General features: G+C 45.0%; 112 protein-coding genes and 2 pseudogenes (1 of these 114 running past the window's edge). 20 read left to right on the forward strand and 94 right to left on the reverse strand.

All coding sequences use genetic code 11. The annotated features are described in order from the left end of the window. Positions 1-134 precede the first annotated feature (134 nt). The 10 genes from OB236_RS36340 to OB236_RS36385 form a co-directional block, all read right to left on the reverse strand. Positions 135-635, reverse strand: a complete 501-nt coding sequence (locus OB236_RS36340) for a shikimate kinase (RefSeq protein ID WP_262688407.1) — start codon at positions 633-635, stop codon at positions 135-137. A gap of 46 nt (positions 636-681) precedes the next feature. Beyond that, positions 682-1,479, reverse strand: coding sequence for a class I SAM-dependent methyltransferase (locus tag OB236_RS36345; RefSeq protein WP_262688408.1), 798 nt, complete (start codon positions 1,477-1,479; stop codon positions 682-684). A 134-nt stretch (positions 1,480-1,613) separates the two neighbouring features. Beyond that, on the reverse strand, positions 1,614-1,880 hold the full coding sequence (locus tag OB236_RS36350; protein ID WP_262688409.1) for a CD3324 family protein: 267 nt from the start codon (positions 1,878-1,880) through the stop codon (positions 1,614-1,616). Positions 1,881-2,422: 542 nt separating this feature from the next. Next, positions 2,423-2,965 (reverse strand): NADPH-dependent FMN reductase, encoded by a 543-nt coding sequence (locus OB236_RS36355; protein ID WP_262688410.1) that lies wholly within the window; start codon positions 2,963-2,965, stop codon positions 2,423-2,425. A gap of 426 nt (positions 2,966-3,391) precedes the next feature. After that, a complete protein-coding gene (locus OB236_RS36360; RefSeq protein ID WP_262688801.1) occupies positions 3,392-3,889 on the reverse strand; it encodes an SRPBCC domain-containing protein in 498 nt (165 codons plus the stop codon). Positions 3,890-4,114: 225 nt separating this feature from the next. Continuing rightward, the gene (locus tag OB236_RS36365; RefSeq protein ID WP_076228830.1) at positions 4,115-4,468 is read right to left on the reverse strand and encodes a rhodanese-like domain-containing protein; all 354 of its coding nucleotides are present in this window, start codon (positions 4,466-4,468) and stop codon (positions 4,115-4,117) included. 46 nt (positions 4,469-4,514) lie between these two features. Further along, complete coding sequence (locus OB236_RS36370) at positions 4,515-4,781, reverse strand: metal-sensitive transcriptional regulator (protein WP_076228829.1); 267 nt, start codon at positions 4,779-4,781, stop codon at positions 4,515-4,517. A gap of 75 nt (positions 4,782-4,856) precedes the next feature. Then, on the reverse strand, positions 4,857-5,339 hold the full coding sequence (locus OB236_RS36375) for a DsrE/DsrF/DrsH-like family protein (protein WP_076228828.1): 483 nt from the start codon (positions 5,337-5,339) through the stop codon (positions 4,857-4,859). 59 nt (positions 5,340-5,398) lie between these two features. Then, positions 5,399-6,547 carry an MBL fold metallo-hydrolase gene (locus OB236_RS36380; RefSeq protein WP_262688411.1) on the reverse strand — a complete coding sequence of 383 codons (1,149 nt, stop codon included), beginning with the start codon at positions 6,545-6,547 and terminating at the stop codon, positions 5,399-5,401. Positions 6,548-6,605: 58 nt separating this feature from the next. Beyond that, positions 6,606-7,181 (reverse strand): sulfurtransferase TusA family protein, encoded by a 576-nt coding sequence (locus OB236_RS36385; RefSeq protein WP_262688412.1) that lies wholly within the window; start codon positions 7,179-7,181, stop codon positions 6,606-6,608. 528 nt (positions 7,182-7,709) lie between these two features. Here OB236_RS36385 and OB236_RS36390 point away from each other — a divergent pair. Beyond that, on the forward strand, positions 7,710-8,264 hold the full coding sequence (locus tag OB236_RS36390; RefSeq protein WP_076228825.1) for a DJ-1/PfpI family protein: 555 nt from the start codon (positions 7,710-7,712) through the stop codon (positions 8,262-8,264). 84 nt (positions 8,265-8,348) lie between these two features. Here OB236_RS36390 and nudK read toward each other — a convergent pair whose 3' ends face one another. The 5 genes from nudK to adh form a co-directional block, all read right to left on the reverse strand. Next, on the reverse strand, positions 8,349-9,296 hold the full coding sequence (gene nudK / locus OB236_RS36395) for a GDP-mannose pyrophosphatase NudK (RefSeq protein ID WP_262688413.1): 948 nt from the start codon (positions 9,294-9,296) through the stop codon (positions 8,349-8,351). 79 nt (positions 9,297-9,375) lie between these two features. Then, positions 9,376-10,578, reverse strand: a complete 1,203-nt coding sequence (locus tag OB236_RS36400) for a MerR family transcriptional regulator (RefSeq protein WP_262688414.1) — start codon at positions 10,576-10,578, stop codon at positions 9,376-9,378. Between the two features lie 170 nt (positions 10,579-10,748). Next, on the reverse strand, positions 10,749-12,005 hold the full coding sequence (locus OB236_RS36405; protein ID WP_262688802.1) for an erythromycin esterase family protein: 1,257 nt from the start codon (positions 12,003-12,005) through the stop codon (positions 10,749-10,751). A gap of 166 nt (positions 12,006-12,171) precedes the next feature. Continuing rightward, a complete protein-coding gene (locus tag OB236_RS36410) occupies positions 12,172-12,537 on the reverse strand; it encodes a DUF779 domain-containing protein (protein WP_408638560.1) in 366 nt (121 codons plus the stop codon). Positions 12,538-12,549: 12 nt separating this feature from the next. Further along, complete coding sequence (gene adh / locus OB236_RS36415) at positions 12,550-14,070, reverse strand: aldehyde dehydrogenase (protein WP_262688415.1); 1,521 nt, start codon at positions 14,068-14,070, stop codon at positions 12,550-12,552. Between the two features lie 227 nt (positions 14,071-14,297). Between adh and OB236_RS36420 the strand changes: the two genes are divergently transcribed. After that, positions 14,298-16,058 carry a sigma-54-dependent Fis family transcriptional regulator gene (locus OB236_RS36420; RefSeq protein WP_262688416.1) on the forward strand — a complete coding sequence of 587 codons (1,761 nt, stop codon included), beginning with the start codon at positions 14,298-14,300 and terminating at the stop codon, positions 16,056-16,058. Between the two features lie 152 nt (positions 16,059-16,210). Then, positions 16,211-16,942 (forward strand): ZIP family metal transporter, encoded by a 732-nt coding sequence (locus OB236_RS36425; protein ID WP_262688417.1) that lies wholly within the window; start codon positions 16,211-16,213, stop codon positions 16,940-16,942. Positions 16,943-16,973: 31 nt separating this feature from the next. On the opposite strand, the gene OB236_RS36430 is transcribed toward OB236_RS36425, so the two are convergent. From OB236_RS36430 to OB236_RS36460, 7 genes are all read right to left on the reverse strand, one after another. Further along, positions 16,974-19,067 carry a sensor domain-containing protein gene (locus OB236_RS36430; RefSeq protein WP_262688418.1) on the reverse strand — a complete coding sequence of 698 codons (2,094 nt, stop codon included), beginning with the start codon at positions 19,065-19,067 and terminating at the stop codon, positions 16,974-16,976. Between the two features lie 34 nt (positions 19,068-19,101). Continuing rightward, entirely contained in the window at positions 19,102-19,389 is a 288-nt protein-coding gene (locus OB236_RS36435) for an STAS domain-containing protein (protein WP_262688419.1), read from the reverse strand. Positions 19,390-19,633: 244 nt separating this feature from the next. Next, on the reverse strand, positions 19,634-20,500 hold the full coding sequence (locus OB236_RS36440; protein WP_262688420.1) for a hypothetical protein: 867 nt from the start codon (positions 20,498-20,500) through the stop codon (positions 19,634-19,636). A gap of 29 nt (positions 20,501-20,529) precedes the next feature. Further along, positions 20,530-22,965 carry a heavy metal translocating P-type ATPase gene (locus OB236_RS36445; protein ID WP_262688421.1) on the reverse strand — a complete coding sequence of 812 codons (2,436 nt, stop codon included), beginning with the start codon at positions 22,963-22,965 and terminating at the stop codon, positions 20,530-20,532. Between the two features lie 31 nt (positions 22,966-22,996). Then, entirely contained in the window at positions 22,997-23,194 is a 198-nt protein-coding gene (locus tag OB236_RS36450) for a copper ion binding protein (protein ID WP_262688422.1), read from the reverse strand. A gap of 214 nt (positions 23,195-23,408) precedes the next feature. Beyond that, positions 23,409-23,726, reverse strand: a complete 318-nt coding sequence (locus OB236_RS36455) for a metal-sensitive transcriptional regulator (RefSeq protein WP_144026373.1) — start codon at positions 23,724-23,726, stop codon at positions 23,409-23,411. Positions 23,727-23,844: 118 nt separating this feature from the next. After that, positions 23,845-24,456, reverse strand: coding sequence for a TetR/AcrR family transcriptional regulator (locus tag OB236_RS36460; protein WP_262688423.1), 612 nt, complete (start codon positions 24,454-24,456; stop codon positions 23,845-23,847). A 235-nt stretch (positions 24,457-24,691) separates the two neighbouring features. On the opposite strand from OB236_RS36460, the gene OB236_RS36465 reads away from it, so the two are divergent. Further along, positions 24,692-27,892, forward strand: a complete 3,201-nt coding sequence (locus OB236_RS36465; protein ID WP_262688424.1) for a bifunctional cytochrome P450/NADPH--P450 reductase — start codon at positions 24,692-24,694, stop codon at positions 27,890-27,892. 160 nt (positions 27,893-28,052) lie between these two features. On the opposite strand, the gene OB236_RS36470 is transcribed toward OB236_RS36465, so the two are convergent. Together OB236_RS36470 and OB236_RS36475 are read right to left on the reverse strand one after the other, a co-directional pair. Beyond that, a complete protein-coding gene (locus OB236_RS36470; RefSeq protein WP_076228812.1) occupies positions 28,053-28,331 on the reverse strand; it encodes a DUF2277 domain-containing protein in 279 nt (92 codons plus the stop codon). 74 nt (positions 28,332-28,405) lie between these two features. Beyond that, the gene (locus OB236_RS36475; protein WP_408638561.1) at positions 28,406-29,452 is read right to left on the reverse strand and encodes a YeiH family protein; all 1,047 of its coding nucleotides are present in this window, start codon (positions 29,450-29,452) and stop codon (positions 28,406-28,408) included. A gap of 176 nt (positions 29,453-29,628) precedes the next feature. Between OB236_RS36475 and OB236_RS36480 the strand changes: the two genes are divergently transcribed. Both OB236_RS36480 and OB236_RS36485 read left to right on the forward strand, forming a co-directional pair. Then, positions 29,629-30,513, forward strand: a complete 885-nt coding sequence (locus tag OB236_RS36480) for a LysR family transcriptional regulator (RefSeq protein ID WP_262688425.1) — start codon at positions 29,629-29,631, stop codon at positions 30,511-30,513. Positions 30,514-30,692: 179 nt separating this feature from the next. Then, on the forward strand, positions 30,693-31,826 hold the full coding sequence (locus OB236_RS36485) for a GNAT family N-acetyltransferase (RefSeq protein WP_262688426.1): 1,134 nt from the start codon (positions 30,693-30,695) through the stop codon (positions 31,824-31,826). A 180-nt stretch (positions 31,827-32,006) separates the two neighbouring features. On the opposite strand, the gene OB236_RS36490 is transcribed toward OB236_RS36485, so the two are convergent. From OB236_RS36490 to OB236_RS36505, 4 genes are all read right to left on the reverse strand, one after another. Next, positions 32,007-33,608 carry a response regulator gene (locus tag OB236_RS36490; RefSeq protein ID WP_262688427.1) on the reverse strand — a complete coding sequence of 534 codons (1,602 nt, stop codon included), beginning with the start codon at positions 33,606-33,608 and terminating at the stop codon, positions 32,007-32,009. Between the two features lie 43 nt (positions 33,609-33,651). Then, on the reverse strand, positions 33,652-33,897 hold the full coding sequence (locus tag OB236_RS36495; protein WP_317259425.1) for a sensor histidine kinase: 246 nt from the start codon (positions 33,895-33,897) through the stop codon (positions 33,652-33,654). A gap of 361 nt (positions 33,898-34,258) precedes the next feature. Continuing rightward, positions 34,259-34,729 carry an SRPBCC family protein gene (locus OB236_RS36500; RefSeq protein ID WP_262688428.1) on the reverse strand — a complete coding sequence of 157 codons (471 nt, stop codon included), beginning with the start codon at positions 34,727-34,729 and terminating at the stop codon, positions 34,259-34,261. Positions 34,730-34,800: 71 nt separating this feature from the next. Beyond that, positions 34,801-35,727 (reverse strand): MerR family transcriptional regulator, encoded by a 927-nt coding sequence (locus tag OB236_RS36505; RefSeq protein WP_262688429.1) that lies wholly within the window; start codon positions 35,725-35,727, stop codon positions 34,801-34,803. Between the two features lie 193 nt (positions 35,728-35,920). Here OB236_RS36505 and OB236_RS39900 point away from each other — a divergent pair, with 193 nt between their 5' ends. Next, positions 35,921-36,847, forward strand: coding sequence for a methyl-accepting chemotaxis protein (locus tag OB236_RS39900; RefSeq protein ID WP_317259419.1), 927 nt, complete (start codon positions 35,921-35,923; stop codon positions 36,845-36,847). On the opposite strand, the gene OB236_RS36520 is transcribed toward OB236_RS39900, so the two are convergent. After that, positions 36,838-37,983, reverse strand: a complete 1,146-nt coding sequence (locus tag OB236_RS36520) for a hypothetical protein (RefSeq protein WP_262688430.1) — start codon at positions 37,981-37,983, stop codon at positions 36,838-36,840. The genes OB236_RS39900 and OB236_RS36520 overlap by 10 nt on opposite strands. 191 nt (positions 37,984-38,174) lie before the next feature. Between OB236_RS36520 and OB236_RS36525 the strand changes: the two genes are divergently transcribed. Continuing rightward, entirely contained in the window at positions 38,175-38,726 is a 552-nt protein-coding gene (locus OB236_RS36525) for a hypothetical protein (RefSeq protein WP_262688431.1), read from the forward strand. A 160-nt stretch (positions 38,727-38,886) separates the two neighbouring features. On the opposite strand, the gene OB236_RS36530 is transcribed toward OB236_RS36525, so the two are convergent. From OB236_RS36530 to OB236_RS36540, 3 genes are all read right to left on the reverse strand, one after another. Continuing rightward, entirely contained in the window at positions 38,887-39,303 is a 417-nt protein-coding gene (locus OB236_RS36530) for an organic hydroperoxide resistance protein (protein WP_076228802.1), read from the reverse strand. Between the two features lie 102 nt (positions 39,304-39,405). Further along, on the reverse strand, positions 39,406-40,200 hold the full coding sequence (locus OB236_RS36535) for a helix-turn-helix domain-containing protein (protein ID WP_262688432.1): 795 nt from the start codon (positions 40,198-40,200) through the stop codon (positions 39,406-39,408). A 153-nt stretch (positions 40,201-40,353) separates the two neighbouring features. Continuing rightward, positions 40,354-41,025, reverse strand: coding sequence for a FusB/FusC family EF-G-binding protein (locus OB236_RS36540; protein ID WP_262688433.1), 672 nt, complete (start codon positions 41,023-41,025; stop codon positions 40,354-40,356). Between the two features lie 331 nt (positions 41,026-41,356). Between OB236_RS36540 and OB236_RS36545 the strand changes: the two genes are divergently transcribed. Together OB236_RS36545 and OB236_RS36550 are read left to right on the forward strand one after the other, a co-directional pair. Beyond that, positions 41,357-42,913, forward strand: coding sequence for an ABC-F family ATP-binding cassette domain-containing protein (locus OB236_RS36545; protein ID WP_076228799.1), 1,557 nt, complete (start codon positions 41,357-41,359; stop codon positions 42,911-42,913). A 155-nt stretch (positions 42,914-43,068) separates the two neighbouring features. After that, positions 43,069-43,767 (forward strand): YHYH domain-containing protein, encoded by a 699-nt coding sequence (locus OB236_RS36550; protein ID WP_262688434.1) that lies wholly within the window; start codon positions 43,069-43,071, stop codon positions 43,765-43,767. 101 nt (positions 43,768-43,868) lie between these two features. Here the strand turns inward: OB236_RS36550 and OB236_RS36555 are convergent, their stop codons facing one another. Beyond that, positions 43,869-44,528, reverse strand: coding sequence for a phosphatase PAP2 family protein (locus OB236_RS36555; RefSeq protein WP_262688435.1), 660 nt, complete (start codon positions 44,526-44,528; stop codon positions 43,869-43,871). Between the two features lie 200 nt (positions 44,529-44,728). Here OB236_RS36555 and OB236_RS36560 point away from each other — a divergent pair, with 200 nt between their 5' ends. Then, complete coding sequence (locus tag OB236_RS36560; protein WP_262688436.1) at positions 44,729-45,892, forward strand: glycosyltransferase family 4 protein; 1,164 nt, start codon at positions 44,729-44,731, stop codon at positions 45,890-45,892. 39 nt (positions 45,893-45,931) lie between these two features. On the opposite strand, the gene OB236_RS36565 is transcribed toward OB236_RS36560, so the two are convergent. The 4 genes and pseudogenes from OB236_RS36565 to OB236_RS36580 all read right to left on the reverse strand — a co-directional run bounded on the left by OB236_RS36565 (position 45,932) and on the right by OB236_RS36580 (position 50,157). Next, the gene (locus OB236_RS36565; RefSeq protein ID WP_262688437.1) at positions 45,932-47,401 is read right to left on the reverse strand and encodes an SGNH/GDSL hydrolase family protein; all 1,470 of its coding nucleotides are present in this window, start codon (positions 47,399-47,401) and stop codon (positions 45,932-45,934) included. 158 nt (positions 47,402-47,559) lie between these two features. Next, positions 47,560-49,191, reverse strand: a complete 1,632-nt coding sequence (locus tag OB236_RS36570) for an MDR family MFS transporter (protein ID WP_262688438.1) — start codon at positions 49,189-49,191, stop codon at positions 47,560-47,562. 117 nt (positions 49,192-49,308) lie between these two features. Beyond that, a pseudogene (locus tag OB236_RS36575) lies at positions 49,309-49,392 on the reverse strand (cell wall hydrolase); the annotation flags it as partial. 39 nt (positions 49,393-49,431) lie between these two features. Then, the gene (locus tag OB236_RS36580) at positions 49,432-50,157 is read right to left on the reverse strand and encodes a helix-turn-helix transcriptional regulator (RefSeq protein ID WP_262688439.1); all 726 of its coding nucleotides are present in this window, start codon (positions 50,155-50,157) and stop codon (positions 49,432-49,434) included. A gap of 168 nt (positions 50,158-50,325) precedes the next feature. Here OB236_RS36580 and OB236_RS36585 point away from each other — a divergent pair, with 168 nt between their 5' ends. After that, a complete protein-coding gene (locus tag OB236_RS36585; protein WP_262688440.1) occupies positions 50,326-51,726 on the forward strand; it encodes an MFS transporter in 1,401 nt (466 codons plus the stop codon). A 41-nt stretch (positions 51,727-51,767) separates the two neighbouring features. Here OB236_RS36585 and OB236_RS36590 read toward each other — a convergent pair whose 3' ends face one another. The 21 genes and pseudogenes from OB236_RS36590 to OB236_RS36690 all read right to left on the reverse strand — a co-directional run bounded on the left by OB236_RS36590 (position 51,768) and on the right by OB236_RS36690 (position 75,315). Continuing rightward, a complete protein-coding gene (locus OB236_RS36590; RefSeq protein ID WP_262688441.1) occupies positions 51,768-53,219 on the reverse strand; it encodes a neutral/alkaline non-lysosomal ceramidase N-terminal domain-containing protein in 1,452 nt (483 codons plus the stop codon). A gap of 28 nt (positions 53,220-53,247) precedes the next feature. Continuing rightward, on the reverse strand, positions 53,248-54,492 hold the full coding sequence (locus OB236_RS36595) for an AGE family epimerase/isomerase (RefSeq protein WP_262688442.1): 1,245 nt from the start codon (positions 54,490-54,492) through the stop codon (positions 53,248-53,250). Positions 54,493-54,519: 27 nt separating this feature from the next. Then, a complete protein-coding gene (locus tag OB236_RS36600) occupies positions 54,520-55,347 on the reverse strand; it encodes a carbohydrate ABC transporter permease (protein ID WP_076228791.1) in 828 nt (275 codons plus the stop codon). Then, positions 55,344-56,267, reverse strand: coding sequence for a carbohydrate ABC transporter permease (locus OB236_RS36605; RefSeq protein ID WP_262688443.1), 924 nt, complete (start codon positions 56,265-56,267; stop codon positions 55,344-55,346). The genes OB236_RS36600 and OB236_RS36605 overlap by 4 nt, the downstream gene beginning before the upstream one ends. A 48-nt stretch (positions 56,268-56,315) precedes the next feature. After that, positions 56,316-57,071: a glucosamine-6-phosphate deaminase gene (locus tag OB236_RS36610; RefSeq protein ID WP_262688444.1), complete on the reverse strand. Its 756-nt coding sequence runs from the start codon at positions 57,069-57,071 to the stop codon at positions 56,316-56,318. A gap of 16 nt (positions 57,072-57,087) precedes the next feature. Continuing rightward, on the reverse strand, positions 57,088-58,095 hold the full coding sequence (locus OB236_RS36615; RefSeq protein ID WP_076228788.1) for a LacI family DNA-binding transcriptional regulator: 1,008 nt from the start codon (positions 58,093-58,095) through the stop codon (positions 57,088-57,090). Then, positions 58,092-58,958: a sugar phosphate isomerase/epimerase family protein gene (locus OB236_RS36620; protein ID WP_262688445.1), complete on the reverse strand. Its 867-nt coding sequence runs from the start codon at positions 58,956-58,958 to the stop codon at positions 58,092-58,094. Before OB236_RS36620 ends, OB236_RS36615 begins: the two co-directional genes overlap by 4 nt. A 31-nt stretch (positions 58,959-58,989) precedes the next feature. After that, positions 58,990-60,180 (reverse strand): DegT/DnrJ/EryC1/StrS family aminotransferase, encoded by a 1,191-nt coding sequence (locus OB236_RS36625; RefSeq protein WP_262688446.1) that lies wholly within the window; start codon positions 60,178-60,180, stop codon positions 58,990-58,992. 54 nt (positions 60,181-60,234) lie between these two features. Further along, entirely contained in the window at positions 60,235-61,269 is a 1,035-nt protein-coding gene (locus OB236_RS36630; protein ID WP_262688447.1) for a Gfo/Idh/MocA family protein, read from the reverse strand. 65 nt (positions 61,270-61,334) lie between these two features. Next, positions 61,335-62,666, reverse strand: coding sequence for an extracellular solute-binding protein (locus tag OB236_RS36635; RefSeq protein ID WP_262688448.1), 1,332 nt, complete (start codon positions 62,664-62,666; stop codon positions 61,335-61,337). A gap of 515 nt (positions 62,667-63,181) precedes the next feature. Beyond that, positions 63,182-64,390: an N-acetylglucosamine-6-phosphate deacetylase gene (locus tag OB236_RS36640; RefSeq protein ID WP_262688449.1), complete on the reverse strand. Its 1,209-nt coding sequence runs from the start codon at positions 64,388-64,390 to the stop codon at positions 63,182-63,184. Positions 64,391-64,515: 125 nt separating this feature from the next. After that, complete coding sequence (locus OB236_RS36645; protein ID WP_262688807.1) at positions 64,516-65,247, reverse strand: spermidine synthase; 732 nt, start codon at positions 65,245-65,247, stop codon at positions 64,516-64,518. A gap of 620 nt (positions 65,248-65,867) precedes the next feature. Further along, positions 65,868-67,085: a Ger(x)C family spore germination protein gene (locus OB236_RS36650; RefSeq protein ID WP_262688450.1), complete on the reverse strand. Its 1,218-nt coding sequence runs from the start codon at positions 67,083-67,085 to the stop codon at positions 65,868-65,870. Between the two features lie 4 nt (positions 67,086-67,089). Then, positions 67,090-68,196, reverse strand: coding sequence for a GerAB/ArcD/ProY family transporter (locus OB236_RS36655; protein WP_262688451.1), 1,107 nt, complete (start codon positions 68,194-68,196; stop codon positions 67,090-67,092). Continuing rightward, positions 68,183-69,742: a spore germination protein gene (locus OB236_RS36660; RefSeq protein WP_262688452.1), complete on the reverse strand. Its 1,560-nt coding sequence runs from the start codon at positions 69,740-69,742 to the stop codon at positions 68,183-68,185. The genes OB236_RS36655 and OB236_RS36660 overlap by 14 nt, the downstream gene beginning before the upstream one ends. Positions 69,743-69,892: 150 nt before the next feature. Further along, positions 69,893-70,993, reverse strand: a complete 1,101-nt coding sequence (locus OB236_RS36665; RefSeq protein ID WP_262688453.1) for a GerAB/ArcD/ProY family transporter — start codon at positions 70,991-70,993, stop codon at positions 69,893-69,895. A gap of 13 nt (positions 70,994-71,006) precedes the next feature. Then, a complete protein-coding gene (locus tag OB236_RS36670) occupies positions 71,007-72,185 on the reverse strand; it encodes a Ger(x)C family spore germination protein (RefSeq protein ID WP_262688454.1) in 1,179 nt (392 codons plus the stop codon). After that, positions 72,182-73,735 carry a spore germination protein gene (locus tag OB236_RS36675; RefSeq protein WP_262688455.1) on the reverse strand — a complete coding sequence of 518 codons (1,554 nt, stop codon included), beginning with the start codon at positions 73,733-73,735 and terminating at the stop codon, positions 72,182-72,184. Before OB236_RS36675 ends, OB236_RS36670 begins: the two co-directional genes overlap by 4 nt. A gap of 250 nt (positions 73,736-73,985) precedes the next feature. After that, positions 73,986-74,165 (reverse strand): annotated as a pseudogene (locus tag OB236_RS36680) (GMC oxidoreductase); the annotation flags it as partial. A 364-nt stretch (positions 74,166-74,529) separates the two neighbouring features. After that, complete coding sequence (locus OB236_RS36685) at positions 74,530-74,859, reverse strand: DUF3892 domain-containing protein (protein ID WP_262688456.1); 330 nt, start codon at positions 74,857-74,859, stop codon at positions 74,530-74,532. A gap of 159 nt (positions 74,860-75,018) precedes the next feature. Continuing rightward, positions 75,019-75,315: a DUF2325 domain-containing protein gene (locus OB236_RS36690; protein ID WP_076228781.1), complete on the reverse strand. Its 297-nt coding sequence runs from the start codon at positions 75,313-75,315 to the stop codon at positions 75,019-75,021. Positions 75,316-75,574: 259 nt separating this feature from the next. On the opposite strand from OB236_RS36690, the gene OB236_RS36695 reads away from it, so the two are divergent. Next, entirely contained in the window at positions 75,575-75,874 is a 300-nt protein-coding gene (locus OB236_RS36695; RefSeq protein WP_262688457.1) for a hypothetical protein, read from the forward strand. Between the two features lie 195 nt (positions 75,875-76,069). Then, positions 76,070-76,594: a copper amine oxidase N-terminal domain-containing protein gene (locus tag OB236_RS36700; protein WP_262688458.1), complete on the forward strand. Its 525-nt coding sequence runs from the start codon at positions 76,070-76,072 to the stop codon at positions 76,592-76,594. Positions 76,595-77,107: 513 nt separating this feature from the next. On the opposite strand, the gene OB236_RS36705 is transcribed toward OB236_RS36700, so the two are convergent. The 6 genes from OB236_RS36705 to OB236_RS36730 all read right to left on the reverse strand — a co-directional run bounded on the left by OB236_RS36705 (position 77,108) and on the right by OB236_RS36730 (position 82,979). Further along, positions 77,108-78,235: an ABC-2 transporter permease gene (locus tag OB236_RS36705; RefSeq protein WP_262688459.1), complete on the reverse strand. Its 1,128-nt coding sequence runs from the start codon at positions 78,233-78,235 to the stop codon at positions 77,108-77,110. Next, positions 78,225-79,109 carry an ABC transporter ATP-binding protein gene (locus OB236_RS36710; protein ID WP_262688460.1) on the reverse strand — a complete coding sequence of 295 codons (885 nt, stop codon included), beginning with the start codon at positions 79,107-79,109 and terminating at the stop codon, positions 78,225-78,227. Before OB236_RS36710 ends, OB236_RS36705 begins: the two co-directional genes overlap by 11 nt. Next, complete coding sequence (locus OB236_RS36715; protein ID WP_076228775.1) at positions 79,084-79,494, reverse strand: GntR family transcriptional regulator; 411 nt, start codon at positions 79,492-79,494, stop codon at positions 79,084-79,086. The genes OB236_RS36710 and OB236_RS36715 overlap by 26 nt, the downstream gene beginning before the upstream one ends. A gap of 180 nt (positions 79,495-79,674) precedes the next feature. After that, positions 79,675-80,868: an oxalate decarboxylase family bicupin gene (locus OB236_RS36720; protein ID WP_262688461.1), complete on the reverse strand. Its 1,194-nt coding sequence runs from the start codon at positions 80,866-80,868 to the stop codon at positions 79,675-79,677. Positions 80,869-80,980: 112 nt separating this feature from the next. Beyond that, the gene (locus OB236_RS36725) at positions 80,981-82,294 is read right to left on the reverse strand and encodes a sensor histidine kinase (RefSeq protein WP_262688462.1); all 1,314 of its coding nucleotides are present in this window, start codon (positions 82,292-82,294) and stop codon (positions 80,981-80,983) included. After that, a complete protein-coding gene (locus tag OB236_RS36730; protein ID WP_262688463.1) occupies positions 82,287-82,979 on the reverse strand; it encodes a response regulator transcription factor in 693 nt (230 codons plus the stop codon). The genes OB236_RS36725 and OB236_RS36730 overlap by 8 nt, the downstream gene beginning before the upstream one ends. A 187-nt stretch (positions 82,980-83,166) precedes the next feature. Between OB236_RS36730 and OB236_RS36735 the strand changes: the two genes are divergently transcribed. From OB236_RS36735 to OB236_RS36745, 3 genes are read left to right on the forward strand one after another with little or no spacing between them, the layout of a single operon-like run. Continuing rightward, positions 83,167-83,703 carry an FMN-binding protein gene (locus OB236_RS36735; protein ID WP_262688464.1) on the forward strand — a complete coding sequence of 179 codons (537 nt, stop codon included), beginning with the start codon at positions 83,167-83,169 and terminating at the stop codon, positions 83,701-83,703. A 2-nt stretch (positions 83,704-83,705) separates the two neighbouring features. Further along, positions 83,706-84,617 (forward strand): FAD:protein FMN transferase, encoded by a 912-nt coding sequence (locus tag OB236_RS36740; protein ID WP_262688465.1) that lies wholly within the window; start codon positions 83,706-83,708, stop codon positions 84,615-84,617. Then, positions 84,610-85,419 carry an RnfABCDGE type electron transport complex subunit D gene (locus tag OB236_RS36745; RefSeq protein WP_262688466.1) on the forward strand — a complete coding sequence of 270 codons (810 nt, stop codon included), beginning with the start codon at positions 84,610-84,612 and terminating at the stop codon, positions 85,417-85,419. Before OB236_RS36740 ends, OB236_RS36745 begins: the two co-directional genes overlap by 8 nt. A 48-nt stretch (positions 85,420-85,467) precedes the next feature. On the opposite strand, the gene OB236_RS36750 is transcribed toward OB236_RS36745, so the two are convergent. The 7 genes from OB236_RS36750 to OB236_RS36780 all read right to left on the reverse strand — a co-directional run bounded on the left by OB236_RS36750 (position 85,468) and on the right by OB236_RS36780 (position 91,103). Further along, positions 85,468-86,019: a hypothetical protein gene (locus OB236_RS36750; protein WP_262688467.1), complete on the reverse strand. Its 552-nt coding sequence runs from the start codon at positions 86,017-86,019 to the stop codon at positions 85,468-85,470. Between the two features lie 89 nt (positions 86,020-86,108). After that, the gene (locus tag OB236_RS36755) at positions 86,109-87,014 is read right to left on the reverse strand and encodes a cation diffusion facilitator family transporter (protein WP_262688468.1); all 906 of its coding nucleotides are present in this window, start codon (positions 87,012-87,014) and stop codon (positions 86,109-86,111) included. 115 nt (positions 87,015-87,129) lie between these two features. Beyond that, positions 87,130-87,621, reverse strand: coding sequence for a GerAB/ArcD/ProY family transporter (locus OB236_RS36760; RefSeq protein WP_262688469.1), 492 nt, complete (start codon positions 87,619-87,621; stop codon positions 87,130-87,132). Between the two features lie 188 nt (positions 87,622-87,809). Then, complete coding sequence (locus OB236_RS36765) at positions 87,810-88,043, reverse strand: hypothetical protein (RefSeq protein WP_262688470.1); 234 nt, start codon at positions 88,041-88,043, stop codon at positions 87,810-87,812. Between the two features lie 143 nt (positions 88,044-88,186). After that, positions 88,187-89,248, reverse strand: a complete 1,062-nt coding sequence (gene rlmN / locus OB236_RS36770; protein WP_262688471.1) for a 23S rRNA (adenine(2503)-C(2))-methyltransferase RlmN — start codon at positions 89,246-89,248, stop codon at positions 88,187-88,189. Positions 89,249-89,346: 98 nt separating this feature from the next. Next, positions 89,347-90,618, reverse strand: coding sequence for an MFS transporter (locus tag OB236_RS36775; RefSeq protein ID WP_262688472.1), 1,272 nt, complete (start codon positions 90,616-90,618; stop codon positions 89,347-89,349). Between the two features lie 62 nt (positions 90,619-90,680). Further along, on the reverse strand, positions 90,681-91,103 hold the full coding sequence (locus OB236_RS36780) for a MarR family winged helix-turn-helix transcriptional regulator (RefSeq protein ID WP_262688473.1): 423 nt from the start codon (positions 91,101-91,103) through the stop codon (positions 90,681-90,683). 173 nt (positions 91,104-91,276) lie between these two features. On the opposite strand from OB236_RS36780, the gene OB236_RS36785 reads away from it, so the two are divergent. Beyond that, the gene (locus OB236_RS36785; RefSeq protein WP_262688808.1) at positions 91,277-92,029 is read left to right on the forward strand and encodes a MerR family transcriptional regulator; all 753 of its coding nucleotides are present in this window, start codon (positions 91,277-91,279) and stop codon (positions 92,027-92,029) included. A 241-nt stretch (positions 92,030-92,270) separates the two neighbouring features. Here the strand turns inward: OB236_RS36785 and OB236_RS36790 are convergent, their stop codons facing one another. The 12 genes from OB236_RS36790 to OB236_RS36845 all read right to left on the reverse strand — a co-directional run bounded on the left by OB236_RS36790 (position 92,271) and on the right by OB236_RS36845 (position 102,656). Continuing rightward, positions 92,271-93,509 (reverse strand): MFS transporter, encoded by a 1,239-nt coding sequence (locus OB236_RS36790; RefSeq protein WP_408638569.1) that lies wholly within the window; start codon positions 93,507-93,509, stop codon positions 92,271-92,273. A 53-nt stretch (positions 93,510-93,562) separates the two neighbouring features. Continuing rightward, complete coding sequence (locus OB236_RS36795) at positions 93,563-94,270, reverse strand: FadR/GntR family transcriptional regulator (RefSeq protein ID WP_262688475.1); 708 nt, start codon at positions 94,268-94,270, stop codon at positions 93,563-93,565. A gap of 84 nt (positions 94,271-94,354) precedes the next feature. Beyond that, positions 94,355-95,170: a tryptophan synthase subunit alpha gene (gene trpA / locus OB236_RS36800; protein ID WP_262688476.1), complete on the reverse strand. Its 816-nt coding sequence runs from the start codon at positions 95,168-95,170 to the stop codon at positions 94,355-94,357. Beyond that, entirely contained in the window at positions 95,109-96,347 is a 1,239-nt protein-coding gene (gene trpB, locus OB236_RS36805; protein WP_262688477.1) for a tryptophan synthase subunit beta, read from the reverse strand. The genes trpA and trpB overlap by 62 nt, the downstream gene beginning before the upstream one ends. Positions 96,348-96,352: 5 nt before the next feature. Further along, positions 96,353-97,330, reverse strand: a complete 978-nt coding sequence (locus OB236_RS36810; RefSeq protein ID WP_262688478.1) for a sugar-binding transcriptional regulator — start codon at positions 97,328-97,330, stop codon at positions 96,353-96,355. 161 nt (positions 97,331-97,491) lie between these two features. Beyond that, positions 97,492-97,788, reverse strand: coding sequence for a hypothetical protein (locus OB236_RS36815; RefSeq protein WP_262688479.1), 297 nt, complete (start codon positions 97,786-97,788; stop codon positions 97,492-97,494). A gap of 130 nt (positions 97,789-97,918) precedes the next feature. Then, entirely contained in the window at positions 97,919-99,145 is a 1,227-nt protein-coding gene (locus OB236_RS36820; protein ID WP_262688480.1) for an MFS transporter, read from the reverse strand. Between the two features lie 240 nt (positions 99,146-99,385). Further along, positions 99,386-99,754 carry a DUF423 domain-containing protein gene (locus tag OB236_RS36825; RefSeq protein WP_262688481.1) on the reverse strand — a complete coding sequence of 123 codons (369 nt, stop codon included), beginning with the start codon at positions 99,752-99,754 and terminating at the stop codon, positions 99,386-99,388. Between the two features lie 60 nt (positions 99,755-99,814). After that, entirely contained in the window at positions 99,815-100,162 is a 348-nt protein-coding gene (locus tag OB236_RS36830) for a GNAT family N-acetyltransferase (protein WP_317259426.1), read from the reverse strand. Then, positions 100,063-100,323, reverse strand: a complete 261-nt coding sequence (locus tag OB236_RS36835; RefSeq protein ID WP_262688482.1) for a GNAT family N-acetyltransferase — start codon at positions 100,321-100,323, stop codon at positions 100,063-100,065. The genes OB236_RS36830 and OB236_RS36835 overlap by 100 nt, the downstream gene beginning before the upstream one ends. A gap of 186 nt (positions 100,324-100,509) precedes the next feature. Further along, positions 100,510-101,451 carry an S-layer homology domain-containing protein gene (locus OB236_RS36840; protein WP_262688483.1) on the reverse strand — a complete coding sequence of 314 codons (942 nt, stop codon included), beginning with the start codon at positions 101,449-101,451 and terminating at the stop codon, positions 100,510-100,512. Positions 101,452-101,804: 353 nt separating this feature from the next. Next, complete coding sequence (locus tag OB236_RS36845; RefSeq protein WP_262688484.1) at positions 101,805-102,656, reverse strand: aldo/keto reductase; 852 nt, start codon at positions 102,654-102,656, stop codon at positions 101,805-101,807. A gap of 170 nt (positions 102,657-102,826) precedes the next feature. Here OB236_RS36845 and OB236_RS36850 point away from each other — a divergent pair, with 170 nt between their 5' ends. Beyond that, on the forward strand, positions 102,827-103,345 hold the full coding sequence (locus tag OB236_RS36850; protein ID WP_262688485.1) for a MerR family transcriptional regulator: 519 nt from the start codon (positions 102,827-102,829) through the stop codon (positions 103,343-103,345). A 196-nt stretch (positions 103,346-103,541) separates the two neighbouring features. On the opposite strand, the gene OB236_RS36855 is transcribed toward OB236_RS36850, so the two are convergent. From OB236_RS36855 to OB236_RS36885, 7 genes are all read right to left on the reverse strand, one after another. After that, positions 103,542-103,943, reverse strand: coding sequence for a helix-turn-helix domain-containing protein (locus OB236_RS36855; RefSeq protein ID WP_262688486.1), 402 nt, complete (start codon positions 103,941-103,943; stop codon positions 103,542-103,544). Then, positions 103,940-104,821: a carbohydrate ABC transporter permease gene (locus OB236_RS36860; protein WP_262688487.1), complete on the reverse strand. Its 882-nt coding sequence runs from the start codon at positions 104,819-104,821 to the stop codon at positions 103,940-103,942. Before OB236_RS36860 ends, OB236_RS36855 begins: the two co-directional genes overlap by 4 nt. Before the next feature lie 13 nt (positions 104,822-104,834). Next, entirely contained in the window at positions 104,835-105,767 is a 933-nt protein-coding gene (locus OB236_RS36865) for an ABC transporter permease (protein WP_262688488.1), read from the reverse strand. Between the two features lie 84 nt (positions 105,768-105,851). Further along, a complete protein-coding gene (locus OB236_RS36870; RefSeq protein WP_262688489.1) occupies positions 105,852-107,489 on the reverse strand; it encodes an extracellular solute-binding protein in 1,638 nt (545 codons plus the stop codon). A 105-nt stretch (positions 107,490-107,594) separates the two neighbouring features. Further along, entirely contained in the window at positions 107,595-109,955 is a 2,361-nt protein-coding gene (locus OB236_RS36875; RefSeq protein ID WP_262688490.1) for an AraC family transcriptional regulator, read from the reverse strand. Between the two features lie 162 nt (positions 109,956-110,117). Next, complete coding sequence (locus OB236_RS36880; RefSeq protein ID WP_262688491.1) at positions 110,118-111,008, reverse strand: DMT family transporter; 891 nt, start codon at positions 111,006-111,008, stop codon at positions 110,118-110,120. Positions 111,009-111,074: 66 nt separating this feature from the next. Beyond that, a complete protein-coding gene (locus OB236_RS36885) occupies positions 111,075-111,815 on the reverse strand; it encodes an SDR family NAD(P)-dependent oxidoreductase (protein WP_262688492.1) in 741 nt (246 codons plus the stop codon). A 154-nt stretch (positions 111,816-111,969) separates the two neighbouring features. On the opposite strand from OB236_RS36885, the gene OB236_RS36890 reads away from it, so the two are divergent. Next, on the forward strand, positions 111,970-112,848 hold the full coding sequence (locus OB236_RS36890; RefSeq protein ID WP_262688493.1) for a LysR family transcriptional regulator: 879 nt from the start codon (positions 111,970-111,972) through the stop codon (positions 112,846-112,848). Between the two features lie 19 nt (positions 112,849-112,867). Here the strand turns inward: OB236_RS36890 and OB236_RS36895 are convergent, their stop codons facing one another. The 4 genes from OB236_RS36895 to OB236_RS36910 form a co-directional block, all read right to left on the reverse strand. Further along, the gene (locus OB236_RS36895; RefSeq protein ID WP_262688494.1) at positions 112,868-113,413 is read right to left on the reverse strand and encodes a DUF1697 domain-containing protein; all 546 of its coding nucleotides are present in this window, start codon (positions 113,411-113,413) and stop codon (positions 112,868-112,870) included. 43 nt (positions 113,414-113,456) lie between these two features. Further along, a complete protein-coding gene (locus OB236_RS36900; protein ID WP_262688495.1) occupies positions 113,457-114,416 on the reverse strand; it encodes a 5-oxoprolinase subunit C family protein in 960 nt (319 codons plus the stop codon). Beyond that, complete coding sequence (gene pxpB, locus OB236_RS36905) at positions 114,404-115,132, reverse strand: 5-oxoprolinase subunit PxpB (protein ID WP_262688496.1); 729 nt, start codon at positions 115,130-115,132, stop codon at positions 114,404-114,406. Before pxpB ends, OB236_RS36900 begins: the two co-directional genes overlap by 13 nt. Before the next feature lie 116 nt (positions 115,133-115,248). Then, positions 115,249-115,343, reverse strand: the final stretch of a protein-coding gene (locus OB236_RS36910) for a HAMP domain-containing protein (RefSeq protein ID WP_262688497.1). The gene runs 5,674 nt beyond the window's last position; only the last 95 of its 5,769 coding nucleotides appear in the window; its start codon lies off the right edge, out of view; it ends in the stop codon at positions 115,249-115,251.

Raw genomic sequence — 115,343 nt, forward strand, 5'->3', positions numbered from 1 at the left:
CTGGGCTTTTGATAATATAAATGCTCGTATACCTCTCACGGCAAACTCCTCCACTATCTATCTTCGTTCGTAATTACTCAGTATCTTCAGCCACGAACACAAAGTTCAAATTCTCCTTCGGGGCAAATATTGTTTCATTCACTTTCTTGTATTTTCTCTATAATTTCACTAACACAACATTCTATATCCTTATTTGAGCAATCAAGAGTTGTATCACTATACTTAACATATAGAGGAACTCTTTCCTCGTAAACGTCTTTAAGACTATTTCCTTTCTTTATTACAATGCCTCTGGTAGTTATGTTGATTAGTCTTCTTTTAATTTCTTCATATGGGACATGTAAATAAACAATCTGTCCACCCTGTTTAAGGGCATTCATAGCTTTTTCTGAATATATAACACTTCCACCAGTTGATATAATGCAATTTTTCAGCTTCAATCCCGACACAATTTGTTCTTCGACTTCCATAAATTTTTCGATACCATCATTATCAATTATATCTTGTAACAACCTACCTTCTTGTTGTTGTATGACAATATCTGTATCCACGTAATCCATTCCTAAAGCTTTTGCAAGCAACACACCTAAAGTGCTTTTACCAGCTCCAGACATACCTATAAGAACTATATTCATATTCATCCTCACTTTTGCTAGTTGGTATTGGTTTCGTTGGATAACGTTATTTAACTGCATATAGCGATAACCACTGAGGAAGAGCGGCCAAGGGGTTCATTTTCCAGTTGCATAGATTATCCAGCGCTTGTTTTGAGAGTGAGTCTCTTTCAACTGCTGATTCATCAACCCAATATGAACCATCTTCTGCATACATTTCTTCGATATGCTTTATACCAAATCCTGTTGAAGCAATAGCGTTTGTTATATCCTGTAAACGCCAAGTATATCTGGGTACCTCTTCTATTATGAATGGTCCGACCGAATCATATGGCTTCACAATAGTTAATTTGTCGGTATCATTTCCGAAGGGACGCGTATAAGGATGTACCTCATACATGATATAAACACCATCGTTTTTAAGAATTCTTTGGATATTTTTATACATTGAGTTTAAATCGTTAATCCATACATGGACTCCATTAGATGTATATACAAAATCAAATTGACCGCTTTTAATTTTGCTGAGCTTCATTGTATCATCGCAGATAAATTCAATATCCCAACCGTATTTTTGTGCTATGGATGAGCTATGTTCCAACTGTCTTTCCGATATGTCGCATGATGTTACTTTTGCACCCATTAAATGAAAAGCAAAAACAGCATGGTTGTCACCACTAGAAGGGACACATATTTTCTTTCCTTGCAAATTTGGCAATGCCTTTTTGATCATTGAATATGTAGTATGATGGAATGCTGACTCAGGATTGTTAATTATTTTCAAAATCGCTTCATCTGTTCTATATCTTTGATACCATGTTTCAGACCAATTATTCCAAATTGTTTTTACCTTACTGTTATCCACTAAATCCCCCCATCCCTCGTGATGAATTTTATTATAACAAAGTCAGAAGTATTTAAATGTATAATAATCGACTAGAAATTATACATTACATAAAAAATCACATCAGGATACTCCGATGCGACTTTTTAATAATCTTATTTTTTTGAGTAAATGATTTTTTTAATACTATAACTGGAAAGACAAAATAGATCTGAAAGTTGATCAATAGAAACACCTTTTGAAAACTTTCCACGGATCTCTTCATTCCGAGCGTTAAAATATTGTCTGCCCCCTGAATTTTCGCCCCATTTCTTATGCATTCCTTCAGGGTTTGGGATATAAAGTATGACACCATGTATATACTTCTGTATCTCGTTTAATAGCTCTTGCGGTAAGATGGTTTCAGCGTTTACATATTTCAAAATAGCTCTGCTCCTTAAAAAAAATTTGATATTTTTAAGGGTACAAAGTCTTTACTACAAACAATTAACAACTTACAAAAACATTAGGCGGCTAGCTATTTCTTGCTCCATACAAACAACCGCCGTTGTTCATAGTTCAGACTTTGCACGGAGCCAAATTTTATCGTTTAAATTCTGCACGAAGCTGATCTTCAGAACGGTAACCCTCCTTTCAGATAGCATTTATTCATCATGTCGCTTTCTGATTCTTAGGCGATAACTCTTGTTATTCTTATTGAATTGGGCTCCATGCCTTTTGTTCAATGCGGATCTCTTTCTTACGATCATCAGAACCAAGGGATAAACATAACCCAAAGATTATACCTAACATGAATTTTTTGATATTATAACACGCCTCCCCCATATATGATTATATAACCATATATTACCATAAATATATAATAAAAGATTTAATCTTAAACTACCCTTAGCATTGATTCCACCAAATCATGTCTTTTATTGTGGTCCGTTCAGCCGCAGCGCAGATAGTATAACCATATGGATTATAGGCAAGCCTTCTCAAGCGCTTTTAGCACGGCTAGCAGCCTCTGCTTCGTTTCAGAATCGGTAATAACGCCTTCTTTATTTAATTTCAAAGTGATGTGCGGTATCATCATCGTGCCCCCTTCAATAATCTCAGCGTTGATCATATTGAGAGTAAGCAGGAGCGAAGCATGTGCCTTATCACCACCCATAGGTGTTGGTGAAGCACTGATGACTGCTGTAGGTTTATTCATAAACTCGCCTGAAGATACGAGCCAGTCCAGAGCATTTTTTAACACACCTGGAACACCGTTACCATACTCAGGTGTACATATAAGCACACCCTCCGCTTCCTTCAGCTGTAACCTCAGCTCTTGTACTGAAGAGGGTCCATCGTCGAGATCGAGATCAGGGTTAAAATGCGGTAGATCGCCCAGCCCACCATAAATGGTAAATTGAATGTCCCCCGAGGATAATGCAATAATGGCCTTCATTAAAGCTGTATTGGAAGACTTTTCGCGTAGACTTCCCGATATTGCCAATATACGTAAAGTATTGCCCATCAAACTGCCTCCCTTAATTCCTTTATTCGTCATGGTACTTAAAGTCCGATTCCATGTCAAAATTCAATTCTCGCGCTAACCTGTATTGGAGCAGCATTTTTTATATTTCTATGTATTCTTGGACTCTTGACTCAAGAATTTCAATTAAATCCTGATCCATAAAGTTAAAGTCGTCAAGGATATCTAAACAAATGACCCTTTTTTGTGAAATCTCTATACTGAATTTATCCTTTAACCTTCTTAAATGTTTTTTCTCCATAACAAAAATAAGGTCCGCCCACCCAATGTGTCCTTATTCTTCAGGTTTAATTATACCGAACAAAAAAGGTACAGTCTCCCCATTTTTCGTGAGTGACTGTACCTTTCTTGCATCTATGGAACTTTTTCAATGGCCGGCATCAAAGCCAGATAGCCTTTCTCTTACAGTCACTTTTGGATATCATTCAGATGGCGCTCCAGGTTATCGTAAGTTTCTGTTATTCCCTGGATCATACCCATATCAAGGACGGTTTTGACGGCTTCGGCCGATGCGTATTCAGCGCGGCTAATAATTGTAGTTTTGCCTTCCTGCTCGATAAAGGTCATCGTGATTAGCGTCTCCGGCATATCCGCTACCGTGTTGCCTTCCGCATCCGAGAAGGAATCGACGTAGACGATCCTCTCCGGCGCGATGATTTCTTTGTAGACGGCTTTGCCCCAAGATTCTTGGCCATAATATTCCTGACTCTCATCTGTGCATTTCATACAGTAGTGCCAGACGCCTCCGGGTCTGAAATCAATGTTGCACACCGGAAGCGACCAGCCTTTTGGGCCCCACCAGTGCTTTAAATGCTCAGCCTCTGAAAATGCCTGAAACACAAGCTTGCGCGGCGCGTCAAAGGTACGTTCCAGTACCAGCTCCCGGCCTTCGATCTTCGTTGTCATTTTGTTGGTTGCATGTTCATTTGACAAGTTATTTTCCTCCTTAAATTTGATACTTTAAATATACTTGAAATGGAATATTCCTGTCAAGGAATATATAGTTTTTTTCAGAGATTCATAGTCATGATTTTACATATAAAAGGAAAACCGGCTTCTTCCCCTCCAGAAAAAAAAGGTACTGTCCCCCCACTTTTCGTGAGTGACTGTACCTTTCTCGACTTCACTTTACTATGCGCAATTCATGTTTCGTAGTGCATATAATTGGTCAAAGCCTTGTTTTTTCAATAGACGCGCAGCTTTTTTACTTTTGTAAGGACTCTCAGACACGATAAGGATAGACTCATTGGGTGAAAGCTCTTGTTTCCACACAAAAGGCAAACGGCCTATGGATATATTGATCGAGCTCGGTATATGGCAATTGCGGTAATCGGCTGCATCCCGAACATCTAGAATTTTCATTGTCATGGCTTCCGATGGACTGGATAATACCTTGGAATCGACGAAAGCCAATCCTTTCACGGGACGAACCATTCGAATAATCCATAAAGCGCTAATGATTAGAAGCAGTACAACAACAGTCATCGAAGATCCTCCCTGATCACTAATTACATATATGAATGGCAACAATTTAACGACTTTTGACCAGCAGCTCAACTGCTTCTTGAACGAGCTTGCTCGTATCTCTTCCTGCGGCCTGTTCTTCCAGCAAGCATTGCTGCAAATTAACAGCGACAATTTGTGCTAAAGCCTTGTCCGATGCATTTCTTACCGCAGATAACTGGCTCACGACTTCCTTGCAGGTTTTACCTTCTTCCATTAATCGCAGAACCCCGCGCACCTGGCCTTCAATTCTTCTCAACCGTTTTTTCATATCCTCGGTATAATTGTATTCCATATTCATCGCACATCCTTTCTTTAAACTCATACCTGTATAGGTATATTATAAATAAAAAAATGCAATTAGCCAATATCAAATAAACAGATTCACTTTTGCGTGGCTGGCATCTCCCAGATAAGCAGCCACTCCTGCATATTCTAATCCATCCAGTAATTCTTCCTGCTGTAAACCAAGGAGATCCATGGTCATCGTACAAGCAACCAGCTTTACACCTTGCTCTTGTGCCAACTCAATCAGCTGCGGCAGTGACAGGGCATTATGTTTTTTCATTACGTGTTTAATCATCTGCGGACCCATACCTGCAAAATTCATTTTTGACAAACCTAATTTATTGGCTCCCCTCGGCATCATCCAACCAAATGCTTTTTCAAGAATACCCTTTTGCGTGTTTACAATTTCATCTTTACGTAGCGTGTTTAACCCCCAAAAGGTAAAGAAAATCGTCACATCATGATCATAAGCTGCAGCACCGTTCGCTATAATAAAGGCAGCTATCGCCTTATCCAATTCGCCGCTGAATAACACAATTGTGGTTCTTTCTTTATTATTATCCATGTTCTATATCCCCTTTTTCACATAGGTTGAGCTAAGGGAGGTGTAATGAAGGTTCGTGTTTATTTGTCGTGAATCGCACAGCGGTTTGGTCCCATCTCCATGTCACGCTGCTCTTCCTCACTCGGCTCCATTTTCCCCATGTTCGTTTGACGTATTTCTTGATATGCATGAGGCTGCGGCGGTAAATGCTTCGTTACCTGATACCTGAATTCGGCCTCATTTTGTATATTTAATCCCGGATTGTTGAGATACAGCTCAGCCAAGCTGGCAGAAGCACTTCCGTTTGCACCAAGCTCGGAAATCTTGCCAAAGTGCGCGGGCAGGACGATCAAATCATCGGGTAGTTCTTTGTAACGGTTGTATAAAGTATCGTGAAGATCTCCTACCCAATCCTCCGCTTTACCAGCTAAGTCTGGACGGCCTATGGACTCGATAAATAAAATATCGCCTGTAAGTAAGTATCTTCCATCCACAATGAAGGAGGTGCTGCCAATGGTATGGCCCGGAGAGTATATGGGCTGGATATCGATTTGGGTGTTTCCAACAGGAATAACCAGACCTTCTTCAAGCCTTTCATAATTATACTTCACTTCAGTTGCGTCTTTGGGCGGTAACCAATAGGTGGCTCCCACTTGTTCCGCTAATAAACGACCACCAGAAATATGGTCGGCATGGAGATGGGTATCCAGGGTGTGTCTAATCTGAACATGCTGTTCTTGGGCAAAGCTTTCATAAACTTCGGTCATTCTGGCCGTATCCACAACGGCTGCTTCACCATGAGAAATAATCATGTAGGAGAGACACCCTTTGCCAATGCGAATAAACTGGTAGATCGAACCGCCATCAGTAAGATCCCCAACTTTCACAGGCTCCAAATGCTCACTCCAGGACTTCATGCCACCTTCAAGATAAAAGATTTCGGATCGCCCGGCTTCGATGATTTGTTGAGCGACAAATATGGATGACCCTTCCTTGGCACAAACGACCAGAACCTTCTTCCCAACCGGGATTTGTTCAAGTGCAGCATCCACACCATCCAACAAATCAAAATACGGAATATTAATGACCTCAATACCCTTACCTTCAATTTTCCAATTGTTAAAATCAATTTCGTTTCGAACATCAAGAATAAATAAATCTTGCTTATTTATGATGAATCGAGTTAATTCTTTGGCAGTCATTGGCTGTATTTGTGATGTAGTTAACATATAGATAAGTCCCCTTTCAACTGACAACCTTTCTGTGGGCGTACTTTTGAAAATGGGTTCATTGATTACTTTCTGTCGGTCCACTCCAATCGGACATCCCGTTTAACACATTGGCTACAGCTGTAAATCCTTTATCAGCCAGCAGTTGACATGCCCGATCACTTCGATTTCCGGTACGGCAAATCATATAAAAAGTCTGATTCGGATCTAACTCATCCCATCGTTGTTCCAAATCACCAAATGGTATGGAAACGGCTCCTGGAATCCGGTTAAAAGCGTATTCTGCCGGTTCACGCACATCTATAACTGTTAGTTTTTCATTGGCCTCTATCCGTCTCAACAGCTCTCCATTGGTTACAGTATGCATATACTTCAGCTCCTCTTTAACCTCATCTGGGTTCGCCTTTCGAATAAAATGCTTCAAAACGTTACCTTCGTGAACAGTCCCCAGATACTGATGTCCCGTATTTGAAGCCCATGCTTGAAAATCAGCTAATGAACCTTTATCCGTTGCTAGAACCTCTATAACTTGACCCGAATGAATAGCACTCATTGCTTTTTTGGTTTTGACGATAGGCATCGGACAAGCAAGCCCTCTACAATCCAGTGTCTGATCTACATGAATTACTGACATCCTTATTACCTCCACATTTTATATTATATACATATACCCCTATAGGTATATGAAACATACTAATCAATTATCTCACTCATGTCAAGAGAGGACGTACTTAACAATCGAACCTTTCCGATCACTCGCTCCGTTTCATTGAGGAATGACAAAAAGAAAAGTCGTCGGTACCCGATTCTTTATCGAGTTGAAACCGCGACTTTATCATTTATCCGTTGTACTGTTATCTTCCTGTCGATTTAATATCGCACGGGCTACATGAAACATCAAACCCACAAACAATCCGGTTCCGACCACGATATAAATCATTGTAAATATTTTTCCAAATGCCGTTTATCAATCGCATAAACGTGATCAAGAATGAAACCATGAACACCATTCCTTATCTCTAGTTCAATACAGGTTTCTATCATGTTCCCACTTACTGTCGATTAATATTCACTGTGGGATAAGTCCCTCTTTACAAGAGACAAATGTTCGATACAATTAGCATATGGGATAAATACCCAAATTTGTTTCAGGAGTGATTGAATGTCTAAAAAGGTCCTTTTCATCACTGGAGATGCCGTGGAATCATTAGAAATTTATTACCCTTACTATCGCGTTCTGGAAGAAGGTTACGAAGCTGTCATTGCCTCGCCAACGAAAAAAGTGCTGCGGACCGTCGTTCATGATTTTGAGGGCTGGGACACTTATACAGAGAAGCCGGGATATCAATTGGAATCGCACATAGCCTTTGATCAAGTAGATCCGACTGAATATGACGGTCTTATTATCCCAGGCGGCCGCGCTCCTGAATACATCCGACTGAATGAAAATATTCCACGGATCGTCAGTCACTTTTTTGAAGCTAATAAACCGGTTGGTGCTATATGCCACGCCGTTCTAGTACTTAATGCCCTGAAAAGCAATCAATATTTTGAAGGCAAGACCATGACTGCCTATACAGCTTGCCGTCCGGATGTGGAAAACCTGGGTGCGATCTACTCCTCTGAGACTTTGCAGGTAGATGGCAATATTGTTTCAGGACATGCCTGGCCGGATCTGCCTGGATTTATGAGAGAATTTCTTAGATTATTGAAATAATAAGTTTTTTAGATAGCGTGAAATCCGCACATCAAACCAGACCTCCGGCCCCAAAGGCTGAAAGTCTGGTTTGATATGTACATTTTATTTAATTGAAGAGATTTCCGAAATATCTTGATAAATGATCTTTCCTTTTTCCATCGCGATCCTTACCATCTCATCAGCACCTTGTGAGGGTCCGCCAATTCGAAGCACCGCATCACAGCATTGTAACAGCCGGATGGATGAAGGATGAAAGATCCGGTTAAATATATCGTCACCTATTGCAAGTGAGCCCGCTTTCTCGATCAAAGGCAGCGCATACCACTCGCCTAATACGGGCAAATGGCCTTTCTCATATACGTCAAGGGCCATATTGTTCATCAAGCTAACGTTATGCTCAATCAGACGGGGGTCATCTCCAGTTCCTGAGCGATAAGGACCGGCAATTAGAATATGCTGTGCTTTTGGGGGTTCCAATAACCTGTTAATCTGAGCGTGCTGCAGCAGCATGACCGTTTTTGCATCCTTGATTTCACCATTTTTCACCATGTTAATAGCTTCCGCAAACGGGTATTCTAACACTTCGATGTTTTCTTGTTCCTCCTCCAGGCCGCCTCCATCGCCAACTCGCATATGATCTGCATATTCGGCAGTATAAAAATACAGCATCTCGGTAACAGAACCTGGTGACATGTAAGCTTCACCGATTTTTTGTATACTCGTTACCCGATATCCTGTTTCCTCCTCCGTTTCCCGAATAATGCAATTCTCCGCATTTTCTTTATCCAACAAGCCTGCACACGATTCAATTAAAAGTCCGGTTTCATTCCCATTCACATAAGTTGGCATCCGAAATTGTCGGGTAAGAATTACGGTTCGCTTCTCACGATTGTATAGCAGGATCATAGCTCCATTTCCTCGGTCGTAGGCTTCTCTGGCTTGGGTTTTCCAGCTACCTTCTTTGTTGGGCCGCATGAAGGTGATTTTCTTGAGTACATACCAGTTATCGGATAAAATTTCCTCTTTAACGATTCGGATCTGTTGATTCACGACTTAACCTCCCTGAAATCTGATAGATCATTTGGATGCCTGATCTTTTTCGATTATATAGGGTTACGTTACGTCACCTTCAAGCTTTTTTCTTGACCTGGAAAAAACCCGTATCTTTGGATATATGAATGCTGCCGTCACGATCAAGTATAACCTGTAAAAAGGACTTGAATTTCTCCAATTTGACTCCGGTCAAAATGCTTCTGGCATTCATAGGTGTTGAGGTGATGTAATTGAGAAGTGGCTGAATTTGGTCAACAATCATTTCATCCTCATACCGGATCAGCTTGATTTCTGAGAACAAACCTTCAAGCATATCATTTCCATTATCAAACTCAAACCTTTCCATAACCGGATCTAACACCTGTATATGGGGATCGAATGCGTTGGCAATGTGCTCGATTTCCCGCAAGTGGCTCTTACTCATAGTTGAAGCGTACAATACGGCATCGGACTTCATGACCCTGTATATTTCAGATAGTGCTTTAGGAATATCCGACACATGATATAACATATGGTTAGCGATCACGATGTCAAATTGTTCATTATGAAATGGAATACTCTGGGCATCTGCTATCAGGTATTTAAATCGATTATCAGACTCGTCTATGTGCTTACGAGCTTCATCCAGCATACCAGCAGACAGGTCGGTGAGCGTAATATTCCAGGACTCAGGAATTCGATTTATATTTCTAGCCCATAAGGTGCCATTCCCACAACCAAGCTCTAATATTTTCAAATCAGGTTGATTCCTTAAATGTTCGAAGAACCAATGATGCCAACCGATAGTATTGGCACTGAATTTGTCGTACAGCTCGATCCTTGCTTGCAGTCGGTATGCAGTCAGGTATTGCTCTGCCCAGTCCTTTTCTGTATGTACAATTTGAATGAGATCCGCCAAGCCTCCCCAGTCCACATCAGCCTTTTGTTCGTCTAATAAGTCCATCGCCTCACTGATTGCTCTTACTACATATTTCATATGCGCTGTTTTTTGCAGCATGATTTCTTTTTGCAAAGCCAGTGAACTCCGTAAATCTTGTTCAAGCAATGAAGAATCATTAAGTAATTTGGTGATTTCCTGGAGGGACAACCCAATATATTTTAAGGTCTGTATTTTTTGTAACCTGATCATATCCTGTTTGCTATACATACGTTTAGAAGGATCAACGTTCGGCGAAGGGCTTAACAAACCAATCTGGTCATAATATCTTAAAGTCCTTACAGTCAGACCCGTTCGCTTGGCCATTTGCCCGGTAGTTAAGTAATTGCTCTTATCAGCCATCTATTCTTTTCCCCTTTTAATTCCAAATCTTGTTGGGTTCGGGGCCCATGGCATGAGTATAGCATATCGTTCTGAGGTTCGCTTCCCATAATGAAACCTTATTAAACAGACAAACAGCCCCCAATCATGCAGAGGCTGTAGTCGTAGACAACTGATTATGAATGAATTGATCACATTTCTACGTAGGCTGCAAAGCTATATATGGGAGTCAACGCTTTCGTCTCATCGATATAAATAAACGCGTCATAACGCTTCGAAATGATTGTAGGAACATAATTTCCCCTTTCCCGCTCCGGGTGATACACGACGCCAATGGCTCGGTGTCCGATCAATGTCTCATCCAAAACGTTTTCTGATTTATCGAACAATAGCAGCTTATCCTCCGCTCCTTCTCGGTGCAACAATTCCTCCCAGCTATTCACAATAGCAGGTGGCACATTCATCTCCTCTGGCTGCGCCCCCCAAGCCATGCCTGCTATAACCGTACCCTGATAGGTACCAAAGCCGATAGCGTATACGTCACTACCATGTTTCTCCCTCAGCAGCTGGCCCACGTTGACCATTCCGTCATCAGCCATGTCTGTCGCACGCGCATCCCCAATATGGGTATTATGTTCCCACACAAGAGTACGGGCAGCTTCTCCGTGAAACTCCATCAGCTTCTCCAGCGCTTCGACCATGTGTCGGTCCCTGACATTCCATGACTCAGCATCATGGCGAATCATGGTTCGGTAATAGGCCTCTGCCCCCTTAACAGCCAATGCGTTCAGCTCAGCACTGAGTGCGTTCTCCTGATCCTGCGGATGGACATCCTTCCACTTATCCTGCAGCTCGCGCAAAAGTTCGACCACCTCGTCCTCGCAGCCTTCCCCAAATAGAGATGCTGATGCGCCATACGATTGCTCGTCCCGACCAAACGGCTCAAAGCACTCAAAAGCCCGCTTAGCGAGCTCCAGATCTGCACTGTCCTTCGTACCGAGATACTTAACAATTTCACTCATGGATTCCCACAGACTGTACACATCAATCCCGTAAAAGCCGACTTTTGCATGGTCCGGTTTGTCCTCGTTATATTGACGCAGCCATTCGGCAAGCTCAAGGATTTCCCGGTTAGCCCACATCCAGGCAGGCCAACGATTGAAGTCCTTTAATGCTTCCCTCGCCTCCACTCCGGCATCCGAATACCCCTTAACGTATCGGTTCAACGTGTAGCATGAAGGCCAATCGCCTTCAACCGCAATAAATCGAAATCCTTTTTCTGTAATTAAACGTTTGGATAGCTCAGCACGAACAGTATAAAACTCCGAGGTTCCATGTGACGCTTCACCAAGGAGCACATATTTGGCATCACCCACTCGATCGATGAGCACTTTCAGGCTTTCTTCTTTAACAAAAGGCTGTGCATGCTTGCGAATCGATTGCATCATCAATTGATCCTTCACCCATCGTCACTCCTTACGTGCTTGGTCGATTCTGTTCTTCCAAAGTTTGCACGTATTCATGACAAAACATTCACTTCTTAAATGAAACACAAATACACCCTGCTCCCTTCAATAGAAAGGAAACAGGGCTTCTGATGCTTGGTATAATAACCTACAGACCCAGCATACGACGCTCCTCCTCAGTGAATATCCTGGAGCGAGTCAGAAAACGGCGGCCTTCCGGACCCTCAAGCGAGAACATCCCGCCTCTGCCTGGCACCACATCGATAATGAGCTGAGTATACTGCCAATACTCGTACTGGGCTTTACTCATATAAAAGGGCGCATCGCCGATGTCACCCAGCCACACATCACTGTCGCCAATGATGAAGTCTCCCTGTGCGTAGCACATTGGAGAGCTGCCGTCGCAGCAGCCTCCGGATTGATGGAACATGACAGGCCCATGTTTGGCCTTGATCGTCTCGATCAGCTCCAATGCCGTATCGGTAGCAATAACCTTGTTCACTCCCATCGCCATGTTGTAGCTCTCTCAGAAGAAACCAAGCGCGTCGGGACTGTAGCTGACAAGCAAATTTTTCGTTTGCTGGTAGTGCGAAAGCATCATTTTGTGATTCTCGCGGCCAATGCCTGAGCTCTTGTAACCGCCGAAGGCTGCATGGGCAGGATAAGCATGGTAGCAGTTAGTCCATACACGGCCAGCTTGAATGCCGCGGCCCATCCGGTAGGCTGTATTCATGTCCCGAGTCCACACACCGGAGCCGAGTCCATAAAGCGTGTCATTGGCGATAGCAAGCGCCTCCTCCTGATCCTTGAACGTCGTGACGGAGAGGACGGGTCCAAAGATCTCCTCCTGAAAAATTCTCATCTTGTTATGTCCCTTGAGAATCGTCGGCTGAATATAGTAGCCTTCAGAAATATCTCCTTCAACTGTTGCCCGATTACCTCCGATCAGACATTCCGCACCTTCCTCTGCACCGATATGGATATAGCTCATAATTTTCTCAACCTGCTCGGTGGAGGCTTGAGCCCCAAGCATCGTGTCTGTATCCAATGGATTGCCTTGCTTAATGGCCGCGACACGCTTCAAGGCTCTTTCCATAAATTGATCATAAATCGATTCCTGAATTAATGCGCGTGACGGGCTGGTGCACACTTCCCCTTGGTTTAGGGCAAACATTGCGAAGCCTTCGAGTGCTTTATTAAAGAAGGCGTCATCCTCTGCGAGTACATCCTTGAAAAAAATATTCGGCGACTTGCCACCCAGCTCCAAGGTGACTGGAATCAGGTTCTGTGAAGCATACTGCATGATCAAGCGGCCTGTCGTCGTCTCGCCAGTAAAAGCAATTTTTGAAATTCGGCTGCTCGAGGCAAGCGGTTTACCTGCTTCAAGTCCGAAGCCATTGACAATGTTAAGCACGCCAGGCGGCAGCAGATCTTGAATAAGCTCAGTCAACACCAGAATAGATGCAGGCGTTTGCTCAGCGGGCTTCATGACGACTACATTCCCGGCTGCAAGAGCCGGAGCAAGCTTCCAGGTTGCCATCAGCAGCGGGAAATTCCAAGGAATAATTTGACCAACGACCCCTAATGGTTCAATAAAATGGTAGGCTACCGTATGGTCATCCAGTTGACTGAGCGTACCCTCCTGAGCGCGAATGCTGCCTGCAAAATAACGAAAATGATCGATAGCAAGCGGAAGATCGGCCGCGAGCGTTTCTCTAACCGGCTTGCCATTATCCCAGGTTTCGGCTACGGCCAGCATTTCCAGATTCGCTTCAAGCCGGTCGGCAATCTTGTTCAAGATGACGGCACGCTCCGCAACGGATGTGCGGCCCCATGCATCTTTCGCCGCATGCGCCGCATCCAAAGCCAATTCGATATCCTCGGATGTCGAGCGGGGAACCTCGCAAAATACACGGTTATTGACAGGTGACGGATTGTCAAAGTATTGACCCTTAACAGGTGCAACCCACTGACCTCCAATAAAATTCTCATACCGTTTTTTAAATGTAACTTTGGAACCGTTGTGACCTGGTTGTTCATAAATCATATCGCTCAGCCTCCCTATAATAAATTACAATTTATATACAAGCAATAATCGTGCCAATTGGTTTGGCGCTGTCAAAACAACCATTTTGTAAGCGCTATATTGAAGCTGTTCCTTTTTGATACAAAGGTGTTGTTCCATTTTGGAACATTCTTTCTTACAGCTAACATGAATGAAAGCAACTATGGTATGATCGATGGAGGATACCAATTTCGTTGGGGGTGTTCATTGTGTTTTCAGTGGAAAATAACTTTTTATCAGAATCAGCGGCATCTTCATGGAAGCGTTGTCATGAGTTGGGTTTAAAGCCAAGCGACCCTGTAGACGATGCCATCTTAACCGAAAGTCGTATTCATACTTTATTAAGAAATAACGAGCAAACCATCCATTACGCAGAGCAGGTATTCGATCAGATGCACGCCAGCATCAAGCAATCCGGTCAGATTGCGCTGCTAATCGATGCAGAAGGAACGATCATTCATACGGTGGGAGATGTTGATTTCTCGCGTCGGGCGTCAGCTGTTCAATTACAAGTGGGAGCCAACTGGGCTGAAGAAAGAAAAGGAACGAATGCGATCGGGGTAGCCCTTACAGAGAGAAAACCTGTTCGAGTGCATGCTGAAGAGCATTATTTTAACTCCAATCACTTCTTGACCTGCGCTTCGGCTCCGATCTTCAATTCCATCGGTGAGTTGATCGGTGTCATCAATATTAGTGGCAAGCAGGAGCATTACCACGCCTATACGTTTCCCCTTGCCTGTCTGGCCGCCGCTTCCTTGCAGAACAAAATGCTGCTGGAGGAATCGAAGAAAGAGCATCTCATTACCTTAAAAGAACTTGAGCATACAGCTCAACATCATCCTTTGCCGCTGCTCACACTCAGTCGGGATAATCGAATCCTGCGAGCAAATTATGCGGCCATCCGAATTGTTGGTCATGATGCGATTGGCAAGGAATTTACGAAAATGGAAGGCTTCTCCGTTGAAACGATTCATAATGAACATCAAAAGCTGTGGCAATCCATCTCTATTCGCAAGCAGGCGGAAGATGAACAGCATTTGTATACGTTTAAAGAAATTATCGGTACGTGCCCAACTATCCTGCAGAAGAAGGAGCTGGCCTATAAGGCGGCTGCAACCGACTATCCGATCTTATTGCTGGGTGAAAGCGGTGTGGGCAAGGAATTGTTCGCACAATCGATTCATACGGCCAGCTTGCGTTATGTGGGGCCATTCATCGCCCTGAATTGCAGTGCGATACCGGACAGTCTCATTGAGAGCGAATTGTTTGGATACGCCCGCGGTGCCTTCACAGGCGCAAACAAGGACGGCAATACAGGGAAATTCGAGGCTGCCCATAAGGGTACTATTTTCCTGGATGAGATTGGTGACATGCCGCTTCGGGCACAGGCTGCCTTATTAAGAGTGCTGCAGGAAGGTGTCATTACCCCGGTAGGCAGCGCGAAAAGTAAAGCAATTGATGTGAGAATCGTTTCAGCCACGAACAAGGATTTAGCCGCTGAAGTAAAGGCAGGCCGATTCCGTGCCGATCTGTACTACCGTTTGAAAGGAATACACATTGCGCTGCCAGCATTGCGGGAACGAAGTGATGTGATACTGTTAGCTGTTCATTTACTCCAAAAACATGCTACCCCATGTCCTGTGCTAACAGAAGCAGCGCAGCATAAATTGCTTGCCTACAGCTGGCCGGGCAATATCAGAGAGCTTAACGGCATTCTCATGCAAGCCATTTTGCTGGCTGAAGGACGGGCTATCGATGCTGAGCATCTGATGCTTGAACAAACCGATGGGTTCGTTCAGGCAGAATCGGGTGATGACCACTTACACACTTTAAAAGATGCGGAGATCACAGCGATCAAGAAGGCGCTCAAAGCCACGGAATGGAATCTTAGCAAGGCCGCCAGTCATTTGAAAATTGGACGAACGACTTTATATCGTAAAATTGAAGAGTACAACATTTCCTTATTTTAATAACCCTCAACTTTCATCGAGATGTAGGTCGCACCCTTACGTGCGCCTGCATCTTTTTTCATGAGATTAACTGCTCATAGGCTGCAATTCTAATTTTACAGGTTGTACATATACCTAAAAATAAGAATGGATGGATTGCGTGGAGGGTTTACATGAATGAGATGATGCTTGGGGGTTTTCTTTCTGCAGTTTCCACCGGAATAGGCGCGCTGCCTGTCCTTCTATTCAAGCGGCTGTCCCATCGCCATATGGACATTTTGCTGGCTTTGACAGCGGGCATTATGGTTGCAGCTTCCGTCTATGGTTTAATGCCAACTGCATTAAAGCTTTCCAATCTGTTCGTATTATGCTGTGGCGTTCTGTTAGGCGTTGCTTCCCTTGGTGTACTGGAGGAATACCTGCCACATGCAGATATCGAACATGCCAAATCCGGTGTGCAGTTGGACTCCAAGTCCTTCCTTCTTGTTGTCGCTATGTCACTGCATAATCTGCCTGAGGGTTTATCCATAGGAGTCAGCTATGCCAGTCAGGTTGAGGGCTTAGGTAATGTGGTGGCCCTTTCCATCGGCCTGCAAAATGCCCCGGAAGGTCTACTGATTGCCTTATTTCTGACGAATCAAGGAATACGACGAAGCACCGCGATTGGATTAGCTGTACTCACGGGTTCAATTGAATGGCTAGCCTGTCTCCTCGGCGCTCATCTGACGTCTTCCTTTTCAAAGCTGATTCCTTATGGACTTTCCTTTGCCGCCGGTGCAATGCTATTCATCGTATATAAAGAATTAATCCCGGAGACACACGGACATGGGCATGAAAAAGCAGCCACATTCTCGTTTATTGTGGGTCTGTTAATGATGGTATGCATTCTCGTTTGGTTCGGTTAAACCACATCGGTTGTGAATGCGAATCGTCCGGTCACTTCGAACAGACTTCCCTTAAGTAACGTGCTTCGAGCTGCTCACAAGACATTGGCCGATCAATTACATAACCTTGTACAAGGTCGCATTTCATAGTCTGCAAGCATTCCATTTGCTCCATGGTCTCAACTCCCTCAGCGATGACCCGCAGCTTCATACCATGTGACATATCGATAATAGCTTTTGTAATAACCAGGCTTTTCGAATCGCTGGTCAGCTCCTGAACAAAGCTCTTATCAATCTTCAGAATATCTATCGGGAACAGCTTCATATACCCGAGCGCCGAATAACCTTTTCCAAAATCATCTATCGCAATCTGGAAACCAAACGACTTGATCTCGCGCAAAATATGTAGCACCGATTCCATATCGTGCATGCTGCTGCTTTCCGTTATTTCAATTACGATTTGCTGCGGGTCGCAGCACGTCTCGATTACAATATCGCGAATGCTTGTTGCTAAGTCTGGCGCAAGAAACTGCCTGGCTGATAAATTAACAGCAATCGATGGTACAGTCAACGATGCAGTAAGCCAACGATTGAGCTGGGCGCAGACCTCCTTCAATACCCATTTATCGATCTCCATAATGACACCTGTCTCCTCCGCTATAGGAATAAATTCTGCGGGTGGGACAGAACCCAGCGTGGGATGATTCCACCGTAACAATGCTTCCATACCTTCGAGGACACCGGTTAGTGCATTAACCTGCGGCTGATAATGGAGGGTCAACTGATTCCTGGCGATTGCCCACCTTAGCTCATTCTCCAGATCCAGCTTACGCAGAAAGGTGCTGAGGATGCTTTCATTAAAGAACTGGTATCCACCCTTTTGGAGTTTAGCTTGGTACATAGCTAAATCGGCATGCTTAAGCAGGGTGTCAAAATCGCCCCCATGTGTCGGGTACATGCAGATGCCTATACTAGCGTTAATATAAAGCTCATTATCGTCAACCCAGAAAGGTTTATTGATACTGGAAATAAGATGCATGGCGATTTGTCTCGCTTCTTCTTGCTCCTGCAAATCCTGCAAAACGATAATAAACTCATCACCTCCCAACCGGGACACGATATCGTTTATTCTTACGACTGAGCTCAGACGATCAGCGACCTGCTGGAGCAGCTTATCCCCAATATTGTGTCCCAAAGAGTCATTGACCATCTTGAACCGATCGAGATCGATAAAAAATATCGCCAGCTTCTGGTTTGTTTGCACTGTCTTTGTAATAGCTGCATTAACTAATTCGCTGAGCAGGGTTCGGTTAGGCAGCCCTGTTAACTTATCAAAATGGGCCAAATATTTCAGGTGCTCCTCGGATTGCTTACGTTCCGTAATATCCGTGAACATTCCGATATAATTCGTGATCGCTCCCGTTTCATTACGCAGGGTCGTTATGGACAGCCATTCGGGGTATATTTCTCCGTTCTTTCTTTTGTTCCAAATTTCACCTTCCCAAAGTCCGGTCGTGTGAATGGTTTCCCACATTTTGATGTAAAAAAATTGATTCTGCAATCCAGAGTGAAGCAGTCGAGGTGTATGGCCGGCAGCTTCCTCTTCTGTGTATCCAGTCATTGTGGTAAAGGCTTGATTGACGGATAAAATTTTGAGTTGTTTGTCCGTAATCATAATCCCCTCGCTGGAATTGCTGAACACTTGCGCATGCAGACGAAGCTTGGAAATCGTATGTTTGCGATGGGTAATATCCGAAAACATCCCGACGTAATGGAGCAAAATCCCGTTCTCGTCTTTTACAGAATGAATGGAGAGCCACTCGGGATAAATCTCCCCGTTTTTTCTGCGGTTCCAAATCTCCCCCTGCCACTTTCCGTCCCTATGTATGGAAGCCCACATGTTGACATAAAATGCCGAATCCTGACGACCGGATTTCAATAGACTCGGTCTTTGCCCGATGACTTCTGACTCACTATAACCGGTAATGGATACGAAAGCAGGATTAACGATTACGATCCGTGAATGGCGATCCGTGATGATAATCGCTTCCTGCGAATCTTGAAATATACGGGCATAAGGTAGTACAAGATTGTTAGCTACCAGTTTATCCCAAAGGGCATCTGTATGTCGTTCATCTATATTCATTAAGTAGACCCCTCTCTGCAGCAGCGCCCATTCGTTACAACGATATACCAGCCATGTGAAGACGAGCTTTTAATGGTTCAGACACGTTTGTATACGTAATACTGGCATTATAATCTGTGGCGATCTTCTGTACGGCCAGCATGAGACCAAGCCCAGAGCTGTCCATTTCCGTAACGTTCCCAAGCTGGAAAGTGATACTGTGAAATCGTTGTTGCAGGAGTGGAAACAATTTTTGCCTGATGGAGGTAGCTTCATTAACGCTGATAAATCCGCTTAGAATGACGTTTATTTGATGGTCACTTTCCTGTATTTCAAAGCACATAAGCAAGCCTCCCAATAAATTCAAACGTAATGGTTAGGTCTGAGGTTGTATGTCGAGTGTAATTTGGAGTAGGTCTACCTAACCATACCGCTTATGGGATTATTTATCTGTGATATGGATCACTTGAATCTGTGAAAGAAATTTCAGAGAGCACTGGCAAATCAAATAAAATCCCCATACATCATAAGATGTTACAGGGATTTGGGGTACATCTTATATTCGATTATGAGCCAGCATGATGGTGTTACTTGATATCAACGACAAAAGGTACGGTGATGACTTTGTTGTTATGTTGAAACTGTGCCCATAGCTTATAAATGCCGCTATTCGGAAAAGAGGTTGCGAACTGGGCTTGGGGGCCAGTTGACTTTTCGTCAATCGGGTGAACATGAATATATTGCTCCGCATCAGCCGATAAGATAACAACGTGGCCTACAGCCCCCAAATAAGGCTGCAGATTATTAACACCCTTCTTCGTCAGGGCATCCCGAATATTGAACGTAAGGGTTACTTCTTCCTTGGGTTTGGTGCTGCTTAATGCGAGTTCTATTTCTTTACCGTCCGTCTCTTTGACAAGCTTGGCGTCGGCTGCAATAGCTGCATGATCCCCACTCTTACCTTCTACCTGAATTCGTTCGCTTAGCGTTGTGCTGGACCCATTGGTTGGTATAAAATCAGCAAATAATTTGTAGTCACCGCCTGCTGGAAAAGAAGTACTGATCGTAAACTTGCCGCTTCCTTTGTACTCAGGATGAATGTGATTAAAGAACGACAAATCATGATTGACGACAATAAGATGAAGTAATTTCTCATGATTCAGATTAAACTCGTTTACAGGCTTCCCGTCTTTCCCATTAATTTGAATGGTCAGCTCGGTTTGCTCGTTTGCTTTCACAGTTGTTGGAGCAAACGTAAACAATGCTTTAACGTTATCAGATACCATGGATTGGCTCATGTTATGCCCGCCTTGACTGCTTGCGTGCTGCTGTGCATCCCCTTGTTTATTGTCAGTCTCATGACCCGACAAGTGTGTATTATTGTTGGCGTTACCGCAGGCAGACAACAAACCGAGGGCAAGTACACTTAAAAAAAGGATCATTTTTTTATTCATCTTAAACGCTCCATTCTTTCCAAAAAGGACTAGTGACGCACTTTTACACGCTGCAGCCTAAGTGCATTGAGAACAACTGAAACCGAACTTAAAGCCATCGCCGCGCCTGCCACCCATGGTGCCAATAAACCAAGCGCTGCAATTGGTATTCCGAGTGTGTTGTAGCCAAGCGCCCAAAATAAATTTTGTTTGATGTTGCTCATCGTTTTGCGACTCATATAGATTGCATCAGGAATGCTCGATAAATCACCGCGCATGAGCGTCACATCCGCCGCCTCCATAGCTACATCCGTACCTGTACCGATGGCCATACCGATGTTCGCTGTTGCGAGCGCCGGCGCATCATTAATTCCATCTCCAACCATGGCGACGATCCTGCCCTGCTCTTGCAGCTTTTTCACTTCTTGCGCTTTTCCTTCCGGAAGCACTTCTGCGAGCACATGATCGATCCCGACTTGAGCAGCGATTGCCTTCGCAGTCCGCTCGTTGTCCCCTGTAATCATGATGACCTCAATACCCATTTCCTTCAGGCGGCCGACCGCGGCTTTCGAGGTTTCTTTGATCGTATCCGCTACTGCAACCATACCTGCATATTGGCGATCAATGGCGACAAGCATTGTTGTTTTTCCAGCTTCTTCCAAGCTAGCCATCGTATCGTAAGCATGCTTGGCATCCACCTCGTATTGTTCCATCAAGCGGCGAGTGCCAATTAACAGCTCTCTGCCTTCTGCCACAGCTTTGATCCCAAAGCCAGGAATCGCTTCAAAGGATTCCGTCCCCTGCAGCTCAATATTGCGATCCCGGATACCTGCCACAATCGCCTCAGCAAGCGGATGTTCGGAATTGACCTCCGCTGCGCCTACGAGTCTGAGAAATTCCAATTCGTCACCATCAGTCATAACATCCGTAAGCTCAGGTTTCCCTTTAGTGACGGTACCCGTTTTATCAAGAATAATCGCATCAATCTTATGGGTTTGCTCCAGATGCTCGCCCCCTTTGAACAAGATCCCAAGCTCTGCCGCGCGCCCGGACCCCGCCATAATCGAGGTTGGAGTAGCCAGACCAAGTGCACAAGGACATGCGATGACGAGAATTGCAATTGCTTTTTCCAAGGCACCGGCAAAATCGCCAGGCGTCACGAAGAAATACCAGACCAGGAAGGCGGCAATCGCTATACCGACGACAATAGGGACAAATATCCCGGAAATCACATCGGCAACCCTTTGAATCGGCGCTTTGGAGCCCTGTGCTTCTTCTACGACTTTAATAATCTGTGCGAGTGCTGTGTCTTTGCCGACTTTCGTGGCTTTAATCCGCAGCATGCCGTTTTTGTTGATGGTGGCTCCAATCACAGCGTCACCGATTTTCTTTTCAACAGGAAGGCTTTCACCGGTCAGCATGGATTCATCCACCGATGAGAGACCTTCCAGCACCACGCCATCTACGGGCACTTTGTCACCGGGACGGACTTGCACAATATCGCCAGCTATGACTTCATCCACCGGTATCGTAATTTCTTGACCGTCCCGCACGACCAACGCGGTCTTCGCTTGCAGTCCCATCAAAGACTTGATCGCTTCCGAGGTCCGGCTTTTGGCGAGGGATTCGAACAATTTACCCATAATGACCAGCGTAATCAATATAGAGCTCGTTTCATAATACAAGGAGGGGCCGTGATGTACATTTCCGCCCCCGATGAACCAGTTGATCGTAAGATATAGGCTATAGAAATAAGCAGCCGAAGTACCGAGTGAGACCAAGACGTCCATATTGGCACTGCCATTGCGCAATGCTTTATAAGCACCCACATAAAACGGTTTGCCGACATAAAATTGAACAGGTGTGGCCAAGATAAGCTGAAACCAGGGATTCATAAGAATTTCGGGCATGTAGATCCAGGATGTGAACGAAAAATGGGCCACCATGCTCCATAAAAGGGGTAATGAGAGCAGCGCCGAAATGAGCAACTTACGTTGTTGATGTCGCACTTCTTTCTTGCGGTGATCTCCCCTATTTACATTTTCCTGCTCTGTAGTCGCTCTGTAACCCAGCTGCTTGACCTTATTTTGCATCTCGGTGATGCTGATTTCACCTGGTGAGTATTGTACACGTGCAGTTTCCATAGCAAAATTGACAGATGCATCCGTCACGCCTGGCAGCTTGCCAAGTCCTTTTTCAATTCGGTTCGCGCAAGCCGCACAGGTCATGCCTTCCAGCTTAAAATGGGCAACCTCTTTGAGTGTGTCGTAGCCTAGCTTCTTGATTGTTTCTTCCATGTTACTGACACCAATTCGTGCTGGATCATAGGTTACACTTGCTTTTTCCAGCGCGAAGTTGACATTGGTAGAGGTTACACCTTCGAGTTTATTTAAACCCTTCTCAATGCGATTCGCACATGCTGCACAGGTCATGCCCGTGATGGGTAAAGTCGCTTGTTTATCGGTCTCAGTCACACCAGATACCATAATCGTTCACTCCCTTGCCTCTAACGATGGATTACAGGACGTCGTAGCCTTGCTCCTCGATAGCTTCTTTTATACGTTCAATAGTGAGTTGGTTATCATAGGTCACATCAACCGTGTTGTTCTTCAGATCAACTTTTCCCGAGGCACCAATTTCCTTCAAAGCCCCTTCAATGGAATTTACACAGTGCTGGCAGCTCATTCCTTTTACTTGCAATGTAGTGTTGTTCATAATTCCTCATCCCTTCATCTTATCCATTTTGTATGATTATAAATTTTTACCTAATCTGCCCTTGAACCTTAGTACTCTTTGTCAACGATCGTCTAAACCACAGTATACCCCCTCACCCTATATATAGTCAACAACATTTTACTATACCCCTGTATCCTATATTATTACCGATAGAAAAAGCAGCATGCTCTGCTGCTTGATTGTATATGCATGTTTATTTCATCAACTTGTTCACCGTAGTCATGAGCTCGTTTATTACTTCCGTATCGCCTTCCTTGATGCGTTCGACGACACAGCTTTTCATATGATGCTCCAATAAGAGCTTGCCTACTCCATTCAAGGCTGACTGAACGGAGGCGATTTGATTCAGAACATCGTCACAATACGTATCCTTTTCAATCAAGCCTTTAATTCCGCGGATCTGACCCTCAATTCGATTCAATCGGTTGGTCAGGCTGCTTTTCACTTTATCGGAATGATGGCTTTTCCGTCCTGTTTCTTCATGCGAGCAGCATTCCTGCTCCTGATCCATGGATGTATCCAGCATATCGATTTCCACGCTCATTGGACTCGCCTCCTTTATCCTTTCGTTAAATTATACTATACTCCCACACCCTATACAATCCTCAATGCATCTGAAACCATTTTTCTTAAACCTGCTCACTCCCAAGGAATCCCGCAGCTTGAATCGGGCCTTTTGTAATTACTTCAGACATGATCACTGTCATCTGTTCAGCCGAATAATGAAAATCATGCTCCACCCACCATACAATCGTGCCAATATACAGAGACGACAGGCAATTTTCCAGAAAATCGTTGGGGACTCTCTTAGAATCCGGTGTCTGTGCTGAAATCTGGTTTAACACTTGGTGAAAAATGTGATGAATGATCTGTTTCATTTTATCATGAAAGCGCGGTACTTCATGCTTGCCGAGCATGGCCTTGGAAAATACGGAATGCTCCAGCACATGCTCAAACACGGTACGGATAATAGCCTGCGACTTGGACAACTGATCGGTTTCATTGGCAATAACGGCGGTAAGTTTGATCGTAAGCTCATCCAGCACTTCGTCCGTGACGATTTCGAGAAGATCCTTTTTATCTGTATAGTGAAGGTAAAAGGTATTACGGTTCGTCATGGAACGCTCGGCGATGTCCTGAATGGTTATGGCTTCGTAGCCCTTTTCCACAATAAGCTCCAGAAATGCGCGGCGGATCAGCTCTCTCGTTTTGATAACACGCAGATCGATTTTCTTAGGCATAAGCGGCTCCCTTACTGCAACAATTTTGTGAAGTTATAGGCATTAATGAGCAAAGTGATGTATAAACATCAAATCGATCATAACTCCATATTGTATCCCTATGGGATGTATCTATAATTTAATTATAATCACGTTGTTGATTAATTAACAAACCGTTTGTGTAATAATTCCTGCGTATTGATCAAATAGTAATCTGGTGATAGCTGCCGGAAAAGAAGCCTAGGAGGTCGTAAACATGAATAAAGTAGCCAATCCACTTATTCCCCAACCCAAAACGTACGGTCCGCTTGGCAATCTGCCTTTAGTTGACAAGGAAAAACCCGTACAATCCATGATTAAGCTGGCTGAGGAGTTCGGGCCTATTTTCAAAATGGATATGCCGGGTCGGCCGATTATCATGATTTCAAGTGAAACACTAGTCGCTGATGCTTGTGACGAATCACGTTTTGATAAAAATGTACACACCGCGTTGATGAACGTCCGGGCCTTTACGGGCGACGGATTATTTACTGCGCGTACAGATGAGACCAACTGGCAAAAGGCGCACCATATGCTGCTGCCAAGCTTTTCGCAGCGGGCGATGCAGGGATACCATCATATGATGGTTGATATTGCGATGCAGATGGTCCAGAAGTGGGCACGCCTGAATCCAGACGAAAGTGTAGAAGTCCCCGAGGATATGACGCGGCTGACACTGGATACGATTGGTCTGTGCGGCTTCAACTATCGGTTTAACAGCTTTTACCGGGAAGAACCGCACCCGTTTATAACGAGCATGGTCCGCGCGTTGCACGAAGCCATGAACCAGCTCCAGCGGCTCGGGTTGCAGGATAAGCTGATGGTGCTGACGAAACGGCAGTTCAAGCATGACATACAGTCGATGTATACGCTGGTAGACAAGCTGATCGCTGAACGTAGGGAACAAGGAAGCCAAGGTGTGGATGATCTGCTGGCACATATGCTGGAAGGAGTCGACCCGGAAACTGGCGAAGGCTTGGATGACGAAAACATCCGCTTCCAGATCATAACGTTCCTCATTGCTGGGCACGAGACGACGAGCGGTCTGTTATCGTTCGCTATCTATTATTTGCTTAAAAATCCGGATAAGCTTCAAAAAGCTTACGAAGAAGTAGACCGTGTGTTAACAGGACCCGTGCCTACGTACGGGCAGGTTCGTGAACTGAAATACGTCCGCATGGTGCTGAGCGAAGCGCTGCGACTATGGCCGACGGCACCCGCCTTCTCGCTTTATGCCAAAGAAGATACACTGCTGGCCGACACCTACCCGTTGGCGAAGGGCGAGGCCGTGACTGTGCTCATTCCGCAGCTTCATCGCGATAAGCAAGCCTGGGGTGAAGACGTGGAGGCATTCCGGCCCGAGCGCTTCGAGGACCCGAGTAAAATACCGCATGATGCCTACAAGCCATTCGGCAACGGTCAACGTGCCTGCATCGGACAACAGTTTGCGCTGCAGGAGGCGACACTTGTGCTCGGGATGGTGCTGCAGCATTTCGAGCTGATTGATCACACCAATTACCAGCTGGATGTGAAGGAAACCCTGACCTTGAAGCCAGATGGATTAACGATCCGTGTTCGTCCAAGAGCGAATGCGGCTACAGGTACCGTGGTGCTCACTTCTCCTACTGCTGCACCGAATACAGCAACACAGTCCAGGGAATCTGAGCAAAATGAGGCTGCTGCAGGTGTTCCTACTCATAACACACCCCTGCTCATCCTGTACGGCTCGAATTTGGGCACTGCCGAAGGCATAGCCAGAGAACTCGCTGATGCAGCCAAGCTGCAGGGCTTTCGCTGCGATGTTGCCACACTGAACGACAGGGTCGGCAAGCTTCCCAAGGAAGGCGCTGTATTTATCGTAACGGCCTCCTATAACGGAAAGCCGCCAAGCAGTGCCCGCGAATTTGTCCACTGGCTTGAAGGTGTTGAGGCTGGCGAGCTGAGCGGTGTGAAATATGCCGTATTCGGCTGTGGCGACCGCAACTGGGCAAGCACCTACCAGCATATCCCGCGTCTGATCGACGAGCAGCTTGCTGCCAAAGGCGCTACCCGTCTTGCTGAACGCGGCGAAGGTGACGCTAACGGAGATTTCGAGAAGCAGCTCGACGATTGGCGGGCCCAGCTGTGGCCTGATGTGATGGATAAGCTCGGGCTGAAGCTGAACATCAAGGCTGACAGTGAGCGCAGCACGCTGACCGTCCAGTTCGTCAGCGGCTTCGTCGGGACCCCGCTAGCTGAATCCTATGAAGCGGTGCATACTAAAGTATTGGATAACCGCGAGCTTCAGGGTGCAGGCAGCGGACGCAGCACACGACATCTGGAGATTGCGCTGCCGGATGGCGTCACTTATCAGGTGGGCGACCATCTGGGGGTGCTGCCGTGCAACCGTCCAGAGCTGGTTGAGCGGGCACTTCACCGATATCGGTTGAACAGCAATGACCATCTGATCCTCAAAGCGACCGGACGCAGCGCTGCGCATCTGCCGCTTGACCGTCCCGTCAGTCTGCACGACCTGCTGTCACATAATGTGGAGCTGCAGGAAGCAGCGACACGGGCCCAGCTGCGCGAGCTGGCAGCATACACCGTCTGTCCGCCGCATAAGAAGGAGCTTGAAGCGCTGCTTACTGAAGAGGCGTACCGGGAGCTGGTACTGAACAAACGGATCACGATGCTTGATCTGTTAGATAAGTATGAAGCCTGTGAGCTGCCCTTTGAACGATTTATCGAGCTGCTGCCGCCGCTGAAGCCTCGTTACTACTCAATCTCAAGCTCGCCACGTATTCAACCGAAGCAAGCCAGCATTACGGTTGGCGTCGTGTGCGCACCTGCCTGGAGCGGCCAGGGCGAATACCGTGGAGTTGCCTCGAATTATTTGGCGGGGCTCCACGTAGACGATGATGTGGTCATGTTCGTGCGAACCCCTGAATCCGGCTTCCAGCTGCCGGAGGATACAGAAACGCCAATCATTATGGTGGGCCCTGGAACAGGTGTCGCTCCGTTCCGCGGCTTCCTTCAGGCACGAAGCGCTTTACAGCGTGAAGGAAAAAAACTGGGCGCAGCGCATTTATTTTTTGGCTGTCGGGGCGATGAAGACTATCTGTATCGTGAAGAGCTTGAGCAATTTCAAAAGGAAGGCATCGTCACGCTGCATTGTGCATTTTCACGGAAAGTGGATACGCAGAAAACGTACGTCCAGCATTTGATGAGTCAAAGCTCCAAGCTGCTGATCGACATCTTTGACAACGGAGGCATACTTTACGTTTGCGGTGACGGCAGCAAGATGGCGCCGGATGTGGAAGCCACTCTGATACAGGCTTACAGCGAAGTTCATAACCTCGATGAACAGCAGTCCAAGCAGTGGTTAGACCGGTTGCAGAACGAAGGACGTTATGCCAAGGATGTGTGGTCTGGTATATAAGTGATGAAATCGATGTAATTACAGCATATTAGTGTAGTTTATTATTAATATCATTAAATAAATGGTCGTAAAAAAAGGGCTGAATCCACAAAAATCGTTTTGTGAATTTCAGCCCTTTTCCTTGCTCTTTTTTCCATTTATTTATGGCTTCCCAGTTCCTTTATTCCTCTGCTGTGCCGAACCTTTTGGCAGATCTGGCACGAGCACGCTCGATCTCGACCTCACGATTACGAGATTCGGCATTGGTTACTAAAGTATCCAACAGATCCCGGGCAACTACAGCCACCTCTGAAATGGCGCGATTGAACGCTTCTTCATTCGCCTTCGAAGGCTCGGTGAAGCCAGATATCTTTCTCACGAACTGGAGCGCCGCTGCATGAATCTCCTCTTCAGTAGCTGGCGGGTCGAAGTTAAATAATGTTTTGATATTTCGGCACATGGCAATCTCCTTTTGCTAACCGTTATTACGTTAATTTTACTACACCCTCTCCCCTTCATGCCAGCCAATCATTCTCACAATCCATTTAATCCGAACAGAATGACTAATACATATCCCAGTACCGAGAGCAATACCGATCCTATAAGACCCGCGGCAAACGACTTCATACCCAAACGGCGAAATGTGCTGATATCAACATTAAGCCCAAGTCCAGCCATGGCCATAGCAATGAGTACATAAGCCACCACAATGAATTGATTCGTAACAACTGTTGGCATAATACCAAGTGTATTCACACCGCTCATCACCAGAAAGCCTACAATGAACCAGGGGATCGGAATCGACTTCCAGTTCGTTTTGTTTACATCTGCATTTTTTTTGCTTTCCTCACGATTGGCCCAAATACCAATTACAATTGCTACAGGAACCAGAAGAGCTACACGTGTCAATTTAACGATAACAGCCAAATCCACAGCTTGTTGACCACCCGGTGCTGCTGCAGCGATCACATGCGCAACCTCGTGCAGGGTTGCACCTGTAAATATCCCATAACCGCTTGCAGTCAGACCCATCAGCGGATAAAGGAATGTGTACACGAGAGTAAAAATAGTTCCCAATATAGCGACCGTGGCTGCCCCAATCGCCGTTTCATCATCATTAGCCTTAATTTGCGGCGCAATGGCGACAACGGCAGCTGCTCCACATATAGCAGTACCACATGCCGTTAAGATACCTAAACGCTGTTCTACTTTAAACAATCTGGCAATGCCGTATACGACAAAAATCGCAAACACGATATTGATGACAGCAATAGCGAGAACCTTAGGACCTGCATGCACGATATCGATCAGATTCAATTTCATCCCCAATAAAATAATGCCGTATCGCAACAGCTTTTTACTTGAAAATGAAATGCCTACTATGGCTTGCTGAGGCACACGAACCGCTGCTCTCCATCCGATTCCCAGCAAGATGGCTATGACAAGCTGGCCCATAATACTGAGAAACGGCAGCACGGCCAAATATTTGGCTGAAACAGCAAGCAACAGCGTCAAACCAACACCGGGGATAACATCCCACATTTTATTCTGCTTATTTGGCAAGGCATAGGTTTGTACCATTATCCTCACTCCCATTCTTATATTGTAAAGCCATACAGTTGTCTGTAGATCCACTATAAGGCTGTTTCAATCATAAGTTAAATACCAATGTATTATTGTAATCATGAGAAAAACTAATGATTGGGTTGTTGTATTTCCTGAGCACAGGTACAATGTTGTTGTGAGGTGGAATGGAAATGATCGTTGAAACTCTTCGAGTTTTTGTTACTGTAACGGAACAAAGAAACTTTTCAAGAGCTGCAGAACTGCTCAATTTGTCGCAGCCCGGTGTGTCTCTACACATTCGCAATCTGGAAAATGAATATGGAGCCAAGCTGATGCATCGTTCACCAAAGCTTGTCAAATTAACCGAGGCTGGAGATATTTTGTATAAACGAGCGAAGCAAATTCTTGCTCTTGCGGAAGAAGCGAAGCAGGAAATTCAACTACTGAATGAAAAAGTGACAGGCTCCCTGCAAATTGGCGCCAGCTTCACAATCGGGGAATATATTTTGCCGCGGGTGCTTGCGGAGTTTGCCGTACAATTTCCAGAGGTCGAAATGTCGGTTACGATTGCCAATACAGAGGAGATCACCCAGGCGTTGAAGGCTAACACGCTTGATCTTGGTATCGTTGAAGGTAATGTGGTGTCCAGTGGGATGCTCATTACCCCCTATATGAAAGACGAAATGATTCTGATCGCGTCTGCTGAGCATCCATTGGCTTCCAAAAAAAACGTAAAACCGGAGCTGCTGCAGGATCTCACCTGGGTACTTAGAGAAAACGGATCTGGAACGCGGTCCTTCAGCGAACAGTTTATTCAAGCTGCTGGATTAGCAATGAAACGATCCTATGTATTTAACAGCAGCCAAGGGGTCAAAGAAGCGGTCTCTGCGGGTCTGGGTATTGCCATACTCTCACGTTGGATTGTAAAGAAGGAACTGGAGTCGGGCGAATTGTGTCAAATTCCCGTTACCCCCAAACTATTGGAACGGAATTTTTGGATCATTCGAAACCATGATCATTCATCATCCATGGCTGTGAATATGTTCTTGCAGAAGCTGCTTCTCAGTAAGAGCTAATCCATTCCCTCCGAGTCGATGCTTAGGCAAGTCTATTCACGGAATAAAAACAAACATTTTTTCTTTCATGCTAAAAATATGTTTGTTTTCTTTATTGTTTATGATACTATTTTCGCAGGAGCTGCAATAGGTTTAGGGTACAAGCTTCATATTATAAGATGATCTGGAGTGAGTAGAGAATGGATATTCGATTAGTAAAAAACGATGAATTGCAGCAAGCCGTCCAATTGGCAGACGATGTATTTCGTAAACCAGGACAAAGCTCGATGGGCACAAGCTTTCCGTTTCTGTTTGCACCGGGATTAAGTCATTCCTATGGAGCTTTTGTTGACGGCCGACTCGTTTCCTTCATGGGACTTGTCCCGTTTGTGATTCATGTTGGCGATGCGAGGCTTAACGTATTTTCGATGGGGGCTGTGTGCACGCATCCTGACTATCGTGGACAAGGTATTGCGGGCCAAATGCTGGATCGCTGCAAGCAGCATGCTGAAGAAGCTGGCGCCTCTCTACTGTTCATTTCAGGTGACCGTTCGCTCTATACACGCGTACACTGCTACCCATTTGGTCTTACAGAGCACTTCACACTGGATGCGGAAGGAGCCGTTCGGCTTAAAGCCGCAGCGTCAGCTTTACAAGCTGGAGACAGCCCACTTCAGCTGCGACCGTTCCAGGCTGCGGATGCGTTCGCTCTGCATGCGGCAGCTGCCACACGTGAAGTCGCGTATGAGCAGAGCGTTACCGATCTCGGCAGGATGATAGATGCGGAAGCCTACGCCAGCTGTATGAAATTGGAGCATCAAACCTTAGTTGCCGCTCATGGAACCGGCAGCGTTGATTCATTTGCCGTGATTGCTGCCCCAGGGCGTTCTGCGGATAGCAAACCTCCAACTGCCATTGAATTTGCCGGTCCAGCCGCTCACGTTGGTTCCCTGTTGGCTGAAGCGGTTGAGCGTTTGAATCTCACTCAGCTAAAAATTCCAGTAAGCTGGCACGAACAACAATTGTTAGGACTGCTGCAGGAAGCTGCTGTACCTTACGAAACGAAAGCGAACAATGGAACTGTATATGTCGTGAATCCGCAGCGGGTTCTTGAGCAAGCTTTCCCGGTTGCTGACAAGGATCTCAAGCAGGCGTTTGCGATTACCTCTCTGGAGGAAGGCAGCTACAAGGTGAAGGCCGGAGATACAAGCATCGAAGTCAATCCAGCTGAGCTGGTTTCGCTGCTGTTCGATCCATTATCACCACTCAAGCCACTCCTGCCAGGCTGGTCTACAATACCGCTTCCTCATACTAGCGGGCTTAATTACATTTAAACGTTGGCAAAAGGACTTTTTCACAACTTCCCACAATGATATCCTTACCGTTCTACATAAACTTATATGCATAGCTAAGAGTAGGCCGCTACGTTCATGGCCTACTCTTTTCATTGTACCGATAGGTTCGGACCAGCATTTCGAAACGTATCCATGACACCGCATCAAATGTAACCGCTCTCAGACTAATTGCCCCATGGAATCAGATGTAGTTTGCGCTAGCTTCCGATATTGAGTAGGTGTAATCCCTGTGTACGCTTTGAATATCGAGCAAAAATATTTGTATTCCCGATACCCGACATTCTCGGCGATCTCAAAAACTCGTTCCTCCGTACTGACCAAGCTTGCTTTGGCGTGATCGATACGGACTTCGTTCAAGTATTCGGCAAAGCCTTTGCCAAAGTTTTGTTTGAAGATGATACTAAAATAATTTGGCGTAATTTTGAGCCATGCCGCTACCTCCGAAGCCTTCAAATCCGTGGTGTGTCGGGATTCGATAAATTTTTTAACCCGTTCGGTAATCCAGTGATGCTTTCCTTCAAGAGATGAATGAATAATTGAGGACAACGCCCGAAGCTCGCGACGGAGTAAGGTTTCCATAGCACGAGTGGAGTTATGCACCTGTAGGTCGATTTCATAAGTATTAAAAAAATCGGTATGCTGAGATAAATCGATCCCATTACTGTGCAGCTTACGCTGGAGAATAATACTCAATTCCTTAATGGCCTGTAAAATTTCCTTCAGCAGATAACCTTTCTCGCGAAACTCCTGCATCATCCCTCTGATAATGTCATCCAATTCCTCGAAGTTTCCGTAAAAAAGGACGTGCACCAGCTGCTTCTCCAGCTCGAATGGGGCAAAGGGAAGAAGACATTTCCTCAATGTCTGTTCCTGCTCGTAGAACTGAACCGTGTTAAAATCCGAAAGAACACTCAGCTGCAAAACAGATACAGCTTGCATATAGCTGGGGTATACCTGATCCAATGAGGAATATACAGGCGAAATGCCGTAATGCACACGTGGGAATTCCGACATCAAACCTTGTGCATCACTCAAAGCTGCCGCTAAATCTCTGCTATCGACCTCACGTGACCCAATACATAATGATAGCAGCAGGTTGGGATGATGAAAGAAAGATATGACCTCCTGATCGATGCCCTTTAAAGCAGTAGTAATGGCCTTCTCCCACTCGCTCCGTACGGAATGCCGAAGCTCCTCCGAAGAATGATCAACCCATCCTGCGTAATCCTCAAGCTGACTTGCAATAAACCTGAAGGAGCGAACATCCGTAGATGTAAATGTCGGAAATTCCGTTTCCTTTTGTACGATTCCTTCCCCTTGAATGAGCTGAGTCAGCCACATTAATCGACGTTCATGCTCGTGCTTATGCCCCTGCTCCGCTTCCTTGACGATCTCCAGATCAATTCTTTTGACCATCGTCAAAAGCTCATCAATGTTTACCGGTTTTAGCAAATAATCCTCGATTCCAAGCCGAAGAGCTCTGCGAGCATACTCAAAATCATCATAGCCACTGATAATGATAATACGGATATGTGGCATCCATTCTTTCAATTTCTTAGCCAATTCAAGTCCGTCCATCCCATCCATATGAATGTCCGTCAGCACCAAATCAACCGACTCCCGGGATACGAATTGAAGGGCCTCCCAACCATCATAAGCTTCTCCGACCACTTCAACACCAATGGTTTCCCATGGTAATGTATGTCTCAGTCCTTGGCAAATAATAGGCTCGTCATCAACAATTAGCATTCTGATCGTCATGCTTCCGCCTCCTGTTCATTCATCCATAGAGATACTCTTAGTCTTACACATGCACCGCCTTCCATCTGATCAACAGGCAGCTCGACTCCGTAGCCGCTTCCATATGGAGACTGAATTGCAGCTTATTGCCCATTCGCTTCTGCTGCAGATTGAGGTAAGCCCTTACAAAATTCAGTTCGCTGCCCAAGGTTGTATACCGTTTCTCACTATTCAAGCACATACGAAATAATCGTGATAAGGTATCAATCAACTGGCTAGTTTCAGTCGCTCCGAAAATGTTCCTGATAATTCATATAGTTCGATATATCCTCAATGGCTTTGATTTTTTCGGTCAGATTCAGCTCGATCGTGTTCAAATCACAATTTAAACGCTTACAATTTGATCGATTTATCGTAAGCATTTCCTGTTATCATTTAAAATTCACCTTAAAAACATTATATAGGGATGCTGACTCCCGGGGTATACCAGTCGATTAATATAACATCCAAATTTTTAATACGTTTATGAATAGCTTCATACTCCAATCTATGTCCACATAAAGAAATAACCGGTTGCAAGAACATCCGGTTATTACCAAGGGAATGCCCGTCCACAATCCTGTTGCAGGCTGCGCCTTTATTATTGAATTGTCAACCTTCAAGTTCGTTCCTTATATGCGCGATGTCATCCGTTGATCAAGCTGTTCAAGAACAAATGGCCATGCCTGTTCGTGTCCGTCCCTGGAAGCCTCATCTTGAAAACCCGCATGCGTAAGCCGCAATAACGTACCCGTCCCTTGGGGTGTAAACTCCACGGTGACAATCGTTTCTGCCCCTAGCGTTCCCCCTGCTCCGGTAACCCACGTCAATTCCACTAGACGATCATGCTCAAGCCTCAGGAACCGACCGTAATGCGGATGGCGTCTTGCCTCTTTTTCCGTCTCAACTTTGTGGCTGGTTTCAAAAAAGAAAACGCTATTGACCTCACCCTTCATAATTACCGATCCTGGAGCCGCAAACCATTGATCAAACTGCTCTGTCCATGCACGATACAATACATCAGCAGATGCAATCATAAGACGTTCCGTAGTCAAACGAAATGGCCTGGACGAAAGATCAGGGAAAGTAACAGAATTATTCATTTGATTTCCCCCTATTATTTTGAATTTTCCTCTTAGTTCAGCCACACATAGTATGGATTCATTTTACAAAATCATGTATGAGCATGAGCTGGTTTCGCAGTCATAATTTCACTTTCATACCATTTATCCCACTCTCTCTGGTCGTCAGGTTGAACATAAGGGAATATTCGCGGCGAGCAATGTTGAAACCCTGTTCCGCCAAGCACAAATTTTAATTCCGGGTATTGTTCTCGACATTCCTCGATCCAATTCTCCAATGTTTCAATTAGTTCAGGATCGGTAACTGAAATGGCCACCACCAATATCTGCTTCATTTCAATCAATTGATACAAATCGTTTAATGGTGTATTGGGGCCTAAATAAATTACATCCATTCCTCTTTTTCGCAAAAATAAGCTGAATAGCATCAGTCCCATGTGGTGATGTTCTCCCTCAGGACACAAAGCTATCACTTTCGGGAGGTCAGGATAAATGGGAAGAATTCTAAAAAACTGGGTAAATCTTTGCATAATTAATTGGGAAGAAAAATGCTCCTGAGCAGTAGTTACGTCCCCTCTCTCCCATTCTTCACCCATTCGATATAGTACAGGTACCAATATATGATGGAACACTTCGTCATAGTGATATAAAGCAAATGCCAAATCTATCGTTTCGTGTGACTGGAACGTGTTGAGGTCAACCAAATGTTCGTACAACTTATCCATGAGATCTTCGTAAGGTTTACGGACTTGCGTCACTGCAAATTTTTCAATGGGTTTTTCAAACGGATGTTCCTCAATGTGCCTTTGCTTCAGCAACCACACCGCTTCGCTGACCTTCACCTTGTTTTCTTCCATTTGAATTTTTATCCATTTAAGTGTGTTAATATCGGTATCGCTATATAAACGATGTCCTCCAGCGCCACGAATAGGCGCTACAATCTGGTATCTGGTTTCCCATGCACGAATGGTCACTGCAGGAATACCTAGCATTTCAGATGCTTTTTTGATGCTATACATTTCTTAGCCACCTCAATTTAATTATACATAAATTATACAAAATGAATAGTGCGAGAGCCTTTACGGTATACATTCATAAATTTTCTACATATGTCTTGCACATTATGTATAGATTATGTATAGTTCATAACATATATCTAAATACTCTATACATATTCTATACAAAAATACTACAACCAAAAGGGAGCAGCTCATGATAAATGCAAGATATGATAGATATACAAGCAACCAAGTGCTTGATGAGAATGCTGTACTTTCAGCCATTGAACAGTCATTGGCCATGATAGAGTTTGATATTAACGGTAAAGTGTTATGGGCAAATGATAACTTTGCGAAGGCTATGGACTATCAAACAGCCGAAATGCCAGGGTTGATGCACCGGCAGTTTTGCACACCTGAATTCGTCAACAGTCCAGAATATCAATTACTATGGAATGATCTGAAAAGCGGACGCCCTTTTCAGGAAAAAATATTGCGGGTTACTAAGAAACAGCGATTATTATGGTTCGAAGCGACGTATAGCCCTGTATTTGATGCAGAAGGTCAAGTTCAAGCCGTAATTAAAGTGGCAACGGACATCACTGCGCGTGAAAATACGACTTCCCAAGTTACCCATGATTTACAACAGATGGCTCATGACCTTTTAAAGCGTGCAGAGGAGGGTATTTCTAGCAGCCATCAAATTGCTACTGCCATTGAGCTGATCGTTAAGGAAACCCATGAGAATATGCAAGTGCTCCAGCTATTGGAAAACAAGGCCGACTCCGTTCGCGGGATCATAAGCACTATTCGTGATATAGCTTCGCAAACTAATCTGTTAGCCTTGAACGCGGCTATCGAAGCCGCACACGCTGGAGAACATGGGCGCGGCTTTAATGTGGTGGCAAGCGAGGTGCGCAAATTAGCTAAACAAGCAGAGGAAGCAACAAAGGAAGTGAATACCAATTTGGAAGGTATTGCCACTCAGGTTGCAGAAATTGCGAAAGGTACGAAACGTTCTCAAACCTTAATTACAGACAGTCAACGCCTTACACAGCAGGCTGTTGATGAATTTACGGGTATCGGCCGAGCTGCACGACAACTGGATAAACAGGCCCACACCTTAAGTGATCAGCTGTAATCATTTCCATTCCAATCAAGACGCCACAGCTGCGAGATAGAATGAATAGCTGATACAGCATAGTCGGCTTCTAATCCATGCTCAAGGACGATACTAAGCCGCGGTGGGTACAAGGACTCCAATTCCGCATCGAGCTTGATCTCAATATGTCCTGACGGACTTACTTGTGCGAACATAATATGCGGCCATAGGACAGTAACAGAATGATTGTTATTCAAATCTACGGCCTGTACTCCTTGAAGTGTAATTGGCGAGATGCGGTTATAGTAAGCTATTGCTCTTGGTGTGGGTGAAGGAAAGGTACGATCGTTGTTACCCTTTGCAGCTTTCTCGGGTCGACGACGCAGCTCCCAGACAATGATACATAAGGACGGCAGTAAAAAAGCGAATACAGCTAGCCATGAGCTTGAGCTCCAGAGGTAAGCGCCTAAACCAAGTGCTGCTGACAGTAAGGCCAGCAACCACGTATACAGGTTTTCGAGCCGCTTGGATATAGGCTTCTTAACCGCAGTTGCGGCTACTTTAGAAGTATCCACTTTAATGTCCGGTTCCGTTAACTGTTCGAGACTATCGGCTCTTACTCTATAAAGTTGATGCTCACCACCCAATAGATATGAATTCGTGATGTGATCAAGGTAATCAAACGATGATTCATCAGGCTGCCACCACCCCCCAAGGAATTCCTCGATATTAGCCAGGTAAGCGATCGGATCGCCAGAAAAGCTAAAATACTGGGAAAGCTCCAGATGAACGACTGGCGATGGATGCACTTGAACATGACTGGATAACGTTCGTAGCCACTCCGACATATAGGGACTAAGCGCAGGGTACCGAGCAAGAGTAACTGGCAGACTCTCGCGCATTTGCATGGATGCTTCTACCCATGGGATATGCAAATCCAGTGCCTCGGAGAATGCCGACCATTCAGGTAAATCCTCCAACTCCTCGTCTTCCAAGTGAGGTTGAACCAAACTCCAGCTGGCTAAGAGCTGCTCACGATAACGCTCATATTGCTCTTGACTGACGAGACAAAACCACAAGGGAGCCAAAAAGTTATTCGTTTCAAAAGCAACGTGTTCATATTCCACGACCACGGTGTCTCTGTTGGTCACACTTAAAAATGTCCGGTTCCCCATATTCAAATCCCCCTCAGAAAAAACAAAACATATCCCACTGCATTCTATCTATCATTCATTAAAGCTCTTTTTGCTTTTTAAACCATGTCGTAACGGTTTTTATGCAGAATCTCCGAAATAAAGCTATAATGAGATATTAATTTTCCATTTTAACACAATCGAATCAAAAATAGCTTTAAGGAGGCGCGCCTATGACTCTCTTCTACTATATCGCCACAGATAAGGAGCTTCCGACGGGCTCATTTGGTAAAAAGAAAACCATAATGAAGCTTAAAGACGCTCTGAAACTATACCCGCCCAATGAAAATTCGCCGACCTCTATATTTGATCTCTCTCACCTCTATGAACAAAATACGGAGGTATACGAGACGGAGGAGGATGCCGCGGGTCTTTATGTCAGTGGTCCGCTTACTCATCAGGATACCTCAAAGCATTTTCGGAATCCGTTCGTTTATCAAGTGGATCACGATGGAGGCTCGTTTCAAATAAGCGACCGAATTAAGGAAATCTCACCTCAAGCTTTTCTCTTGGGTAAAAAATGTTTGACAGAGCTTTTTACCTATCTGGATCACCATCTAGTATCTGGTGAACACGCAGAACTCTATGCATGTTGGGCACATGGAATGGAGAGATTCGAGGAGCCGCGTAATCGCAAGCTGGATCTTGTGCTGAACTTGAACACATTTGAGCTGGGAGAAGAATTCGAATGGCAGGATGGACAATATATCGTGGTGAACAAATAGGCATCCATCCATATGAATAGGGTTCAGAATGAGATGCACCACCTGGTACGACAGTCCGTTCATAACCAGTTGGTCATTGGCAGTCGTCACAGCTGGTACACTCATGTCATCGTGAGGGCGTTCCTCTCTGGTTTTGGAGACATACGATCCTTTATTCTAGCTAAACTAGATTTAATTCGACCTTGATATTCCCTCTGGTTGCTTTGGAGTAAGGACATACTTGATGTGCAGCTTCGATTAATTCCTTCGCTACAGCCGCTTCGACACCTCGAATAGCTATGTCCAATTTCACTTCAAGCCCGAATCCACCATCGGATTCCTTACCAATAGTGACGTGGGCCGTAACCTCCGTCGCTTCCACTTTGATTCGTTTGGTTCTGCAAACCAAATTCAAAGCACTTTCAAAACATGCCGCATATCCCGCTGCGAATAGCTGTTCAGGATTGGTTGCTGCTCCACCCCCGCCGCCTAATTCTTTGGGCATTCTCACATCAAGATTCAGAATGTTATCACTGGATACAACCTTGCCATCTCTACCACCTGCTGCTTTTACGGTAGCTGTATATAATTTTTCCAAGTTGGCAGCTCCCTACTGTAGGTTTTTAATTGTATATGGTTAACCATTGATTATCGTTTCCATATCGATGTCATTTCATTCTGTAGCATCGTGGCTATGGACTTATCGATTACTATGTTCGAAAGTCCGATTGAGGAAGTTATTCATCAGCAAGGGAAGCGAAATCAGGATGGGAGGATCGTCCAGGCGGGGAACGTGAAGGGTAACCTCCTGATAGGGAACGGCAGCGAAGGGTTGGACCACAATTGGCTCTCTGGATCGAGTACGCAAAGTAGTTTGAGGAAGCAAAATTTCCGTCGCTTTCATCCCCCAGGAGATCGATGTTGCCATCAAATAGTAGGTACCGGGTTGTACACCCGTAAAACAGAAATCTCCCACTGAAAATAGCAGCGTTCCGTGTATAGGTAGTCCCTCCGGAATGGGCTTGGCAAATAAACCTATCAAGATAACGCCTTCAAAAGGCATCGTCGATTGAACGGTCCCTTTGATGGTTCCATATGGATTAATTGTTGAGTGCACAGTACGCAAGTCTTTAAGATGATGTAAGGAACGGAATTGGTTGCCCGCTTCCAGCGTCGAGTTCCGAAAATCTGTAGGCGTCATGCCTACTCTCTCGGTAAACCGGGTCGTAAAGGTTCCCAGACTTTGTTGTCCGATCTCTAAGCCAATATCTCGAACACTCAAATTCGTGCGCAGCAATAAATCTTTAGCTTTTTGCAAACGAAGTGAGGATACATAATATAACGGGGATAAACCAATTCGTTCTTTAAAAATTCGTGTAAAATGATACGGACTATAGGCAAGATGAGATGCCAATTGAGACAGAGAGAGCGGTTCGTCAATATGCTGATGTATGTAGGCTATAACCTCATCTATTTCTGAATACCGTTCCGTCATCTATCCGCACCTTCCCTCCGTCTATAACTCTTGATCGACATCGTGTTGATCAAACGGAACATTTGTTCTCGTTTTATTCTACCACATATTCATTTATATGGAAATATATAATTTCAAAAAAAGGAGCCCACCATTACAGCGGGCTCCAGTTGTTTATGATTCAAGACGTGATTGTCCCACAATGTCATAAATAAATTTTTCCAATGTGGTCACATCCGTAATGTTGTTGTTGCAGGTGTCACTATTCACACACAGATAGTTGCCGATTGCCCTATAATAATCAGGCGAAGCGTTGGCAGGCTTCCACTTCGAGATGGCCGAAAATAATGCAACCTCTTCATGCCGATTGCACAAAAAACAATTGCTTTTTTTATTCATCGGGGTATATTTGCCTTCGACCCCGACGAGCTTACCGTTCAGATGGTAAACCATAAACAATTTATTGGTCGCGATGTCGGTCCACCCAAGATAGGTGACATAGCGGTTATCGATAGTGGCTAAGTCAGGTACCTTCAGTTTTTTGTTTTTGGGAAACAGCTTCTTCATCTGCGTTTCCGTCACTTGCTCAAATGGCTCCAGATAAGGCTCCATGGAATGTAAATAGTGCTGGAATTCTTCTGCTGTTTTTAAAGTCGAAATCTTCTCCAAGATTTGCTTCTGAAGCTCGACTGCATCCGGGAACGCTTCTAGAATTTTCGTAGTTGCGCTATATCTTACCGCTTCTACCACTTTCGGATCGGAAACGGTATTGCAGGCACGCTGCAGCAGATCTGTCTGCTTTTTGATCATGTTATATTGATGGTTTCTAATAAATGGTTTCATCATTGCTTTTCAGCTCCTTATTTTATATGAAATAAAAATAAGCTGCAAAGCCCACTATTAGAAACGATATAAGCTTTCTCGGGCGACAATGTTAACAATAACTGTCCGTCACCCATGCAAAGTATCGCCCCAATATTAGGCTTTGCATGAGCTGCTACTTAAGCTGGCAAAATTATTCGCCATCTCTACCACCCTTCCTTGTACAAACTCATTATAAAATAAACCGTACCTTTGCTGCAACCCCCGACTACAGTTGTTGTTTCCCATATTGAGTTATTCCTCCCTTACAGCTTATAATAAGTGAGAACAAAGTTTATAAGAAAAGGTGTCAATGATGAGCATATTAAACGTAGAAAAACTAAGTCATGGTTTTGGAGATCGCGCCATTTTCAAGGATGTATCCTTCCGTCTGCTTAAAGGCGAACACATTGGACTTATTGGTGCTAACGGTGAAGGCAAGTCCACCTTCATGAACATTATTACAGGAAAGCTTCAGCCGGATGAGGGCAAGGTCGAATGGTCCAAGCGGATGCGAGTGGGTTACCTTGATCAGCATGCAGTGCTCAGCAAGGGACTTACGATGCGTGATGTTCTTAAGGGAGCTTTTCAATTCCTGTTCGATATGGAACAAGAAATGAACGAAATGTACGCCCGGATGGGCGATGTATCTCCAGAAGAGCTTGAACAGCTGCTTGAGGATGTAGGTACGATTCAGGATACATTAACTAATCAAGATTTTTACATGATTGATGCCAAGATCGAAGAAACCGCACGCGGACTGGGGCTTACCGATATTGGACTGGATAAGGACGTCAATGACCTGAGCGGCGGACAGCGTACGAAGGTTTTACTTGCCAAGCTGCTGCTTGAAAAGCCCGATATCCTGCTCCTGGACGAGCCGACTAACTATCTGGATGAGCAGCATATTATTTGGTTACAGCGTTACCTGCAGGAGTATGAGAATGCATTCATTTTAATTTCACACGACATTCCGTTCCTGAACAGCGTCATTAACCTGATCTATCATATGGAAAATCAAGAGTTAAACCGCTATGTTGGCGATTACGACTATTTCCAACAGGTCCACGAAATGAAAAAACAGCAGCTTGAATCCGCACATAAGCGTCAGCAGCAGGAAATTGCCGAATTGAAGGACTTCGTCGCTCGTAACAAAGCTAGTGTCGCAACGCGAAACATGGCGATGTCCAGACAAAAGAAGCTCGATAAGATGGAGATCATCGAAATCGCCAAGGAAAAACCGAAGCCACAATTTAACTTCAAGGACGCAAGAACGTCTGGTAAGTTGATTTTCGAAGCAACGGATCTCATCATCGGTTATGACAGTCCCTTATCCAGACCACTCAACCTTCGTATGGAGCGCGGTCAAAAAATTGCACTAGTAGGTGCGAACGGTATCGGTAAAACGACACTACTGCGGAGTATCCTGGGTGAGATTCAAGCTCTGTCCGGAACGGTAAGGCTTGGTGAAAATCTGAATATCGGCTACTTCGAGCAGGAAATGAAGGATGCCAACTATAATACTTGTATCGAAGAGGTGTGGAAAGAATTTCCCTCCTATTCCCAATTCGAAGTGCGCGCAGCGCTGGCCAAGTGCGGGCTCACGACCAAACATATCGAGAGCAAAATTGTCGTGCTCAGCGGTGGCGAAAAGGCAAAGGTTCGCCTCTGCAAACTGATCAATCGCGAAACCAATCTGCTCGTGCTCGATGAGCCGACGAACCACTTGGATGTTGATGCGAAGGATGAGCTGAAGCGTGCTCTGAAGGCCTACAAAGGCAGTATCCTGTTGATTTCTCACGAACCTGAATTTTATCGTGATGTCGTCACGGAAACATGGAATTGTGAATCGTGGACAACCAAGGTGTTCTAAACTGCTCCGTCATAAGGGATCGTGCGTTCAAATCGTAGTGTGTGATATATACGGTTTGAGTGCACGATCCTCTTTATATGAATAACAATTGTCTATTAATCCTATATATGGTAGACTCTTATGAGTCTATAGAACTATATCAGGAGGATTTTACTATGATAGCAACAAAAATACTCATTTCGACCTTAATCCTTAGCCTGTCCTTATCATCATTCGCTGCAGCACATCCAGGCAGAACCGATAGTAATGGAGGTCACACCTGTAAAACCAACTGTGAAAAGTGGGGGTTGAAATATGGCGAATACCACTATCACAATGGTGGGAGCTCTAACAGCTCCGGTTCTTCGAACAGCGGTTCATCATCAAGCGCTTCCAAACCTGCCCCGGCTCCAGCTGCCGCTCCGCCCAAAGAGGTTATTCCTAAAGGAACTGTAATGGTGAATCTTCCTTCCTATACGATATTTGTAAACGGGCAGCAGGTCACCAACTCGACATCCAAATTTCCGGTATTCGAGTATAAAGATATTACGTATTTTCCGATGACCTGGAACTACACACAAGCTCTTGGCTTGGAAACCAAATGGGATGCGTCAGTTGGCTTTGCGATTAGAAAAACCTCCAATAAAGCAGCTAAGCTTAATGCCGATTCGGGTGTTCCCGATTCCAAGCTGTATGCGAAATTGCCGGATTTTAATGTTTTTGTTAACGATGTCTGGATCGATAATGCATCCGAAGAGTACCCTTTACTTGTACTAAATGATGTTACCTACTTCCCGATGACCTGGGAATACGCTGTTGAGCAGCTTGGTTTAACCATCAGCCTGGATAACAACACGTTTAATATTTCCAAATAAAACTGCCTACGGGCAGTTTTTCTGTTGTCATGGATATTTACAAGATAGAATCCTACATGCAGCTCAATCTTTTCGGAGGTAGGCTGTGTGTAGGTAGAATTTCATGAAGCATGCACTTTGGTAGCCACCGTTGCATAGCCATATTTATGAAAAAACCAAATGGCCGCTGTAAGCCAGGTGCCGCTGGCCATGTATCCACCCAGTACGTCGCTGGGATAGTGCACACCTAAATAAATGCGGCTGATACCGATCATTAGAATCATCAGCAAGCTGAATAGGATCAACATACTACGATTAAATGCACTCGATACATGCCTCCATAAAAGAAAAGCGACGACACCATACAATGTAAACGCCGCCATCGAATGTCCACTTGGGAAGCTGTATCCGGCTGCATCAATAATACGATGAATCGTCGGTCGCGCCCGATGAAAAATGATTTTCAAAACCTCATTTAATAAGGTTGAGCCAATAATGACACCGATGAAAAAGTATAGCTCCCTTCGATGTCCCAGCACAAAATATAAAATAACAGCAACAAGAGGAACCAAAATGGCTATAACCAATCCTGAACCAATGGTGGTGAAACCCTTCATTATAAGCGTTAAACCTGATGATTCCAGTGATTGAACCCATTGGATAATGGTTTGGTCAAAAGCATCCAATCGACGATCATGGATCAATAAAGCAATCAGGCCAAAGCATACTGCAAAACAAATACTTAAAATAAAAGCACGCGCAAGCTGCTGCTTAATATTCATATGTACCCCCTCCTACTGATCTTAAGTTAGTGGCTTTGGAGCGTCATAATAATCGATCCCGTTTCCCAAACATCCTGCAATCACATCAAGCGAATAATGAACATACTCTTTAACCAAAGTTACCCGGCAAGCATACGATATCTCAAGCATTTAAGGGTTGTGAACATATAGGAGATTATTTTCCAAAAGGAAGGTTAACCGTGAAAAATTATCAAGTCATATGGAACGGTCCTGTTCTGAAAGGAACTGGAATTGGTACTGCCAGTCGGGAGTATGCCCTTGCTTTGCATCGACAAGGAGTAGATGTGAAATTGGCGACGAACCGTAGCAAACCTCTCCTATACACGAAAGGCAAGAATGGAGTTCTTAAGGCTTTGGCCAAAAAGCCGTCAGCGCGTAAAAAAACGAAGATTCTAATCTACCATGGGCTACCGCATACGTTGAACTTGAAACAAGCTCGTAAACAGTATCGATATATCGTGCTGAATACCGTTTGGGAGACAACCCGAATCCCTCGTAATTGGCATCCGAACATTAATCGATTTGATGCGGTCTTTGTACCTTCTGTCCAGAACAAGACTGCGATGAGATCAAGCGGTGTTAAGGTTCCCGTATTTATCGTGCCCCATGGCGTGAATACCCAAACTTTTAAACCTGGCAACAGAAAGCTGCCCCTGTCTGTAAAGAAAGGGACCTTCGTATTTGTGTCTGTATTTACATTCCAACATCGTAAAAATCCTGAAACCTTACTAAGAGCTTACTGGGAAGAATTCTCTCCCAAGGACCGGGTTGCTCTAGTGATCAAAACCAATGGGGTTGGCTCACAGGCATCGGGTCTATCCATTCAAAGACGTATTCAGGCCTTCAAGAAAAAATGCAAATGCGGTCGAACAGCACCCGTACATCTCATTACCAGCCATACAAGTCCACAAAAGCTGAAAGCTCTATATGCCTCAGGTCATGCATTTGTGCTTCCTACACGCGGGGAAGGTGTCGGTCTGCCGTTCCTTGAAGCATTATCCAGCGGAGTACCCGTGATTGCTACCCGCTGGGGTGGACAAATGGACTTTCTGAACAACAGAAATTCGTTGCTGATTGACTATAAGCTGCAGCCACCTGCAAGGAGTATGAAGAAATCGATATCTCCAAGCTTTGGCTATTTGTTCGCTCAGCGTGGACAGCTATGGGCAGAACCCAGCCTGAGGCATTTAAAGAAACAAATGAGATATGCTTATCAGCATCCCGCGATTTGCCGCAGAAAAGGGCAGCAGGGTCGAAATGATATGCGAAAACATTCCTGGAATCGAGCGGGAATCGCCATGAAACATGCCTTGACGAAGGTGATCCGCAAAAAATCGAGGTAGCCTCTTTAAACTAATGAAGAGGCTCCTCCTGATTGACTTTTAGGTTGATTTATTAGCAGCATTGGGAAAGTACAGCCACGCATCACCTGTCCAGCTTGTATGTATATGATACCAATCGCCTTTTTTTTCAAATGCTCGCACGATTTGGGGTGACAGTGCGCCCAAACTTCTTGCTGCTAAGGTTGTCGGCAATTCGGACAAGGCCGTAGTCACAGAGAGTTGAATCATTTGGTCGACCGCTCTAAGCTTATTATCATCCGTACCTGCAACTTTTCCATAATGGTTATCAAGTGGAGAATTCGTTGTGTTCGCAGGAATCCACAAATCTCCATACCAGGTCTTAATCTTGTACATATAATTCCCTGCATCAAGTACCTCCACAGTTTGCGGATTAATCGAATACCCGATACTCGTATCGGTATAGGCATCATTGTACAGCAAGGTTCGTTTCGTTACTGTCACGGTTGCTTGTTTGTTGGGTTGATGGATATTATTGAACCATTCGCTATAACGAACTATCGGTCGGACTGCGTGAACCCATTTTTCTCCGAGCCAGGTTTGCGCCTGATACCACGTCCATCCGGCATTCTCTTCATCAATCTTTTCCTTCAATACGGTTAGCGTTTGCGGTTCCAGATAAGAAACAGGTTCTCGGTTAAACGGCTGCCAATCATCATAAATGGGAGTCGTTTGTCTCAACTCAATAGTGAAAGTTTTCGGGGTATAGGCCATATAATGCCATTCTCCTGCAGCCATCCCCCCCGTAATTCTGTCCACAATTGCGTCCGCAATCGCTTGATAACCAGCATCATTGGGATGTAGGATATCAAACATGAGCAGGTGTTGCGGCAAGGCTTTTCTGCCAAAAATTAAACTTGGGATGTCTAGAACATCGACCCGATCACTATATCCTTTAAAGCTATTATAAATCTCCCATAATTGATCGGAGTACAGCTGAGCGTTTTCTATCGGTGATACCAGTATAGCATCGGCAGGATTTTTAGATAACAAGGTATTCGGTGTCCGAAGCAAAATGTTTCCTTTGGTTTCGGCTAATATGCGATCAATTGCAATCTTGAGATCAGCTTTAATTTGCATGGGATTGGTCGCACCAGTTGTCGAACTCCGGCGTATGTCATTAATCCCATAAGAAATGATATATAAATCGGCGTTATCTATGATCACCTTACTTAGCGAATTATCATTGGCCGCTTTGTCATTCACGAAGTTACGCAGTGTATTACCGTTGGTGCCGCGATTAAGAATGGTTGTCCCCTGAAGCGCGCCACCTGTGACCGCATATTGCTCCGAAATACGCTTATACATGGCTGGGGCTGTTTCCGTTGTGCTGTCGCCAACAAAATCAATGACTTTGCCAGATTTGGAATTACCATAAAATTGTTTAATGCTGGTGTTCGTATCATTGGATGCAAACGATGGTAATGGCATCGAAAAGATGGCAGAGAATATGATGCAAACTTTGGTTAGTATGAGGCATTTCTTGTTCAAACCAATCATTTCCTTTCTTACTCAAAAAATCATTGCCCTATACATATTAACCAAAAAGTACGTGCAAGAAAAGCAATGCAAGAGCTTTATGTAAAAAAACCGCGCTTTACGCGGATTTTGTAACCATTTTGTTAAATATGGGTGTCAACGAGCTGCTTCTAGTGAAGCGCAGGCTCTTTTTTACCTTTTCTCGTCCTTACCTCTTCTTCTTCAGGTTGTTCTTTTTTCACATCATTGGAAGTCCGTAGAGGAATTTCTTTCAGGAACAGAACCAGGATAAAAGCCAAGACCAATAGGGCTGTACCAAACAGAAATACAACGGTCAACGAATCACTGAGCACGGATCGCAGCATAGCTATCATCTGTGTAAACAGAGGCTGAACATCTGCAGGCAATGTATTATGAAGTTCTTTGAGTTTCGGTTGATCCAGCAGCATTTGTGGATTCAAGAAACCGGATAGCTGTGAAGCTACGGCAGGGTCCAGCCTGGTTAAATCGACCCCGTGTCCCGAAGTCATCGCGGCTTTTAATTTATTCTTTAATGTGGTATTCATAACCGTACCCATCACCGCAATACCAATAGTTCCACCCAAATTTCGGAACAATGTTGCGGTCGCTGTCGCCACACCGAGATCTGAAGGCGAGACGGCATTTTGTACAGTTAAGGTAAACACCGGCATCGCTATACCTAACCCTATGCCAAATATAAGCATACTGAAAACCGCCATCGTAATACTGTTCATGAAAGCCATCATGACCATACCTGCAACCAGGAAAGGCATACCTATGATCGCATACCGTTTATATTTACCGGATTTGGATATCCATCGCCCAGATAAGGTGCTAAGCACGATCATACTTATGGACATGGGCATATTAACAAAACCGGAATTTGTCGGCGAAACCCCTTTGACTCCTTGTACGAAAAAAGGTAAGTAAATCATTGCACCCATCATGCCTGCATTCATAAGGAATCCAATGCTATTGGAAATCGTCACAATGGAGTTTTTGAACAGTCCAAGTGGCATAACCGGACTCCTTGCTTTTCGTTCAATCAGGAGCAAGATGACTAAACAAACTACAGCCGCTGAAAGAAGACCGAGGATTTGTGGTGAACTCCAGGCATATTTAGACCCTGCCCACGAAAATCCGAGCAGTAATGCGACTATGGCCAAAGATAAAAATATGGAGCCCATGTAATCGATCGATTCTGTTTCAACTCGGGCCGTTTTGGGAAACATGAACCAAATCATGACAAAAGCCACCAAACCGAGGGGAAGGAAAATCCAGAATACCCACTTCCAAGCCATATGATCGATCATAAAACCGCCGAGCGTAGGACCCAGCACACTCGAAAACCCAAATATGGCCATCATAACGCCTGTCCATTTGGCTCGTTCTCGTGGAGCAAACAGATCACCTACAGCTGTTACTGTAGCTGACATCAATATACCGCCGCCAACACCCTGAATCCCCCGATAAGTAATCAAATGAAAAATCGTCGATGCTGTACCGGAAAGGAATGCGCCGATAATGAAAAATACGATACCCGTTAACAAAAACGGTTTACGTCCGTAAATATCGGACAGCTTGCCGACAAGAACAGTAGCGATTGTAGAGGTGAGCATGTAGATCGTAATAACCCAGGTATAATACTCTATCCCCCCCAGAATCGCAATAATCCGCGGCATCGCAGTACCAACAATGGTTTGATTAATAGCTGCAAAAAACATCGCTGCCATTAAGGCAATCATAATTGTCACTTTCTTACTTGACGTTAATTCCTCCATCAGCTTCACCTCACAACTTTTTCAAGTATCATTCCCCCTCGGAAGTTAAATTAAACGATAAAAAATGAAGATAAAAAAAGGAGCCTCTCGGCCCCTTGTCAAAATGTATCATAAATATTGTTCTCCTTCTCCCTCTGCTTCAGCCCTAAGCAGCCTTGCCAATAAGTTAATGTCCTGATCTCGGGCTTTTACAACTGCCATAGCATCACCCACTATTTATGTATCATGAAGGTGGTAAGTTTAGATCTGTGGGACAATTTCTATATTTTTTATATTTTCAAGAATAGAACTGCCCTGGCTACTTACTGCTTGTTCGTCATCCATGATCCTGTATACACAGCGTTTTCCCCCTGATAATAAATGCTCCACACGTTCGATACGTAGATGAGGTCCAAGCAGAGTTTGGAATAGATTCAACTCATTCTTGCATAATCCTGTACAGGCAGCAGCGGCTTCACAAATCGGACAATGCTTCTCAATTAAAAAAAGACTCCCCTCGCCTTGATCCATAACCTCAGCCATATAGCCTTCCTTTGTTCGAATATCAGCCAGTTTCTCCAGCTTCTCCCTTAACCCTGATTCGTTAACAAGTTGTTGATGATATTGCTCTTGCATATTGTTATTGCGGACAGCCAGCAGCTTGTCCAACCCATCTTCTCCGAAGGCCTCTCTCATTGAATGGATCAGACTGACCGACAACTCCGAATACCCGCTTGGAAAGAACCGATTAGCCTCGGGTGTAAGTCGCCACAGCTTTGCCGGCCGGCCCATGGGGCGGGCTTCTTCTTCGTTTGTAACGAGACCTTCTTCTTGCAGGGCATTTAAATGCTGACGAATAGCCATCCCGGACAACGAAAATTCCGAGGCAAGTGCCATGACGTCCATCGATCCCTGCTGCTTTAGAAGATCAATGATCCCTTTTCGAGTTCGAGTTGAAGTATCCTTATTCGTTTCGTTCCGCCTCATTGGGGCACCACCTTCTTATGAACTGGCTCTGTACCATTTCCTACATTTTAAATAAAAATGTTGACAAAGTCAAAGTCAAACTGTAGCTTATACTTTGTAAAGAAATATGTTTACTAAGTATCCGGATACGGTGTATACATAGAAAAATTGATTTGGAGGTCACATCTCATGTCTAATCATCAAAGCATTTTCAGCCCACGTTACTTTGCTCTATCGATTGGAATTATTTTGTCAGTGATGGCGGTAGGATTCGAAGGTTTGGCTGTCACTACAATTGCCCCATCCATCGCAGGTGATTTGAACGGCATTCATCTGTTTGGTTGGATATTTAGTACTTATCTGCTGGCCCAGATTATTGGTACCTTGGTTGTCGGCCGTATTATAGATAGAAAAGGTCTCGCAGCCCCTTTTACATACGCACTTATATTGTTTATCATGGGGTTGGTTGTTGCCGCGACTGCAAGTGATATGGTTGTTATGATATTGGCACGCGCGATGCAGGGTCTCGGTGCTGGTGCTATGATGACCTGCGTATATACAGCCATATCATTAAGCTACCCCGATGAATTGCGTGCCAAAATACTCGGAGCATTCGGTACAGCCTATGTTCTTCCTTCCATGCTGGGTCCCTACGTCGCCGGTGTTATTGCAGAGCAGTGGTCTTGGCGGTTTGTGTTCTGGGGAATATTGCCGATCTTGATTGTATCGGCACTGCTTAGCCTGCCGGCTTTCAGAAAATTAAAGGCACAGGGTTCTCAAGAGGGAAATGGTGCCGCTGCTACATGGATGGCTATCTTTTTAACTTTGGGAACAGGAATTTTCTTATTTGGTCTTGGCAAGCTGCCGAATATGACGGGGATTATCTCAAGCATCGTCGGTTTGGCAATCATGGCATATCCACTTCGCAAGCTGCTGCCGCAGGGGACTCTCGTATTCAGAAGGGGTATGCCCGCTATTATGGCAACACGGGGGCTGTTCTTCGCAGCCTATGTAAGCACACAGAACTTCCTGGTATTAGCTCTTATCGATGTGAAAGACATTAGTCCAGCTCAGGCCGGATTAATTGTGGCCAGCGCCGCGCTGAGTTGGTGCATCTTTGCTTATCTTCAAGGACGTTGGGATTCTGCTGACCAGGGTCGTGGGCGTAATCGAAGAATTATGCTCGGTGTGCTGCTGCTTACAGCAGGTATTGCTATCGTGTTCTGGATTCCAACTGTAACGGTTGCTTTTGCGGTAATCGGGCAAATCATCGCGGGAATAGGAATGGGATTATCACATCCGACTAGCGGGGCGGTGGCATTTGCTCATACAGGTGAGGAAGGTGCTGGCGAAACTTCGGCGAATCTGCAATTTGCCGATTCCTTTACACCTGGTGTGGTCATCGGTATCGGTGGTGCCATCCTTGTAGTGAGTCAGGCTGCAGGCTTGACGATGCAATCCGGTTTAGTTGTAACAATGGGATTTAATATCGTGTTAATCGTCATGAGCTTGTTCGCGAGTACTCGAATTAAGTCTGAAAGGCGAACAATTTCGAAAAACGGTAACTATAAAAATAGCCATGCCAAATAAAGCCCCAATTCCACTTTCACCAGTGGTTTTGGAGCTGCTTTTTATTGATGAACAACCAATTTGATTATACTGCTGTGTATAATAGCCTCCGATACAGGTGCAAGCGGCGCAGGTAAACCGAAATAATAAATATAATCAACGGCCTCATAACCGCCCTCGGATAATTGAGCAGCTGTGGGTACGTACCCGATCATTCCATTGGTGTAGCCTACGGGAAGCACGGTATCCCCGAAGGAGGCTTTGATGAAGCGGCCGTACGCTCCGACAAGCTCTGCATTGTTTGTCAGCATTACAAGCCCTTCAGCCAATTGTAAATATGCAAGCTCCAGCTCTACATAACGTTGCTGATAACGCTGATCCATTAACAGCAGTTGACTCCACTTTTCCACGATTTCTGCATCTGGCATTAACTGTTTGATGGGATTAGCATCAGCTGTAGAACGATCCGCATCCTCATGTCCCCCATCAACAGACGGATTAGAAAAAGCTTGTTGATGAACTGCCGCCGACTCTGCTGCAGACACTCCTGCCCAATTCAGCAGATCATCCAGAGCAGGTGGATCTTGTAAGGGGAGCTGCACCTTGATCGACCTCGAAGCCAATATCCCTGCTTCCAGTCTCTTCATCGGCTGTTGCACAATAGCGAGCACCTCGTCGGCCAACACTCTCCCTATCCTGCATACTTCCTCGTCACCACCCCGATAAAATTCACCGTCCCGGACAAGCGCAGGGCGGACATCAGCGCAGCAGCCTTGCAAATACGCCGATACGGCTCCGTTGCCGAGCTTTTCTTCAATCAGCTCCATCGCAACCCCTGGAAATTCGGATGAAATCACATTTTCTCCAGTTGTCGTTGGATGACATGCATAATGTACCAGAATCCCCTTGGTCCTTCCCCCCAAAGCGGACAGTCGAATAACGTTCACATCCGGATCAACAGGTCCCTCAAGGTTAGGAGCCATACGGATCGTTCCATCTACCATTTTACGGCGGTGAACTGATAAGTCACACCGTCCTTTCCCCCGTTCGACCGTCACCGTCTCCAGCTCCAGCACTGCTTGATCCACACCATCCAGAATACAATCCTCCAGATAGCTGATATATTCGATATCCGGCTTGCCGAGGGAAGGGGTATACATCACACTGGTTTGTGGTCCCGAATGATTATGTGTGGCGTGGAACATGATTTGTGATTCCAGAAATCCAAAACGTTCCCGAAGCTTGACCCTGAGTCCTTCCATTCGCTCTGATCCCCACCAAAGCAGATCGGCCGATACGATCAGTGCCTTGCCCATCTTTCCCTGCTGGAAGTACAATATTCTGGCGTTCAAAGGCCTGAGGACGGATTCATAATTACCTTGTCTATGTGCAAATCCTGCAAGAGCCAGCGGTGTCTGCGGGGTAATATCCACCTTGGCGCAGCCAAGCATCAGTTCTTCGTTATGCTTCTCTTGACCCGCTATATCACAGCTTCTCTCGTTTCGGTTAGACAATGAAGTCTCCTCCCCATACAGCATGCAATTATTGCTCAGCAAGCAATTCAATCGTTAGCAATACATTCCGCAAAATATGATAAGGATCCTTGACCGGTAGAGCTACCATCTTCTGAACCGGCTGACCGCTCCGATCTCGGATTTGAATCCACTCGCCAATCCCGGCATCTGGATGGGGGAAGGTTCGGAATACATAATCGTGCATCTGTTCATATTTGGTGTAAAAATGCGGCTCTCCGGTCTGCTTGTAAGCGAGAAGCAGCGCATACAACGCCTCCGAATGCGGCCACCATATTTTCATATCCCAGGTGTCACCGACTAATTGCTCGTATCTGCCGCCGGTCCTGCGGCCACGCACTTCGCCGCCTTCACGGTCGACGTAACGCAGCAGCCCTCCATACTCCGGATCCCAGCCTATTTCAAAAGCCTGTTCAATAACGGCAGCTGCTTGATCCACCCGCTGTTGATTGCCAATCTTTAACGCTTCATTCATAACAAACCACATTGATTCCAAGGAATGCCCTGGTGTTACGTGCCGGGTGAGCAGTGTGTCTGTATCACCCTCATCCATTGGGAGCATCTCACGGATGATTCCGCTGCCTGTATAGAAACGATCCATGATCGTGTTCATATAAGATTCAGCCTCAGCCCGAACCACTTGTACTTCTGGGTGAGAGAACGAATCAAGTGCATCGGCAAGCTCCTGGGCGACATTCAACATGATCATCGGGACAGAGTGTGCTTCATACCCAACAGGCACCGGATAGGGTTCGCTTCTCACATCCCCTTGCGCAAGCCGCTCTATAATACGGCGATACAATCGTAATGCATCCTGCAGTACCCCGGCATCTCTGGAACCGTGAGCAAATTTGGCAAATCCAAGCACGACAAAACAATCTGCATAAAAGCTGATGTCATATCCCAAACCGGGAATAGCTTCCTTCTTCCCGCCATCTTCAGTCAATACATAGGCGCAGTTGCCATTATCAAGAAAAACGTGACTCCTTAGAAAATCAACGGTTTTACGAGCATTACGCATGCAAAATTCAGCGTCACCAGCGAGCAGCTTGTTATCAATCATCGATGCCGTTTGAGCAAGGATCCAAATAAAGCGACCCTGAGACCATGTGTACTTATCGGTGCTCACCAATTCTGTTCCTTCATTATTAAAGCATGTGTAGACACCTCCACGCTCCAGGTCTATCGCCTTCAACCAAAAGGGCAATAGAACCTGTTCGGCATGCTCTTGATAAAACGATAATAAATGTTTCATGATTCACCCCCTGAATAGGTTTGCCCTTTATTTCCCACCGGTCATACTTATGCTTTGAATGATGTGTCGACGCAGGAAAATGAATACGATTAAAATCGGAATAACCGAAATGAGTGAGCCCGCTGACATCACTGTCATGTCAATCGAGAAGGACGATTGGAACATAGCCAGACCCAATTCCATTGTAAATAGTGACTTGTCGCCAACAACGAGCAGCGGCCATACGAACGCATTCCAAGCTTCGATAAAAGCGAAAATTCCTAATGCACTCATCGGTGCGACCAGCAAAGGCATCACAATTTGAAAAAAAGTGCGCCATTCATTCGCTCCGTCCACCTTCGCAGATTCCAGAATTTCATCGGGAATTTGCTGGATGACATTTTGTCGCATAAAGAAGATACCGAAGCTCATTACCAGATACGGCAATACCAACCCACTAAATTTATTAAGCATATCCAATTTCTGGATTTGCATATACAGAGGAATCATGTAAATTTCAAAGGGAATGATTGCGGTCGCCAAAAATATCGAAAAGATAAAGGTCAATCCAAAATACTTGAACTTCGCAAATATAAATCCGGCTATTACGGAGGTGAACACAATTGCAACCGCGGAAAAGACGGCCATTCGCAAGCTGTTATAGAAGTACAGATGGAAGGGAGCCATTTCGAATACCGCGGCAAAATTATCGAAATTAAACTGATGCGGTATGAAAGACGGTGGCCATATGGTCAATTCAGGAGGTGTTTTGAACGCTGTAGATATCATCCAAAGGAAAGGAATAACCATAATGAGCGCTCCCAGAGTGAGAAATAGCATCATCAAGGCAGTCATGATCTGATTTCTGCGTTTCATCGTTTTGCCCCCTTCCGTGAGGTTGTATTATCCTTAGCGAGCCATAGCTGCGCCAATGTCAGGACAAGCACAATCAGGAATAACACAACCGCTTCAGCTGAAGCATAACCCATTTTATAGTAGCGGAATGCATTTTCGATCATGTCATAGACCAGTACGCGAACGACATAACCAGGTGAACCCTGGATGTCAGATGCCAGGATGTAAATTTGGCTGAACACGTTATAACCGTGAATTAAAGTAATAATCGATACAAATACCGTAATCGGCTTCAGGAGCGGAAGTGTGATATAACGGAACCCCTTTACCCCGGTCGCCCCGTCAAGGGCAGCCGCTTCGTAATATTCCTTGGAAATTCCGGTCATCCCGACAAGGAAAATGATCATGTTATACCCTATCGTTTTCCACACGGTCATCATAATGACAGAGACAACAGCCAGAACGGGATCAAACAGCCACGCCTGCGGGGGCACACCGAAGAAGGAAAGAAAGTAATTGAACAAGCCGTGTTGGGAATCCAGCATCCATTTCCAGGTAACCGCCACCGGAACCATCGGCGTGATCACAGGCAGGAAGTAAAGCGCTTCATACCATGCTTTGAAGCGAACCCCTTTATGGAGCATACTCGCAATAATCAGTGAGCCTGGAACCGCGAATATGAGAATGCCGAAAGCAATGATCGTCGTATTTTTAAGAGCCATCAGAAACGGTTCGCTTTGGAATAAAGTTACAAAATTATCCAGACCAACGAATGGCTTATTTGTTGAAATAAGGTCCCATTCAAATAAACTGATGTACATGGTTTTCACAATCGGGATAAATCGTAGATAGGCATACAAGGCGATGATCGGCGCCAGTCCAATGATACAAAACCAGTGGCTGGAATTGAGTCGAAATTTCTTTTTCACGTGTGGTTGCATTCCTGCCATCCCCTTTCCCTTTCCTTTCCGGTGAAACCTCAAGCAGGCTTACAATAATGAAGCGCTCTCCTCGTCCAGATAAATACGGCAGGATGCAGCCTTACGCAGCGCTGTTGCGGGGTAGCGTATGTCAACCGGTCCATACAATGTTTCCTGAACAGCCTTACTTTTGCGTTCACCAGGAACTGTGCAGAAGATCGAGGATGCAGATAGTATAGTTGGTATGGTCAGCGTAATTGCTTCAACCGGGACATTGTCCAGAACGTCAAAGCAGCCATCGTTGACCTGCTGCACTCTGCTCGTTTCGTCCAGCATCACGGATTTGACTCTTAACGGATCATTGAAATCAGCAACATGAGGATCGTTAAATGCGATATGCCCGTTTTCTCCGATTCCGATGCAGGCGATATCTATTGAATGGGAGGCCAGCAATTCAGAATATCTTGTACATTCGTCTTTTGGATCATTTAAACCATTAATGACATTAAATTGTTTGGGCTTGCGGGAATTGAACAACTTTTCCTTCAGAAACAAAGAGAAGCTTTGCGGCGCATCGGCAGGTAATCCCACATATTCATCCAGATGAAAGCAGACTATACGCTCCCACGGGATGCTTTCGTCCTCCTGAAGTGCGTCAAGGAACTCATTTTGCGATGGCGCAGAGGCGAACACGACAGCAATACTCGATTTCTGTTCCAGCAGCTCTTTCATTTTTGCTGCAACATCCAATGCTACAGCTTTCCCCATATCTAAACGTGATGTATAACGCAGTACAGTTAGTTGATTCATGGTCGTTGCTTCCATTCCTACACTTCCTATTCTATTTATTATGCAGCTGTCTGACCGACGCTCTTTCAATGAGCTTTTGCTCGAATGTAATATGTTGAAACCCGGAAGTGCGCCTCTGCAGGATACGATCGAATAAGGTCCATGCCAAGGCTTTACCTGCCTCATAGGTAGGTATCGATACGGTCGTCAGAGGGAAGGTATTCACTTCGATATCATCGAAGCCGATGATCGAGAGATCCTCCGGCACTTGCAAGCCAGCCTCCATGACCGCTTTGATCACTCCAATAGCAATCACATCATCAAAGCAAATGACTGCCGTAGGCCGATCCGGCATTGCCGCAATCTGCTTGCCGACCGCCATGCCATCCGCTATACCGTTAGCGTTTTGAAACACATACCTTTCATCCGCTTCGATACCATGGCTTTTTAAAGTATCGATAAACGCGGAATAACGTAATTTGGCGGCTTTTGAAGTTTTGGGGCCACGCACAAAACAAATTCGGGTATGCCCCATGGAAAGCAGGTGCTCCGTCACCTGACGCCCTCCATCATAATCGTCAAAATCATACGTATCACAGGATAACCCCTGAATTTTGCCAAGCAGTACAAAAGGTACGTTTTGTTCTTTGAGTTCAAAAAAATGATCGAAGGTAACTTCCTCCAGCAGCGGTGCAATAATCAAACCGTCCACTCTTTTGCGGACCATCGCTTGAATATGTTTGATTTCCGCTTGATGCTCCTCACCACTGCTGCACAAAAACACCGTGTAACCATGCTCGCCTGCAATCTCTTGAACACCCTTGGTTATATGATTATAGAAGGGGTTCGTTATATCTTTGATAATCAATCCAATGGACCCTGTCGATTTGGACGATAACCCTCTGGCAATTTCATTAGGAACGTAGCCAAGTTCTTCTGCTGCGGCCAGTACCCTTCGGCGTGTTTTTTCGGAGAACCCGCTCTTGTTGTTCAAGGCTCCGGAGATCGTGCTTTTGGCTAACCCTGTTGCCTTCGCTATATCGGCGATCGTTACGTTCATAGTTGTGCCTCCAAAGACGAAAGCACTTTGCGTAAACCCTGAAGTGTTAGCATCGTCCCGTCCGCGGGCGTACCGCCGTCAGGAATGTAATGAGTTTCAATGGTGTACAAACCCTTGTAACCGTCTTTTTCCAACGCGATAATTTGTTCTGCAAACGGAACCCGTCCGTTTCCTATCGGTACACAGCGAGGCGTACCATCCTGCTCTACCAGAGCGTCCTTCAAATGAACGTGCCCTGACACATCTTTAATATACTCATAACCTTCAGGATAAGCGGACTTCCCTCCATACGCCTCATTGCCCGGGTCCCAAAGCACTTGAAGTGCACGGGAGTTCACACCACGCACAAGGCGGCCTACCTCCTCGGCATATCCGCCGTTGCAAGAAGGCTCATTCTCCAGAAGCAAGGTCACACTCTCCTGCTCGGCTATTGCTGCCGCTCTCTTCAGATGAAAGATAATTTCTGCTTCATAACGCAAGGGGTCCTGTTCGCGCCAAAATGAGAAAATGCGAATTTTTGTTGTACCCAGTTGTTTGGCAATTCGGATTGCTTGCAGCAGCTTTCGGTGATGCTCCTCAATGTCTTCTTCCTGCTGACCAAACGTGTCACCCGTTGAAACCTGACGCTCCGGGTCCAGCGAGCATTTGAATACAGGGGAGGCTATCGCGGAAACAAACAGCCCCCTTCGTTCTACTTCATGTCGTATATTTACCAATACCTCGTCCGGTACATTCATAATATTACGCCCGTCAACTGACCTGATTTCCACATGCTTCAGTTGATTATTTACAATCCAATCGAGCGCTTCCTCCAAATGAGGAGACACCTCATCAGTTAATACACCCACACGATTCCATATCATACGGTTTTGTACCTCCATTTCTTCACAGGAACTAAACCGATTGTACGACCTTTCGGATTGCCTTTGCAATATCTTCCATGTCTTGTTCATTTCCTAACAAAACATTTTGCGCCAGCCACATCGCTTCTTTCTCACACGCACGTTCAGCAATCGGGCAAGAATCTTGACGAGCCGTTCCTGTCAATTTGTAAATGGCCTCGGAAATCGCCCGGTTCTGGTTTAACGCGACATAACCTTCATGAACGGGAATGCCCTCCGCATTGAGTTTTTGGCAAAATTCACGTTTACTGAGCTTCTCGGCCAGCTCCTGATGCATTTTAAAAATATACAGGTGATAGGCGTGCCGCGTTATTTGCGGATCTGCATCCAGCGTACGAATACCATCAATATCCCGCAGCATTTCGTTCAACAGGCGCGCATTCTTTTCGCGAGTGACCATTTGCTGTTCCATTCTGCTAAGCTGACCGATAAGAATAGCGGCTTGAAATTCTGTCATGCGCAGATTCCAGCCTACGACCTCGTGCTGATACCATTCACCTTTACGAATACGTCCTGCGTTGATCAAAGACCAGGCCTTATCTGCCAATTCCTCATTATTGGTTAAAATCATTCCGCCTTCACCGGAGTTAATATTCTTGGAAGACTGGAAGCTGAATGTGCCCAAATCGCCAATCGTCCCTACACCTGCACCCTTATAGCGGGCGCCCACCGCTTGCGCCGCATCCTCAAGGATTCGCAAACCGTGTTTATCCGCGATGGCTTTAAGCTTCGTCATGTTAGCCACAGCCCCACCAATGTGAACCGGTATGATCGCTTTCGTCCTTGGAGTGATCAAGGCTTCCACTTTGTCAGGATCGATAAGCAAGGTGTTCTCTTCCACATCCGCGAATACCGGAATCGCACCGAACATCAGCGGTGCTGCAGCTGTAGCGTAAAATGTGTATGGAGGCACGATAACCTCATCCCCCGGCTCGACACCAGCGGCTTGAAGCGCTACCGTAATAGCTACGGTACCATTCACAACCGTTACTGCATGCTTGGCATCATGAAGCTCGGCAAACAGCTTTTCGGCTTCGGGCAGCTTGTTGCGATTGGCTCCTCCCCATTGACCGGAATGCAGTACCTCAAGCAGCAGCCTTTCCTCCAGATTGTCAAAAATCGGCCACTCCGGGAAAGCTTTCGTTCTGACAGGTGTTCCTCCGTCTATTGCTAAATGGGTCATTTTCGTTCGCTCCTTAGAATTCTCATGAGTACAAGAAGACTTCATTAACAAATGCTATAGCTTGATTTCTATACCGAGCCTCGCCGACTCGTATATTGCAAGTATCAAATCAACCGGTTTTCTGGCTTCTTCTCCATTTACACGAGGCTCACGGTTATCCCGGATGGCCTGTATCATATCGTCAACGTAAAAGTAATGACCGGCTGTGGAAATTTGCGACGGATTACTGCTCGACGACAGGCCCAATGTATCTTCATACTGCGGAGCCGGTTCTTCCTGCCCCTTGAAAATCCACTGCCTGATCCCCTCGTCTCCGAATTCGATGGTGCCTTGGTCTCCGTGTAGCTCAAATCTTGTTTCCTGGCCCGGATATACCGAGGTTGTGCCCTGGATGATGCCGAACGCACCACTTTTATATTTCAATGCCACGACAGCTGTATCTTCTACCTCAATTTCCCTTGACAGCGCTGCGGAATACGCGAAAACCGACTCTACATCACCCATCAGGTACTGGATGAGGTCCACACCGTGAACACCTTGGTTCATCAAAGCCCCGCCTCCATCAAGCTTCCAGGTTCCACGCCAACCGCCGCTCTTGTAATACTCGGGACTCCGGTAATATTTCAAATACGCATTGCCAAGCACCGGTCTGCCTATCTTGCCTTCTCGTATCGCCTTATGAGCATGCAGCATAGCCGGCATTAAGCGTCTTTGAAATACACAACCCAGCTTCACATCATGTTCACGACAAGCGTTAATCATGGCAGTCATACCATCAGCATGAATATCCAGCGGTTTTTCGCAAAGAACGTGTTTGCCTGCTTGCGCTGCAGCAATAGTCACCTCACTGTGTGCACCGCTTGGCGTACATACACAGACAACATCAATGTCCGCAAGCTTCAGCAGTTCCTCATAATCGGTGAACAATTGAGGGGTCGAGCCCGCCTCTTCTGCTAATGCTTGAGCTCTATCCAAGCTATTATCAGCAATGGCCACTAATTGTGCATCGGGATGTCGACGGATCGATTCGGCATGATGCCTTGCTATACTTCCTGCACCCACAATGGCGAATCTGATTGTATCGGGCATATTATCACCTCATGTTGCAACCTACCCGGCCTGCATAACCGGGTAAGCATGCTGTTTTTAATTGCTTATTCAGCCAGATGACCTGCTTTTTTCAAAATGTCGTTCGTTTCTTTGGCCGCTTCATTCAGGAAAGCCTTCATCTTATCAGGATTATCCACGAATGACGGATCGGTGAAACCTTTCGTTGCGATACGGTCTGCAAACTTGGTCAAAATTTCATCAAACTCGGCAATGGCCGGGTACATCTGTAATTCCTGTTTTGTAAAAAATGCTTTGTATTGCGGGTATTCCTTGTACAAATCATTCAGATCCAAATCGTCACGCGGTGGCAGCCAGCCACTCATTGCAACCATTTGCTTATGATTCTCAGGCTTGGTAACGAAGCGAATAAAATCCCATGCAGCATCTGCTTTGGCTTTATCTGTACTGGAAACATAATAATTGATCAAGCTGATAACATTCGCTTTCAAAGGAGCCGCATCATAGTTCAAATCAGGTGCTTTTTTCTTGGTATCTGCGATCACATTGGATTCACGAATATAAAATGCTGCCGCTTTTGTCTGGAAGGCTTCCGTATCGTGCTTTACCTTCGGATCGTCTGTTTTTAACTTATGCACCATATCTACGTACAGCTTCAAGGTCTGATAGCCAGCTTCCGTGTTATAATCAGCCTTGAATTTGCCAGGCGATACTTCTTTAACGATACTGCCTCCGCGCTGTGCTAATATATTCCAGAACTTCTCCCCGGTACCGCTGCCCCCACCACTAAGACGAAGACTCATGCCCGCACGTTCGAGGTTCCCGGAAGCGTCACGTTTTGCCAGCTTTTGAGCATAATCCAGCAAGTTATCTACGGTTGGCGGTTCTGTAAGGCCCGCTTCCTTCAACATATCTTTATTATAATAAATGGCACCGGAGCCCATGAAGGAGGGTACGCCGTATGACTTGCCACCGACTACTGTCGTATCCACGATTAATTTTTGATGAATTCCTGAGTTATTTTGTTTCACCAGATCATCCGGGGTGGTTTGCAGCATTTTGCCTTCAATGTAGCGAAGCGCCAGGTTTGGATTTAATGGAAGAATATCTGCAGCACTTTTGGATGGTAGAGCCGCTGCTACTTTCTTTTCGTAATCGCGAAGCGGGAATGAAGAGATTTCGATCGAAACGTTGGGTTTTGTTTTTTTGTAGTCTTCAGCCATTTTTTTGAAAAATGGGTCCAGTTCGGGCCACCCTGTCCAGATCGACAAGCTTACTGCCTTTCCGTCGGCGGCGCTTGTGCCAGGCTGAGCAGTTCCTCCAGTTGAAGTATTACTTGAGCTAGAACATGCGGACAGCATAGCTGTTAAAACCAACATGCCTGCGAGACCACCAGAAACTAATTTTTTAGATGCCATTTACGACCACTCCTCTAAGTTATTGGTGTAACCAACTTCCGGCACTTCCAGGAAACTAAGGTACCGAACACGGTGTACGCTGCTCATCTCAGCTCTGGATCACATCTCCTTTTTCTGAATACATGATATATTGAGTCGGTCAAATAATTTGAACCGGTTCAAATTTTATTTAAAAAATAATGTTTCTTAAGTTGAAACTTTTATGTTAGTTATAATAACATTAAATCTCGAAAAGATGCAATAATTAATTTTATTTTAGCAAATATATAACATGCACATATCATAATAAGTGACTAACATCGAGATGTTGTTGTGTTTGTTGTTTGCATGGTTAATCATAATGATTTTCCAAAAAGTAAAATCAAACCGTAAGCGTTTACAAAATGAATTAAATAAAAAAGTTAACCTCTATGCAAAAAATCTAATTGAAACAGCCACTCATATTTGAACCGTTTCAATTAGAAATTATAGCTCTTATGTTGTTGTTCGTCAATAAGATGTTTTTTACAAATTCATCATGCCTTCGCAGCTGAAAATATCATTTCTCCTCGTTTGATAACTGTCTTCAAGTTGAGCTTGTCCTCGGCTTCATTCCAGGTAAACGTTAGAATATCCGCAAGTCCATTTGTTTGTACATCACCAATGAGCGGTTCACCTATTAGACGTGCCGGGATCAACGTAGCTAACTTGAAAGCTGTCTGTAGGTCAGATTGCGTAAATTGCCTAAAATTTTGCACGCATTCCGCAAGTGAGACCGCCGCTCCTGCTAGAACAAGTGGATTAGCCACAGTTTGCAATCGTCCCGAAGGAAGTAATTCGACTTCTCCCCCTACATGCGTCTTATAAATTCCCGGCTGCATATAAGCTAAATGGACAGCATCACTGACGAGCACGATATGATTATTTTTGGCTCGCGCCATGACTTTGACCACAGATGGGTGCAAATGATGTCCATCGGAAATGATACTCGGTATCAAACGATCTTCAGCTAATTGAGACCAAATATAGTTTGGATGCCTAGGCAGGTGCGAATGAGCTGCGTTTCCGAGATGAGTCGACATCCTTGCACCTGCATCTACAGCTGCCGTAATTTCATCATGGCTTGCCGCACAATGTCCGATACATACCAAAATACCTGCTTGGACAAGTTTGTTAATCATGGGAACAGCTCCACTTCGTTCCGGTGCCAAAGTAACCATACGAATGCGCCCGCCGGCAGCTTCCTGCCAAGCGCAGAATTCCTCCCAATCAGGATCCTTGACATGTTCAAGAGGATGAGCGCCTCGCGGTCCATCTTGCTCAGATAAATAAGGCCCTTCCAGATGGATGCCCAATATACAGCTGTCAATGAAAGGATCACGCTCACAAGCCAATCGAATGGCTGTCAAGCTGCTATGAATTTGTTCAAATCCGGCCGTAATGACCGTGGGACAAAAAGATGTCGTACCGGATTTCAACACCTCTCTTGTCATGAGACCAATCGCTTTCACACGCTGCTCCAAATCGGCTTCAGCCATATTTAAATCATAGCCGGCAAAACCATTAATTTGTAAATCAATCAGACCCGGGGCAATCCACAGCTCCTCCTTGGTGCCGTCAATCTCTTGTTTCTCAGCAGGAATAATACGATGAATGCGTTCGCCAATTGTCTGAACATAAACGTATTCGCCGGTCGTAACCAGCCTTCCATAAATTTCGCGGCCATTCGTTTCGATTGTAAACACTCCTTCATCCAGCCAATTTTAACTTCATATACACAACATTGAGGTGCTGTGCCTATTCAAAAAAGATTATCGCCTTTAATCTTAAAGGTGTCAATTATCCATAATTCTAAATGTTGTCCATTTTGCTACAGTGATCTTCTGGAATCATGATCCCGGATGATATGTCCCTGACTGAGCTCAATCTCAATAAAACCAGCCATTTCGCGTGGTTGGAATTCGATACGCTTATTGCTGCCAATAACGACCATATTCCTGATGTCAGTACCCTTCTCTGCGGGTAGTGAAAATACTTTTGAATACGCATACGTTTCTTTGAGCGTGGTATGTATGGCATTGATCAGCTTATCATTTCTGGATTTTCCCATTAAATTCATGAAGAGTGCTCCCTGGCAGGTAAGCTTTTGCTTAGTTAATTCGAAAAAATCAGTCGTTGTGAAATGAAACGGCGTTCCCTTTTTGGTAAACGCATCCAGAATTATATAATCCAACGTGTGGTTGTCTTCATTCTCAAGAAGCTGACGCCCATCTCCCACTGTAACATTATTGGGGAGGTAACCAAAAAACGATCTGCTTAACTCCACGACCTTCTCGTCAATTTCTGCTACTGAAAATCTCTTATCTGAAAAGTGACCGGCGATCGTCCCGATTCCGTGCCCGATAACAAACACATTATTGAATAATGGTTGATTAATCTTCATCATATGTATAATAGCCCTTGGGTATTCAAGCACGATACGTTGTGGATCATTTAAATCGATTGCACCTTGTACAGCATGATCTGAAAACTGTAAAAAACGAAATTTTCCTATCTCTCCGTATAACTGAGTAGACTCGTATACGGAAATTTCATGATTCATACTATGTTCCTTGGCTAATAAATGCAAAATATCAATCTCCTTTAATACATGGGTAGCAGCATCTCAAATAAGAGCATATGTACAGAAAATATTAAACCATATTAACACAGAATGCTTGTAAATGTTCAAAGAAAATAAATACTTAGTGACTCAGGTACACTATCAATTTGGAAAGTGATACTAAACTCAACTGTCGTAGACATCGATCGCTTGATAAGCGGATGTCCAATAGCTGTCGGCGGTTACGGCTGACCCGCGTAACCATCCCGGATATCTCGCCACGCTGGAGTTGGACAGCTATTGAAAGCCCTTTGTCCCCTACGGATAGAGCGCTCTCATTATCAAGTGTTACCCCAGCGTTGCATTATTTTCTCCGATAGATTCATTCATTGCCTAACATATGATTCAAAGGTTGGAATAGAGGGAGGACCCAATCTGTCGGTCCTGACATTTCCGGAAAATACACAAGCATCGTCCCTAACCCCCAAGCTATGACTGTAATGCCTCCTATTGCAGCCTTTACTTTAAGACTTTTTTGGTGACGTGATTCGATGAAATAAATGAACAGGGCCACGAGTATTATCCCAATAATGGAAAGTAGCTTCAATCAGCACAGCCTCCTATTTTTGACGGATATGGCTTTCCGGGATGCCTTGAGGGACAACAGATTTTCCTAGTCGGTTAATTTTAGTGTGAATAGTTACATCGATTTTCAATTTGGGATATTGATCATTCCAATGTTCTTTGACTTTATTCCACTCCTTTGGATAGTGCTGATAGAACTTTTCGGCAAACCCGAAGATATCCGCTTTTAAATGTCGTTGAACGGTCCGCAGGCTCTCCTCAACATCAGACTTTAACGCTTTGCTCCAGCCCGTTTTTACTTTTTCAATAAACTCCGGGGAGATGTTCGATAGGTCGGTTGTATTCAAGACAAGGTCACCATACGCCTCAATAAGGAGATTCATTTTCCATACCCCTTTCTTGTCGATATGAGGTGTAAGCTTTGTTTTGGCATGCAGCAGATTTACGGATATTTCCCCTGTAGTTCCCTCGATGGGAAAGGAAAATATTATGGTTTCCAATTCATTGCAAATGAGCAGTGTTCCCAATGTAGCTTTTTCCTGAAGGCTCCCCACGTACTTGTCTTTCGTTAAGACCGTTAGTCCGGATATTTGAATATTATTGTGTACAGGATCGACAGCAGCTGCGAAAGGGGTAATATGTATGCGTGTAAGTACGGCTCCCTGACTGGCCCCATCTATTTTTTGGGCCAATTCCTTCAGGGTAATCTGAGCGCCAAGCTTGAGATTGCCCATTTCACGAAGCACCTCCGCTGAACTCCGTTCCAGCGGTGGCTGCAGCTTCAGAATATCCTCTGCCTTTTCCTTGCTGATATAGACATAAGCATGCTCTCTGAATTGATCATAACGCAGGAAAAAATCTATATAAGATCGAATCCCCTTGGCAGCAGCGCCCTCACCAATGACTATGACCTCAGCTTGTCCCCAAAACAAGGAACGAGGCAGCTTGCTTTGCAGTTGAGTCATGGCATCTGCTATGCTTACTCCCTGAGCGCTTTGCATAATGGTCTGTCCGGTAGCATTGCTGCCGCTGCCTCCTGTATTCCCCTGAGGCCCGCCACCGGCAACCTTCGGGAAAAAAACTTGTGCTGAGAGCACTATTTTGTTGTCGCTATTTCGATCCACACCGACTGCCAGCACGATGGCCAAATCATTGATTTCCCTGCGATCCCAGCAGCCTGTTGCAACCAAAGAAAACAAAACAAGCCAGATAAGATACAGAGTGGTCCGCTGTGTAAACAGACGTCCATTCATGGCTTTACCCTCCCTGGACCGGAACTAAAAGCTTCTTCAAACCTGCGACAGCCCATAACAAGCCAGGTAGGAAAACCAGCATGCAGATGGTATATATATTCCCTCCTGCTCCAAGCAATGCGCTAACCTCGGCTTGATCGGACACTACCCAGAATGCATACACCAGGGTGAGAAAAGCTAGCGGGAATACAAGAGGACGATAATCGTCCATATTTAACCATTGTGCGGTTGCAAGTGCATGTACGTACAGAAACAACGAAACTTTTACAAATATGCCCGTTACCCAGATCGCCACAATAAAAGCTTCCAAATGCTGGAGGAAGTCGGCATAGTTGATGTATCGGGCGGCAATCATCACAGGGTAAAGGAACGTGTCCGTCAAGTCTCCGAACAGCATCAAGCAGGATAGATTAATCGCGACCATAGTCAACGTCACAAAAACTACGGATAACAAACTAGCTTTAAGCGCTTTGGAGCGGTCGGATACATTCGGCAGAAAAAAGGAAATAAGTATGTACTCTGCGAACCAGCCGGCGGGTGCAATAGCACCCAGTAGAGAAGGCTTTAACCCTTTCTCGGCAAAAGGCAGTATTTCGCTCGGATTCATCTCGGGAATGAGAAGAATCAAAATGAAGGAAAGGAGAAGAACGGTCAGAACAATTAGAATCTGACTGCTCCGCGCTATCACCTGAATACCGCTCCTGACATTTACAGCGCAGAGAAGCAAAAGCGACCCCATAACAACAAATAGCGGCGTGTGGTGGAGGACGGTGCTCAGGACGAACTCCCCGTACTCTCTTAGAATAATTCCGCTCAAATGAGGGAGGTAGAACATATAGAGCAAGCCGAACAGCTTTCCACCGATATTGCCTAATATCTTTGTGCTGCATTCAATCATCGATTGGCCGGAAAACCCATGGTTTAAACGGAAAGCAATCATAATGGCCACGAGCCCCATTGTGGAAGCCCAGATCGGAGATAACCACATGTCGTGTCCGGCAAACTTCATTGTGATGCTTGGAACTCCAAGTACCGATGTGGCGAGAATGGCCGGATACATGAATATAGCCATCTGCATAGAGGATATCTTGTCTTTATCAATCAATTTCATCCCTTCCTTTATCATCCACAACACCAGGCTTTCGCTGTTGTTTTTTAGTATATACACTGAGTTCAGGACGATGTTCCTGCTTCCAGACCGGAGCACGAGTGAGGACGTCTTTAAGCTCGCGAAAGCGGGTTGGGGCGATGGGTGCAAGGTATGGGACCCCGAATGAGTACAATCTGCATAGATGGATGACAATTCCGATAAAACCAAGCATAACACCGATCAAACCTAATGTCCCCGCCAATAGCATGATAGGAAAGCGAAGCAGGCGAAGGGCAATTCCAAGGTTATAACGTGGAATCATGAATGAAGCGATTCCTGTAATCGCAACGACAATGACCATGGGGGCAGACACAATGCCTGCAGAAGTCGCAGCTTGGCCTATGACCAGAGCTCCAACAATACTGACAGCGGCACCCACTTGTTTGGGGAGTCGAACCCCTGCCTCTCTCAAGGCTTCAAATGTAATTTCCATAATGAGCGCTTCAATTAAAGCGGGAAATGGAATTTCTTCTCTTGATTTTGAAATGTTAAGCAGCAGCACAGTGGGTATCATTTCCTGATGATAGGTGGTGATAGCTACATAAGCCGAGGGAAGCAGCAAGGACATGATAAAAAACACATAACGCAGCCAACGAATAAAGGTGCTCATAATCACATTCTGATAATAATCCTCTGCCGATTGCAGAAGGGAAAATAAACCTACCGGAGCGACCAAAACAAACGGCGTCCCATCGATCAGAACAGCCACGCGTCCCTCCAGCAGGTTAGCGCACACAACGTCCGGGCGTTCCGTCGGTAAAACCTGAGGAAAAGGTGAATAAGGGTTATCTGATATCCATTCCTCAATCATCTCGCTCTCAAGAACTCCTTGGATCTGAATTTTTCCAATACGCGATTTCATTTCCTCAACCAGGATCGGATCAGCAAGGTTCTTGATATAGGCCAGAGTAACTTGTGTTTTCGTATAGGTTCCCAGAGTTAGAGTAACCATTTTTAATTCGGGACTTTTAATTCTTCTACGGATGAGCGGTATGTTTACGGCCAATGATTCAGTGAATCCTTCGCGAGGACCTCGAATGGTCGATTCTGCAACAGGCTCTTCCACATTGCGTTGGGACACCTTCGTCATTGAATATACAAAAGCGGTGTTTTCACCATCTATCAAAAGTACAGGATGACCGCTGCCAATATTCTCAACAATCATGGACCAATCATGAACCTGCTCCGATGCGGACGGTGACTTGGCAAGCAAATGAGAATCATAAAGCGCATGACTCTCCTCACTGAACATAAGAGGAGCAAGCACATGGCGTTCAAGCAGCGCTTCATCTGCTAACCCCTGGGCGTAGATCACCACTGCATGCGTTGAATTGACGGTATCGAATGAATGGAATGCGATGTCACCGCAGTCTTCGTAAACGGAAAGTAGATAGGCAAGATTATCGTCCAGAGAAGTGGAAAGCTTCTTACTCAAATCAGCAGAAGCCGATAGTGTATCTGTTGTGAGTGACTGGCTCTTCTTTTTTAACTTGTTGAATAAACGCATAGTCATTCCTACTCCCGCATTGAAGCTATCTATACTGGTTTTCCGTGTTCCCTCAGTAAAGAAAATTCATCCACTTTGGATAGCACCGTCCCTAATCCCTGCCAAGCCAACAAGATCAGAAGAAATCCGCTGCAATTAATTGTCCCCTATTCAACATGTTTGTTTTCTCTGTCTGATGCTTCCTACTATTAGTAGCAATAGAGGTAATCCGATCATATTGACAGGTAGTACAAAGGGAACCCAATAATGGTTCAAGTAACTTCCGGTCGCCTCAGAAACATTTTTGGGAATTAAAGAGAATACTACAACAACAATGGAAATAAACCAGATCATGTTCCTCCAATTTTTCACTTGTAAAAACTGGGCTGTTCCGTAACTGGCCACAAAAAAATAAATGGACAATTTAATAAATACGCTGGCAACCCAGATGACAACTGCCAAGGCGTCCAGGTTTTCAATAAACCCGAAAATAGAGATTTTCTTTGTCATTTCAAAAAATGGATACCACATTTTGGAGGAAAGATTGACTCCTATTGTTAAAATGACCATGACCATCGATATCCATACAATAAAACTTGCAACCGCAACAGCCCAAATCACGTACGGAGATCCCTTGCGGGGAGCAGCGAGAAACGGTGAAATCATAACGAATTCAACCGCATGGCCGAGGTAGGAAGCGATAGGAAGCGACCCCTTGACGATAGCAGCGACACCACTGTCCGCATAAAAGGGCAGCAGATTTTTCCAATGAATGTTGCTGATGCTTGTTGTCAAAACCAGCAATATCATCAAAAGAATCAGGGGGCCCAATATTTCGCTGACGCGGCCGATTCCATCAATTCCTCCGGAATAAGTCACATAGATAACGATCAGGACCATGGCCAATTCGATGTATATTCCCGGAGTTTGAGGAAGAAGCAGAATCTGGAGCAGATCGCTGAATTGGCGCAAAACAATAGGAATGATGGTATACCATTGGACAAGATAGACAATGATAACCAGCTTTCCGAGCCATTTTCCCATAATGGTTTGACTAAACTGGATGAATGTTTGCTCCGGATGAAGAAGCACAAGTTTTGTTGTCACTACGGAAATTAGTAATGCTATGCATCCGGCAACAAGAACAGAGACCCATGCATCCTGCTTTGCAGCCTGCAAACCGGGAGTGAACGTCATCAGCAGGGTCATGCCCAGATCCATGATAGTGATCATCCAGAATACTTGAATTCCGCTAACTCTCAATATTATCATCCTTTGTGTAGGGTCAATTCACCTTTTTCTCGTGTGCTGGCGACTGCGTTCGGCCGATCCGTTGAATATTGATGTCAACTTCTACAGTAACCGGAACATCAGGATAAATGTGTGTCCATTGCTCCTTATTTTGCTTCCAATAAGCGGGATGTCTGATATGAATTTCTTCCCCAAAACCGAAAACATCTGACTTTAACTGCTTTTGTACATGATGCAGCGTATTTTTGATTTGTTTTTCTGTCTCACTGGACAGCTTGCTTTCAACGCGTTTCAAGTTTTCGGCCTTGCTCAAATCCAATATCGTGTCGTTTTGAGCCACTATTACCTTTGCTTTGAAGCTCATCGTGACCTCGGGCATTCCATGATTCAGCTTTGTGCTTATATGCGCATTTGACTTCAATACATTAACGCCAACAGTACCCTTAAAGTCTTTCACTTCGGGCTCAACCTGCGTGGTTATTGTATTACTTTGGAGTTTCTCTCTCCACCAAATTAATATTTCCTTTTCCTTTGACGGTAAAAATCCGACTAATTTATTTTCCTGGTATACGGCCGCTTCACCAAGATCGAATGCTCCGTCTTCGATCCTTCCGGCGGACAGCTTAACGGCTCCGGTTACAGGGGATCTATCATAAGAAGATACAGCATCCATAAAATCATCGATTTTGACGGACAGAGTGGAGTCGTTTATCAGCATTTTTTTAAGTGCGATGGCTGGTATGGCTTCCAGCAAGTACGGTGTATGCAGTACTTTTTTTGCGGTTGTTCCATGAGCAGTCAGAATAAAACTGTTATATCGGCTGTCGGGCCAGCGCAGCAACTGATCTAATCCCTGATCTATACCATGTCGGCCGTATGTTTCACCGATAATGATGACCGCCCTTTGACCCAAAAAGATTTGCCGTGACAAGCGCTGCTGCAATTTGCGCAAAATATCCGCCCCGTCGCTTCCTTTCTCCGAAACGACCAAAATCGTTTTTTTTCCTGTCTGTCTGCCACCGGACGTGGCAGTGGGCACTTCTGTAGGAAGAGCAATTTGCAGCGTAGCCTCTAATTGTCCATTCTCCGCAAGGTCGAAGCCACCGGCAAGCACAAATGCAAGATCGTTAATCTCGGTTCGATCCCAGCAGCCTGTCAATAGGCTGAGACAAAGGAGTGGAGCTATCATGGTCCACCATTTCAACCTGATCATTGTTTCTCAAGCTCCCGAATCGAGTGAATACGATTTTGACGCTTGTGTAAGACCCACCAAGGGGCTCTGCCCAATATATCCCACAATCCAGTTGCCTGAAACGGAGCAAGCGGCGTCATATAATAAACGCCGAAGGAGCGAAGATTCACAAGATGAATCAGCAGGGCAATCATGGAAACTCCTATACCGTACAAGCCGAAGATGCTTGCAGACAGCATAAACGGAAATCGTAAAATACGAATCGCCTGACTCATATTGTTACTTGGAATCAGAAAAGAAGCAATTCCCGTCAAAGATACGACAATGACAATGGGCGCCGATACGATTCCTGCCTGAACGGCAGCTTGTCCGATCACTAGCACGCCTACAATACTGATGGTCTGACCAACCTGTTTGGGCAGACGTATGCCCGCCTCGCGAATCGCCTCGAAAGCAATTTCCATCATCAAGATCTCCATTAACGTCGGAAATGGCACCGGTTCCCTAGCCGCCGCAATAGACAAAGTCAAGCTGGTGGGAATCATTTCGGAATGAAACGTTGCCACAGCAATAAACATGGACGGCAAGATTAAGGATATGAAGGCAAACAAGTACCGAAGCCATCGTAAAAATGTAGCTGTAATAAAGCTCTGATAATAATCCTCCACCGTTTGAAAGGCATGCCAAAAAGTAACGGGAGCGATGAGGGCCATCGGAGTTCCATCCACCAGGATGGCGACCTTCCCTTCAAGCAGTGCAGCCGACACGCTGTCAGGCCGTTCGGTCATTTGGATCACAGGAAATAGCGAATAAGGCGCGTCACGGATCATTTCTTCAATGTAGCCCGATTCCAGAACTGTATCCATATTGATTTGCGATATGCGTTTTCTCATCTCCACAATCACCTCGGGAGCAGCCAAGTTCCCTATATATACGAGAATGACCTCCGTTTGCGAAATCTCTCCAACCAGCATCTGTTCCATCTTCAACTGAGGAGTTCGGATTTGCTGACGGATCAATGCCATATTTATGTCGATATTTTCAATAAAACCTACTTTTGGACCGCGAATCACAGTCTCCATACTGGGTTCCTGCAGCTCACGATGCAATTTTTCCTTCATGCTTATGGATAGAGCCTGGTTTGATGATTGCACTAACAGAACGATTTGACCTCTGATGATTTGCTTAACCGTTTCTTTCTTTGTATTAATGATTGTAGTCAGCGCGATGGACAGTAGTTCACTTTTCATCTGCTCAATGAGCTGCGTAGATATATCCGAGTCATGCACCTTACTTGTCAAAAGCGATTTCAATAAATTATTATCCAATAGCTGGGTATCTACCAATTCCCTGAAGAATACCAGCATGCAAGGAATCGAATCGAACAGATGTACTTTTCTCACAACCAGATCAGAGCAATTGGTGAATAGCTGCTTTAACCAGGCTTCATTGTCATCCAGATTATCGGACAGCCCTGCTTCAATTTCACCTTCAGCTAGCAGATCAATTTCAACATCAAGCTTCTTCTGCTTTGACTTCTTTCGCCAAGGTAGGATTTTGTGATAAGTCATTTGTTTCACCTCCCGTAATTTCTTTGTGTGTCAATTAACTTTTCCAAAATATGATTAAATCATTCAAAAATGGTTCATATTTAATACCAACAAGAGAGAAGGGTGTTCGGAAGATGAACAGCGGAATTGCATGGAAAATAATTGTTTTTTTGTTTATTGTTGTTTTATCTGGCCTTGTACTGTACTTGTCCGTTTCAACTGAGTAACAAAAATAAGCAAGTCGGATATTTGCTTCCCGACCTGCCTTTGTTTAACTAAAATAAGTTTTGACTAACTTTTCTGCAATGCGTGTGGCCAACGCCTGAGTCGTAAGTGTCGGATTAGGGCCTCCGATTCCGTTAACATGCACACTGTTGTCGGCAATATATAGACGCTTGACTTGAAAAGCTTCGCAATTCGAATCCACTACATATCCCATACGCTTTGCGGAACAATCGCTTCCACCAACGCCCTAAAAGTTGATATCATTTGTGAATTTAAGATTGTATGATATCCATGGATCTGATTCACGTGAGTTCCTTCTCTCATTAGCAACCTGAAATTCATTCATTACATTTACCTATATTAGAGTTATGTAAAAAATCATAAAGACATTCCTTAACATTACATATCTTCGCTAACAGCTTAGGTTTTATTCATGACGGATAAGCAAGTCCCCCCTAGTGCGTTTTATGTACGGATTTCTTACCGATTGCTGTCTTTACGCCTACTCCCAGCCTTAACAGCGCAAAGAACCGGAAGAGTAATTCTTCCGGTCAAAATCTCATATTCGAAATTGCAGAGCCCTCACATACCTAAAAGGTAGGCAGATTATCCAAATTGTTGGATTGTACACCATCTGGCTCACTTCGTAAAATATCACGGCCGTAGCGGTGGAACACGTCCACTTGGGCAAGCGCTCCTGCCTTCGCCTCATTAACAGCAGTTACATAATCCAACTCACGCCCTGCTGACGTTTGGATCGCGATAATATCGCCATCAGCATTTTTACGCACAGCCACGATGGACTCTTTACCGTCAGTTGATTGGTTAGTTAATTGCTCCTGCGTCGCCTGCAATTCACCTTGTTGTCGGTACTCCTGATAAATTTGTTCATAATTGGGCTTGTTAGATTCTTCATTCATCCTGATCACCTCATTGGTTAGGATACGCCAAATACGGCCCTTTTATTATAAATAAACCCTTATCCAATTAAATCTGGAAAAGGGTTTACGGATGTTCATCGTATTTTATTGGTGCCACCAGCCTTTATGATTCAATATGATTCTCGATTTTCAGCGACATTACCCTACAATTTGCAATGCCTTTTCCAAAGCACCTGTAGCACCAAAGCCATCATGATAATCGATCTTCTTCCCTTTCTTTTCTGCAAGCTCCCGAACAGCCCACATGGAAGTGTGCTTGATCGCACCTTTCAAAATAATAATAACATCTGCTTTATTAATAATACGCAGGAAATAGCTTTCCACTGAACCGCCGCCCGTTTTACCATTGTGATGCTCCACTATGACCCCGCGCTTCTCACCCATTTTTTTGAACGTATCCGTTTGGCTTCCTCCGATGATGGCAACTATTTTCATATCCGTTTCCCCATTTCATGTAGTCATTCATTTGCTCGTTGTCTAGCTATTATACTTATTTTAACTCAATATCATTAAATGTCAATCGGTATAGTAGGATTTAATGAAATGTTTAAGCGCAACTGCCCGTTAACAATTTTTTATAAAATAATTCATATAACCTGCTTCGAATAAATTCAACGTGGGTAATTATACTCAACTGGGGAAGATGCTCCAGAAAGTTATAGTTACATAACAAAAAATAGATGGAGTGATGATGATGAAGTCTTTGAAAACGAAATTATCCGTGTTAGTAGTTGCTGCCGCTTTAATGCTTCCGACAGTAGTTGGTGCCGCAGAGGCAACAACCGATCCGTTGCTGAACACGCCAAATGTGAGCAACACCCCAACAGCGGCGACCTCTCAGTCGATTGGTGAAACGAACATTAGAGGCATTTATGTACCTGGGATTTTCATTTTTAACGCAGATACGCGAATTGCTTATGTTCTAAATGGTGTAGGACTTGTTGTGGTCGACAAATCGACTGCTCTGCCAACTGGCTCTTATTACATAAACTAACAGGCATCGACTTGGCAGTTGATACACTGTGTGAGCAACACTTTTTATCCATACAACAATATACTCTGAAAAGATGACTCCTAAATCACTTTAGGGGTCATCTTTTCCTATAAAACCTTTTGACGGTATCGATGAAACTTCAACGGTCGAAATATGCTATAATCCTAATATTAACCAGCAGATGGAGGTTGGATCATGAAAAAGATAATTCTCGGATTAACGATCGGCATGATGATAGGTTCCGTTACCACTGCCGTTGCTGCCACTCAGGGCGAAGTCACTGCTGTATTTGCCAATTTCATATTTAAAATCAATGGACAGGAAAAGAAGATGGACACGACCCCATTGGTTTATGATGGCACTTCTTATTTGCCAGTGCGTGCCATAGCGGACTTGTTAGGTTATAACGTCAAGTATACGACCGAGAGCAGGACGATTGCTCTGGACCAGCCGGCAGTCAAAAGCGAGCCCGTCGATACGGCCAAATGGGTGGCTTTGCGAGAATTAACGATAGTTCCTGGTATTAAGGTAACCATCTCACCCGGTACCCCTCAAATTAATCTCGAGTATGGTAAACAAAACTTCATTTTTAACCTGCCAAATAGCACGGAAGATGAGAAAATTGCCATTAGCAATCCAGGCAATATCCAAATGCTTGTCAAAGATGGAACCACTTATTTGAATCGCAGTGACTTGGAAAGATTGGGATTACCACATTAAATGTTGTATTGAATGCGCCCACAATATTGGGCGTTTTTTGTCATTTTGACACACATGTTAACCAAATACCCAACTGCATAATAAAGAAACCTTGAAGGCATAAGCCCATCAAGGTTCCAAATCCATATTATGATTTCAATTTCACCAGTTGTAGGGCACATTTCATCGATTCCTTACGGAGCAGAATACTTTTAGTATGAGAATCCTCAACGAAAAATGAGTCGCATTTCATCAGGTTGCACAATGCAGTTTTTGCAGCTTCACAAGCCATGGTCTCGCACTGCAATATATACAAACAGATGCTGTAACAAACGTCCTCGTGCTTCTTCAATACCAATATGCGTTCCTTGATTTCCACCACCAAAATCATTCCCGACGTATTTTTTTCATCTGCTTATGACTTATCCACTATTATAAAGGGTGAAGGATGATCTCGTTAGTACTATCTTTTTCTAGTACCCTTTAAATCGCCGGGTGGCATTCCACTAAGTCGTTATTCCATCAAGGAATGAGTTAATTTTTTGACAGCTGCTGCTTGCTTCCGAGCCATTTTTTAATTAAATAATAGCCGATACCTGCTGATCCCAGCGCAGCCGCATAGTAAATCGCTATATTTTCCAGATATCGCCCATGCTCCGTGCCGTCCGAACCATAATAATGATTACCCAACGTACCTTCCAGCACAGCACCGCCAAATAGAAATGCGCATACCACTACCCCTGCAACCAAATAGGGACGAAGCTTGTTATTCAACAATACCTTCCCATTGTTTTCATTTCTGGCTGTGACTGCCATACGGAGCATGCCCCAGACACTTCCGAGCGTAACCAGCAGCGGTACCAAGAAGGACATCATGCCATAATAGGTTAGACGAAGCGACTCTATATATTCCATTGAGCCCCCCCTTTGTAAATCGCTGTTCATATTAATCAACTGACTGATATTGAGCAGCTTTATAGGAAATGAAATATTTTCAAAAAAGCGATTTGCAGCCTGACTAAAAACCCAGGAGTCCGTTAATTTCATCACACCGAATGCAAAAAAATGCAAGGAAATCGCCTCTTTGATCAGACCGAACAATAGATAAGGAAGCAATAGAAAAATGACACTAAACGCAACCTGTGAGAAGAAGCTGCCGCCAATAAAACCGAGCCACAACGAAAAGCTGAACACCCCACAAAGTATCAATAATTGGTGAAGATAATAGACCCAGAATATACCATCTGTCAAATAATTATTCAGGATTGTCGTATGTATAACAATCAGCTGAAGCAGCAAGCCGAAGGTAGAAGCACCGATGATATGAACAATACCGAGCATCCATTTGGATAAAAATATATGCTCCCGCTTCACAGGCATCGCATACATGTATTCCAGACTTTGATTCGAACGACTGAAACCAACGAGGAAGGCCGGTAAACCTATGCATATCAACAACTGCAGCATCGAAACTGTATCCAGCTCGGCATTGAAATAATATTGAAATTTATAATTATTTTTCAGTGAACTTTCAAGGTTCGCTACGACATTGTTGGCGTGACTGTACATTTGGAAGCCACTAAATGCAGCTACCAGCCATAAAGCCCAGAGTATGTATTTCGACTGCTTATAGTGCTGAAACCATAATCCTTTATGAAACATATCCATTCCCCCCCAGCCTGCTAATAAAAAGATCCTCGATTGTCACAGGAAGCTCCTCCAGCAGCAGTGGCTGATTATCCTGTAATAAACGTATCGTGTGGACTGCATTGCTCTTAATCAGCAGGGTCGTCACGCGTCCAACCTGTGATAGCACTTCCACATATTCCTTATCGAATAAAGAGTGGGTCGATACATCCGCGAATGCAACCTGCACTTTTTTGAAGGATTGCTTCACGTCTTCTATGCTGATCATGGAGTCGATCCTGGTGTCTTTCATCAACATGACAACATCGGCTATTTTTTCAAGCTCCTGCAAATGGTGCGAGGAAATGATCAGGGCAAGCTGGCGTTCCGATACTTCCTCAACAAGCAGCTGCATCACCTGTTTTTTTACGATAACATCCAACCCGTTCGTCGGTTCATCCAAAATAATCAGCTTGGACTGAGTAGAAAGGGCCAATATGATAACCAACAATGCTTTCATTCCTTTGGAAAATGAACGTAGTGTCCGGTTTGTTGGCAGTTGGAAGCGGTCCAGCCATGTATAAAAAGCTTCCTGGTCAAATTGCTCGTACATGCTCTGATGCAACCGAACAAGCTCCTTGACACTGTAGCTATTCATCACATTCATCGAATCAGGCACATAATACATCGATTGTTTAATAAGAGGATAGGTGCTCAAATTTACACCCTCTAATAACACCTCACCCTGGTCAGGGTCCAAAATACCTGCCATGATCCGCAGCAGTGTCGTTTTACCGACTCCGTTCCGACCAATCAGTCCTGTAATAGATCCACTTTTGAGTTCAAAGTTAATATCTTCAAGGATCGTCTTTCCATCTATCGCTTTACTTAGATTCTGGACGGTTAACAAGTCCCTCGCCTCCCAATTCATTCATATAGCTGTCTATCCACTGCACCAGCGTATCCCGGCTCACTCCGATGTAAGAAGACTCCACTACAAGCAGCTGTAACGATTGCCGAATTTCGTTGATCCTCTGTTCGTTCCCCTGGACGGGTAATGCTTCTGTGACAAAAGTGCCTTTTCCACGTCGAGTCTCAATAATTTGCTGTCGTTCAAGCTCCTGATATGCTTTACTTACCGTGTTCGGGTTGACGATGAGCATAGAGGCAAGCTCTCTGACAGATAGCAGCTTGTCATGGGGTCTGAGTACTTTTTTGAGGATTAGCTCTTTAATTTGCTGGACAATTTGCTCCCATATAGGGGTCGTGCTTCGCTCATCTATATGTATGTGCAAGGCTCTCTTCCTTTCTCTGCTGCAGCACACTCCAAAGAACTATGTGTACTACTACATGCAATACACTTAATACAATAAACACTTGCCTTGCTTTTGTCAACACCCTGCAGATAGTCACGTATGCGAAAAAGAGGCATAAGACCTTATTCAGGGTCTCTGCCTCTTCCTACTTCCAACTCATTATTTGGGTTTATAAGAAAAACCGGGATAGCGGACAACAGGCCATTTTTCCTTGCGCAGCTTATCCAATAGCTCGGAGCCTACATTCAGATTATCACGGACCAGGTCTCTCGGGGTCAGTGCCATCCATTGATTGAGTGATACATCGACAAAACGGTCGCTTTTGAACATTTCCAGAAACCATAACGTTTGGCTGCCTGTATTCTGAATATAATGACCAAAAGCAAACGGAACATAACCAACATCTCCTGCCCGGTAATCAAAGGTGCGCGCTACGCCATTGCCTGCAAATACCGTCATTCGTCCCTGTCCGGTCAAATAATATTGCCATTCGTCATTGTTCGGATGCCAATGAAGCTCCCGCATTGCCCCCGGTTCGAGCTCAACAAGTGCGGCTGCAATTGTTTGAGAAATCGGAAAATTCGAGGAATCAACGATTCTTACGCTCCCGCCAGGTGTTTTAATCGGCGTTTGGGCCAGCAGCTCATGCTTGAAGCTCTGTGGAATGGTACCATAAGGAGATTGAACGGCCTGGCTTGTAAGCGGACCTGGAACCTGATCCTGATAAATATAAACCTGATTGGAAGGAATGTCGGCGAAGGCACTTTCCGTTACACCAAAATTAGCTGAAAGCACCTCCTTGGGAGTATGTGCGAACCAATCGGAAATCGACAACGTATTCAAGTCGGAAAAGCTGCCATCGTCAAAAACAAGCAAAAATTCGCAGCCTTCTTCCAATCCTTGAATGGAATGAGGAAGGCCAGCTGGAAAATACCAAAGGTCGCCAGGACCGACATCTGCAATAAAATTCCGTCCTTCCTGATCAATCGAAGTAATTCGCGCCCGTCCTATTAGCATATACGACCATTCTGCCTGCTGATGCCAATGCAATTCACGTACACCACCTGGTGTAAGCCGCATATTGACACCTGCGAGAGTTTTGGCTATCGGTAAATCCCTGACTGTAATTTCACGCGACCACCCCCCCTGATTTAATTGCATATGGGTGTCGGAGAATGAGAATTTCAGGTTCGGCAGCAGCCCGGAATCCGTGACTGGTGGAACGAGCATATCCGGATTTTCCATGTCCCGCATCACATCACGCGGGCCAGGATCGGTAGCGCCCGCTCCGTCGCTTCTTATTGGCTGTGGTATGCTTGCGCTCGCCGCTTGTTTCACAGATAAATTATCCATGCATCAGACTCCTCTACACAAAAATGCTGAACCATTCAGCTCTGATAACAGAACAGTTTATGATTCAGCCTAATTGTTTATGTCAGAAAAAATATCCTGAAGGAGTGAATAGTCATCCCATTTCAGGGAGTCGGATGATAAACACACTACCTTGATCCACATCGCTCTTGACCAACAGCTCGCCACCATGATTATGAACAATACGCCTTGCAATGGATAGTCCCAGCCCTGTTCCTCCCGATTCGCGTGACCTTGCCTTGTCAACCCTATAAAAACGTTCGAATACATGAGGAAGATCTTCCGCCGGAATTCCGCAGCCTTTATCGGCTATCGTAATTTCGATTCCCCCTTTAGTGTAGGACTGTGATCGTACAATCACAGATCCTTCAACATCTGAAAATTTTACGGCATTGTCGAGAAGGATATATAACAGCTGACTGATCTGATCGGCATCCCCTTTGTAGGAGCGGCCTTCTTTCAAGCTGTCAACATGAGCCTCAATAAAGATTTGTTTGGCTTGTGCGGCAAGCCGCATACGATCCATTGTGCTCACAATGGTTTGACGAAGGTCGAATAGCTCCATCTGGCTTAGCTGCATAGTAGAATCCATTCGAGCCAGCAGCAGCAGATTTTCTGTGAGCCGAATCATCCGATGGATTTCATCCTTCATATGTCCCATAACCAATTGATGAATGGACGGTAGCTGCTGCTTTTGTTCCTCCAATATTTCCATAGATGCTTGCAGCACGCTAAGCGGCGTTCGCAGCTCGTGGGAGGCGTCAGCAGTAAAGGCTTTTTGCCTCTCATAAGAACGAGTGATTGGAATCATCGCCCGTCCAGCCAAAATATAACCCAGGATCGAGGCCACAACCAGCAGCAGAATCGATACGCCGCCCAGCAGCCATCGCATTTCTGTAAGGAGGTGCTTTTGATTGCTGATATCCTCGGCAATATACAACCTAATTCCGCGTAGATTGTTCATATCCATACTCATGACTGCATAGCTTCGGTTGTCAATCTCTATATGCTGCAGGACATAAGGCTTATTGTTGACAGCCTGAATCTGGATTTCTCTTACGAAGCCTTCCGTAACTAATGGATTTCGTATTAAGGATTGCGACAGGATTTGACCATTCATATCTGTAACAACGGCAGCTTGGTTGCTTTGTAAAAACTCCCATTCCATTTTATGTGGTGGACGATTATCCTTCATATCTCTATTGTCATTCGTACCGCCGATTGGATTCGTCATCCTTCTTTGCCATTCCATTTGCGCTTTTGCTGAAGCTGCTTCAAGTCGTGTATGTTCATCTCTTGCAAGCACACCTGATAGCATCAAGTAAAAGGTTACAGCCATTATAATCAGAATTAGCCCGATAATCACACTATAAATGATAAAGAGATTTCTACGTGTTTTTTTAATCATGGGATACAGCCCCTGAATCCGAAAAACGATAGCCCCGTCCATGAACGCTTTGAATAACTTTGTTCGTGTAGGGATCGTCGATCTTCTTACGGAGCAGCTTTACAGTAGCATCTACCGCATTTAATGTCACATCAGCTTCGGTTCCCCACACATAATTCAAAATTCGCTCTCTGGATAGTACCTGATCGGGGTTGCGCATCAGGAAGGATAGCAGCTGAAATTCCCTTTTCGTTAAATAGATCATGGACCCATCACGACTTGCCTCTTGCGTTTGCAAGTTCAGCTTCAAACTATGGGATGTGCAACTTTCTTCGTATCCGCTTGTCTGTTTTCTACGATCCAACGCAGTCATACGGGCAAACAGCTCTTCAAAAGCAAACGGTTTGACCAAATAATCGTCTGCCCCATCCACCAAGCCCTTTACCCTGTCCTCGACAGCATCGCGTGCAGTCAGCATCAGAATGGCCGTGCTATCCTTCTGCTTCCTCCGCTCCTTACATAGCTCAATTCCTGTTTTTCCCGGAATCATCCAATCCAAGATATAGAGATCGTACGCCTCTGCTGCAAATAAACTCTCAGCTTCCTCCGAGTTCTTTGCCCAATCTACTTGGTGGCCTTCATGTTTAAGCTTGTATTCAATTAAAAAGCCGAGCTTGATGTCATCCTCCACCAGTAATATTCTCATGGCCCCGCCCTTCTTTCACGCTCCTATAGTTAACTATAAGCATAGCAAAATTCCATGAAAAAATAATGAAGAAATAGAACGACTTGTCCGATATGCTAGCAGCCAAACTTTCATGATTTTTTCATTCACTTATCCTATGATCAATATATAAGAGCGTACTTAGGTACTTAAGAAAGGAAAATCAACTATGGCTATTATCGGAAAGAAGCTCATAGCATTATGTTCTACAGCAATTGGTATTGTGTATGCAGCCGGTTATGTCGTTACGGAACCGCAGAGCCTTCAGGCCATGCATCCAACAGAGTCCGTCATGACCTCAGCTACAAGCTCAAGCTCAAGCTCAAGTGAGCAGGTTCGACCTATAGATCGGCAGCAGCGACATTCAAGCTCGAACTCAAACTCAAGCCCCAAACCTTCCACCCCGACAGCAGTACAGCCTTCAGGTACGAACGCCAAATACAAGGATGGAAGCTACACCGGATCAGGAACTAACCGTTTTGGTACCGTAGAGGTGGCGGTAACGATTCAAAAGGGCAGCATCGCCAATGTGGAAATTACTCGCAGCGCTACGCGTTACCCCGTCACCTACATCGAGAGCTTACCGCAGCAAGTCATCGATAAGCAAAGTTCCAATATTGATACCGTCAGCAGAGCTACCAATAGCTCCAAAGATTTTATCGAAGCTGTTCAACAAGCATTAAATAAAGCACAGCAGCTGTCATGAAGATGAAAAGCGTAGTGCGTACTGCGATATGTATGGATACCCTGATTACGGTAAAAGTAGTTTCTGTCCATTCAGAGCAATTCATGCATCAAAGCATCGATCAGGTATTTGATCTGTTTACCTTTGTGGAAGCAACCTGCAGCCGTTTTGATGAGAACAGCGAGATTAGAAAAATTAGCCACCATATAGGCTCAGCCGTTACGGTCAGTCCATTATTGTTTGAAGCGATACGCTTCTCCATAGAGCTGGCAGAGATGACGAATGGAGTTTTTGACCCAACAATAGGAAGACTTATGGAGGAAAAAGGGTTCGCCCGTCATTATTTGAATGGTAGTATCCCTCTGCCTATAACGGATGCAACACCCACGGCGAGCTATAAGGATATTGAAATCGATGAAATTCGTCGGACTGTGAAGCTATCAAAGCCCCTCGTCCTCGATCTGGGAGCCATTGCCAAAGGTATGGCTCTCGATTTGGCCAAACGAATATTGGAAGGCTTCGAGGGATTTTATATCGATGCGGGTGGAGACATTTATGCTGGGGGCACGAATGAGAGTCGTCAGCCTTGGCGAGTAGGGATACGTCATCCCCTTGAAAAAGATCTTACGATTTGTACCCTAAGCATCAGCGATATGGCAGTGTGCACCTCGGGGAGCTATGAACGAATCAGCAAACACAGTGGGAGCCACCATCTTATTAATCCCTATAATCAGGCCTCCCGTGAAGATTTGTACAGCTGCACGGTTGTGGCACCCTTCGCAATGCTTGCTGATGGCGCTTCTACGGCTGCTTTTGTGCTGGGATATGAACAAGGAAGGCAATGGCTCGACGAAGCAGAGCTTCAGGGTCTGTGGATTACTTCTTCTTTACAGTTATATATGACAAACGACATGAAGAGGTATTGGTATGAGTGAAATCCATGAAAACAATAAACCGATGAATCGAAAACATCCTTATTTGAAAACTCCCAAGGGCTATGTACTGATTACTCTGCTCGCTTTAACCGGCATCGCTTCCTTCGGCTCGTTGTCTTTCCAAGGCATTGTGAATATCGTGATCGCTGTTAGTACGGCCGGAGTACTGGATTACGGTTTGATGGTCATGCTGAAACGAAGAAGACGGGTACCAGATGGTGCCATACTCACTGGCCTTATTATCGCGTTGGTATTAAGCCCCGCTTCCAGTTGGTTGATCACAGCTGCAGCAGCGGCTATCGCCATTATTTCCAAGCATGTACTCCGTATAAAGAAAAAACCTATTTTTAATCCTGCCGCGATGGGTCTTCTCGCCGTCCTGCTGTTATTTTCCAGCGGCCACGAATGGTGGGGTGGCTTATCCGCACTTCCAGGATGGACCCTTGTATTTCTTGCTGTCGGAGGCTATCTGGTCGTTAATAAAGTGAATAAATTTCCACTAATTTTCGGTTTTCTCGGCACGTACTTTGCCTTATTTACAGCAATATCGTTCTATCATGCGCTCGATGTTAACGATATCTTTCGTATCCCTTTTATTAACGCTGTGTTGTTCCTCTCGTTTTTCATGCTCAGCGATCCGCCCACCTCACCCGGCAAATACCGCGAGCAAATCCTGTTTGGAATGGCAGCTGCTATCACGAGTGTCGTTGTGAATGTATGGATCGGAGGCTTGTCCTTTTTACTCGCAGGGCTGCTGGTAGCTAATCTGGGGTATAGCCTGTATAGAGTAAGAAACCGTTAAGTTTAGTACCTTATCTAAAAATAAAAACCTGGCCTCTGGCCAGGTCTTCTATACAAAAGAATGAATTAGAAATAGTACCGCAAACACTAGTCCAAATCGCAAATGCCACTTTCGATCCAGCTTCTTGTATCTGAATAAACCTGAGACCGGAACCGGAAGAAGGGCTAACAAAGCTAGCAGTCCACTAATGTTATTGAAATTATACTTGAAGCCATACATGAATACCGCAACCACATGAAGTACAATGAATCCGATTGCTATGATGGCAATAGGCGTATGCAAAGACCGAATGGATCGCCACAGTGTGATTGTCCATTTTTTCAGGCTGCTCCAACGATCTACCAACCGCTTCTGCAAAACCAACATAAGCACATAGTTTGCGAGAACAACGAAAAGCGCAAGCCGCGCATTCGAACCATAATTTTTATAAGTAAATTCGAATCTTTTGCTGTGCAGCACAGAAGCAGATAAATGAATCATACTCCAAAGCCCCCATATCATAATAAATAGGGAAACCATAGCTGCCGCTAACAACCAGACTCGTTCTTTTTCCGGTATCCACGTTAATGGTCTTGAATGACGTTCATCTGTTGGTTTCATAAGTATGCTCCTACTATAACGCTGAGGTTATGGTTGATGCTTCTTATAATACCTAATTCCTATGAAAAAATAATGAAAATAACGTCAGCCTATCTGGATTCTGCTGGGTACCACGGGTTCAAATGAATTAACACTTCATCCACATCATTGTGGCTATCGATAATGGCACCTTTAATTTTGCGGGAAATATCATGACCCTCTTGAATGCTTAATTCACCCGGAATGCTTACCCTGACATCCACGAGTATGTAGTGACCGTGTTCTCTGGCGCGCAAGCGGTCGATTCGTTTCACTTGTGAGATGGTCTGGATCAAAGCCGCATATTCATTCAATTTTTCGATACTTACAGTCTTATCCATCAGAATACCTACCGTTTCCAGCGACATTTCAATGGCCAGCTTTAATACTAATATCGACACAATGATACCCGCCGCGGGATCTCCATACGATAAATAAGGAATGTGATAGGCTTCTCCAATATATGCGAGACCGATTCCGACAACCGCGGCAAGTGATGCATATACATCAGCAAGGTGATCATATGCGGTTGCAATCAAACCTTTGCTATTCGTCTGTTTGCCAATTCGGATGGTGTACACGTACAGGGCCTGTTTCCATATTAAAGAGAGAACCGCTGCAATTAAGGCGATGATACTCGCTTGTGATGGCTCTTCAAAAAAAGCGGATACCGCCTCAAAACCTATATACACAGCTGCTAGTCCCATAATGACCGCCACGATGCCAGAAGCCAGTACCTCTGCCTTTCCATGTCCATAAGGATGATCCTCATCGGCAGGCTGCTTGGATATACGCATGGAGCTCAACGCAGCTATAGTTGCAATAACATCACCCGCGTTATGAACTCCATCGGCCAGTAACACCGGGCTGTTAAATAATAGACCTACCAATAGTTTCATTACAGTGAGCAGCACATTGCTGATCAAGCTTATCCAAACAGCAAGCATTGAAGCATCCTTCTTACCCAGCACCATCATTTATTCCCCCCACCAGAACTTTTTCCCTAAGGAAACAAAAAACCTTGACCGATTCCGGTCAAGGTTTAAGGACATTTTCGTATTGTTGTTATTCGGATATTCACAGAAATCACCACTATAAGTTAAGACATCTTCGCATTATAGCATATATGAATTGAAATTGTAAATATATGATGAATCGAATAATCAATCCGTGAAACAGGCTGTAGATCGGATAAGCTCCCATTGAAAACCAAAAAAATTCACCTGTGTCTTTATAAACGATCATCGATAAAGCAACCACGATGAATGCGAATGGTAGAATGGTTACACGATAGCTTTTCATTTTGAAAAATTGCGCAATTGCCAGATTGGTAACATAAAAACAAAAGGATAATTTCACAAATATGGTCATAATCCAGATGCCTCCTACCATAATCTCAACTTGCGATAAAAATTTGCCAATGACAATTTCTTTGGCTACGTCAAAGACGGCAAAAGTGCTTCTTGCTGTAATGTCCGCACCCAAAACCGATATGGTTATCAACACGATAATAGCACCGAATGCAATATTCATCATCATAAACAGGTTGAAGTACTTCCTCACCTTGTCCTTGTCTGTTAACAAATGGTATTAGAAGCAAAAATATAACTAATTCGCTCATAGGGAATCCGAGCAGCGGATACATCGCTTTTATGAGTGGCATCCAGCCATAAACCACGGCGACCATAAATATAATATGGACAAATTGCATCGGTGTTTCTATGAGTACATGTGTGGTAATAAATCCGCCTACATTTCTAAGCACCAGTGCGCTAAGAAACCGGGTCACATAAACCATCGGTACATACAATAGCAGCCTGAATCCCCCCGGCAATTTGAAATTCCCTGAAGATGACATCTGAGCTATTGCCTAATACGGTTTTTATGGTGTCCATATTATTGTGCAGTTTGGGATGAAGATTTTCTTTCTGGAATGGCTGGAAGTCTTGATTTTCCTGGATTTCGGCGCGGGATGATTTCTTGTATTTTAAAAAATTAGTAAACATGCCTGATCCCCCATTTCATAAGAAGCTTAGTTTATTATTCCAATACCTCCAACATTTATCCCGCAGCCATAACAAAAAGACCCAACATCAAGTTGATGTGGGCCTTACGATTCGATATGCTGCCAAGCTCGATAAGTGTAGTGTTACTGTGCTTGCGCCACTTGAATTTGTTTACTTCGCAGCTGTCCGCAAGCGGCATCAATATCCGTACCATGCTCATGGCGGATACCACAGTTAATGCCTCTCTTCTTCAAGGTATCATAGAAAGCCAGCACCGACTCCTGATCGCTTCTTTGATATTGACTGTGCTCATCCACAGGATTGTAGGGGATCAGGTTCACATAATGTCTTCTGTTACCAAGCAGATCGGCCAATTCCTCGGCTTCTTGCCTGTGATCATTGACATCTTTGAGCAAAATATATTCAAATGTAATTTTCCGATTTGCTTTTTCCAAATAATAATCAACGGACTGCATTAATTTTTCAATCGGAATGGCTTTGTTGATTTTCATAATACGGGTTCGAAGCTCATTATTTGGTGCATGCAAGGAAATTGCCAGGTTGACCGGCAGCTTCGTGTCGGCAAATTCTACAATTTTGTTAGCAAGTCCACTCGTCGATACCGTAATATGTCTGGCCGCAATCGTAAGTCCTTTTCGATCCGTGGCGATTTTCAGGAAATTCATCATATTCTCAAAATTATCAAAGGGCTCGCCAATTCCCATGACCACAAGATGACTCACGAATTTACCTGGTTCTTCCATGTCCAGATGATGCTGTACGTTCATAATTTGCTCGATGATTTCCCCGCCGGTTAAATCCCTTTTTTTGGCTAACAAGCCGCTCGCACAAAAGCTGCAGCCGATGTTACAGCCAACCTGCGTGGTAACACAAACCGATAAGCCGTATTTGTGCCGCATCATAACCGTTTCAATCAGATTGCCATCCTTCAGCTTGAACAAAAACTTTCTCGTACCGTCCGCTGATTCCTGCTTGATATGCTGTTGCAAAGTGTGGATTACAAAATGATCCGCCAATACTTGAACACAATCAGGATTGACATCCGTCATCTCAAAAAAGTCAGTTACCCGTTTTTTATATAGCCAATCCCAGACTTGTGCCGCTCGAAATTTTTTATGCCCGTGCTCCAGAAGCCACGCAGTCAGTTGATCAAATGTTAATCCGAAAATGGATTCCTTGTTCATTCGTTACCCTCTTTTCAAAAACTTCAAATTCCCTTCTATTTTACTTAAGCTGGCTCCAAGTAGCAATCTGTTTATTTCAATACCCGATACATGGCTGCTCACGCCTGAGTCTGCTGCGCTGCGCTGGTGCTTTGGGAAATACGTATCGCCATGAGCGCGGCAAATAAGCAGACGAAACCAGCGGCAACAAAAGGTACTGTATAGCTGCCCAGCAGCTCTCTCATCACACCTGCTCCATAAGCAGCCACCGAAGCGCCGATTTGATGCGCCACCACGATCCAGCCAAAGATCATCCCCGCTTTTTCCTTGCCAAATTCCATGGATGCCAGTTTAACGGTAGGCGGTACGGTAGCAATCCAATCCAGACCATAAAAAACAGTGAAAATCATGAGTACCGCAGGACTTGCATTCAAAGCAAACGGTAAGAATAGTAACGAAAGTCCACGAAGACCATAATACGTAAACAGCAGCTTGCGATTATCGTAGCGATCTGACAGCCAACCGGACAATGTCGTACCGACCAGGTCAAACAAACCCATCAAGGCGAGCAAGCCCGCTGCCATAACTTCTGGTATCCCATAATCACCGCACGCCGGGATGAGATGGGTACCAATCAAGCCATTGGTCGAAAAACCACAGAAAAAGAAGGTTCCCGCCAGCAGCCAAAAAGTTTTGTTCTTTAAAGCAGAACGAAGTGCCAATAGAGGTGTCAGAAACAAATTCCCCTGGAACGGAACGGGCTTGACAAGTTCCTCTGTCCCATAGGGCGCTGCCCCCACATCATACGGAGAATTTCGCATCCATATAGCAACGATGACCAACAGGACTAGAAGCGCCGCGACAGCTGTATAAATCGCATATCTCCAGCCCACTGCAACCGTAATTTGAGCCAACATGGGAAGGAATAGCAGCTGCCCTGTAGCAGCGCTTGCCGTAAGCAATCCAACCACGAGTCCCCTGCGTTTAACAAACCATTGATTCGTAACGGTTACACCCAACACGTTCGCCATCATGCCTGTAGCAAGTCCTGCGACCAATCCCCATAACAGCTCAAACTGCCAGAGTGCAGTCATATAAGGCGTAATCAGGAGACTGCCAGCCAATACGGCCAGTGATGCGACCATCACTCTTCGAATGCCAAACTTCTGCAGAAATGCTGCCGAGAATGGTCCCACTAATCCGTATAAAAATATACCAATCGAGATGACGCTGGATATGCCTCCGCGGCTCCATCCGAACTCTTTTTCAAATGGCAGCATGAAGATACTTGGCATGGAACGAATACCCGCAGATACAAGCAGCGTTACGAAAGTGATCAGGACAACCACCCATCCGTAATACATTTTTGAAGACTTAAGCTCTGTTGTCATATTGCTGGACACTCCCGACATTTTCAATTTTTGTTGTACATACAATATTGATTCGAAAAAATTTATTTCTCCAACAGCTCGCTGCTTGCTACGATATCCTTTGATAACAAATCTGCGGCTTCTTTGCCGAGAATAGCATCATATCTATTGTGCAAGTTTCGCGACGATTGACGAATCGAGTCCTCCAGCTCTTTCCCTTTAGTTGTTGGATAGACCAATACCGTCTTACCCTGCACCTTGCGCTCCACTAATTGCTTGCCTTCTAATTTATCGATAAAACGTGTAAGCGTGGAGGGCGTGATATGCAGCTTTTCAGATAATTCCTTTTGAGATATTCCCGGGTCACCAATAACGAGACGAATCAGATAACCGTACATGGGACTCAAACCGGTCGGAGCAAATTCCTCTTCAGCCATTTTTGTAATCGCCCTGCTCAAACGGTTCGCAGTAAAAAACAAGCAATCCAACAAAAATTGATCTTTCATGAGTAACAGCTCCTCTTCTTATTTTGTATGTACAACAAATATAAAACAGGGTACAATTATTGTCAATCTATTTTTATTGACAATTGCTTCGAACCTGAACTACTGATAAAATTGCCATTTGACTCTCCTCTTAGGGAAGACATTAAGCTATGTAAAGAAAGGAGGAATGAGCAATATTGTACACGGTAAAAGAAGTATCTGAACTGTCCAAGGTTACGATCAAAACGCTTCATCATTATCACAAGATCGGTCTCCTCTTGCCCAGCAGGAAAAGTGAGGCGGGATACCGGCTGTATGGAATCAACGAGCTGGAACGTCTGCAAGAAATTCTTTTTTACAGAGAATTGGATTTTTCCTTAGATCAAATCAAGGAAATGATGGAACATCATTCAGACCGGCTATCCATTCTATCGCAGCAGGAGGAATTGCTCCTTAGCCGCAAAGACAGGCTGGATACCATCGTTCAAACATTACGTAAATCCATTGGAAGTATAAAGGAAGGGGAAACCATGGACAACAAGGAGATGTTCAAAGGTTTTGAAAGCGAGGAAGAATGGAACAAAGCGCTGGCCGAGCAAAATCAATATTTGAAGGAAACGTATGGGATGGATTCTCTTGAGGTTGCCCCAGAGAAGGTTCAGGAAATCAATGAGCAAGCAGTTGAAGCCATGACATTCATGAATACAATGGCAAGTTCATTAAGAGCAGGCGTAAAGCATAACGATGAGGAAATAGGTAATTTGATTGGATACCATCTAGAGTTTATGAATAAGCATGGCCATCAAACATCGGCTAAAGATTTTGCAGCGCAGACTCAATTTTTCCTAAATGATGACTTTCATCTTAAGATGCTGGAAGATCAGCAAACCGGGTTGGCTTATTATCTTTCTGCTGCGGCAGAGTCATTTGTTGCAACCAATCAATAAAGCATGCCCAGCGTTAAATGCTGGAATAAAAACCCAGACAGAGGCTGGGTCCTTATCTAAACCCATTCCTTGGTTCGTTGGAGAGGACTTGGGTATGGGTATGGGGTTCCAGTCCACACCCATATCCTCTCTCCTTCTTTTGGTTTGGTCTTCTACTCCTTACCCCAACCTATCTTCGATCGGGTATTCATAGACATGAACCTAACAACCCTGCTTGCTGCTTTGTCAGTTCACTTGCACTTTAATTAGTCACCGCTTGCTTGGAATCTACAGAAACGAGATTGAGCCGCGCATCCGTAGGCAGAAAAGCAGCAAGCAAGCCGATCAACGGTAAATAAGCACACAGCTGAATAACAAAGGAAATGCTGGTCGCATCCGCAACGGTACCCAACACAGCAGAACCGATACCGCCTAGACCAAACGCCAATCCAAAAAACAATCCGGATACCGTCCCCACCTTACCTGGCAGCAACTCCTGCGCGTATACGACAATAACGGAAAATCCCGACAATAAGATAAACCCGATTATCACACAAAGCACTGCGGACCAGAACAAGCTCACATAAGGAAGCAGTAAGGAGAATGGCGCTGTCCCGAGAATCGAAAACCAGATCATATTACGTCTTCCAAACCGGTCAGCCATCGGTCCACCAAGAAACGTGCCTACCGCACCCGCCGCCAGCAAAGCAAAAATAAATACTTGTGCATACTCCGTAGAAATTTTAAAATGATCGATCAAATAAAAAGCGTAAAAGCCTGTCATGCTGGCTACATACACGAATTTGGAAAAAAGCAGCAGAATTAATATGCACATCGCATAAGCAATCATCGATTTTGGCAGGTTGTTTCTAACGACTTTGACTGCCTTTTTGATTGTAGACTGCCTGGTCATATAACCGCGATACCATTTGGCGACAAAGAGTTGAACCAATATCGCGGCCAATGCTGCTATCGTAAACCAGATGATTCCGAATTGACCGAGAGGTACAAATATAAGTGCTGTAAATACAGGTGCTAGCGCCTGACCAATGTTCCCACCCGTCTGAAAAATCGATTGTGCCAAGCCTCTACGTGGCCCTGCAGCCAAATAGGCGACACGGGATGCCTCAGGATGCAGTACGGATGAGCCGAGCCCGATCAGTATTACCGATATAATCACCTGTGCAAATGAGCCTGCAAAAGCCAATACGACCATCCCAAGAAGGGAAAACACTACCCCGGCTGGAAGCAAAAAGGGCTTGGGCTTGGCATCGGTATAAAGACCGATCAGCGGTTGAAACATCGATGCGGTTACGTTCAAGGTAAAGGCAATCCAGCCAATCTGGGAAAAGCTCAGCTTCAAGGATTCATGTAGAATCGGAAAAATAGCGGGAATAACGGATTGAATCGAATCATTTAATAAATGGACCAGACTGATTGCGAACAAAACGGAGAAAACCGTCGTATTTTGTGGATTGCTTGCCGCAGGCGTTTTTATCATAAAATTCATACCTTTCATCTTATCATCTGATGTTTAAAAGCAAGGAAAGGCCATTACTCCATTCCCAAATACCTTTGAAGCTCTGCAATGGTGCCATCCAAATTTTGTGAGGTCCAATGCACTGCTGCCTGTACATCCTTTTCCTGAATCGATTGATACAGTCGTTCGTGGAACAACGTATGTGGATCATGTCCGACTTGATATTTCGCCAGCTTCTGAATGGCGTCCAGCAAAACGGTTGAGAACGTACGGTACAAATCGATAACGACACTGTTCTTGCTTGCGACAGCTACCGATAAATGAAAATCGATATCAGAGAGCAAGTAGGCCTCGGTATCCCCTCTGTCCAACGCAGCTGAACGATTGTCCAGATGACTTCTCATTTTCTCAAGATCGTCTTCGTCGCGGCGGCTAGCGGCCAATCTGGATATTTCCAGCTCCAGCATTTTTCTAACCTCATACACCTCCAATATTTCCGCTCGCCGTAACCGATGGACGAGTGGCTCCTGAATAACAGAATTGGACGTCAAATACGTACCAAATCCCTGCTTCTTCTCCAGCAATCCTGCATGAACGAGCACTCTTACGGCTTCACGAATCGTGGAACGGCCCACTCCGAATTGCTCCATGAGCTCGGGCTCCGTAGGAATTTTATCGCCTTGCCTGATGTCACCGCTGGATATTTTCTTCTGCAGTTGAATGACAACGTCGTCAACCAGCTTGGGACGATTCAGTGATTGAAATGTTACCTTAGAATTCATCTGATCATCTCCTTTTGAGCATATTACCATAAGTGTTTAAATTTTATCAAGAAAAAAATAATTTGTCATGTATCACAAGCTATATTACAGCTCCGCCAAGGAAGCCAGAAATTCCTCTACGCGACGAAGCCCGCCTTCTTCAAGCAGCTTAAGCAGTTGACTCCCAATAATCGCAATATCGCTCTTGCCGATTAAATATTCCACATCGCTGCGCTGCTGGATGCCGAAGCCGACCCCGATCGGAGTTAAAGCATGTTCACGGCAATAACCTAAAAATTGTGTTGTTGCTTCGTCAAATACGGTTTGCGTGCCTGTAAGTCCTTTGCGGGCCACACAATACAGCATGCCTCCGGTTTGACTGGCAATATAGGCGAACCTTTCCTCCGTCGTATAAGGCGTAACCAGTAATATAGGCTCCACACCATAACTCCGGCATGCCCTCAAGAAGATTTCACTTTCTTCCGGATAAGCATCTGGGACGATTAAACCGCTGACTCCAATAGCTGCACATTTTTCCACAAAGCGCTCCACGCCATATTGATAGAGCACATTATAGTAGGTCATGAAAATAAACGGCATATCAAAGTCCCGGACAACACGCTCGGCAAAAGCCAAGCATTGTTCAACCGTCGTGCCCCGCTCCAGAGCACCTTGATTCGCTCGAAGAAAAATCGGTCCGTCCGCTATTGGCTCAGAAAACGGAATCTGAAGCTCGATCAAATCAACACCATACTGATGCAGCAAACTAATCATCTTATAGTTGGTCTCGAAATCGGGATAGCCTAATATTTGATGAGCCATAATGCGGATTTTTTTATCCGTCTGGCGAGACAAGTATTCAGCTAGTGGCGTTGGCATATTGCTCATTCTTGCGTGCGATAAATGCTGTCCATTCGTCATCCTGCAACCCCTCCGCTATATTAAATATATCTTTGTCGCCTCTGCCGGACATATTGATAATAACGATTTCCTGATTCGTTGTTTGCTCGATTTCCCGAAAGGCTCCGGCGAATGCATGCGTTGATTCGAGTGCAGGAACCAAGCCTTCCTTCGTCATAATCAGCTTCAATGCATCAATCACCTCGACATCGGTAGCTGCCTCGAATCGCACGCGGCCTTGTTCGGCCAGATCTGCAAGAATAGGCGAGACTCCTGTGTAGTCAAGTCCTGCTGCGATACTGTAAGTATCCCGCATCTGGCCGTCCTTATTTTGCAGAAATAATGTTTTATAGCCCTGTGCAATCCCGGTTGTCCCCTGTCCATAAGCAATACGAGAAGCATGTAAGCCCGAAGCCATTCCTTTACCTCCAGCCTCCACACCGATAAGCTCGACTTCAGGATGCGGCATAAATGCCTGAAACACACCCAGGGCGTTGGAGCCTCCACCCACGCAAGCATACACACGGTCGGGAAGTCTATTAGCAGCTTGCATGATTTGCTCCTTCGCTTCCTTCCCGATGATCGACTGGAAATAAGCGACTATGCTTGGGAATGGATGTGCGCCGGAAGCCGTTCCCAGCAAGTAATGGGTATGCTCAAACGATGAAACCCAATCGCGGAGAGCCTCGTTAATCGCATCCTTCAGCGTTCGGGAACCGTAATCAACAGGCACGACCTCAGCCCCATAACGCTTCATCCAAAATACATTGGCATACTGCCGCTCCATATCCTCGCGTCCCATATAAATGGTAGCGTTCAGTCCAAGCTTGGCAGCCACAATTGCGGTAGCCACACCATGCTGTCCTGCACCAGTTTCGGCAATAACACGTGTTTTGTTCATACGCTTGGCTAACAAGCCTTGTCCGAGTGCATTGTTAATTTTATGAGCGCCGGAGTGATTCAGATCTTCCCGTTTAATATAGATACGTGCCTTACCATAATGTTTGGTCAGCCCTTCCGCATACGTTAGAGGAGTTGGCCTTCCCGAGAAATCAGCCAGCATGCTCAGATAAGATTGCCAAAATGCCGAATCCTGCTTGATTTGTTCAAAATGCTCATTCAACTCAGCAAATGCCGGAACCAATATTTCCGGAATAAAAGAGCCTCCAAACGCTCCGTAGTATCCTTGCTGCTCCATCTCACTCATCCTTTCGTAGTAGCCTTCTGATCCTCCAGAGCAAGCACGGCTTGTGCAGTATCCAGATCCGTGATCAGAATATCGATCCATTTGCCGCGGAGTGCAGCGGTTATCGCTTCAGCTTTTTCCAAACCGCCTGCAAGACCGATCACATTAGGGATACCTCGCAGCTCGGAGGCCGTAATGCCGATCATCCGCTTGCTGGCTGCAAAGTCGAGCAGTTCGCCCTGCTTGCCCAGAAAGGAGGCGCATATATTAGCAACCGCTCCCCGGCCTTGTACATCCAGAAAATCCGCTTCGCTAAAGTAACCTGACTCCACGATTGTTGCCTGCTCGGAAACCTGGCCTATCCCGACCACAGCAAGCTGGCTTCGCCCAGCTAACTGCAGCACCTCGGCAATTTGCGGCTCCTGATGGAGATAAGCACATGCTTCCTCGGAGCCGACTACGGCTGGTGCATGCAGCAGCCAATGCTTGGAGCGCAGCTTTCCAGCGAGCATGCTGGTGTTGGCATTCGCATGCCATGTCGCACCTTCAGAGCCCCACCCTCCAATAAGTGATACAAATTGCAGGTTTTTCCTGGAAAAGTATTCAATTTCATTGCACAACGAACTGATCGTATGACCTGCCATCACGCCAACGAGATCGTCATCCTTGAGAACCGATTCAAGAAGTGCAGCGCAGGTACGTCCCAGCTGAAGATTTCTTGTGGCTCCATCCGCATCCTGAATATGAACAACCAAGGCGTCATGGATTCCGAAGGTTTCTATCAGCCTTTTCTCAATCTCTTGTTCAATGGAATAAGGATTCCTGATATGAATTTGCACGATGCCTTCTGCTTTCGCTGCTGTGAGCATCCGACTGACATGGGGTCGCGAAATTCCCAAACGTTGAGCAATTTCTTGCTGATTGTGCCCTTCTTCATAATACAGCTGACTTATTTTGACGAGCAGACGGTTACGTTCAAGATGAATATCCGACATCGTATCCTCCTATCCAACATGTACATATGTTCTTTAAATGCACGTTTGTTCTATTTTTATTATAATTCACACATTTATCTTTTGGCAATGAGTACTTGCGTCAGCTATCCCAAAAACAAAAAAGCAGCCATGTGGCTGCTTCAAATCGTACTTATATGAAGTTAATTATGCTTCCAAGAGGTAGGCTGCCCGGATCTTGGACAGTTCGGAAACACATCGCCCTGCTTCAGCTCTATGCGTTCTCCATCCTTGTCTTTGTAATGCCCTGATTCTGTAACCTTTTCTCCAGATCGATGCTGATGATCAGCGTGCCTCCATGAGGTAGGCTGCTGTGTTTGGGGACAAGCCGGAAATCTTTCTCCCTTTTGAAGCTCCTTGGTTTCGCCAGCAGCACATACATACTTACCTGTTTCGCCCACTACTTCATTCGTTTGATGCAAATCGTATGTCGTATTCATTCTGATCATCCTTCCATCGTTGTTGATAGTTTAGTTTGATATCCACTCCTGTACCTGTTTACTATTTACCCATTACATCGGATACCCAATCTTTATCACCACATTCCTCTTGTTTATCAGGCTCGAGTCACTACCCCGTTGTTGTACTGTTGTGCTTGATTATTCTGCTATCCGTCGTATCCCGTTGCTGAAAAAGCGGAATTAAAAGCAGCGCACCGATCACCAGTAAGCCTCCACTTACACAATAAATACCAAACAAAGTCAATAAATTTTTCATATAACCCGATAAGGACATACCAAGCACCATCAAACCCATAAATATTGGTGTAATCGTACCTCCAACCCGTCCGACAAATGCCGCTTCCGTATTTCTCATAATCAGTGTTTGAATACCCACATGAACACATGGATAAAATAAACCGCTGAATATCTGCAAAATAAAAGTCAGTACAATATTTGTAGATCCGCCTGTCCCTATCGTACAAATACTGCTAATAAGCAGTCCCACAGCCAGCAAAGTATGCGGCTTCACCTTTTTGGCTGCTCCCATAATCAGGCCTCCACCGATGAGCATAGCAGCACCATTAGCCATGAGCAGCCATTGCAGAAACGATTTATCCAATCCCAAATTCTCAACCGAAATGAACAACATTAACGGTTGGATTAATCCGGTTGCGAGCCCTGCTGCAGCAAAGGTTGAGCATAATGTTCTTAACGCCCGGTTGGATACAACATAACGTAGACCAGCTATCAGCTCTGCTTTAAAGCTCTGGCTGACTGTCTCATTCGCCGTCTTCATATCACGGGGAAGCCATGATAACACGAGCGATGAACCCATAAACATAGCTCCTGTAATGGAAAGCGATACCCCTATTCCATACTGTTGATAAACAAAGGTGCCAATGATCGGTCCAATGACCATAAAAACCGCCATCAGCGACTGAAACATCGCCATAACTCCCTGCATCTGATCGGCATGTATATGCTGCTTGAACAGCTTCATTGCAGAAGGCTGAGAAAATTGCGACAAAATAGCGGATACCAATGTACCTGCCAATAAGGAATACCAGGACCCATACATAAGCGCAAGCAGCACGATAAAAACGGATATAGCTGATAGCAGGTCACACCCTACCATCGTTCGCTTAGGCTGCCAACGGTCAGCAAAGGTTCCCCCAATAATTGCAAAAATAAAAATAGGTGCGAATTCCGCGACAGATATGAGTGACACAGCATACGGATCATTGTTCGTCAAATCTGTCACGTATAGCAAAATCGCAAAATTTCTTATCCAAACCCCCAGCTGCAATAGCACACGGGACATAATAATGGTTCGGACGTAACGGTTGTTCCACACAAAAAGGCCTCCTTGAAACGATAAATATAAACAAGCAAATAAAATAGATAGTATATTTTATGTTTGTTTATTTATAGATATATTATGTTATAATCTATTTTATTTCAATATTTATTTATTTATTGATTATTATTTAGACGAACTGTCGATCTGTATGTATGAAGTGAATATAACAACAAAAAATCCGCCATTCAGGCGGATTCGGGACAGTTGGAACTATAGCTCTCTCTGATGCATATCTTACCCTTGAATAATGGCAACAATCAGTAATAACCAGCCTACAATGAACGCCAGTCCACCGATGGGGGTGATCGCTCCCAGCTTTTTAATACCTGTAACACTTAGTACATAAAGACTGCCACTAAACAAAATAATACCTGCGAACAAGAACCAGCCTGCCGTATGTACGAGCTGACTTTTCACAATACCATTGGATATAATCCCCATCCCTAGCAATGCAAGACCATGGGCAATTTGGTATTGAACACCCGTTTGATACACTGCGGACATTTCCGCTGAAATTTTCTTCTTGAGCGCATGGGCTCCAAAAGCGCCCAAAATTACTGAAATAAGCATGTTAAGGCTGCCAAGCAGCAAAAGCGTTTGCATGATGTTCCTCCTGAATATGTTGTAGTTTAACTTACTTGAATAGGCCGCTACGATCACTGATCAGTCTTTCCATTCCGAAGCTAATATTCCCATGATATAAGTATCATAATAACGACCGTCGCTATAGGCATGATTTCTCAACTGACCTTCAATGACAAAACCCGTCTTTTGATACAAGCCTATCGCTTGTTCATTAATTCCTCTTGTCGTTAAATAAATTTTATTCAGCCGAAGCTGCTTGAAGCCTATATCGATCATCTTCCTCATTGCTGCCCCCGCGTAACCCTTTCCGCGACTCTCCGGTGCAATCAAGATACCGATACTTGCCCTGCCGTGCTCATATTCAATATTTTGCAAAAAAATCCATCCAACCGTATGTAGTTCTTCATTTTCAATTGCCAGAACCAGATCACCGTTTTTGCGTTTTTTTCGACGTGCTGTACCGTTTCTTCGTAGGTTCTGGGAACTCGGCCTATCATGGAAATAGAATCCGCGTCATTGAACCAGCGGTGCAGCTCCTTCATATCCTCTGATTCAAAGGCTCGAAGATTGACGTAACTCATACTCACCTGCATTCCCCCAATTGATGATTTAACAATCCATTCCTGTTCTAATAACCCAATTTGAATTGTAACATAATTATTTTGACGTTGTAACAGGGCAGTCGCACCCAAAGTCCGTTCAATAAACCCCAAAATATAAAAAGCTATCCCCAAGATCTTATCGACCCTGCGGGATAGCCTGATTGTAAGTTATTAGTTTACTTGAGAGTCAGGACTAACAGTAGCGAGTTCTGTCACAACCTTGTATTTAACAGGAAGATATGTGACTGTTTTGGCTTCCGTAATCACGCTTGCATTCATCGAGTCAGGCTGCGGATCACTCAGCGTATAGGTGATGACTGCCTGTCCGCTCTGATCAAATCGAATGTTGTTGATGTCGATACTGTAACCTGCGCTTGGTTTTTCACCCCGAGACAACGTGACCTTATTCACATCGTCGTTTACTTTTTCAACAGTCACTGATACAGCTTCTACAGGTGCTGGTGCTGGCGCCGGTGTTTGCGCATGATCATTCAATACTCGGATAGCATTATATACCCAAATTGCAGCGCCACCACGCGTGAGTTGACTCTTTGGATTAAACTTGCCATCTTTGTCCAGCTCAGCAATTTTGTAATGAAGCATACGCTGCAATGCGCCCTGGTATTCAGGAGTAATTTGATTCTCATCGTTGATCGTAGCAGGTACAATTTTCAACTTTGGAAAATTGCCTTTCTTTTCTAAGGCGCGAACTAGTAAATCACCGAATTGCTCACGTGTAACGGTTGCATTGGGATTCACATCCTTAGGAATCTCCAAGCCATTATAATAAGCAATAACAAAAGCATTCGCATACCAAGCGTTATCGGCAATATTCGTATACGTCCCTGATGCTACAGGCAGCGACTTAAAACGAATCATATCGATGTTCAAATCCAAAGCTTTGACAATCATTTGCACACTTTGCGCATAACTGATCTGTACTTTAGGTGCAAAATGCTCGCTGTCTATTCCACTCACAACCCCACGATCTTTTAAAGCATTTACAGCTGCTGCTTGTCCATCTTCCAAATCCGAAAAAGCAAAGGCCGTACTCATGGTCAAGCTGCTGCTTATCAACAGTGATGCCAATCCTAAAGTTGCTATTCTTTTCATATTAATTCTCTCCTCGTGGTATGTTTTTTTGTGTATATTTCGATAACAATCTTATTAACGTGAAGTGGATAATAAATGTTTCAGATATTCTTCTGGCTTGTATATCATAAATTATGGCAGCTGCTCAGTATCGCCATGAAAACGAAATAAGCCCCCGAAGGATAGAGGGCTCTGCTTAAAAGCAATTGGAATTTTGGTATACAACCTGAATTCCTACACAAATTATAACGAGATTGGAGGGTGGACCGCGTTCAGATACTGGAAAGCCTAGTGCCACCTTTTCATCGTAAAGCCATGATGGATCGAGCTGTGGACCGAATGATTGCGTGATGAATTTACGGTTCGATCAAAGGTTACAGATCGACTCTCAAGCTGCCCAGCATCTTGGCGATTTCCGGGTCGTGGTACGATAAGAAAAGACTTTCCCCCGTATCAAGGGTGGAAATCTGTACGATATCTTCAGTGCTCAGTGCAAAATCGAAAATATCGAAATTCTCGACGAGCCGCTCTTTGCGCACCGATTTCGGAATAACAACGACTTCGCGCTGAACAAGCCAGCGCAGCACGACCTGGGCGACGGATTTGTTGTGTTTTTCTGCAATTAAGGTCAGCACTTCGTTGCCGAACATGTTGTTACGTCCTTCGGCGAACGGTCCCCACGACTGGATTTGCACCCCCTGCTCTTTCATGAAAGCAGCGTTGTCGATCTGTTGGTGGAACGGGTGCGTTTCAACCTGATTGACGGCGGGCACGATTTCGTTATGCACAATGAGGTCCATCAGACGGTCGGGCAGGAAGTTGCTGACGCCGATCGCCTTGATCTTGCCTTCGCGGTACAGGTCTTCCATCGCGCGCCATGCGCCGTAGTAATCGCCGAACGGCTGGTGAATGAGGTACAGATCGAGATAGTCGAGCTGCAGCTTCTGCAAGGACTTGGCAAAAGCCAGCTTGGCACTCTCGTAGCCGGCATCCTGAATCCAAAGCTTGGTCGTGATGAACAGTTCTTCGCGCGGTACGCCGCTGCGCTTGATTGCGTGTCCAACCGCTTCCTCGTTCAGGTAACCGGCGGCGGTATCGATCAGGCGGTAACCGGCCTTCAGCGCTTCATATACCGTGTTCTCGCATTCTTCAGCATCGGGAACTTGGTAGACACCGAAGCCGATGATCGGCATTTTCACTCCGTTGTTCAAGGTTACGTTTTGCATATTAATTCCTCCCAATCAAATGTAAATCTGCAAACGGTAGCGTTACCCGGGAATCGGGCACCACAGCGGGGATTCCGCTTCTGTCCGATTTGCGTTACAATAATCCTAGCGCCTTCGTGTAACACGAAGTCAAGCCGTCTTCAATAATTTTTTTCCAAGGAGGATTGCACATGTATACGGTCCAAGATGCCGCCCTGATAACAGGACTCACCGAGCACGCCGTACGCTTTTACACGGATAAGGGCCTGGTGCCGAGCGTACAACGCAATAAGAACAACATTCGGCTGTTCGACGAAGAATCGATCAATTGGCTGTATGGCGTCAAATGCCTCAAGCAGACTGGGCTGCCGATTGAAAACATCAAAACGTACGTCGACCTCTGCCTCGAAGGTGATTCGACCGTTTCGCAGCGCTTCGCACTTATGATGGAGTATAGGGAAGCGGCGCTGGTTCAGCTCGAAGAAGCCAAACGCCGCGTTGCCCATTTGGAAGAAAAAGCCCTCCAATATCAGGCCATTCTGGAGCGCCGCATCCCGGACACGACCAATCCCGCCAAATGGGAAACAAATCGGGAGGACGCGGGCAGTTGTCCGGCATCCCGGTTAAAGAATCGCAGCCTTCCTGAAACCGAAGCTTCGGTCCAATGCCCAGCAGCCGCTTTACAGGAGCAGATCATCATTGTAACTTAAGTCTATCGATTGATTGTATCGTTCGCTTTTTTTCCATCACATGGGTTGTTAATGCCGATCGGAGTAAACTGAAGGAGACTTATCACGCAAAAACCCGAACAACGCTGTTCTGACAGCGTTGTTCGGGTCTTCTTTTTGACCTAAGTTTCCGGTCAAATTATAACGAGGTGGGCAAAAGAACTCCCCAATCATCGTTTCAGTTCGTTGCTTTCTTGTTATGCTTACGGTATAAATCCGGTGTTTTTCCTGTGAACTTTTTGAAGGAAACATAGAAGTAGCTCGAATTGATGAAGCCCACCCTCTCACCGATTCTGACTGCTGGCAGGTCGGTTTCTGTCAGCAGCTCCTTTACCTTTTGAAACCGAAGCCTTGCCGTATATTCCGAGAACGATTGGCTGGTCGCTGCTTTAAAAACCCTCCGAACATAGTTGGTAGACAACCCGGTAATGTCAACAAGCGTCTCAACCGACAAGTTAGGCTCCATATAATGCTGATTGATATGGCGCAGCATCGTATCTACGATTTGCTGATGTTTACCCGTTAATTTGATCTGCCCCCGATGCTCAACTTCAGTTTCCAGAGTTGTCGTAACCATCATCCTTTCAAAGCTCCAACCATAACCCCTTTTACAAAATATTTCTGTACAAAAGGATACATACACAAAATGGGCAAGGTTGCGACCACTATGGTTGCATATTTGATAGATTCACTGATCTGCACCGCTGTGTCGATGCTTCCACCACCGAGCATGCTGTCCGTGGAATTCGAGATGAGGATTTCTCTGAGAATCAACTGCAGCGGGAACAGATTGCGGTCCTTCAAAAACAAGGAGGCATAAAACCATCCATTCCATTTTTCCACCGCATAATACAGTGACATCACAGCAAGAACAGGTAACGATAGCGGGATAATAATACGGGTTAAAATCACAAAATGATTGGCGCCGTCGATCTTGGCGGATTCCTCCAGACTGTCAGGCACACTCATAAATGCGGTTCGCATAATGATCAGATTAAAGGTATTAACGGCAAAGGGCAAAATCAGCGCCCAGAGAGAATTCATCAGTCCGACATTTTTAACGATCAAATAAAAAGGAATCAGGCCTCCGTTAAAAAACATCGTCAACACGATGACAAAGATAAAGATTTTGTTCCAAAATACCTGCTTGCGCGACAGTACATAAGCGGTCATTGCTGTGATGCTCATACTGACTGCCAAAGCGGCAATGACCACAAAGATCGTATTGCCATAGCCGATAAGAATGTTCGGATTTCCGAACACTTTGTAATAGGCGTCCAGATGAAAGCCGAATGATTTGTACAGAAAGCCAGTGTGCTTCATCAGCTCCGTCCCATCACTAACCGAAGCAAGGATGACATAGATGATCGGATAGGCTGTAATGAGCATCAGACCCAGCATAACGATAATAATGAAGCCGTCGGTTAACGAATCCGAAAGTGACTTTTGGTTACCCATGTTTGGACACCCCTTACCACAAGCTGTTTTCACTCGTTTTGCGGCTAATATAATTAGCTGTGACCAGCAAAACCAGATTGATTAACGAATTGAACAAGCCAACCGCTGCGCTGAAACTCCAGTTGAACTCAATCAGACCTTTCCGATATACATAAGAGGCAATGACATCTGCCGTCTCGTAAATCGAAGGATTGTAGAGCAGAATGATTTTTTCAAAGCCAACATTCAGCAGGTTCCCCATACGCAGAATGAGCAGGATGGTAATCGTTGGCAGGATGCCCGGAATCGTAATATTGAGCATCTGCCGCCAGCGTCCAGCTCCATCGATTCGGGCTGCTTCATATTGCTCCTGATCAATGCCGCTTAAGGCTGCCAAATATATAATCGATTCCCAACCAAAATGCTGCCAAATCTCGGATAGTATATAGATCGGTCGAAAATAATTCGGATTTTGCAGCATCGTCTTACCGTCGCTGCCAAAATAACTAACTAGCGTATTAATCAGACCTCCGCTATTCGTGAAGTCCTTGATGATGCCGCAAACCACGATAAGTGAAATAAAATAAGGCATATACGTTACCGACTGAACGATACGTTTGAAGCCCTGACTTCTCAGTTCATTAATGAACAGAGCCAGGAGAATAGGAGCGGGAAAACCGAATATAAGGGAATACAAGCTGATGAGCAACGTATTTTTGAAAATACGCCAGAAATAAAAGCCGCTGAAAAAATCCTGAAAATTCGCAAGTCCCACCCATTCGCTGTTCATAATTCCATTCGATGGTGTGTACTCCTTAAACGCTATTATAGCACCATACATAGGACCATAATGGAAAATAATGTAATATATCAATGCAGGCAGCATCATGACATAAAGAAGCTTATTGCGTATCAGATCATTAAGGAGGAACTTCCTCCAATTCGTTTTTTTGATGACATTCTGCATGATACTCACCTTCCCTACCAAGACTTGATGAAGAAGACAGAAGAGATGAATAGCATCTTCTCTCCTCTGCCCTCCGTAAATTTCCTATCTCTTGTTATAGCGTTCCAATGCAGCCTGTTCAATCTGAATGGCGCGATCAATCTTGAGTGCTTTTAATTTGTCAAGGAACTTATCGTAGGAATCCAGCGTATCTGTCCCCAACACAATCTTGATCGTGGTTTCGTCGACCAGCGTATTCACTTCGGTCATAATCTTGGCCAGCTCCGAGCTTTCTTCCGGTGTCGGGGAAATCGGAGGCAGCATGTATTTGTCCACATCGGTTTTGAACCAGGTCGTAACAGCCTCCTGCTGCTGTGGAAGCGCTGCGAATTGCTCATAATAACGTCTGTCCTGAATGGTCGGACCACCTGTTGACCTTGTATAGAGACCGAGATTCAAGCTGTAATCCTTCTTAATCATATCCGAATATGTAGGATAGTTATTTTTCATATCATAGCTGACGCCTGGAACTCCGAAGTTATAGAATAACATGCCTTCTTCGCTAAAGCCGTAGTCGAGCAATTGAACCGCCAGCTCCTGATTTTTGCTTTTTGGTGAGATCGCATACGTTCCGCCGCTTGGTGCTGTGTAATCCTTTTGGCCGAACATCGGAATATCGCCTTTTTTCAGTACCGGATACGGGGCTCCAATGACATTATACTTGGGATCCTTGTCCTTCATTGCCGTCAGCCACTTGCCGATACCTCCACCTGCCAAGGCATAAGTCGCTCCGGATTTACCCGATGTCATATTGGCATCCCTGATTTTCCCCTCAATGGTTGCGATGTCCTTATCCAGCAAGCCATCAACGTACCATTTGCGCATGGTAGCCAAAAATTCCTTGTAGCCCGGCTGCGCAGGTCCGAATATGACTTTGCCATCCTTCAAGGAAAAGCCGCGTGTTACCCCGTAAGCTCCAACAAAAGCACCCGTGCCCAGGTCATCAAATACGCGTGGAACACCGCTTATAAAGGTCAGTGGAGCCGCTGCTCCCTTCTTCTCCTTGAAAGCTTTCAGCACGATATACCATTCGTCAATCGTCGTAGGTACCTGTAAGCCAAGATCATCCAGCCAATCCTTACGGATAATCGGCCCACCATATGTTTTCAGCCAATCATCACCTCGTATGAAGGGAAAACCGTAATAGGTACCGTTATCTGTTTTAATTTGTTTGTCCACATCTGGGTGCGCTTTCAAATACTTTTTCAGGTTAGGTGCAAATTTGTCTATCAGATCGTTAAGCTTTAAGGTGTTGCCATCTTTAATCGCTTTCTCGGGTCCGCCGGGGTAATCGTTCAAAAAATTCCATTCGATGATATCGGCGTATTCACCGGATGCAAACATCACATTAAGCTGCTCCTTGGCCTGATTGACGGCGGGTGAAATATACTTTTCTTTAATTCCCGTCCTTTTCGCTAATTCCTGAAAGACCGGCCAGTTGTTCACATCCGGAATGGCCGCCAATTGTCCGGCTCCAGCAACGTACCAGTGCGTAATGACCTTATCCGTTTTGATGGGATACGTACCAGCGGTTGTTGCCGTTGTCGTTGTAGGCGTTTTCGTTTCTGCAGGTGTACTGCCCGGTGCTGGGGTCGCCTCTTTGGAACAAGCAGCAAGCAGCAAACTGCCTCCCATAAGCCCTGTTGTGAGTACAGCAAAAGACCTTTTCACTTTGTTGTTCATGTATACAATGACCTCCTTGTTTACTGGTAACCCTGTTAAGACTTACCATCCGATTATGCCTCTATACAGCAGGTCATGGAACCCTCAATATATCCAAAATCATGCTCAAAATGTTTTATATTGACCAGGCGTTATCCCTTCAAATTTTTTAAACAGGCGCATAAAGGTATTAAGATCATTAAACCCGCTCAGATTGGCAACCTCCTGTAAAGGAATATTCCCTTCTCTTAAAAGGCTTTTCGCCTTCTCAATTCGAATTTTATTAATATAGTCCAATAACCCCTCACCGGAATGGTCTTTAAACAGCTTGGATACATAAGTCGGCTTCATTTGAAATGAGTCTCCGATCATCGATATATTCAAGTTGGCATCCGCATAATTTTCCTTCACAAATTTGATAATTTTTTGCAGAAACTCACCCAATCCATCGTCCTTCAGTCTTAACTTATTAGCCTCCAGCTTCGCGGCTGTAAGACGACAAACCTCCTCCAACATGACCAGTAATTGCTGGTGCATATCGGCTACAGTTTGGGAATGGGTCAACTCTTCAATCGCCTGCGGATTGTTGTGAAAAAAAGTCTCTTGTATATCCATATCCCCGATTTCATTCATCGTTTTAATAAACGTACTCACGAGATTAAAAAATAAACATTTGGCAAGCTCCACTGTCATGACCGATGGATGGAAATTGCGTTCAATGATTTCATTTAATGACGCCCTTGCTTTATTCACATCGCCGGCTTTAACATAATTAATGAGCTGCTGCTCAATTTGCAGAGGGTAATAGTAACCCGCCTTCAATTGTGAGGGGTCACCCTTTCGAATCTTTTCATACCTAATAATTTCATGTTTGCCGCGTATCAGCTTATATTCCATGGCATCGAGTGCTTCATTGTAGGCTTCCGGAATTTCAAGCTTCGAGGTGTGAAAGCCGCTAATGGAAATGGTAACCTCAATCTCAAAATGCTTCTTCAGAAAGCTTTGTGCCTCTCGTGCTATAGGTTCCAGTCGATCAGCCGTATCTTTCGAATCTTGCTGGCGAATATTGATTAAACAAGCCATCATATCGTCCACCTCAGCCATGTATCCCGTATGCTGCTGATTGACCAGTTCCTCGACTACATTCGTCACAATAAATTGCAGCAGCTTATATTTATCGGCAACCTTCAGATGATGAGCCTTCTTAAAGAACAGCTCGCTATCCTCCAAATAAAACAGCATCACGCAAAAATTTTCCGAGTCAAATTCAAGCTCAAACGAAGGCTCAGCCTCTTCCAGGGAAAGCTGGGCATCCATGCGTCCCTTCAGCAATCTGGAAATCCAGTGTGACCGTAGCTGATTTTGCTGCTGCTTCAAACGGACATTCGTTTGCTCTTTCTCGTTCACTGTATCCACAAAGGCGTTTTGAATGAAATGGAACTCGTTGCCGGATTTCTGCTCCGCTCCAAAGTACAGCGTCATCGATTGCATGATCGAATCCAACGGCTTATAGTTTCTGCGCAAGAAAAATACAGTGAGGATGCAACCGCCAAGCACACTGAATACAATACTGTAAGCGGCTACATTTCTTACATAAGCAGAAGCTGTCCACACCAGATTACCGGGAACAACCATCAAGTAGGATAATTTTGAATTATAAGACTTAATATAAAAAAATTGCGATTTGATTCCGTGATAGTTGCCATATACATTGCCTGAGGTTTCAAGAATTTGGCTGACTGGTGATAAATCGATCTCCTTTGTCGTATTCGAGACCAGGACCTGTTTATTTTCATTGAGTATAAATAAATCCCCGCCGTTAAATTGACCCACGCTGGAAATGGTATGTAACAGCTTGTTCGTATCAATCATCACCACAATAGAACCTACCGATTTGTCGTTGCTATCCGCAGGAAAAGGACTTATAAAGCTTACATAGCTCTGCTTACGTCCTGCTTCATTGATACGACTTGTATACATCGTTTGCCGCTGCTTTAAATTGCTGATCTTATGGGTCCACGCCCCAAAGCTCAACTCACTGCCGCTGTACAAATCCGCATAAAGCAAGCTCGAAGGCTTGTAGACCATTGGAGTTATCACAATATCACCCGTTGACCAGTAAATGTAATATTCATCAATATTGGAAAAGGTTGAGCGGTATCTGCCCAAGTCCTGCGTAATCCCGTACAGCTCATAACGAAAATCGTCACGCGCAAACTTGTTGGAATAAAATAAATCATGCACCTTTACATTGGAATACATTTCATTAGTCAAGCGATTGACCTGCGCAATTTCATTATCTATAGCATCCTGCATCTGCTTCAGCAGTGTATCATTAGCTCTTTGAATCTGTTCATCAATGGTATTTTGTGCCTCCCAATACAGCGCAGCGCTGAATAATACGGGTACGAATAACACGACGATATACGAAATCAACCAGGTTATAATGACACTTCTCCGGTTTGACAGCATTCTTTTTAGATTCAAGCAGCTTTCCCCCTCTATGAATGATCATAGCTATATTTAACATAACCGATTTGAGGTGCTGGGAAAAGTTTGATTTTTAACACTTTGATCAAATATTCATTGCAACAACAAAAAGGTGGCGATCTATTTGATCACCACCCCTGCTTCTATTCACATACGCAATTAACCTTTCATTAAGGGTTTGGTTATTAGCAATCCCGGCCGTTTCCTTCTTTCCCAATTGACGAGCACAATTCCCACACAGATGAGCGCACCGCCGACTCCCACATACCACTGAACCTGTTCGCCGAGCAGCAGCCAGCTGGATAGAAGACCAAAAAGGGGTACGAGAAACAGAAAAGTGCTTGTTTTGGCAGGATCACCATTGCGCAGCAGGTAGTACCATAACGAGAACTGAACGATTGAGCCCATAATCGCAAGCCATAGCACAATGGATACCGATGTAAAGGTCATATGAAAATAAGGCTGCTCCGTGAGTGCACTTAAAATAAACAAAGCGACTCCACCCGCTATCATCTGATAAGCGGCCAGGACATTGATATCGAATGCTGGCCCCCATCGTTTTACCAGCAGTGTGGACACAGCAAAGAACAAGGCTCCCGCGAAGCTAATAAACGATCCTGGTTGAATATCCATATGCAGTCCAAAAGTGAACACGACACCTATAAAACCAATGGCAACGCCTATCCACTGATGACCACGATATACAGCGCCGGTAAACAAGGTCCCGAGTATAATGACAAGCAGTGGATTCGTACATGTAATAATTGAGGATTCGCCCGAGGTAATCCATCGCATACTGAAATAGGCACATCCCATCACACCTGCGGACTGGAACAGACCAATTATAGACACCTGCAGCCACTGCTTGCCTCCACGCGGCCGTGGTTTCCTGCTGATGATAAGTGCAAGCAGCACTCCTGCCAATACGAACCGAATGCCCATAAGGAAAAAAGGCGGTGCATAAGCCATGCCAAGCTTGCCAACCGGAAAGGCAATCCCCATTATAAAAGTTGTCAATACCACAAGTCCGATATATTTGATTTTGCTCATAATACAAGCCTCCAATTGCTTTGCTGCTGAGTTGGGTTATCGTCTCTTTCAAAAGCATGTTTGCGGTTATAAGGTTTGTCCGCAATCGATGGTTAATATTTGCCCAGTCATTGATTCCTGCTCTAAAGCCGTACAAATCAGCCTGGCAATGTCCTCTGGGGTGGAGATGTGCTGGAGCAGCACGTTTTTACTTAACCGATTCATCTTCTCTTCCCGTCCTTCCCACCATCTGGTTGCGACAGCTCCGGGTGCGACACAGTTTACTCGAATTTGCGGAGCCAATGCGTGAGCCAATGATTTGGTAAGTCCATGCACAGCTGCTTTGGATACTGCATAGGGGAGTGATGAGCCTGAACCGGTTAGTCCGGCGATGCTCCCAACATTGACGATTGCTCCTTGATGATTGTGCTTCATCCATGGAGCGGCAGCACGTGCACAATTAAACATGCCTTTAACATTAACCGCGTACAGCTCATCCCATACCTCATCTGTTGCTGCTTCCAGATCGTCAAGCGCGATGTGTTGAGTAATACTCGCATTATTAACAAGCAAATCAACAGTTCCGAACTGTTGGACAATGGCTACGACCATAGCGCGCACTTCCCGGTCATTGGACACATCGGCTTGAACAGACATGGCACGACCACCCGTGCTTAGAATCGTTTGCACCGTTTCATCAGCGTCTGTCTTGGACCTCGAATAGTTCACTGCTACCCAGGCTCCCCGTTCTGCCAATGCTATACTCGTTGCCCTGCCAATTCCTGTTCCTCCGCCAGTAACTAAAGCGACTTTATTATGCACATTCATATTTGGATCCTCCCTAATGTCTTAATCGGTTTAGAATGATTGTAACGGAGGATTGATTTTATGTATAATGATTGTTAGAGATACTGGGTATCACAATTTATGATATCAAGAATCCGATTGAAAATAGATCAATCGGATTGGGAGGTTTGTAGCTATGGAGAGTTCAGATTTACGCGTGTTTCAAATGGTCGCCCGGGAGGGCTCGATTACCAAAGCGGCACAAAGGCTCGGTTATGTTCAATCCAATGTGACCGCAAGGATTCAGCAGCTGGAGTCGGAGCTGGCAACCATCTTGTTTTTTCGTCACAATCGGGGGATGACACTTTCTTCGAGCGGCAAGACCTTACTCACCTATACAGACAAAATTGTCGGTCTGTTGGATGAAGTGACATTGGCACTCACCTCGTCTAGTGAACCGAGTGGTCCGCTCGTCATTGGCTCCACGCAGACCGCTGCCGCCGTCAGACTGCCAAAGCTGTTAGCCTCTTATTACAAGCAGTATCCTGGTGTACTGCTGTCACTAACGACCGGGCATTCGCAATATTTGATGGAGAAGGTACTCCATTATGAGCTGGATGGAGCCTTCATAGGCTGCAAATGTAATCATCCTGACTTGCAATCGGTGCCGGCATTTGATGAGGAGCTCGTTATCGTCTCTACTCCTGCAGTCATCCAGCTCGATGAAGCTGTAACCAAACCCATTCTCGTGTACAGCACCGGATGCTCTTATCGGGAAGTGCTGAATCAGTGGCTTCAGTCCATTGGCATAACGCAGCCGATCATTATGGAGTTTGGTACACTGGAAGCGATTATTGGTGGTGTATCGGCAGGGCTTGGTGTCTCTCTGCTGCCCAAATCCGTCATAAACAAGCACGAAACGGAAGGCACTGTCCGTACACATGCTATTCCCGATTCGTACCGTCATATGCAAACCGAGTTCATTACACGAAAGGACTCATTTGTGAGCAGCGCTTTGAATGCCTTTATGTGCACATTGCCCCATGCTCAGCATGTAGCTGAAACGAATGAATAAAAAGGGAAACTGCATGTTCTCAATCGGATTTCATCGCTTTTGCCAGCGCGTCGAGCTTTAGGATCGTATTCCAATTGCGTGTTGTCGCAGAATCTTCAAATTTTGGAATATGACTTGCAAGCTTGGAATCCAATATGCTTTGACGGAACCATAAATAAAGATCTCGGCCTTGAATCTGGAATTCATCTTTTTCACTTTGGATTCGGGATAAGTAGATAATTTGGTCCTCGGTAGGTGCCTGGAGCAGAAAAGAGACATGAATACTTTCCCCTGCCAGCAAGGTATCTAGGGAGAATGGACAATATTCAATCATCTGTTCCAGCTCCTGAGCCGTCCTCAATACTACTGTCAGCGCAATACCATAATCCCTGTGAACTGCTTGCTCGATTTGTTCACGCAAGACTGCTTCACTTAATTGAGATTCGAACAAAACATTCCCGCTATTAATATAGGTTTTCACACGTTCCAGACCCAATGCTTCAAACGAGTATTTCAATTCTGCCATCTTTATCTTGTTCTTGCCTCCTACGTTAATGCCGCGCAATAATGCGATATATATAGTCATTGCTTTCCTCTTTTCTTTAAATCATTCTGCCCAAAAGGTACATTCAGCGAACATTGTGCATCCTTATCAAAGAAATGAGCCGCTCCTGTTCCCTCCAGAAATGCTGAGCGTCCTCAATCCCGATTTGTTGAAATTGTATGCGATCACCTGGTTTTCTTTGAGCCAGATATGGAATATCTACGCCGATTACGACACCGATCTGGGTGTAGCCTCCTGTCACCTGGCAATCTGACATCAATATAATCGGTTGGCCATCGCCTGGCACCTGTATGGAGCCGATTGTAACTGCACCCGAAATCATATCTGCACCCGACTTATGCGTCAACTGCGGGCCCTTGAGCCTGTAACCCATACGATCCGATTCATTCAGAATGCCGTAGGAATCAGAAACAAAAGTATCCAATGACGTCTCGATGAAACGATCAGATTGCGGACCGGGAATAAATCGGATAGGACGTTCTGTCACAAAATCAGGTCTATAAGCTGCAGGCAAGCTTCTCCCTGTAACCAAAGCCCGATCTAAACGCGGCTCCCCTTCACCTATATCCAGCCTATCCCCCTCCTTTAGACTTCTTCCCTCCAATCCTCCATAGCCACCGCGAATGAATGTTGAACGGCTCCCCATAATCAGAGGCACATCGATTCCGCCTTTTATTGCCACGTAGGAGCGGCAGCCATGCTTCATATGACCAAATTGGAGAATATCCCCTTCGGAAACAAGGATCGTTTTCCACATTCCAATTGCGGTACCATTAAGTCTTGGGGCAAGGTCTCCTCCCGTTACTGCAATCACGCCGTCGACTAGAAATTTCAAATGAGGACCGATCAACGTAACTTCCAATGCCGCCTCATTCTCCCCATTGCCCACAAGAAGATTGGCTAATCGCAGGGAGAACCTATCCATGGCTCCACACGTATTCACACCATACATCCGATAATCCGTTCTGCCCAAGTCCTGTACGGTAGTTAGTAATCCCGACTTCAAGATTTCTATTCCTGCCATTGTTCAGTCCACTCTTTTCGTGTAAGTTCATTCCAGCCCTCAGCGTCGGAAGCTGTTATGGCTTCAAACTTGATATAATCCCCCGCCCTGAATAAACTGGGTGGATTCGAGTAAGGATCAAACGTATTTAGTGGTGTCCTTCCAATAATATGCCAGCCTCCTGGTGAAGAGACGGGATAAATACTCGTTTGCCGATTAGCTATAGCAATTGAGCCCTTCTCCACCTTTACACGCGGATTTGTGCGCCGCGGCAGCGATAACCGGCTATCAATATCTCCACAATAAGGGAAACTCGCAATGAAACCAAGCATGTAAATCAAATAGGTTTCATCGGAATGCATACGAACGACTTCTTCAGGACTCAGCCCTACTGTATCAGCTACGTAATCCAGATCCTGCCCGTAATCTCCACCATACACAACGGGTATGTGCAGCACTCTACCCTTGGGACCCACCGAATCAAGCTTAGTCGTATCCATTTGCTGCAACTCAGTTACCAATTGCCGATAACGAATTAGAATGGGATCATAACTGATCGAAATACTGCAAAAAGAAGCTACAACCTGTCGGATTCCTTTAATCCTGGCTGCCTGAATGACTTGTACATACTGATGAATATAAAGATTCAGCTCCATCAACACTTCCTGACCAAATTGTAGAAGAACAACCTGGTCACCCAGTGGCAAATAGGCTGGCCCTTCCATTGAAAGCAGCATATGACCGTCCCCCCGCAGATTTTATAGATGATATAAGCGAACAAGTACCCCAGGAGCAGTGTCCCAGGGTACTTGTTCCAGTTATTAGAGCTTAATTGCAGAGCTATGTTACATGCTTACGTTGTGAAAATTTTATGATAACCTTGAGGCTGGGATCTGGAGTCCTCTTCCAGGCTGTCATCCCCAGTTAACCAGTTGCGTATCATCGTTA

It is taken from the genome of Paenibacillus baimaensis (genome assembly GCF_025567575.1).

Excerpts from the sequence above, each read along its gene's own strand:
- OB236_RS36390 (WP_076228825.1), top strand. The coding sequence starts at position 7,710 with ATGTCTAAAAAGGTCCTTTTCATCACTGGAGATGCCGTGGAATCATTA.
- OB236_RS36555 (WP_262688435.1), bottom strand. The coding sequence starts at position 44,528 with ATGAATATTAAGCAGCAGCTTGCGCGTGCTTTTATTTTAAGTATTTGT.
- OB236_RS36580 (WP_262688439.1), bottom strand. The coding sequence starts at position 50,157 with ATGAGGCGGAACGAAACGAATAAGGATACTTCAACTCGAACTCGAAAA.
- OB236_RS36815 (WP_262688479.1), bottom strand. The coding sequence starts at position 97,788 with ATGAATACGACATACGATTTGCATCAAACGAATGAAGTAGTGGGCGAA.
- OB236_RS36655 (WP_262688451.1), bottom strand. The coding sequence starts at position 68,196 with ATGAAATTGATTGATAAAGACAAGATATCCTCTATGCAGATGGCTATA.
- trpA (WP_262688476.1), bottom strand. The coding sequence starts at position 95,170 with ATGACGAATGGACAGCATTTATCGCACGCAAGAATGAGCAATATGCCA.
- OB236_RS36750 (WP_262688467.1), bottom strand. The coding sequence starts at position 86,019 with ATGAAACCAACAGATGAACGTCATTCAAGACCATTAACGTGGATACCG.
- rlmN (WP_262688471.1), bottom strand. The coding sequence starts at position 89,248 with ATGAACAAGGAATCCATTTTCGGATTAACATTTGATCAACTGACTGCG.
- OB236_RS36795 (WP_262688475.1), bottom strand. The coding sequence starts at position 94,270 with ATGAATTCTAAGGTAACATTTCAATCACTGAATCGTCCCAAGCTGGTT.
- OB236_RS36430 (WP_262688418.1), bottom strand. The coding sequence starts at position 19,067 with ATGAATATAGATGAACGACATACAGATGCCCTTTGGGATAAACTGGTA.
- OB236_RS36445 (WP_262688421.1), bottom strand. The coding sequence starts at position 22,965 with ATGGTATCTGGTGTGACTGAGACCGATAAACAAGCGACTTTACCCATC.
- pxpB (WP_262688496.1), bottom strand. The coding sequence starts at position 115,132 with ATGCTGCTTTCAATGGAAGGGCCAGCCTATTTGCCACTGGGTGACCAG.
- OB236_RS36855 (WP_262688486.1), bottom strand. The coding sequence starts at position 103,943 with ATGATGGTTACGACAACTCTGGAAACTGAAGTTGAGCATCGGGGGCAG.
- OB236_RS36440 (WP_262688420.1), bottom strand. The coding sequence starts at position 20,500 with ATGAATAAAAAAATGATCCTTTTTTTAAGTGTACTTGCCCTCGGTTTG.
- OB236_RS36525 (WP_262688431.1), top strand. The coding sequence starts at position 38,175 with ATGACTCTCTTCTACTATATCGCCACAGATAAGGAGCTTCCGACGGGC.
- OB236_RS36520 (WP_262688430.1), bottom strand. The coding sequence starts at position 37,983 with ATGGGGAACCGGACATTTTTAAGTGTGACCAACAGAGACACCGTGGTC.
- OB236_RS36900 (WP_262688495.1), bottom strand. The coding sequence starts at position 114,416 with ATGGCAGGAATAGAAATCTTGAAGTCGGGATTACTAACTACCGTACAG.
- OB236_RS36685 (WP_262688456.1), bottom strand. The coding sequence starts at position 74,859 with ATGAATGAAGAATCTAACAAGCCCAATTATGAACAAATTTATCAGGAG.
- OB236_RS36790 (WP_408638569.1), bottom strand. The coding sequence starts at position 93,509 with ATGATAAAAACGCCTGCGGCAAGCAATCCACAAAATACGACGGTTTTC.
- OB236_RS36700 (WP_262688458.1), top strand. The coding sequence starts at position 76,070 with ATGAAAAAGATAATTCTCGGATTAACGATCGGCATGATGATAGGTTCC.
- OB236_RS36475 (WP_408638561.1), bottom strand. The coding sequence starts at position 29,452 with ATGGTACAAACCTATGCCTTGCCAAATAAGCAGAATAAAATGTGGGAT.
- OB236_RS36570 (WP_262688438.1), bottom strand. The coding sequence starts at position 49,191 with ATGGAGGAATTAACGTCAAGTAAGAAAGTGACAATTATGATTGCCTTA.
- OB236_RS36695 (WP_262688457.1), top strand. The coding sequence starts at position 75,575 with ATGAAGTCTTTGAAAACGAAATTATCCGTGTTAGTAGTTGCTGCCGCT.
- OB236_RS36360 (WP_262688801.1), bottom strand. The coding sequence starts at position 3,889 with ATGACAACGAAGATCGAAGGCCGGGAGCTGGTACTGGAACGTACCTTT.
- OB236_RS36540 (WP_262688433.1), bottom strand. The coding sequence starts at position 41,025 with ATGATGAAACCATTTATTAGAAACCATCAATATAACATGATCAAAAAG.
- OB236_RS36600 (WP_076228791.1), bottom strand. The coding sequence starts at position 55,347 with ATGAAACGCAGAAATCAGATCATGACTGCCTTGATGATGCTATTTCTC.
- OB236_RS36845 (WP_262688484.1), bottom strand. The coding sequence starts at position 102,656 with ATGCAAAACGTAACCTTGAACAACGGAGTGAAAATGCCGATCATCGGC.
- OB236_RS36630 (WP_262688447.1), bottom strand. The coding sequence starts at position 61,269 with ATGCCCGATACAATCAGATTCGCCATTGTGGGTGCAGGAAGTATAGCA.
- OB236_RS36615 (WP_076228788.1), bottom strand. The coding sequence starts at position 58,095 with ATGAACGTAACGATCGCCGATATAGCGAAGGCAACAGGGTTAGCCAAA.
- OB236_RS36380 (WP_262688411.1), bottom strand. The coding sequence starts at position 6,547 with ATGTTAACTACATCACAAATACAGCCAATGACTGCCAAAGAATTAACT.
- OB236_RS36460 (WP_262688423.1), bottom strand. The coding sequence starts at position 24,456 with ATGCCTAAGAAAATCGATCTGCGTGTTATCAAAACGAGAGAGCTGATC.
- OB236_RS36730 (WP_262688463.1), bottom strand. The coding sequence starts at position 82,979 with ATGAGAATATTACTGGTGGAGGATGACATCAAGCTCGGCTTTTTAATT.
- OB236_RS36675 (WP_262688455.1), bottom strand. The coding sequence starts at position 73,735 with ATGACTTATCACAAAATCCTACCTTGGCGAAAGAAGTCAAAGCAGAAG.
- OB236_RS36665 (WP_262688453.1), bottom strand. The coding sequence starts at position 70,993 with ATGATAATATTGAGAGTTAGCGGAATTCAAGTATTCTGGATGATCACT.
- OB236_RS36545 (WP_076228799.1), top strand. The coding sequence starts at position 41,357 with ATGAGCATATTAAACGTAGAAAAACTAAGTCATGGTTTTGGAGATCGC.
- OB236_RS36370 (WP_076228829.1), bottom strand. The coding sequence starts at position 4,781 with ATGGAATACAATTATACCGAGGATATGAAAAAACGGTTGAGAAGAATT.
- OB236_RS36480 (WP_262688425.1), top strand. The coding sequence starts at position 29,629 with ATGATCGTTGAAACTCTTCGAGTTTTTGTTACTGTAACGGAACAAAGA.
- OB236_RS36620 (WP_262688445.1), bottom strand. The coding sequence starts at position 58,958 with ATGATATGGAATCGTGTGGGTGTATTAACTGATGAGGTGTCTCCTCAT.
- OB236_RS36535 (WP_262688432.1), bottom strand. The coding sequence starts at position 40,200 with ATGACGGAACGGTATTCAGAAATAGATGAGGTTATAGCCTACATACAT.
- OB236_RS36810 (WP_262688478.1), bottom strand. The coding sequence starts at position 97,330 with ATGTCGGATATTCATCTTGAACGTAACCGTCTGCTCGTCAAAATAAGT.
- OB236_RS36840 (WP_262688483.1), bottom strand. The coding sequence starts at position 101,451 with ATGAAAAGAATAGCAACTTTAGGATTGGCATCACTGTTGATAAGCAGC.
- OB236_RS36725 (WP_262688462.1), bottom strand. The coding sequence starts at position 82,294 with ATGATTAAAAAAACACGTAGAAATCTCTTTATCATTTATAGTGTGATT.
- OB236_RS36705 (WP_262688459.1), bottom strand. The coding sequence starts at position 78,235 with ATGTTTCATAAAGGATTATGGTTTCAGCACTATAAGCAGTCGAAATAC.
- OB236_RS36365 (WP_076228830.1), bottom strand. The coding sequence starts at position 4,468 with ATGACTGTTGTTGTACTGCTTCTAATCATTAGCGCTTTATGGATTATT.
- OB236_RS36735 (WP_262688464.1), top strand. The coding sequence starts at position 83,167 with ATGGCTATTATCGGAAAGAAGCTCATAGCATTATGTTCTACAGCAATT.
- OB236_RS36890 (WP_262688493.1), top strand. The coding sequence starts at position 111,970 with ATGGAGAGTTCAGATTTACGCGTGTTTCAAATGGTCGCCCGGGAGGGC.
- OB236_RS36850 (WP_262688485.1), top strand. The coding sequence starts at position 102,827 with ATGTATACGGTCCAAGATGCCGCCCTGATAACAGGACTCACCGAGCAC.
- OB236_RS36585 (WP_262688440.1), top strand. The coding sequence starts at position 50,326 with ATGTCTAATCATCAAAGCATTTTCAGCCCACGTTACTTTGCTCTATCG.
- OB236_RS36745 (WP_262688466.1), top strand. The coding sequence starts at position 84,610 with ATGAGTGAAATCCATGAAAACAATAAACCGATGAATCGAAAACATCCT.
- OB236_RS36465 (WP_262688424.1), top strand. The coding sequence starts at position 24,692 with ATGAATAAAGTAGCCAATCCACTTATTCCCCAACCCAAAACGTACGGT.
- OB236_RS36375 (WP_076228828.1), bottom strand. The coding sequence starts at position 5,339 with ATGGATAATAATAAAGAAAGAACCACAATTGTGTTATTCAGCGGCGAA.
- OB236_RS36860 (WP_262688487.1), bottom strand. The coding sequence starts at position 104,821 with ATGGGTAACCAAAAGTCACTTTCGGATTCGTTAACCGACGGCTTCATT.
- OB236_RS36780 (WP_262688473.1), bottom strand. The coding sequence starts at position 91,103 with ATGAAAGATCAATTTTTGTTGGATTGCTTGTTTTTTACTGCGAACCGT.
- OB236_RS36885 (WP_262688492.1), bottom strand. The coding sequence starts at position 111,815 with ATGAATGTGCATAATAAAGTCGCTTTAGTTACTGGCGGAGGAACAGGA.
- OB236_RS36485 (WP_262688426.1), top strand. The coding sequence starts at position 30,693 with ATGGATATTCGATTAGTAAAAAACGATGAATTGCAGCAAGCCGTCCAA.
- OB236_RS36425 (WP_262688417.1), top strand. The coding sequence starts at position 16,211 with ATGAATGAGATGATGCTTGGGGGTTTTCTTTCTGCAGTTTCCACCGGA.
- OB236_RS36405 (WP_262688802.1), bottom strand. The coding sequence starts at position 12,005 with ATGATGCAATCGATTCGCAAGCATGCACAGCCTTTTGTTAAAGAAGAA.
- OB236_RS36635 (WP_262688448.1), bottom strand. The coding sequence starts at position 62,666 with ATGGCATCTAAAAAATTAGTTTCTGGTGGTCTCGCAGGCATGTTGGTT.
- OB236_RS36720 (WP_262688461.1), bottom strand. The coding sequence starts at position 80,868 with ATGGATAATTTATCTGTGAAACAAGCGGCGAGCGCAAGCATACCACAG.
- OB236_RS36895 (WP_262688494.1), bottom strand. The coding sequence starts at position 113,413 with ATGACTATATATATCGCATTATTGCGCGGCATTAACGTAGGAGGCAAG.
- OB236_RS36385 (WP_262688412.1), bottom strand. The coding sequence starts at position 7,181 with ATGTCAGTAATTCATGTAGATCAGACACTGGATTGTAGAGGGCTTGCT.
- OB236_RS36740 (WP_262688465.1), top strand. The coding sequence starts at position 83,706 with ATGAAAAGCGTAGTGCGTACTGCGATATGTATGGATACCCTGATTACG.
- OB236_RS36625 (WP_262688446.1), bottom strand. The coding sequence starts at position 60,180 with ATGACCCATTTAGCAATAGACGGAGGAACACCTGTCAGAACGAAAGCT.
- OB236_RS36765 (WP_262688470.1), bottom strand. The coding sequence starts at position 88,043 with ATGTTTACTAATTTTTTAAAATACAAGAAATCATCCCGCGCCGAAATC.
- OB236_RS36355 (WP_262688410.1), bottom strand. The coding sequence starts at position 2,965 with ATGGGCAATACTTTACGTATATTGGCAATATCGGGAAGTCTACGCGAA.
- OB236_RS36660 (WP_262688452.1), bottom strand. The coding sequence starts at position 69,742 with ATGCGTTTATTCAACAAGTTAAAAAAGAAGAGCCAGTCACTCACAACA.
- OB236_RS36595 (WP_262688442.1), bottom strand. The coding sequence starts at position 54,492 with ATGAAACATTTATTATCGTTTTATCAAGAGCATGCCGAACAGGTTCTA.
- OB236_RS36455 (WP_144026373.1), bottom strand. The coding sequence starts at position 23,726 with ATGGATCAGGAGCAGGAATGCTGCTCGCATGAAGAAACAGGACGGAAA.
- OB236_RS36490 (WP_262688427.1), bottom strand. The coding sequence starts at position 33,608 with ATGACGATCAGAATGCTAATTGTTGATGACGAGCCTATTATTTGCCAA.
- OB236_RS36550 (WP_262688434.1), top strand. The coding sequence starts at position 43,069 with ATGATAGCAACAAAAATACTCATTTCGACCTTAATCCTTAGCCTGTCC.
- OB236_RS36690 (WP_076228781.1), bottom strand. The coding sequence starts at position 75,315 with ATGAAAATAGTTGCCATCATCGGAGGAAGCCAAACGGATACGTTCAAA.
- OB236_RS36410 (WP_408638560.1), bottom strand. The coding sequence starts at position 12,537 with ATGGCGATGGGAGTGAACAAGGTTATTGCTACCGATACGGCATTGGAG.
- OB236_RS36610 (WP_262688444.1), bottom strand. The coding sequence starts at position 57,071 with ATGGAAGCAACGACCATGAATCAACTAACTGTACTGCGTTATACATCA.
- OB236_RS36865 (WP_262688488.1), bottom strand. The coding sequence starts at position 105,767 with ATGCAGAATGTCATCAAAAAAACGAATTGGAGGAAGTTCCTCCTTAAT.
- trpB (WP_262688477.1), bottom strand. The coding sequence starts at position 96,347 with ATGGAGCAGCAAGGATACTACGGAGCGTTTGGAGGCTCTTTTATTCCG.
- OB236_RS36500 (WP_262688428.1), bottom strand. The coding sequence starts at position 34,729 with ATGAATAATTCTGTTACTTTCCCTGATCTTTCGTCCAGGCCATTTCGT.
- OB236_RS36340 (WP_262688407.1), bottom strand. The coding sequence starts at position 635 with ATGAATATAGTTCTTATAGGTATGTCTGGAGCTGGTAAAAGCACTTTA.
- OB236_RS36670 (WP_262688454.1), bottom strand. The coding sequence starts at position 72,185 with ATGATCAGGTTGAAATGGTGGACCATGATAGCTCCACTCCTTTGTCTC.
- OB236_RS36435 (WP_262688419.1), bottom strand. The coding sequence starts at position 19,389 with ATGTGCTTTGAAATACAGGAAAGTGACCATCAAATAAACGTCATTCTA.
- OB236_RS36470 (WP_076228812.1), bottom strand. The coding sequence starts at position 28,331 with ATGTGCCGAAATATCAAAACATTATTTAACTTCGACCCGCCAGCTACT.
- OB236_RS36880 (WP_262688491.1), bottom strand. The coding sequence starts at position 111,008 with ATGAGCAAAATCAAATATATCGGACTTGTGGTATTGACAACTTTTATA.
- OB236_RS36870 (WP_262688489.1), bottom strand. The coding sequence starts at position 107,489 with ATGAACAACAAAGTGAAAAGGTCTTTTGCTGTACTCACAACAGGGCTT.
- OB236_RS36775 (WP_262688472.1), bottom strand. The coding sequence starts at position 90,618 with ATGACAACAGAGCTTAAGTCTTCAAAAATGTATTACGGATGGGTGGTT.
- OB236_RS36755 (WP_262688468.1), bottom strand. The coding sequence starts at position 87,014 with ATGATGGTGCTGGGTAAGAAGGATGCTTCAATGCTTGCTGTTTGGATA.
- OB236_RS36825 (WP_262688481.1), bottom strand. The coding sequence starts at position 99,754 with ATGCAAACGCTTTTGCTGCTTGGCAGCCTTAACATGCTTATTTCAGTA.
- OB236_RS36400 (WP_262688414.1), bottom strand. The coding sequence starts at position 10,578 with ATGGCTGATAAGAGCAATTACTTAACTACCGGGCAAATGGCCAAGCGA.
- OB236_RS36505 (WP_262688429.1), bottom strand. The coding sequence starts at position 35,727 with ATGTATAGCATCAAAAAAGCATCTGAAATGCTAGGTATTCCTGCAGTG.
- OB236_RS36645 (WP_262688807.1), bottom strand. The coding sequence starts at position 65,247 with ATGAATCATGAAATTTCCGTATACGAGTCTACTCAGTTATACGGAGAG.
- OB236_RS36650 (WP_262688450.1), bottom strand. The coding sequence starts at position 67,085 with ATGAATGGACGTCTGTTTACACAGCGGACCACTCTGTATCTTATCTGG.
- OB236_RS36605 (WP_262688443.1), bottom strand. The coding sequence starts at position 56,267 with ATGCAACCACACGTGAAAAAGAAATTTCGACTCAATTCCAGCCACTGG.
- OB236_RS39900 (WP_317259419.1), top strand. The coding sequence starts at position 35,921 with ATGATAAATGCAAGATATGATAGATATACAAGCAACCAAGTGCTTGAT.
- OB236_RS36450 (WP_262688422.1), bottom strand. The coding sequence starts at position 23,194 with ATGAACAACACTACATTGCAAGTAAAAGGAATGAGCTGCCAGCACTGT.
- adh (WP_262688415.1), bottom strand. The coding sequence starts at position 14,070 with ATGATTTATGAACAACCAGGTCACAACGGTTCCAAAGTTACATTTAAA.